Source organism: Dolomitihabitans soli (genome assembly GCF_022213955.1).
GTDB classification, from domain to species: domain Bacteria; phylum Actinomycetota; class Actinomycetes; order Streptosporangiales; family Streptosporangiaceae; genus Streptosporangium_A; species Streptosporangium_A soli.
Genome location: NZ_JAKNTW010000018.1, coordinates 172,325 through 285,725, shown reverse-complemented (window position 1 = coordinate 285,725; position 113,401 = coordinate 172,325). Strand labels below are relative to the sequence as shown.

The following is a 113,401-nucleotide window of genomic DNA, read 5'->3' as shown; positions in this document are numbered from 1 at the left end:
CGCGAGTGCGAGCACCGGCACACCGGCCAGAGCCGTGATTTTCCTTCTCATCAGGGGGAGTCCTCTTGCTCGTCGATGTGTCGCCCCGAAGGTACCGGGGGCACATTCAGGATCTGCATAGTGGTCCCGACCAGGGCGAGCGCCGCCGCGGCCTCCTGCTGCCTGCCGTACTCCTCGAACAGTCCCGCCGCCTCGACGGCCGCCGACGAGGCGACGCCGGACCGCCCCAGCGCCTGCGCGATCTGGGCCGAGACGTACAGGCCGCGAGCCGTCGCCAGCGGGTCGCGGAGCCTCCGGCTGATCCCCGTCGCGTGCTCGGCGTGCGCCGCCGCCCGCTCCGCCTGCCGGGCCGCGAGGCACGCGGCGGCGAGTTCGCGCAGGGCGGCCGCCTCGCCGCGCGGGTCGGCGAGGTCGCGGCAGGTGGCGGCCGAGCGTTCCAGCACGGGTACGGCAGAGCCCGGGTCGCCCATCCGCAGCCGCACCACACCGAGGTCGCGCAGCGTGTCGGCGACGCCGCGCGGGTCGCCGCCCTCGAAGACGGCGAGCGCCGAGGCGAGCAGCCCGGCCGCCTCGGGGAGCCGCCCCTGCGCCAGCCGCACCAGGCCGAGCCGCCTGCGGAGCTGCGCCTCCTGGACGCCGTCCCCGCGCAGCAGCTCCAGGCTGGACGTGAGCGCCCGCTCGGCCTCGCGGGTCCGCCCGGCCAACCGCTGGACGTCGGCCAGGCCGCGCAGCAGCAACCCCTCGCCCCGGGGGCTGCCGGCGGCCCGTGCCGCCTCAAGGGCCACGGAGTGGGTCCGGATCCAGTCGTCGTGGTGCGCTCTGGCCTCGAAGAACTCCGCCAGGTAGAAGGCCAGCCGCCAACTCTGCTCCGGCCTGCCGTACCGGGCCAGGTCGGTGACCGAGCAGACCAGGAAGTCGCGTTCCGCGCCGAGCCAGTCGCCCGACTCCCTGATCTCACGGGTGCCGCCGGGCAGGTCCTCCTCGCCGGTCCGCATGATCGTCTCGCCGGAGCCCGGGTCGGCGGGGGTGAGCAGCGCGCGGGCCGAGCGGCTCAGCGTCAGCAGCCGGTCGCCGAAGGCGGCCGGCAGCGCGGTCATCCGCTCCGCGGCGCACAACTCGCGGGCGTAGAGCCTGGTCAGGTCGTGGAACCGGTGGCGTTCCCGGCCCGCGGCGTCCAGGCCGATCGGCTGCAGCAGCCCCGACTCCACGAGCTGCTCCACCAGCCGCTCGCCCGCGTCGTCGGGCACGCCCAGCAGCGGCCCGGCGACCCACGCGGCGAAGTGCGGCGCGGAGAGGAGCCCGAGCAGCCGGAACAGCCGCGCCTCGGCCGCGGACAGCCCCCGGTAGCCGAACTCCAGGCTGCCGCGCACCGCCAGATCGCCCGCGCTCAGCTCGTCGAGCCTGCGCCGCTCGTCGGCCAGGCGCCCCACCAGGTGCCCGAGCGTCCACCCGGTACGGCGAGCCAGCCGGGCCCCGGCGATCCGCACCGCGAGCGGCAGCCGGTCGCACAACGCCACCATCCGCCCGGCCGCCTCCGGCTCGGCCGTCACCCGCTCCCGGCCGGCGACGCGGGCCAGCAGCGTGAGGGCCTCATCCTCGCTGAGCACCCCCAGCTCGTAGGCGCGCGCGGCCTCCAGACCGGTCAGCGGGGACCTGCTGGTGACCAGGGCGAGGCAGCCGGACGCGGCAGGCAGCAGCGGCCGCACCTGGGCCTCCTCCGCGGCGTCGTCCAGCACCACCAGCAGCCGCCTGCCCGCCGCCAGGGTGCGGTAGAGCCGCACCCGCTCCTGCGGTCCGGCGGGGATCTCGGCGTCGGGGCAGCCGAGCGACCTGAGGAAGTGCTCAAGGACGGTCGCCGGGTCGATCGGGGTGCCGTCGGCGTCGCGCAGCGCCGCGTGCAGCCGCCCGCCGGGGTAGCGGTCCGCGAGCGTGGCGGCCGCGTGCACGGCGAGCGCGGTCTTGCCGACCCCGGCCGCGCCGTACACCACGACGCATCCGGGTCCCTGCCGCGCCAGCCAGCCGAGAGCCTCCTGTCTTCCGGTGAAGTCGGGCAGGTCGGAGGGGGTCTCCGCCGGGGGGACCGAGCGCCGGACGGAGACCGGCTCGGGGTCCCCCTTGGGAGCGGCGAGCACCGCCTCGTGGGCGGCGCGCAGCTCCGGCCCCGGCTCGATGCCCAGCTCCCCGACCAGTACGGCCCGGGCCTCCCGGTACGCCTCCAGCGCCTCCGATCGCCTGCCGGACCCGTCGAGCGCGAGCATGAGCCGGGCGCGCGGCCGCTCCCGCAGCGGATAGGACGCGACGAGCCGGCGCAGCTCGCCGACGACGTCGCGATGGCGGCCGAGGGCCAGGTCGAGGTCGATCCGCTCCTCGGTGGCGGTCAGGCGCAGCTCCTCCAGCGCCGGCACGTGCACCCGGCGCAGCTCGTCGGACTCGACGTCGGCCAGCGCCTCGCCCCGCCACAACGCCAGCGCCTCGCGCAGCACGTCCGACGCGCCCGCGAGATCCCCGGCGTCCCGCGTACGGCCTGCGGCGGCGACCAGCTCCTGGAACCGGAAGACGTCGATCGCGTCCCGCCCCACGTCTGCCCGGTAGCCGCCGGCCATCGTCGAGATGAACCCGGCGCCCAGGCTCTTGCGCAGCGCGCTCACGTAGACCCGCAGCACCGGCTCGGCCGACGGCGGCGGCCCCGCCCCCCAGACGGCCGCCACCAGCCGGTCGACCGGCACGACCTGCCCGGCGTCGAGCAGCAGCGCGGCCAGCAGCACGCGGTGCTTGGCGGGCCCGGGAGTCAGCGTCCGCTCCCCGTCCACCACCTCCAGATGCCCGAGCACCCCGAATCTCATCCCGCGCGGACCTCGAAGTCCTCGAAGCGGGCCTGGGCGGTGCCCCGGGGGGCGGGGACGGCGATCACGCCGACGTCGCCCTCGCCGTCCCTGGAGCCCTCGGCGTCGGCGGCGAGCGCGCCGTTCACCCACAGCTGGAGGCGGGAGCCGCACCTGGCCACGATCCGGTTCCGCGCCCGCACGCCGGTGTTCTCCGCCTGCTCGGCCAGGACCCGGCCGTCGTGCGTGATGGCCGCGCCGCCGTCCGTCGTCACGGTGAAGTCGTAGCGGCCTGTCGTGCCCGCGCACCACACGCCGTAGGCGCCCGCGCCCTTCGGCATGCTCGCGTCGGCGATCAGCAGCACGTCGCCGACCGGGCCGACGGGGGCCGTCTTCCACAGCCGCCAGCCCTGGTTCACGGTGAGCACGTAGCCGTCCGCCTCGTAGGCGGCGACGCCGCCCTCGGTGGTGCCGGAGGCCCAGTCGCCGCTCCGCCCGAAGGTCTCCCGGTACGGCAGCGCGGCCGGTCCTTGGAGGGTCGTCCACACCACCGCCGCCGTGACCGCGGCGGCCAGCACGACGGCGCCCGCGGCCAGCAGGCGACGCCGTCTCGCCCGTTCCGGCCGGGGCGCTCCGGGCGCCGGGGCCGTCCACGTCATGCCGGGGGCCGGAACTCCCTGGGACGGCGGTTCCTGCGGGGGAGGTTCGTGAGCGGGCGGGGCCGCCAGGTCGCCGGTCCAGGTGTGCTCGACCACCTGGGTGGCGGTCTCGGGGGTGGCGCCGGGGGCGCCGACGAGTTCGGCCAGCAGTTCGCCGGCGGTCGGGCGCAGCTCGGCGCGCTTGGCGGTGGCGCGTTCGACGAGGGCGCGCATCCGCTGGTCGAGACCGTCGAGAACCGGCTCCTCGTGCACGATCCGGTAGATCACCTCGGCGGCGGCCCCGCTCCCGAACGGCAGCCGGCCGGTCCCGGCGAAGGCGATCAGGGCGCCCCAGGCGAACACGTCGGAGGCGCCCGAGGTGGCCTCCCCCCGTGCCTGCTCGGGCGCCATGAACGCGGGCGTCCCGATGACCCCCCTGGTCGGCAGCCCCTCGGGCTCGGCGAGCTGGGCGATGCCGAAGTCGATGACGCGCGGCCCGGTCGGGGACAGCAGCACGTTCGACGGCTTGAGGTCGCGGTGCACGACGCCCGCGCCGTGGATCGCGCTGAGGGCCACCGCGATGCCGACCGCGAGCGACTCCAGGTCGGCGCCGCCGAGCGGCCCGTGCCGCCGTACGGCCTGCCCCAGGTCGGGGCCTTGGACGTACTCGGTGACGAGGTAGGGCCGCTCGCCGCCGGCGTCGGCGTCGAGCACGGGGGCGGTGCAGAACCTGGCCACCCGGCGAGCCGCCGCCACCTCGCGGGCGAACCTGCGCCGGAAGGCGGCGTCGCGCGCCCACTCCTCGTGGATCACCTTCAGCGCCAGCCGCCGCCCCCGCGTGTCCGCCGCGAGGTAGACCACACCCATGCCACCCTGACCGAGCCGGCGCAGGATGCGGTACCCGCCGATCTCGGATGGCTCCCGGTTCGTCGACATCGCCCGACAAGGTACCGGAAAGCGCCGGTAGGGGCAGAGATCCGGACCCGGGCGAACCGTCCCCCCAAGCGCTCGCTTACTATCCCGTCATGAGAGTGCCGTCCCGGGAACTCCCGCCCGCAGCCGACTTCCCACCCGCCTCGCGGGCGGAATGGCGGGAGGCGGCGCTGGCCGTGCTCCGCAAGTCGGGTGCTCCGGAGGAGTCGCTGTCCACGCCGACCTACGACGGCGTCACCATCGCCCCGCTGTACGACGCCGCCGACCTGCCCGGTGATCCGGGCGTCCCCGGGCTGCCGCCGTACACGCGCGGGTCGGGCACGCTGCCCGGCTGGGACGTACGGCAGCGCCACGCCGTCGCCGACCCCGGCGCGGTCCTCGCCGACCTGGCGAACGGGGTCACCTCGATCTGGCTGGCGATCGGCCCGGACGCAGTCCCGGTCGAGGAACTGCCGGGAATGCTCGGGCGGGTCGATCTCGCCCGCGTGCCGGTGGTCCTCGACGCGGGGGCGGAGACGGGGCGGGCGGCCGAGGTGTTCCTCGGGCTGGGTTCGGGCCGGGAGCTCTCGGGGAACCTCGGCGCGGACCCGCTCGGCCTGGCCGCGCGCACCGGCGCTGCGGCCGGCCTGGAGATCGCCGCCGAGCTCGCCCTGCGCTGCGCCGAGAGCTTCCCCGGGGTGCGCGCCGTGACCGTGGACGGCACGCCGTACCACGACGCGGGCGGATCGGACGCCGAGGAACTGGGCTGCGCGCTCGCCACCGGCGTCGCCTACCTGCGGGTTCTGACGGAGGCGGGGCTCGGCGCGCGGGAGGCGTTCGGTCAGCTCGACTTCCGTTACGCCGCGACCGCGGACCAGTTCCTCACCATCGCCAAACTGCGCGCCGCCCGCCGCCTGTGGGCGCGGGTCGCCGAGGCGTGCGGGGAACGGGGGAGCGGGGGACAGCGGCAGCACGCCGTCACCTCCTCGGCGATGATGACCGCGCGCGACCCGTGGGTGAACATGCTGCGCACCACCCTCGCCTGCTTCGCCGCCGGCACCGGTGGCGCCGGCGCCGTCACGGTGCAGCCGTTCGACGCCTGCCTGGGGCTGCCCGACGACTTCGCCAGGCGGATCGCGCGCAACACCCAGTCGCTGCTGCTGGAGGAGGCGCACGTGGGCAGGGTCGCCGACCCGGCGGGCGGCTCGTGGTACGTCGAGCGGCTGACCGCCGACCTCGCGGAGGCGGCCTGGGCGTGGTTCCAGGAGATCGAGCGGGCCGGCGGGATGACGGCCGAGCCGGCCTCCCGCCTGGTCGCCGATCGGATCGCCGCCACCTGGGCGAGGCGTTCCGAGCGCATCGCCCGCCGCCGCGACCCGATCACCGGCGTCAGCGAGTTCCCCCACCTCGACGAGCGCCTCCCGGTCCGCGCGCCGGCTCCCGCCGAGCCGGGTGGCGGGGGCGGCCTGCCGCGGACGAGGTACGCGGCGGGGTTCGAGGCGCTGCGGGACCTCGCGGACGCGCAGCCGGAGCGGCCGGTGGTGTTCCTGGCCACGATCGGGCCGCCGGCGGCGCACACGGCGCGCGCCTCGTTCGCCGCGAACCTCTTCCAGGCGGGCGGTTTCGCCACGGTGCGGAGCGGGTCGTCGGCGGATCCGGCCGAGATCGCCGCCGCGTTCACCCGGAGCGGCGCCCGGGTGGCCTGCCTGTGCTCGACCGACAAGCTGTACGGCGAGCACGCCACGGCGGTCGCCGGGGCGCTCAGAGCGGCCGGGGCGACCAGGATCTGGCTGGCGGGGAAGGATGACCACGAGGGGGTGGACGCGACGGTGCACGCCGGGTGCGACGCCCTCGCCGTGCTCCGCACGACGTTCGAGGACCTGTTCGAGGACCCGTTCGAGGACCAGGAGGCGACCCGATGATCCCCGACTTCTCGGCGATCCCGCTGGACGGCCCGGCCACCCACGAGGCCACCCACGAGGCCACCGGCGAGGACGAGGCCGCCTGGGCGCGAGCCGTACGGGAGGAGACGGGGCGGGATCCGGCCGGCCTGTCGTGGGAGACGCCGGAGGGCATCGGGGTCAAGCCGCTCTACACCGCCGCCGACCTCGATGAGCCGGTGGCGTCGGGGCGCTACAGCCTGGAGACCTATCCCGGCGTCCCGCCGTACCTGCGCGGGCCGTACCCCACCATGTACGTCAACCAGCCGTGGACCATCAGGCAGTACGCGGGGTTCTCCACGGCGGAGGAGTCCAACGCCTTCTACCGGCGCAATCTGGCGGCGGGGCAGCGGGGCCTGTCGGTGGCCTTCGACCTGGCCACCCACCGGGGCTACGACTCCGACCACCCACGCGTCCGCGGCGACGTGGGCATGGCGGGCGTGGCGATCGACTCCATCTACGACATGCGGCAGCTCTTCGACGGCATCCCGCTCGACGAGATGAGCGTGTCGATGACCATGAACGGGGCGGTGCTGCCGATCCTGGCGCTCTACATCGTCGCGGCGGAGGAGCAGGGGGTGCCGCACGCCCGGCTCCAGGGGACCATCCAGAACGACATCCTCAAGGAGTTCATGGTCCGCAACACCTACATCTATCCGCCCGGCCCGTCGATGCGGATCATCTCCGACATCTTCTCCTTCACCAGCGCCGAGATGCCGAAGTTCAACTCGATCTCCATCTCGGGCTACCACATCCAGGAGGCGGGGGCGACCTGCGACCTGGAGCTCGCCTACACCCTCGCCGACGGCGTGGAGTATCTCCGGGCGGGCGTCGCGGCGGGGCTCGACATCGACGCGTTCGCGCCCCGGCTGTCGTTCTTCTGGTGCATGGGGATGAACTTCTTCATGGAGGTCGCCAAACTGCGGGCGGCGCGGCTGCTGTGGTCGCACCTGGTCGCCGGGTTCGGCGCGAAGAACCCGAAGTCGCTGTCGATGCGCGCCCACTCGCAGACCTCCGGCTGGTCCCTCACCGCGCAGGACGTGTTCAACAACGTGGTGCGCACCTGCGTGGAGGCGATGGCCGCCACCCAGGGCCACACCCAGTCGCTGCACACGAACGCGCTCGACGAGGCGCTCGCCCTGCCCACCGACTTCTCCGCCCGCATCGCCAGGAACACCCAGCTCCTGCTCCAGCAGGAGTCCGGGACGACCAGGGTGATCGACCCGTGGGGCGGCAGCGCGTACGTGGAGCGGCTCACCCACGACCTCGCCGCGCGGGCCTGGGGGCACATCCAGGAGGTCGAGCAGGCGGGCGGCATGGCCCGCGCGATCGACGACGGGCTGCCCAAGCTGCGCATCGAGGAGGCGGCGGCGCGCACCCAGGCGCGGATCGACTCGGGCAGGCAGCCGGTGATCGGCGTGAACAAGTACCGGGCGGACACCGACGAGGTCATCGACGTGCACCGGGTCGACAACACCTCGGTCAGGCGGCAGCAGCTCGACAAGCTGCGCAGGCTCCGCGCCGAACGCGACCCCGCCGCCGTGGCGCAGACCCTGGAGGCCCTCACCAAGGGCGCGGCCGGCACGGAGAACCTGCTCGCGCTCGCCGTCGAGGCGGCCCGCGCGAAGGCCACCGTCGGCGAGATCTCCGACGCGCTGGAGAAGGTCTTCGGCCGCCACACCGGCCAGGTCCGTACGATCTCCGGGGTGTACCGCGACGAGGCAGGCCAGGGCACCGAAGGCGTCCGTACGGCGTGCGCCGCGTTCGAACAGGCGGAGGGACGCCGCCCCAGGATCCTGGTGGCCAAGATGGGCCAGGACGGCCACGACAGAGGTCAGAAAGTGATCGCCACCGCCTTCGCCGACCTCGGGTTCGACGTCGACGTGGGCCCGCTGTTCCAGACGCCCGCCGAGGTGGCGCGCCAGGCGGTCGAGGCCGACGTGCACGTCGTCGGCGTCTCCTCGCTGGCGGCGGGGCACCTGACGCTGGTGCCCGCGCTGCGTGCGGAGCTGGTGGCGGCGGGCCGCGACGACATCATGATCGTGGTCGGCGGGGTGATCCCCCCGGACGACTTCGAGGAGCTGCGCGCGGCGGGCGCGTCGGCCATCTTCCCGCCCGGCACCGTGATCGCCGATGCGGCGGCCGGCCTGCTCGGTGAGCTCGGAGCCCGGCTGGGCCATGCGGGTTGACGACTACGTCCAAGGGATCAAGGCGGGCTCCAGGGCCTGGCTGGGACGGGCGATCACCCTGGTGGAGTCGTCCAGGCCCGACCACCGGGAGCTGGCCCAGCGGCTGCTGGTCGAGCTGACCCCGCTGGCGGGCCGGGCGCGCAGGGTCGGCGTCACCGGTGTCCCGGGCGTCGGCAAGTCGACGTTCGTGGACACGCTGGGCGTGCGCCTGACCGGTCAGGGCCGGCGGGTCGCGGTGCTCGCCGTCGATCCCTCCTCCACCAGGACCGGCGGCAGCATCCTCGGCGACAAGACCAGGATGACCCGCCTCGCCGCCGACCCCGGCGCGTTCATCCGGCCCTCGCCGACCTCCGGCACCCTCGGCGGCGTCGCCGGGGCCACCAGGGAGGCCATGATCGTCGTCGAGGCCGCCGGCTACGACGTGGTGTTCGTCGAGACCGTCGGCGTCGGCCAGTCGGAGACCGCCGTCGCGGACATGGTCGACACCTTCCTGCTGCTCACCCTCGCCAGGACCGGCGACCAGCTCCAGGGCATCAAGAAGGGCGTGCTCGAACTCGCCGACGTGATCGCGGTGAACAAGGCCGACGGCGAGTACGAGCCGGCCGCGCGCAAGGCCGCCCGCGAGCTGGCGGGGGCGTTGCGCCTGATCAGGTCGGCGGGGCCGGTCGCCCCCGTGCTCACCTGCAGCGGCCTCACCGGCGACGGGCTGGAGGAGCTGTGGGGCCGGGTCGTCGGGCACCAGGACGCGCTGGAGGCGTCGGGCGAGCTGGCCGCCAGGCGGCGCCGCCAGCAGGTCGGCTGGACCTGGACCCTGGTGCGCACCCGCCTGCTCGCCGAGCTGCGCGACCATCCGGAGGTCGCCGCCATCACCGCCGAGGTGGAACGCGAGGTCCTCGAGGGTGTGCTCACCCCCGCCCTCGCCGCCGACCGCATCCTCGCGGCCTTCACTCGCTGACATCAGGGGCCGGACCGGTACCGGAGCCGGACCGGCCCCCGCGCTCACCCGGCGCCGGCGGGCAGACGTTCCAGGACGGTCTGGAACATCTCCGCGTTCGACCGGGTGAGAGTCTCGATCCGCCGCTCGATGAGGGCCATCTGGTCACGGAGCTCGGTGCGGAGGCTCTCCAGCTCCAACCGGTTGGTCGCCAGCCCTTCGTGCAGCTCGCCCGCCAGCATGCTGGTCTGACTGCGCAGCAGGCCGATCTGGATGTTGGCCTCGTTCACCCTTCGCTCCACGTTGTGCAACCGCTCCTTGATCAGGTCGAGGTCGGACAGGACGGGGACGAGGGCCTGGTCGACGCGGAGCGAGGGGTCTCCTCTGAAGGCCGCGAACTCCTTCTCCAGCCGGGTCACCCGTTCTTCGAGCGTGGGCATCGACGAACCTCCAGATGCGGTCAGCGGCGTGCCCGAGGGGGACGGGCACGGCAGTGAGGGCGAGGGGTGTGCCCTCACTCGCAACAACTACCGGTGGTCGCCCGGTAACTCAAACGTCAAACGGCTCCGGTCTGGCTTTTCTGCATCCGGGTGGTACTCCACTCATCCCTGGGGAGTGATAACCGCTCCCAGCCTCAGCCGATCCGTCGGCCGCGAGCGTCTCCGCCTCGCGTTCTGGTAGTCGGAGAGCGCCAGGCGCTGACCATCGCGAGGGTTTCCGCCTCGCGTTCCGGGTGGTCGGAGAAACGCCTCCGGGCGGGGCCGATGACGATCGGGGAGCAGATCCGGCGCGCCCGCGGGCGCCGGGGACGTGGCGGGCGGTGCGAGCCGACGACGCGGGCAACGAGGGCCTGAGGGAGAATCGAGGAGTCGTTCATCGACAGTTGACGCGGGAAGGGTCTCTTCATGCGGATACGGTCCCTGCTGGGCGGTCTCGACCGGAGGGTGTTCACCGCCGTGGCGCGGGCGCACTGGCCGGGCGGCGAGGCGCTGCCGTGGTTGTCACGGGCGGCGGACAACTCACTGCTGTGGGCCGGGATGGCGGCGGGGTTCGCGCTCAGCGGGCGGCGCGGGCTGCGCCGGGCCGCGACCCGGGGGCTGCTGGCGGTCAGCCTGGCCAGCCCGCTGGTCAATCTCGCCGGTAAACAGGCGTTCGGGCGGGCCCGTCCCTCGCCGGTGGACCTGCCGCTCGCCCGGCTGCTGGCGATGCCGTCGTCGGCGTCCTTCCCCTCCGGGCACTCCGCCTCGGCGGCGGCGTTCGCCACGGCGGTGGCGCTGGAGGCGCCGCGACGGATCGCGGTGCCGGTCGCGATGGTCGCCGCCGCCGTCTGCTTCTCACGGGTCTACACCGGCGTGCACTACCCGGGCGACGTGCTCGCCGGGGCCGGGATCGGGGTCGCCACCGGGCTGCTGACCCGGCGGCTGTGGCCCGAGGCCGCCGAGGCGGGACGGGCCCGCGCGGTGACCACCGCGCCGCTGGCGGACGTCGACCACGACGGCCGGGGGCTGGTCGCGACGATGGGCGGGGCGGACGGGGAGACCGCGGACCTGCTGGCGGACGAACTGCCCGAGGCGAGGCTCGTCTCCGGCCCCCTGGGCGAACATGCGGCGCAGGCCGGGGTGATCGCGGTGACGGGCGGCGACGCGGCCGTCCGCGCCGGCGCCGCCCAGGCCGTGCGGTACGGCAGGCCGCTGCTCGTGATCCCCTCGGGAACCGGTGGTGACCACTTCGCGCGGACGCTCGGCATCGAGACCCCGCTGGAGGCGGTCGACGCCTACCGGTCGGGCGACGCGGTGTCGGTCGACGTCGCCGAGGTCGCCGGGGAGGTCTTCGTCAACCACGCCGTCCTCGGCCTCCATCCCGGCCTGGCGGCGAGGCGCGAGGCCAGACAGCACCGGATCGGCAGGCTCCCGGCGTTGCTGTGGGCGCTGGCCGAGGTGCTCGCCGGGGACGCCGCGCCGATGGACCTGACCGTCGACGGCACGCCGTACCGGGCCTGGCTGTTGTTCGTCGGCAACTGCCGTTACGACTCGCGGGACCCGTTCCCGGTGCGGCGGCAGCGCCTGGAGGACGGCGTGCTGGACGTCCGGCTGCTCCTCGCCGCCCGGCGGCTGCCCCGGCTCCGCGCCCTCACCAGCGTGATCGGCGGACGGCTCGGGCTGTCCCGGCACTACCGCAGGTGGACCGCCGACACGCTCGCACTCGGTCCGCTGCCGGGAGGACACCGCCTGGAGCTCGACGGCGAGACGTTCATCACCCACTCACCCGTCGTCTTCACCAAGCGCCCGCGCTCCCTGCAGGTCCTGCGGGAGGGCTGATTCCGGCACGGTCACGCCGGGTCTGGCTCTCCCCGGCGTGGCGGCCCGCACACCGGGGAGAGCCGGGGAGAACGGTATGACCGAAGCGTGATTGACGCGGGGTGATCAACCGGACGATAGTTTGCAGATATGGCTGCCCCCCGTGCGCTTCCCTGCCTCCTGGCCGTCGCCGCGCTCACCCTTACGGCCTGCACCTCGAACCAGAGCGCCGGGCCGCCGCCCGGCGCCGCGACGGTCGCGGGCACCGTCGGTCCCGGCGGCCCGCAGGCCGCGACCCCGGCGCCCGACCCAGCGCCCAGCACGCTGACCTCCGACGCGTACCGGGCGGAGATCGACGGTGTGCGCAAGCCCGTTCGCGACGCCCTGAATAAGCTGGCCGACGCGCGCCGTCTGAGCACCCTCGACGGGCGCGTCGGCGACGCGGAGGACGCGCTCGGCGAGGCTGCCGACAGCCTGGCCGCGCTGGCGGCGCCGCCCGAGGTGCAGGCGCAGCACGCGGCCTACGTCAGCGCGCTGCGCGGCCTGGCCGGTGAGCTCGGCGACGCCCGCGGCGCGGTCGACTCCCGATCCGTCTGCACCGCCTCGGGACTGCTGGCCAGGCTCGGCAAGTCGGGCGAGCTGAAGGCCCTGCAGGAGGCGGGCGAGGCCCTCGGCGACTATCCCGCCGACGTGGTCAGCGTCAAGGCGCCCAAGCAGAGCAGCCGAAGGTTGCCGAGCGGCCGTTACGTCCGCAGTGAACGGCGCAACGGCAGAGGCAGCTTCAAGATCACGAATGGCGGCTCGCGCGACGCGGTGGTGACGCTCGTGCGCGGCAAGAGCAAGGCGATCAGCGTCTACGTGCGCAAGAAGGGGAAGTTCACGGTGCCGGGGGTGCGCGACGGAAAGTATCGCGTCTACTTCACCACCGGTGTCGACTGGGACTCGAAGGAGAAGGCCTTCACCCGGTCGTGCTCCTTCCAGCGCTTCGAGGACTCCTTCAGGTTCAAGACGACCTACACCGCGACCCAGGTCCGCTGGCAGAACTGGCGGATCACCCTGCACCGCATCAAGGGCGGCAACGCCAGGACCAGCGACATCGACCCCGGTGACTTCCCGTCCTGATCCGCGGGGGCGGCCACGGACTCGGCAGGGCCGGGAGTTCGGCCCGGATGACCCCGATGTCGATCTGCGATGGTGTCCGGGCTGATGAAGGTCGGCCCGGGTGACTTGGCAGTGGAGACCGCGGCCTCGGCGGGCGAGGCCGCGGTTCTCAGGGGCGGTCAGCTGGAGAACAGCATCCCGACCCAGCTCCGCTGGTGGTGACCGCCGTGGCGGTGGCCACCGCGCGGCGCGCCCCAGGCCGGAGCCCCGGGCGCGGGCGGGGGAGCCATGTGCTGCTGAGAGTACTGCGACTCCATGCGAGTGATCGTCTCAAGCTCGCCGTAGTCCAGGAAGATCCCTCGGCAGTTCTCACACTGCTCGATGTGCACGCCGTTGCGCTCGTACGTGCGCATGTTCCCCCGACATTTAGGGCACTGCATCGACCGTCTCCTTGCCCTTGGCTCTGGTTGCCTGAGCACAACCTACTGCGTGATCGAGTCCTGCGAGCGGCTAGTTCGGCCCGCGATCCTGCCGCACGCGTCGATGAGGATCTCCTCCACCTCGTCGACGGGCCGTCCCTGCTCCCTCGCCTTCGCCAGCGCCGTCGCGGCGAGCTGGACCGTGAGGGCCCTGGCCGGTCCGTCCAGCCGTTCCCACGGGTCGGAGAGCCCGGCCAGCGCGGGGCCGCCGGCCTCCTGGTAGGCCCCCAGGAACCGCAGCCACACGTCCGGGTCGAGCAGGCCGGTCGCGAACCACGCCGCCGGCCTGGCCAGATCCCAGGCCTGGTCGCCGTAGCCGAGATCGTCCACGTCGATGAGCAGCCAGCCGCCGCCGTGCCGTACGAGCTGGCCCAGGTGCCAGTCGCCGTGCGCGGCGCCGTCGGCGGCGGCCCCGGGAGGCAGGGCACGGGCGGCGGCGCGCACGACCTGTTCCGCCGCGCCGTCCGCCAGCACCGCCACCCGCTGGGCGACCCGCGCGGGCCCGCCCGCGGGCGGCAGCACGGGCAGACGCGACAGAGGTACGGCGTGCAGCGCGGCGAGCAGCCGCGCGGCCTCCTCCCACGGCGCGGCGTCCGGGTCGGCCGGGTCGACGGGCACACCGGCGGGCCACACCGTCGCCAGCCGGCCGCCCGCGCACTGCACCGTGGTCACCAGCGGGGTCAGCATGATGCCGCCGAGCAGGGCGGAGGCGGCCACCCTCGGGGTGAGCGCGGCGGCGTCCATGCCGGGCGCGTGCGCCTTCACCACCACCTCGCCCACCCGGACGATCTCCACGTCGGGCCGGGTCGGGACGACGACGGCGGGCGTGCCGGCCGTCGCCGCGTGCTTGCGTCCGATGGCGGCGAGGTCGAGCTGCAGGGGCGTCATCCGGGCAGGGCGGAGACGTCCCACAGGCCCAGCGCCTTGTCGGCGTAGGCTCCGCCCTCCTCCGAGCACCCCTCGATGATGACCTCCAGCGGTTCCGGCAGGCCGAACGGCGGCAACTCCAGGTTGAGCGGGCGCCAGTCGCCGACGGCGATGTCGTGGTTCGCGGTGAGATCGACGAACGTGGTGGTGAGAAGGCGCCGCGAGCCGCTCAGCCGCAGGTTGGCGAAGGCGGCGAAGATCTGGTCGTAGGTCAGGTGGACCAGGCAGTCACGGCAGAGCACCACGTCGGCCCGGGGGAGCGGGTCGGCCGTCAGGTCGAGCCGGGTGAACGCGCGGCCCGGCCCGGAGTACTTCTCCGAGTTCCGCTCGACCAGGTCGGGCACGATGTCCGCGCCCACATAGGAGTCGAGCGGCAGCGGGGTCGTGCTGAGCCAGCCGAAGTCGCCGCACGGCAGGTCGAGCAGGCTGCGCGCGCCGACCCGGTCGAGCAGGGCGGGCACCTGCTCCCGCAGGGTCGCGGTGGCGTCGAGCTCGGAGCCAACCCCTGAGGTCGACTCCTCGCTGCCCCACAGGTTGGCGTGGTGGATGTACGCGAAGGTCTCGGCCACGCCGAGCCCGTTGAGGGCGTCGGCGTGTTCCCGGTAACGGAGGTTGGCCAGCACGGGCGGCCGGCCGTTGGGGGATTCACTCACCGTCCCAATCTAGATTGGTCCTCATGAAGATTGGTTTCGGAGTGCCCGTGTCCGGGGCGTGGGCGACCCCCGCCAACATGGCCAGGATCGCGACCAGGGCCGAGGAACTCGGTTACCACGAGGTGTGGACCTTCCAGCGGCTGCTCTACCCCGTGGGGCACGAGATGGGCCCGACCTACCGGAGCGTGCAGGATCCGCTGATCACCCTGGCCTACCTGGCGGGCGTCACGGAACGGATCAGGCTGGGCGTGGCCGTGCTCAACATGCCGTTCTCCTCCCCGGCCCTGCTGGCCAAACAGCTCGCCACCCTGCAGGACGTCTCCGGTGGCCGCCTCACCGCGGGGCTCGGGCTGGGGTGGCTGCCCGAGGAGTTCACCGCCTCGGGCCTGCCGTACGGCAGGCGCGGCGCGCGCGGCGAGGAGTTCGTGGAGGTGCTGCGGGCCCTGTGGTCGGAGCAGGAGGTGGAGCACGAGGGGGAGTTCTACCGGTTGCCGCCCGTGCACCAGGATCCCAAGCCGGACCCCGCGCCGCCCATCCTGCTCGGCGGAGCGGCCGAGGTCGCGCTGCGGCGGGCCGGGCGGATCGCCGACGGGTGGGTCAGCTCCAGCCGGGAGGATCTGGCCGGCATCGAGTCGCGAATCTACATAGTAAAGGAGGCGGCTCGGAAGGCCGGCCGCGACCCCGACGCGCTGCGCATCGTCTGCCGGGGGGTGACCTCCGTGCGCCCGGCCGGAGCCGCCGACCGGCAGCCGCTGACCGGTTCCTACGACGAGATCCGCCAGGACGTCGCCGATCTCGCGGTGAGGGGGGTCACCGAGGTCTTCCATGACCTCAACTTCGATCCGGAGATCCCCGGCCTGGAGCCGGCGGAGGCGATGCGCCGTGCCGAGGAGGCCCTGACGGCGCTCGCTCCCTGACCGGCCCTGACTTCCGCGTTCCCTCGACTACGAGGTGGTCACCGCTCTGGTTCGGCTCGCCGCTTCGGGCGGCACGCGGGGGACGGCCCTGACCGGCTCTAACCGGCCCTGGCCGGGCTCTAACCGGCGCTAACCGGCCAGGCGGCGTAGCGCCAGCGTGGCGTAGAGGGCGGCCCCGTCGGGCAGCACCCCGTCGTCGAAGAGGGCCTCGGCGGAGTGGTTGTAGGCGGCGGTCGCCGGGTCGAGTTCCGGCGGGCAGGCGCCCAGGGCGATGAACGCGCCCGGCACTTGCTCGAGCACGTAGGAGAAGTCCTCGGACCCGGCGATCGGCTGCGGCGCGACGAAGTAGCGGCCGGGGCCGAGCAGTTCGGTCACGGTCTCGCCGGCGAAGTCGGTCTCGCCGGTGTCGTTGACGGTCACCGGGTAGCCGACGCCGAACTCGACGTCGACGTCCAGCCCATGCGCGGCGCCGACACCGTGGACCAACCCGGCCACCCGTGTCTTGATCGCCTCCCGGTTGCGCGGGCTGAACGTGCGGATCGTCGCCTGGAAGACGGCCTCGTCGGGGATCACGTTCTCCACGGTGCCCGCGTGGAACGCCCCGACGGTCACCACGACCGGGTCGAAGACGTCGAACCCCCTGGTCACCATGGTCTGCAACGCGGTGACCATCTCGCAGGCGGCGGGGATCGGGTCCAGCGACAGGTGCGGGGTGGAACCGTGGCCGCCCTTGCCGCGTACGGTCACCCGTACCGTGTCGGCCGCCGCGAGCATCGGGCCGCCGCGCGAGACGAACAGGCCGTGCGGGATGATGGTGGAGATGACGTGCAGCGCGTAGGCGGCCACGGCCCGCTCGCCCGCCGCGTCGAGCACACCCTCGTCGATCATGTGCCTGGCTCCGTCGTGCCCCTCCTCACCCGGCTGGAACATGAAGATCACATCCCCGGCGAGTTCGTCCCTGCGCTCGGCGAGCAGGTGAGCCGCGCCCGCGAGCATCGTGGTGTGCAGGTCGTGACCGCAGGCGTGCATCACACCGTCGAAGCGTGAGGCGTACGGCAGGTCGTTGCGCTCCTGGACGGGCAGCGCGTCCATGTCGCCCCGCAGCAGCACGGCGGGTCCCGGCCTGCCCCCGCGCAGCACCGCGGTGACCCCGCTCGACGAGGTGCCCGTGCCGATCTCCAGCGGGAGGCCGTCGAGGGCGCGCAGGACCTTCTCCTGGGTCCGCGGGAGATGCAGCCCGATCTCCGGCTCCGCGTGTAGCTCGTGGCGGAGCCGGATGAGTTCATCTGACAGGTCGTGGGCGGCGGTAAGAAGCGACATAGTGTGCATTCTTCCCGCGAGTGGTCCGGTCGGCCAGGTGCGTAGTATTGCGTTTCGCCGGAACGTAGCGTCACGGGGGGAGCGGTGTGAGCGAGCGAAAGCCCATTCAGAGCTGGTTGACGGACATGGACGGCGTGCTCGTGCGCGAGGGGCATCCCGTGCCCGGGGCCGAGGAGTTCATCGGCCGGCTTCGTGACTCGGGCCGCGGCTTCCTCGTCCTCACCAACAACTCGATCTACACGCCCAGAGACCTCGTGGTCAGGCTGCGGGCCGCCGGGCTGGAGGTGCCGGAGAAGGCGATCTGGACCTCGGCCCTGGCGACCGCGAAGTTCCTGCAGGACCAGCGTCCCGGTGGCTCCGCCTACGTGATCGGCGAGGCGGGGCTCACCACCGCGCTGCATGACGCGGGCTACATCCTCACCGACCTCAGGCCCGACTACGTGGTGCTCGGCGAGACCCGCAACTACAGCTTCGAGCAGATCACCCGGGCGATCAGGCTGATCGAGGACGGCGCCCGGTTCATCGCCACCAACCCGGACCCGGTCGGCCCGTCCGCCGAGGGCTCCCTGCCCGCCTGCGGCTCCGTCGCGGCGATGATCACGAAGGCCACCCGCGTCGAGCCGTACTTCGTGGGGAAACCCAACCCGATGATGATGCGCAGCGCGCTCAACGCCATCGACGCGCACAGCGAGAGCACCGCCATGATCGGCGACCGGATGGACACCGACGTCGTCTCGGGCATGGAGGCCGGCCTCTACACCATCCTGGTCCTCAGCGGGGTGACCGCGAAGGAGCAGGTCGACCGCTTCCCCTTCCGCCCGTCGTTGATGGTCGACTCGGTGGCCGACCTCATGCCGATGCTCGACTGATACCTGCCAGGACCTGTCACTCCGGCGTGCCATCCTGCGGATATGTCACGTGTGTATCTGGAGCTGGGGCCGAAGAAGGTCTTCGCGTGCTCCCTGGACTGGGCGGGATGGTGCCGGATCGGCGGCTCGGAGGAGGCCGCCCTCGACGCGCTGGCCGAGTACGCGCCGCGCTACCGGGTGATCGCCGAGCGGGCGGGCCTGTCCTTCGAGCCGGGCGACCTTGAGGTGGCCGAGCGGGTGAAGGGCGGCACGACCACCGATTTCGGCGCGCCGGAGGCGATCCCCGAGGCGGACGGCGCGCCGGTCGGCGCCGAGGCGGCCCGGCGGATGACGGCGCTGGTCGAAGCGGCGTGGGAGGTCTTCGCCGAGGTGGCCGCGGGCTCGCCGGAGGAGCTGCGCAAAGGCCCGAGGGGCGGCGGGCGCGACCGCGACAAGATGGCGGCGCACGTGATCGAGGCCGAGCGCGCCTATGCCCGCAAGATCGGCGTACGGCACCGGCCGTTCCCGCTCGGCGACGACACGGCCCTCGCGGCGATGCGCGGCGACATCGCGGGACGGCTGGCCACGCCGTCCGGTGGCGGCCCGCTCGTGCCGGGCGGTTGGCCGCACGCCTACGCCGCCCGCCGCATCGCGTGGCACGTCATCGACCACCTCTGGGAGATGGAGGACCGCCGGGAGCCCGCCTAACCGGGGATGAGCTCGGGCAGGCGGGTGACGACGCCGGAGAGGTAGGCGCGCAGTTCGTGGGGGACGAGGTTGATCGCGGTGATCTCCTCAGGGTCCAGCGGCAGCCGTACGACCTCGTAGACGCCCCGGGTGGGGTCGTCGAACTCGGGGCCGCAGCGCAGGGCGGCGTCGATGGTGACCAGGCGGCAGCCGTACACGTGCTGGGTCTTCACGCCCTCCTCCCGGGGGCAGGTGAGCGTGGTCAGCGGGGTGACGGCGCCGACGGTGGCGCCGAGTTCCTCGAACATCTCGCGGTGCAGGGTGTCCTCCAGCGAGGCGTCCTCGGGTTCGACGTGGCCGCCGGGCGCCGACCAGTAGAGCGCGAGGCCGGGCACGGTACGGCGGAAGAGGAGCAGGCGGTCCTCTTCCAGAAGTACGGCACGCACGCTCGGGCGCAGCGACATCCGTCCCTCATCCCCTCAGGGCGGCACTCAGCCGCCAATCGAATGGCATTTTGGGTTGTGCTTTAAAGGTCACGGCGGAGTCGTTTTATGTCGGATCTGTGTTTCTTGGCGGTGATTCTGCGCTCCACGGCCCGTCTGCTGGGTTTGGTGGGGCGGCGTCGTTTGGGCGGGGGCGCGACGGCCTCGCGCATGATCTGGGCCAGCCGCTGTTCGGCGGCGTCGCGGTTGCGGAGCTGGGAGCGGAACTCCGAGGCGGCGATCGTGAGCACCCCGCCGGTGAGCCGGGGAGCGAGCCGCTCCAGCGCGCGGGCCTTCAACGCGGGGTCGAGGGCCTCGGTGGCGGCGAGGTCGAAGCTGAGCTCGACCCTGCTGTCCGTGGTGTTGACACCCTGCCCACCCGGGCCCGAGGAACGCGAGAACCGCCAGCTCAGCTCGCTCTCCGGGATGACGAGCGTGCCATTAATGGCGAGCGAACCGGGCATGACGGGTGATTCCTCCAGATTGTCGGCTTTATAAGCCTAACCTTTGCCCCTACCCAGCGACCAAATGGTTAAATCGGCATGCGGCTGCTCATGATCGTTGGTGGTCGTCATCGGGTTCCACTTCGACATGCTCGCCGCGTAGGTGCGGTGAATGGCTGCCGCCCTCGATCGAGTCAGCCGGATCGCCAGGGCCCGTCCTGCCGATCAGGTGAGCCGGATGACGGTCGAGCGGGCTGAGCGGAGGTCGGTGGTGGCCTCAGTGCTGGATCAGGCCGCCGGCCGGGACGGGAGCGACGTGGCCCGTTGCCGGAAGGGACTGGGCCAGGGCGAGGCCGATGTCGACCAGCGATGACCGGCGCAGGCAGGCGACGTCGGGGATCGAGGTCCAGACCGACTCGGCGGTTTCGCCGTTCGGCTCAGGCCGGAGTTGGCCGCCGGTGATGCGGGCCCGGTAGAAGATGCCGACATTCTGGTGCTCCGGTCCGCCGGGGATGGTGCGTTCGGCCGCGGGGATCACCCTTGAGTCCACGCCCAGCAGGCGTTCGACCACCGCGTCGCAGCCGGTCTCCTCAGCGACCTCCCGGATCACCGCGTCGAACGGGTCCTCCCCGTGCTCGACCCTGCCGCCCGGTAGAGTCCAGTGGGATTCGCCCTTGGGTGATACGTAACGGGCGAGCAGCACCCGCCCATCCTCGATGCACACGGCGTACGCCGCCAGCCGGAAACTCATGCCCGTACCTCCCCACCGGACGCCATCCCAACGTCCAAGATCCGCACATCGTACGCCCACGTGGACCGCGTGGGGTGCGGACGATGGTGACCGCCCACGGCTGCCATTCCAGGCAGGGAATTACGCTTCCCGGCGTATTATCTGGAGGATATTTAATGGATATTTCGACGGAAATGCCTTTCCGTACGGATGTTTATTGGCTTTGCGGTAATTGGCGGTCGTCCGGATCATGAGCCACGGGCTCGTCACCCTCTGGCCGGGGATGTTCGGGTGGGCGGCGGCGACGTCGATGGCGCGCTTCACGCCGTCGCCAGATCGCAGGACGTCTTCCCGTCTGCCGCCGGCCGGTCTCCGCTCGTGGTCTGGCCAGGTGGCGGGGTTTGCGACGGCGGGCGGACCCGGCGCGGGTGCCGGACTCCCGGGCCACGTGCGGCTGCCAGGCGGCGCACCCCAGCCCGTGTGTGAATATGTCTTATTTGGACTGAAATGCCTGACATGTTAGCATTTACTTTTGTCATCATATGGTCCATAATTGCCACCGTTGAGATTTGATCAAGGAAGTGACCGTCCAGAAGTGCGTCGGCGTTGCCTGCGCCTCGCGGTGCCGGTGAATGGACGCCGCTGGACAGAGATGACGTGCTGGAAGAGGGTTGCGAGATGGCAGTGGGACCACCGGCGTGGTTCGGTGGTCTCCCAGGCGGATCATCGTGACCTGGCGGCCGGCGGTTGAGACGACCGTGCGGCGGCGGATCCGAGCGGTCGTCCGGAGCGCCCCGTTCGCGTCGAGTCTCCCGGTCGCCCCGCGCCGCCGTACCCGCCGAGGCCGATCGCGATCCGGTACCTGTTCGCGTCGCCGACCGGCGTCGTCGCCGGTCCCTGCGAGGCCCGTTCACCTATCGACGTTGAGGATTCTATGTCTCGTCCCATACTGGAGGTGCTGGTGTGGTGCCTGGCGGTGGGCCTGCTGCTCGCCGTCGTCGCCGTGGCGCACCAGCGGCGTATCGCCAGTGCCTCGCGCCGGCACGCGACCGCACTGAGGGGTGATCTGCGCGCCCGGGATCTGGAGGCGCGGCACCTGGCCGAGGTCCGCCTCCCCGCGCTGGCGGAGTCGCTGCACGAGGAATCCGTGCAGGTGCCAGGCCCGCTGCACGAGAGCATCGCCGACTCGCCGTACGGCCACAGCCAGCAGCGGGTGGTGGAGCAGTTCACGCACAGCGTCAACGCCGCGCTGGCTCGCGCCGACCAGTCGGCCCGAGCCGCGCTGATGACCACCATGCGTGCCCTGCAGAGCCTTGCCAGCGACCAGCAGCTGGTCATCTCGGCCATGCAGAACCGCTACGACCATCCGGGCATTCTCGCCGACCTGCTGAAGATCGACCATGCGAACGCCCAGTTCGGGCGGCGGGCGCAGGCTGTCGCGGTCCTGTGCGGGGCCTGGCCTGGGCGGCAGCGGGCCGCCGCCACGCTGGAAGACGTGGTGCGCGGCGCCACCTCGCGCATCAGCGACTATCTGCGGGTCAAGACCATCGCGCAGGTCGACATCGCGCTCAGCGACCGGCTGGTCGAGCCCGTCGTGCTGGCCGTGGCCGAACTGCTCGACAACGCCGCCCGCCACTCGCCCCCCAGCACGGAAGTCCAGGTGAACATCCACCCGACGCACAACGGGGCGGTCATCGTGATCGACGACTGCGGCGTCGGCATGCACGAGCAGGAGAAACACCGGGCGGCCTGGCTGCTTTCCGGCTCCCGCTCCGTGGACGTCACCCGGCTCGGCGACCCCCCGCAGTTCGGATTCTCGGTCATCGGTGTGCTCGCCAAGCGGTACGGGTTCACCGTGTCGGTGGACTCCCAGTCGCCTTACGGAGGGGTGCGGGCGGTGCTCTACCTGCCGCACCCGCTGCTGACGCACCTGAATGTGCACGACGGACCCGTCCTGACGGCCCCGGCGGAGAACAACGCCGCCTCGAAGCCGCCGCTGCGGACGGGGGAGTTCCCCCAACGCCGCCGCCGTGACGCGCTCCCGGACCTGCAGGCGCCGCCGACCCCTGCGCCGGTCGCCCGGCAACGCCCGGAGCAGGCCGCCGCCGTCATGGGCGCCTTCCAACGCGGGACGCGAGCCGGCCGCACGTCCACCCCGCCCGAAGGGAATGCCCCCGGTGAATGACTCGAACAACTGGATGCTCGACGAGGTCGTCAACACCCCTCACGTGCGGCACGCGATCCTGCTGACCGCCGACGGGCTGCTGCAGGCGCACTCGGCGGGAATCAACCGCGACCAGGCCGACACCTACGCGGCCGCGTTGTCCGGACTGCAGAACCTCAGCCGGGCCACGGCGGAGTTCTGCGCCGACGAACCGAACACCCCGTGGCGGCAGACCCTGGTGGAGTTCGCCGACGGCTACGTGCTTACCATCGCCGCCGGCCTGGGCAGCTACCTGGCGGTGTCGTTCACCGGTGCCGCGGACCTGGAGGTGGTCACCTACCGGATGCACAAACTCGTCGACCGGCTGGGCAAGGAGATGACCAGCCCGCCGCGCCAGGGTGCCGGCAGACTTTCATGAGGCCGCCCCGGCGCGACAGTGGCCTGGTGCGGCCGTATGTGGTGACCGGTGGCCGCGCCCACTCGCGAATCTCCTTCGACCTGGTGTCGCTTGTGATCACCGTCGATGACAAGCCGTCAGGCGGTCCGGAGGCGGGGCTCTCCCCGGAGAAGCGCAGCCTCCTGGCGCTGTGCCGGGGTGGGGCCCTGTCGGTGGCGGAGATCGCCGCGCATCTGGCGCTTCCCGTCGCCGTCACCAAGGTCCTGATCGGCGATCTGACCGACTCCGGCCACATCGTCACCCGCGCGCCCGCGTCTCCCGCGACGCGTCCCGACATCCAACTGCTGCAGGAGGTACTCGATGGGCTCCGCGCCCTGGTCTGACGGTCGCCCGAGGGCCGTCTATCTCGGCGACGCGGTGGAGCGCGCGGTGAAGATCCTCATCGTGGGGCACTTCGCCGTCGGCAAGACCACTCTGGTGGGCGCCTTGTCGGAGATCCCTCCGCTCCGCACCGAAGAGATCATGACGCAGGCCGGCGCCCTGGTCGACGACCTGGCCGGGGTGACAGGCAAGGACACCACCACTGTCGCGATGGACTTCGGGCGCCTGACGCTCAACCCACGGTTGGTGCTGTACCTGTTCGGCGCCCCCGGGCAGCAACGCTTCCAGCGGCTGTGGCGCGACATGGCCTACGGCGCGCTGGGCGCACTGGTGCTGGCCGACGTCCGCCGCCTGGACGCGTCCTTCCCCGTCATGGACATGGTCGAGGAGTACGGCCTGCCGTACGCCGTCGCCGTCAACCAGTTCGACGGCGTGCCCGCCTTCGACACCGGTGCGGTGCGCGGTGCCCTGGACCTGCTGGAGGAGACGCCTCTGGTCGTCTGCGACGCCCGCGACCGCGCCTCCGCCGGCGCCGCGCTGATCACCCTCGTGCAGTACCTTCACGCCCGTGCCACCAAGGAGCACCCGTGACCACCCACCATCCCGCAGGTTCCGGCCCGCCCCCCGGCTGTCCCGCACACGATGACCATCATTGGGGCACCCCCTTGTACAGCCCCGAGTTCGCCGCCAACCCGGGCGGCGTGTACGCCGAACTGCGTTCCCGCGGGGCGGCCGCGCCGGTTGAACTCGCCCCCGGGGTGGGCGCCACCCTCGTCACCGACTATTACGCCGCCCTGGACGTGCTACGCAACCCGCACATCTACTCCAAGGACCCGCGCAACTGGCGAGCCCGGCAAAGCGGAGAGGTTCCCGACGACAGCCCCGTCATCCCGTTGATGGGGTACCGGCCCAACGCGTTGTTCTCCGACCCACCCGACCATGTCCGCTTCCGTCAGGCGATCACCGACAGCCTGCACCGCATCGACCCGCACGCGCTGCGCCGCTCCGTCTCCCGCCACGCCGACCGGTTGATCGACGCCTTCGCCTCCCGCGGCCACGCGGACCTCCTGACCGAGTACGCCGCGGTCCTGCCGCTGCTGACCCTCAACGAGCTCTTCGGCCGAGCCGACGCGGACAGCGTCCAGCTGGTCACCGCGCTGGCCAAGATGTTCGAGGGCGGCGACGGCGCGGCCGAAGGCGATGCGCAGTTCACCCAGTACATGGTCGACCTGATCACCGTCAAACGGGCCCGGCCGGGACCAGACGTGACCTCCTGGTTGATGGCCCACCCCGTGCGGCTGAACGACGAGGAGATGATCCACCAGTGCGCGCTGCTCATCGCGGCCGGGACCGAACCGGTGCAGAACCTGATCGGTAACGCGATGCGGCTCCTGATGTCCGACGACCGGTTCGCCGGCAGCCTGTCCGGCGGCAGCATGCCCGTCGACGCGGCACTGGAGGAGGTGTTGTGGAAGGACCCGCCCATGGCCAACTACGCCGTTCACTACCCCCGGCACGATGTCTCGTTGCGGGGGGTGCGCCTTCGTGCCGGGGAACCGGTCGTCATCAGCCTGGCCGCCGCGAGTACCGATCCGGCGTTGAATCTGTCGGCGAGCAGGGCGGGTAACCGCGCCCACCTGGCGTTCAGCGCGGGCCCGCACGCCTGCCCCGCCAAGGACCTGGCCCGCCTGATCGCCGCCGTCGCGATCGAGAGGCTCCTCGACCGTGTCCCGGACGTGGCACTCGCCGTCCCCGCGTCCCGGTTGCGGTGGCGGCCCGGACCCTTCCACCGGGCCCTGACGGCGTTGCCCGTGCACTTCGTTCCCGTTCCCTCACCGATCCCTGGAGCCAGCACATGGATGACGCAGTCACCTGCCCCTTCGCCATCGACCCGACCGGCGCCGACATCCACGGTGAAGCCGCCCGCCTTCGTGCCGCCGGTCCGGCGACGCCGGTGGAGCTCCCCGGCGGCGTGGTGGCGTGGGCGGTAACCGATCCGGAGCTGCTCAAGCGGTTGCTCGCCGACCCACGGGTTTCCAAGGACCCGCGCCGGCACTGGCCTCCCTTCATCGAGGGCAAGATCCCGCAGGACTGGCCGCTGTACACCTGGGTCGCCGTCACGAACATGTTCACCGCTTACGGCGCCGACCACAGGCGGCTGCGCAGGCTCATCTCCGCGGCGTTCACACCGCGCCGCATCGAGGCGCTGCGCCCCCGCGTCCAGCAGATCACCGACGACCTTCTCGACGACTTGGCCGCGATCACGCCCGGACAGAGTGCCGACCTCCGGGAGACCTTCGCCTACCAGTTGCCGATGAGGGTGATCGCCGAGCTGTTCGGCCTGCCGGACAGCTCCCGTGACGACATCCGCCGCGTCGTCGACGGCGTCTTCCACACCTCCGCCGACGCGGCGGAGACCCTGGCCACCCAGCAGCGGGCCTACGCCATCCTGACCGGCCTGGTCGCGGCCAAGCGCGAGTCTCCCGGCGACGACCTGACCAGCGACCTGATCGCCGCGCGCGACGAGGACGGCGGTTCGCGGCTCAGCGAGGCCGAACTCATCGACACCCTGTTCCTGATGATCGCGGCAGGCCACGAGACGACCGTCAACCTGATCGACAACGCGCTGTGCGCGATGCTCACCCATCCCGACCAGCGTGAACTCGTCCGCGCCGGGCACGCCTCCTGGGACGACGTGATCGAGGAGACGCTGCGCTGGCAGGCGCCGGTGGCCAGCCTGCCACTCCGGTACGCCGTCGAGGACATCTCCCTCGCGCCCCACGACCTGGTGATCGGTAAGGGAGAGGCGATCCTCGCCGGCTACGCGGCCGCCGGCCGGGATCCCGGCCAGCACGGGCCCGACGCCGAGGAGTTCGTACTCACGCGTGACACCCGCCGAGACCATCTGGCCTTCGGCCACGGCGTCCACTTCTGCCTGGGCGCGCCGCTGGCCCGGCTGGAGGCGTCCCTCTCGCTCTCGTCGCTGTTCGCCCGCTTCCCCGACCTCGCCTTCGCCGTTCCCGCACAGGAGTTGGAGCCGCTGGACTCCTTCATCGCCAATGGTCATCGCACCCTTCCGGTCGTGCTGCGCCCGGCCGTCGCGGGGAGCTGACCCCGGCCGCCTGCGTCGACCGCGCTGATCCGGCTCCGGGCCTGGAGCCGGATCAGCGCCGGCCTGGGCATGCCCGCGGGGAAGGTCGCCGACCAGGGCCGGCGGAAGGCCGGGTCCCCCCGCCGGTGATCCGCCTTGAGACCAGGTCGTGAACGCCGGCGATCGGGAGCGAGACGGATGCCGTTATGCCCAGGTCGAGTAGATTATTCGACCATAGTTCGGCTATTTGGGTCGATCGGTTGCTAAGACTTGAATTATGGTGTTAGTTGCCGTTTTGGGTCGGGCATACATCATTTGATGGATGCGCTTGACCGTGCGCCTGCCCAGGAATGCCACGGGTGAATCCGGCGCATGGCGGCCCTGTGGCGAGGAGAGCTAATGAGTCAGCAGGACACCGATCTCGGTTCGCTGATCGAGAAGGCGCAGAAAATGGAATCTCCTGCTGTGCCTTTCGAGGGTTATGCCACTGACGACATGAACCGTCGAGACCATATGCTTCTGGTGCAGTCGCCGCAGTTCATCTACTCCTTCGCCAAGGCGGATATCAAGAAGCGGGAGAACGTCGGGGAGCGGGTCCGGCTCTGGGTGGCGGAGGGTGCTCAGGCGTTCCGTATCAGTTCCTTCATCGTGGATTCCTCATCCCCCTTCACCGTGGGCATGGAGAATATCGCCGCTCCGGAATCCGTCGAGGTCGACGGAGCGCCGTCCCCCGCGACGGTCGGCGCGGACATGGTGGCGATGGAGAACATCGCCCCTCCCGTGCCCAGGCAGCGGCCCGGCGCGCCCTCCCCTGCCACCAAGTCCGTGATGGAGGCGCCGGCACGCGTGCCCGCGCTCTCTTCGGTGGCGGAATACTGGACGGACAGCTGTTCCGCGGGCGACGCTTTTGCGAACAACTGCGCCCACTTCCTGTCGGACGCCTTCATACGCGCGGGATACACCGAGTTGCGGCCTCCCAACCCGCATATCCATGCTCGTTGCTACACTCCGGCGAAACGACCGATCCGGGCTCGGAACATGTGGAGCTGGTTCAAGTCGAAGGCGGAGCGGACCAGCCGCGATCCACAGCCCGACACCGGCTGGTGGGCGGTGTTCCAGCTCAAGGAGAGCGTCTACTGGGGCGGGCACGTCGCCTTGCTTGATTCGGACACCTGGAATTACTACGGCACCGGTTGGTACCCGGACTGGGATCAGTACGCGTATCAATGGTGAAGTAAGTCGGACCGGCTCTGGGCGAATTTCTTCGAGCAGGATGTGCCCCACCGGTCGGGGCTATGTATTCCCGATCCACATACAGTGCCCGCACGGCCGGGGTCGCTGAATATCAGTCGCACAAATTCCGCTTCTTCTCCGGAATCCGCGCGAAATCGGTGACCAGGGCGGCGGCCATGGGGTACCCACGCGGGAATGTCGGTCCAGGACCACCGCCGGGGCGGTGGTGAAGTCGTCCAGGGATGCGGCCTGCGGATCTGTCCGCGCCGGTCACCCGACCTGGTCCCAGGGGATGGCCTCGATGCGCTCGATGTTCTCCTCGCCCCACTCTCCAAGCGACGCCATCGCGGTGTTGAGCGAGTGACCGAACTCGGTGAGTGAGTATTCCACCTTCGGCGGGACCTGGTGATAGACCTCGCGATGAAGCAGCCCGGTGGTCTCCATCTCCCGGAGCTGCAGGATCAGCACCCGCTCGCTGATGCCGGCGACCGCGCGCCGCAGCTCCCCGAAGCGCAGGGGGCCATCCTGGAGCGCGAACAGGATCAGCCCCTTCCACTTGCCTCCCATGACAGCGATGGCGGCGTCGAGCCCGCAGGTGAACGCCCGCTCCTTCGTCTTCTTCATCCACCCATACTTACATCTTTGTGAGTACCCGACAAAATTGTCGGTACTTGATGAAATGTCTGCTCAGCTCCAGCATGGATCAGGTGCCGCCCCGCGACCACCGACGGCATCGAAGGCGGCACGCTCACCTCTTCCTGTTCTCTCTTTGACTGGAGTACGCACATGACTGGAAATCACCCGACACCGGTGACCGTCATCGGACTGGGCTCGATGGGCACGGCACTGGCCGAGGCCTTCGTCAAGGCCGGGCACCCGACCACTGTCTGGAACAGGACCGCCGCCAAAGCCGCACCCCTGATCGCCATGGGAGCCGAGCATGCGGAGGCCATCGAGGATGCGGTGACGGCAAGTCCGCTGGTCATCACCTGCTTGACCACGTTCGATGACACTCGGCTGGCGTTGGAGCCGGCCGTCGCGTCCCTGCATGGGCGGGCCCTTGTCACCCTGAACAGCGGTTCCCCGGTCGGCGCCCGCGAGACGGCCGTCTGGGCCGTCGGCCACGGCGCCCGGTTCCTCGCCGGGGCCGTCAAGAACGTGCCCTCGGCCGTGGGAGCGCCGGACACCCTGCTGTACTACAGCGGTGATAAGACCGTCTTCGAGGAGTTCGAGACGACCCTGAAGGTGCTGGGCGGCGACACCGTGCACCTGGGCGATGAGACCGACCTCGCCGCCCTGTATGAGATGGCCGTGGGCGCCATCCTGCTGCCCGCACTGGTCGGTTTCTTCCAGGGCGCCGCCGCGGTCCAGGCGCGCGGGCTTGAGGCGCACTCGATGGTGCGGTTCGCCGGCAAGTGGCTGGACATGATCAAGTCCTTGCTGCCGACCTACGCCAAGGAGATCGACAGCGGAGACTACGCCGATGCCGCCTCCTCCGTGAACCTTTTCCTCGCCGGGGCGGCCCATGACGAGGACCTGGCCAAGGAGACGAACGTCGACACGGCCTGGCTCGCCCCCTTGCACGACCTGGTGAGGCGGGCGGCCGAGGCGGGCCACGGCGACCACAGCATCTCGGCTCTCACCGAAGTGCTCAGAAAGCCGGCACGACAGGCATAAGCTGCGGCGCAGACCGTGGGTTCTCTCGTCGCGCGGCGGGGCAAGTCCCGGCGGACGGCATCCTGACGCCGTGTTTTGCATTTTTTGTTTCATCGGGCCTCGCTCAAGAGTCGCCGAGACGCCAGGTGCAGGGTGTCCCTCGCTGTCTGCGGACGGAGGAAAGGCAGCGGGTTGAGGGTTCCGGCGCAGGTAAGAACCACAGTCGGCATGCTTGCGGGAGACAAAGGTTTCTGCGGTCCAGGCTTGAGATGGTTCGTTGCTTTCCGGTGGCTGTTCTGCCTCTTACGCAGTGATGAAATGGTTAAGTTTCATCTCTTGTGGCGGTGTCACCGGTCCGGCATCGTATGCGCGTGGGTTGCTAGCCGTACATTTCCGGAAACATGCGGGAGGACGAGACGGTGGCGACGATCGTAGGCGTACACGGAATCGGTAAATACCGGTACTACCAGGATGCGGGCCGGTCCGTTTCCGGCGCGGCCGAGGCGGTTCGCACCAAGTGGAACCGCTATCTGCACGCGGGCCTGCCCGGCGGCACGGCGCACCGGGGTGAAAGCTACATCACCGAGATCGCCTACTACGCGCACCACCTGTGCGCACCCGGCCGGAGCCTCGCGAGGCCGGCGCGGGCGATGGACGCCGAGTCCCAGCGGGTCTTCCTCGACTGGGCCACCCAGCTCGACGGGGTCAGGGACGCGGCGGGGGAGTCGCTGACCGGCGCCCTGCGCTGGGCGACGGAGTTCCTGCTCGGCAAGCTGGAGCGCCGGGCGGCGGAGTTCGCCACTCTGTTCTGCCCCGAGGTGGCCGTCTACCTGGAGAGCGCCAACGGCCCCGCGAGGTCGGCGGCCAGGCGGACGGTGGCCGAGGTGATCCGCCGCAACCGGCCCCAGGTGGTGATCGCGCACTCGCTGGGCAGCGTGGTCGCCTACGAGACGCTGCACGCCAACCCCGACCTGAAGGTGGAGCTGCTGATCACGCTCGGCAGCCCGCTCGGCATGCGGAACGTCGTCTTCGAACGCCTGCTGCCGGCCCCGCTGGCCGGCAAGGGAGGCCGTCCCGACGGGGTGACCCGCTGGGTGAACATCGCCGACAAGGACGACATCGCGGCCATCCCGCCCGCTCTGCGTAGTTGCTTCACGGGGGTCGACCACGACGGCATGGTCGATCTCGACTGGATCGACTTCCACACCGTGGAGAAGTATCTGGGCTCCGGCGCGCTCGCACCTTTCCTCAAGCCGTATCTCTGAGCACGCTAGGGTGATTCCCCGTTGTCGCTGATCAGGGGGAAACGGGTGGAAAGCGCCTTTCAGGTAGATCTGCGCGGAGTGGTCGACCTGCTGAGCAGGCACCTCTACTCCAGCCCCAGGGTCTACGTCCGCGAGCTGCTGCAGAACGCCGTCGACGCGATCACCGCTCGCACCGGCGACGACCCGGCCGCGCCCGCACGGATCACCCTGGAACTGGGCGACGGCGTGCTGCGCGTCCACGACAGCGGGATCGGGCTGACCGAGCAGGAGGTCCACACCCTGCTGGCCACGATCGGCCGCTCCTCCAAACGCGACGAGCTCGGGTTCTCCCGCCACGAGTTCCTCGGCCAGTTCGGCATCGGCCTGCTGTCGGGTTTCCTGGTCGCCGACGAGATCGAGGTCGAGACCCGGTCGGCGAAGGGCGGCCCGACCGTGCTGTGGACCGGCATGGCCGACGGCCGCTACCGCGTCGCCCCGGCCCCCGCCGAACGTGCGGAACCCGGCACCACCGTGACGCTCAAACCCCGCCAGGACGCGAGCGAATGGGTCACCGAGCAGGCCGTCCGGGAACTGGCCGCCCTCTACGGCTCGCTGCTCCCCTTCGAGGTGACCGTCGCGGGCACACCGGTCAGCGGCGAGGGCCCGCCGTGGCTCGCCGCCCACCCCACGCCGGACGCCCGCCGTACGGCGCTGATGGAGTACGGCAGGCAGTCCTTCGGCTTCACGCCGTTCGACGTGGTCGACCTGTCGGTGCCCGAGGCCGGGCTCACCGGGGTCGCGTTCATCCTGCCCAGCCCCGCCAACCCGACCGTCAGGTCGGCCCACCGGGTCTACCTCAAGCGCATGCTGCTCGCCGAGAACACCGAAGGGCTGCTGCCCGAGTGGGCGTTCTTCGCCCGCTGCGTCGTCGACGCGGGGGAGTTGCGCCCCACCGCGAGCCGTGAGGCCCTCTACGACGACGACCTGCTCGAACACACCCGCACCGTGCTCGGCGCCCGGCTCCGCGAATGGCTGGTCGCCCTCGCCGAGACCGACCCGGCCAGGCTGCGCGGCTTCCTGCGCCTGCACCACCTCGGCGTCAAGGCGCTCGCCCTGCACGACGACGACATGCTGCGCCTGGTCGACCGCTGGCTGGAGTTCGAGACCAGCGACGGGCCGATGACGCTCGCCCAGTTCCGCCTGCGCCACCCCCACGGCCGCTACACGGCCGGCGTGGACGAGTTCCGCCAGCTCTCCTCCGTCGCGGGCGCCCAGGGCGTGGGCCTGATCAACGCCGGATACGTCTACGACAGCGAGATCCTGCAACGCCTGCCGCGGATCGACCCCGAGATCCGGGTCGACCGGCTCGACCCCGCCGAACTCGCCACCCAGCTCGGACCGGTGGACCCCGGCACCGAGCTGTCGGTCCGGGCGTTCCTCGCGGCGGCGGCCAGGGCGCTCGAGCCGCTGGGCTGCGAGGTGGTGCTGCGCGACTTCGACCCCGCCTCGCTGCCCGCCCTCTACCTGACCAGCCGCGCCGCCCAGCACCAGGAGGAACTGCGCGAGGCCAGGGAGGGCAGCGACGAGCTGTGGGCCGACGTGCTCGGCGCGATGGAACAGGTCGTCCCCGCTGCGCGTCCCCGCCTCGTGCTCAACCACCGCAACCCGCTGGTGCGCCGCGTCGCCGCGCTCCCCGACGCCTCGCTCGCCGGCACCGCCGTGGAGGCCCTGTACGGCATGGCCCTGCTCCACGGCCACCACCCGCTGCGTGCCGCGGACACGGCCGCGCTGAACCGCTCGTTCCTCGGCCTGCTCGACTGGGCCGTACTCGGCAAGGAGTGACCATGTCAGGTACCGAAGAGGTGCAGGGCCTGGTCGACCAGGCGTCCGAGATGCCCTACGGCGAGGCCAAGTCGGTGTTGCTGGAGGAGGCGCTGCGGCGGGCCGAGGCGCTCCGCGACCGCGACCTGGCGTTCGTCGTGCGGATGGAGCTGACCGGCGCCTACCAGTACGGCGCGGAACCGGCCAAGTCCTTCGCCACGTTCAGCCGCTGCCTGGCCGAGTACGACGCGGAGCCGGGCAGGTTCGACGAGTGGCAGTCCTACAACCTGCACTGGCAGTTCAAGTGGATCATCAGCGACATGATGCGCTTCCCCGAGGTGCCGCTCCGGCGGGCGCACGACGCGCTGGCGGAGATGGAACGCCGCTACCAGGAAGCCGGTCACGGCCTGCACGCCGTCCACGCCAAGCGTTGCCATCTCGCCCACCACGTCGGGGACAGGGCGCAGGCCGAGGAGTGGTTCCGGCGCTGGCAGACGACGCCCCGCGGGCAGATGTCCGACTGCGAGGGCTGTGACCCGAGCGGCAAGGTGTGGCACCTGGTGCTGATGGGCCGCGACGAGGAGGCCGTCGAGCTGGCCGCGCCCGTCGTGGCGGGCGAGCTGACCTGTCATGTCCAGCCGCAGGGCATCCTGACGAAACTGCTGCTCCCCTACGTCCGCACCGGGCGGCTGGAGGAGGCCGCCGCCGCGCACCGGCGGGCCTACCGGATCGTGCAGGGCGACACCAACTACGTCGACGACTTCGGCGACCACATCGAGTTCTGCGCGCTCACCGGCAACGAGGCGCGCGGCCTGGAGATCCTCGAACGCGAGGCGTCCCTGCTCGAACGGGCCGCCAGCCCGCGCGCCGCCATGTGGTTCGCCGCCGCGGCGGGCCTGCTGCTGCGCCGGCTGGCGGAGACCGGTCACGGCGACACCACGGTCCGCTGGGTCGGCGGCGAGATCCCGGTGGGCGTGCTGCGCGAGCAGCTGGCGAGCAGGGCGCGCGGCCTCGCCGCCAGGTTCGACGCCCGCAACGGCACCCCCGAGCAGGGCACGAGGGTGGAACAGACGCTGTCGGCCGAGCCGCTGGTGGAGTACCTGCCACTCACCCCGCACGCCAGGCGCTTCGCCGTCCCGGTGCGCGCCGTACCGGACGTCGTGCGGTCCGAGGACCCGGAGACGTTGCTCGACCAGGCGTCCGAGAGCTGGGCGCGGGCCGACCACGAGGCCGCGCTCGCCCTCTGGGCCCGCTTCGACGAACTGCACGCCTCGCGCGAGCCGACCAGGTCGCAGGCGGCACGCAGGGCCGACGGCAGCGGGCTGGCGGCGGCGCTGCGCGAAGACGACGCGGCGGCCGCACGGGAGTGGGCGCTGGCCGCGGACCTGCATGCCGAGGCCGGCGACCAGCCGCGCCGTCAGGTGGCACTGGGCCGCCTGGGCCTGTCACGATGCCGGGCGGGAGCCGTCGAGGAGGGGATCGGGCTGCTGGAGGAGTCCGCCGCCTACCTGCTCGCGCACGCCGCCGCCGAGTACGGCGGCGCGGCCACCAGCCGGCTGGCGCAGGCGTACCTGATGGCCGGCCGCACGAGTGAGGCGCTCGGCCTGCTGGAACCGGCCGGTGACGACGACGGCCGGCTGCTCACGCTCCTGGCGGAGGCGCTCCAGGAGATCCCCGGCAGGCAGGCGGACGCCGCCACGGCGGCCGGGCGCGCCCGCGACGCGCTGCGCGAGCAGGGCGGGCTGCTGCTGGCCCGCGCCTGCATGCTGCACGCCCGGCTGCTCTGCGAGACGGGGGACGACCTCGACGGCGCCGTCAGCGCGTACTCCGAGGCGCTGGTGTCCGCGCCGCGTTCCGCGGCGGACCTGCGGGCCGTCGCGCACGCCAGCCGGGGCGAGCTGCTCGTCGCCTTCGGCAGGTCCGCCGAGGCCGCGGACGACCTGATCGAGGCCGTCGCGGCGTTCACCGCGCTCGGCGCCACCGGGTTCGCCGCCCTGGCCAGGGTCGACCTGTGCCGCGCCTACCTGTCGACGCGGCGTCCCATGGACGCGGCCGAGGCGGCGGAGGAGGCGCTCGCCATGCTGGCCGACGACGACCACGACAACCGGCTCACCGTCACCTGGGCGCGCGGCCAGGCCCTCGACGAACTGGGCGAGCTGGACGCGGCGCTGGCCGACTACACCACCGTGGCGGAGCGCCTGCGGGCCGCCGGCCGTGCCCTGGACTCCGCCCACGTCCTGGAGGCGGCCGCGCACGTCCTGGTGCGGCTGGGCAGGCACGCCGAGGCCGTGGAGGGCTTCGCCGCCGCCGCCGCACGGCACCCCGAAGTCCTGGCCCGCGCCCGAGCCCTGCGCCGCCGGGCGAACGCCATGTTCCACCTGGACGATGAGGAGCCCGCCGCGGTGCTCGCCCTCGACGAGGCCAGAACGGCTCTGGCCGGGGCGTCCGCCACGGACCCCGAGGTGATCTGGGAGAAGTCCCGGATCGCCTACGAGCAGGGCAAGATCCTCGACTGGCTCGACCGGCTGGAGGAGGCCGCGGCACGCTGCGCCGAGGCCGCGGCCGGGTTCCGCGAGATCGGTGACGAGGAGGCGGCGGCCCTGGCGGAGCGCCTGGGCGGCTCCGACGACGGCTGAGGCCCGCCGGGCGGCCGGGTGCCGGGTCCTGTCGGGCGGCCGGGTCCTGTGGGGCGGCCGGGTCCTGTGGGGCGGCCGGGTCCTGTGGGGCGGCCGGGTCCTGTGGGGCGGCCGGGTCCTGTGGGGCGGCCAGGTCCTGTCGGGCGGCCAGGTCCCGGGTCCTGTCGGGCGGGCCGGGTTCCGTTGGGCGGTCGGGTTCGCTGGGCGGTCGGGGTTCCGCTGAGGCCCGTTGGACAGTTGGGTTCTGTTGGGCGAATGACTCCGAATGGGGCGGCTGAGGCCCGTTGGACAGCTGGGTTCCGCCGGGCGGTCAGGGCCCCGGCGGGTGTCGCCGGAGGCCGGGTTCTGATGACAGACGTTGTTCATGCCCGATTGACGCGCAGGTCACAGCCGCGCCAGCCGGAGCGCCTGCACTGGGTGCGTGGAGCAGACCCCCTCACGCAGAGTGTTCCTGTCCGTAGTCGCCGCCGGAGCCGGCGGCCTGTTGCTCCCGGGGCCCGCGCGCGCCAGAACGCTCGCCCAGGACCCGTTCACCCTCGGCGTCGCCTCGGGCGACCCGTCCACCGACGGCTTCGTGCTGTGGACCCGGCTGGCCCGTGACCCGCTCGGCGGCGACGGGCACGGCGGTATGCCGGCCCGGGACGTCGAGGTCGAATGGCAGGTCGCGACCGACGAGCGTTTCACGAACGTGGTCCGCTCCGGCAAGGAGACCGCCCGCTGGAAGCAGGCGCACAGTGTGCACGTCGAACCCGTGGGACTCGACGCCGGCCGCGAGTACTTCTACCGGTTCCGCGCCGACGGTCACCTCTCGCCCGCCGGCCGTACCAGGACCGCGCCGACCGGCATGTCGCCGCTGACCTTCGCCGTGGCCGCCTGCGCCCACTACGAGCACGGCTACTACACCGCCTACCGTCGCCTCGCCCAGCAGGAGCCCGACCTGGTCGTGCACCTGGGCGACTACATGTACGAGTACGGTCCCGACGGGTACGTCGCGCTCGGCGGCGGCGTGCGGCGGCACACCGAGGGCAAGTGCGCCACCCTCGCCGACTACCGGATGCGGCACGCCCAGTACAAGAGCGACCACGACCTTCAGCAGGCCCACGCCGCGGCCCCCTGGCTCGTCGCCTTCGACGACCACGAGGTGGAGAACAACTGGGCGGGCACGATCTCCAGCACCGAGGCCGCCGGCTTCGCCCGCCGCAGGGCGGACGCCTTCCGCGCCTACTACGAGAACATGCCGCTGCGCCGCTCCAGCATCCCGGGCGGATCCGCCATCCGCGTCCACCGCCGCGTCGAATGGGGCACCCTGGCCCGCTTCCACCTGCTCGACACCCGCCAGTTCCGCGACGACCAGCCCTGCGCCGACGGCCTGCGTGCCGGCTGCGACGACCGCCTCGCGGAGGACCGCACCCTGCTGGGATCCGACCAGCGGAACTGGCTCCTCGGCGGCCTTCGCCGTTCACCCGCCCGCTGGAACCTCATCGGCCAGCAGATCCTGATGGCCCAGCGCGACTGGAAGGTCGGCCCCGGCCACGAGGTCAGCATGGACTCCTGGGACGGCTACGCCGCGGACCGCGCCCGCCTGCTCACCGGGTTCCGCGACTCCGGAGCCGCCAACCCCGTCGTCCTCACCGGCGACGCCCACATGCACCACGCCGCGGACCTCAAACTCGACTTCGACGACCCCGACTCCCCCCGGGTCGGCGTCGAACTCGTCACCTCGTCCATCGCCAGCGACGGCGACGGCTACCGGGACAGGGCCCGCGTCACCGAGATCCTCGCCGAGAACCCGCACATCTCCTACCTCGACCAGCGCCGCGGCTACATCGTCTGCCGCCTCACCGCCGACGAACTGCACGCCGACTTCCGCACCCTCGACTACATCACCCGCCGCGGCGCGCCCGCCCGCACGTCTGCCCGCTTCACGCTGCCCGCCGGCCAGCACACCCTCGACCTCCTGTAACCCGGCGCTTGCTCGACTTCCTGTACCGCACGTCGGCCCGCTTCACTTCCCGCCGACCGGTGCACGCGCGACTTCCGGTACCCGCGCTCCGCCTCAGGCTGCTCGCCGCAGCCGCCGGGTGGTGGCCGGACCGCGCGGCCTGACCCCCGGAACGTACGGCGGAGCCCCCCCGGAACGTACGGCGGAGCCCCCTGGGCGCCCCGCGCCGCAGCCGGTCGTGGTCCGTGGGCCCACGCCACTCCAGCGGCTGTGGCCGAGCGCCGTGACGACTCGCCCCTGACCCCGTTGCCGTGGTCTCCGGGCCCTTCCCTCGCCGCCTCCGTGGAACGGGTCCGGTCGGAGAACGTCCCGCACGGGGAGGTGGTGTGACCTCTTCAGAGGTAACCGCTCGGACCGTTCCCGCCTGGCTGTACGGTCCCCTCGACACGCGGTGGCCGAATAGTGGAGGCGCTGGTGGGAATTGTCGGGAAGTTTCTCGTCATTGTGGGGATGGGGGTCGGTCTCATGCAGAGCGGCGGAGAGCTCGACGGGTTCTCGATCGGACACGTTCCGGCCGGGGTGGGGAAACTGGTCACCGACTTCGAGTACGAATGGGAGGAGGTCGCCTTCAGGTCCCGGGTGTGGGAACGGCGGCTCGACGACGGGGCCCACCGCGTGGATCTGCAGGTGATCGTGATGCGGGGCGAGCGCCTGACCACGCCGACGGAGCTGCGCGCCTTCCTGACCGAGTACGAGGAGCGCGACCTCGGCGATCTGGACGAGTTCCAGGACACCGGCTTCATCGGCACCCGCGAGGCGTTCTGGCTGGCCGAACCGGGGGTCGCGGCGGTGGTCAAGATCGACCCTGACCGCTTCGGGGCCGATGACCTGCGCGCCGTCGCACTGGGAGTGCGACGACATCGCGTGGGCACACCCCAGAAATGATCACCCCGGTCACCCGGTCACCCGGTCACCCGGTCACCCGGTCCTCGGTCACCCGGTCACCCCGGTTAGCCCGGTCACCCCGGTTAGCCCGGTCATCCCGATTCCCCGGTTAGACCGGTTCCCCGGTCGGCCGGAGGGCCGGTAGCGTCTCCTGCTCGGCCCACCGGCCGGTGAACTCCGCGGGCGAGGATTCGAAGGCCAGCCCACGCCGGACGACCTCGGCGCGCTCGTCCGGATCGCGCGACGCCTTCACCTCGACCGTCAGGCCGAACCGGGTCCAGCAACTGCGGCCGCAGCTCGCCCTCTCAGGGGGCGAGGGCGTAGCCGTAGAGGGAGTCCTGGGAGCCGGCGGCGAGCGGCTGGACGCGGTCTCGCTGCAGGCCGGTGGACGCGCCGGTGGACGAGGAACGGAGGCCGCCGGTGATCAGCGTGAGCCGTCCCGTGCCCGGCGAGGCCACCACCAGGTCATGGCCGGGGTCCTCGTCGGGCCCGCGTGACACCCGGCGGGTCGAGCCGGGGTCCTCGTCGCGCCCGAGCGACGCCTGCCGAAGAGACCCGTCATAGGTGGGGACGGCGGCCAGCGCGGCGCCGAAGTTGCCCTTCGGGCCGTTGACGAGCAGGTTGTTGAGCTTGGTCAGGCCGCCCGAGCGGGTGCCCGCGAGGATCTGGACGGCGTTCTCGCCGGGGACGCCGATGGCCAGTTCGGCGTCTCCGTCGCCGTTGAGGTCGGCGGCGGCGAGGGAGGCGCCGAAGCGGTCGTAGTAGCGGGGGGTGCCCTTGAGGGTCCGCTGGGACCAGGACTCGGTGGTGGAGGTTCTGAGGCCGGCGCGGGAACCGTAGACGGTGTGGACGGTGCCGTCGCCGTAGTCCATCGCCCGCTGGTCGTCGGTGAGGCCCTCGCCGGGCACGCCGACGGCGAGGTCGTCGCGGCCGTCGGCGTTGAAGTCGGCGGCCGCGAGTGAGCCGCCGAAGCCGTCCCAGCTTTCGGTCACGCCGGTGATGCCGGGGGAGTCCTGGGTGAGCATGGTCGCCTTGCGGCGCTTCGCATCGATGATCGTCGCGGAGCCCTCGCCCTGTTTCTGAAGTGAGTCGCCCGGTGCGCCGGCCGCGATCTCCGCGCGGCCGTCGCCGTTGAAGTCGCCCGTGGCGAGCGTCGCGCCGAACTGGTCGGTGACGCTGGCGGTCTGGCGGATCCAGGACGTGGCCTGCGAGACGAGGTACGGCTTGCGTCCCTTGAAGCCGTGGATCCCGACGGCGCCGCCGCTGCCGTGGCCGGGCGCGCCGATGACGAGTTCGTCGTCGCCGTCGCCGTCCAGGTCGCCGGCGGCCAGCGCGGCGCCGAACCGGTCGCTGCCTCGCTTGCCGCCGAGGTCGGTGACGTCGATGGTGTCGCCCGGCCGCAGGCCCTTCGGCGAGCCGTGGAACAGGTGCACGATCCCGTTGCCGTCGGCGCCCGGCCTGGACGCGCCCGCGAACTCCTCGGACGCGCCGACCGCGAGGTCCGCGCAGCCGTCCCCGTCGAAGTCGCCCGCCGCGAGCGCGGAGCCGAACGCGTCCCCCTTCTCGGCCTCCTCCGGCGCGCCGTCGGCCCCCTGGCTCAACTCCCGCGCCTCCCGCATGCCGTACAGCACCCGGACCGAGCCCGCGCGCGCCTTCCCCCCGGCGGAGGCGTACGGCGAGGCGACGGCCAGATCGGCGCGCCCGTCACCGTCGAAGTCGGACGCACCACCCCGGCACTTCTGACGAACCGACCCGGAGCCCACGGCGGAAGCCGGGACGGAAACCGACGCGGAGACCGTCTCGAATACCGGTGCGAACCCTGACTCGGAACGCAACGCGGAACCCGGCGCCGAACGCACCAGGGAACCCGGCGCGGAGATCGGCGCGAAAACCGGCCCGGCCACTCGCGCGGTGTTCGGCGCGGAGACCGAGGTGGAGCCGGACGTCCGCGCCGGGGCGGCCGGGGCGAGGGAAGCCGTCACGGGGAGGGCCAGGCAGGCGGTGAGGAGGGCGACCCGGGGGAGGCTCATACCCGGATAGTCCCCGTTGATTCGGACATCCGCCCCACAGCAACATGAACTCCCTATGTCTGCCGGAGGTCCGTCTTTGACGTGCGCCCGCACTCGAAGTAAGGCCAGAAGACCGTAGTCCGCCCGGTTCGCCGACGGCGAGCGGTCTCAGGGGTTCGGGTGCTGCCCGCCGGCGGGTTGCAACGGCGGCGCGTCGAGGGTGCAGTAGGTCTTGCGCTCGGGCTCGGGGCACTCGGGCACGGCCAGCACGTTGCGGCGGATGGTGACGAAGGTGACGATCGCGGCCAGGACCATCATCACCGCGCTGATCAGCATCGCCGAGCGGAAGCCTGCCGTGAAGACGGCGGGCGACCCGTAGGCGTCACCGGTCAGTCCGACGAGCGGCGGCACCGCGGCGACGGCGAGCAGGCTCCCCGTCCGGGCCACGGCGTTGTTGACGCCGCTCGCCACGCCCGCGTACCGCTCCTCGGCGGTGGCCAGCACGGTAGCGGTCAGCGGCGCGACCGTCACGGACAGCCCCAGGCCGAAGAGCGTCACGGCGGGCAGCACGTCGAGCAGGTAGGACGATCCGGGGCCCACCCTGCTCATCAGCAGCATCGCGGCCGCGCAGGCCAGGATGCCGGCGGTCATCGGCAGCCGTGGCCCGATCCGTTTGGCCAGGCCACCGGCCCAGGCCGAGAGCAGCAGCATCAGCAGTGTGACCGGGAGCATCGAGGAGCCCGCCGCGATCGGTGAGAAACCCGCCGACACCTGGAGTTGCACGACCAGGAGGAAGAAGACGACTCCCATCGCCGCGTACATGACGAGAGTGACGGCGTTCACGGCGCTGAACACCCGGGAGGCGAAGATCCCCACCGGCACCAGCGCGTTCGGCGACCGGTGGATCTCCAGCCAGACGAACGCGGCGCCCAGCAGCAGGCCGACGGGCAGCGCGATCGATCCTATGCCGGTCTCGATCAGCCCGTAGGTGACGCCGGCCAGCGCGAGCGCCGCCAGCACCGCGCCGGCCACGTCGAAACGCCCGACGGCGGTGGTGTCCCGCGACTCGGGCACATGCCGTACGGCTATCGCCAGCACGACGACGGCCAGCGGCAGATTGATCAGGAACACCCACCGCCAGCCCACCGACTCCACCAGCCAGCCGCCGAGCAACGGCCCGATCGCGCTCGCCACGCCGCCGAGCCCCGACCACGCCCCGACGGCCCTGGGCCGGTCGTCCCTGACGAACGACGCCTGGATGATCGCCAGGGAGCCGGGGGTGAGCAGCGCGCCGCCGATCCCCTGCAGCCCGCGCGCGATCACCAGGGTCTCGACGGTGGGCGCCACCCCGCACAGAGCCGAGGCCACGGCGAACCAGGCGACGCCGATGAGAAAGATCTTGCGCCTGCCGTACCTGTCGCCGAGCGAGCCGCCGAGCAGGATCAGCCCGGCCAGGGTGAGGGTGTAGGCGTTCACCGTCCACTGCAGGCCGGCCATGTCGGCCCCGAGGTCCTCGCCCAGTGCGGGAAGCGCCACGTTGACGACGGTGCCGTCGAGCAGCGCCATCCCGGAGGCCAGCACGGTGGTCAGCAGCACCCAGCGCCCTGGGGGCGAGGCGAGACGGATGTGGCCGTTGTCCATCGGACCATCATCGCGTTTCGCGTACGGAAAGAGGGAAGGCGGGGCCGTTGAATCGCGGGAACCAAAACCACTCGATCATGCGATAGACGGGATGTGTACCGATTCCTCGTCAGACGCCGGGAGCCGCCCCCGGCAGGGCCGGACAGCGACGACGCCGAACTGCTGGCGGCCGTCGCCGCCGGGCGGCTGGAGGCGCTCCGCGTCCTGCACGCCAGGCACGCGCCCTGGATCCGGGTACGGCTGGCCCGCCGGTGTGCCGACCCCGACGTGGTCGAGGACGCGTTGCAGGACACCTTCGTCGCCGTCTGGCAGAGCGCGAAACGCTACCGGGCGTCGGAGGGCGACGCGGCGGCCTGGATCTGGACGATCGCGATCCGCCGGCTGGTGTCGGTGCTCCGCGGCCGGGCCGGACGCTGGATCGGCCAGGGGCACGAGATCGACGACGCGCACCCGGCCGAGAGGTCCGCGGAGGACGTCGTGCTGCTCGGCGTGGAGCACGGCGACCTCGGTGAGGCGATCGCCCGGCTGTCACCCGAACTGCGCGCGGCCATCCAGGCCACCGTGCTGGACGGCCTGACCACGCGGGAGGCGGCACACCTCCTCGGCATCCCGGAAGGCACCGTGAAGACCCGTGTGATGCGGGCCAAGGCCCGGCTCAGGAGGGACCTGACATGAGCGGCGACTGGCACGTGCCCGGCGAGCTGATGGAACGCTACGCCGCGAGCCGTCTCGAACCGGCCCTGGTCATGTCGGTGGAGGCCCATCTCACCCGCTGCGGCCGATGCCGTGCCGCGGTGCCGTACGAGGAGGAGTGGCTGGCGGGGAGCTGGGAGCGGCTGGCGGCGGAGCTGGACCGGCCCAGGCCGCGGTTCGCCGAGCGGCTCCTGCGCCGGGCGGGGGTCGCCGAGCACCAGGCGAGGCTGCTGGCCGCGACGCCGACGCTCAGCCGGGCCTGGCTGGCCGCCGTCGCGGTCGTCGGAGCGCTGGCCGTCGTCGCCGGGCGGCTCTCCGGCGCCGGGCCGGAGATCATGTACGCGTTCCTGGTGATGGCGCCGGTGCTGCCGCTGGCCGGGATCGCCGCCGCGTACGGCCCGCACGTCGATCCCGTCCACGAACTCCAGGCGGCCACGCCCATGGCCGGGCCCAGGCTGCTCCTGCTGCGGGCCGGCGTGGTGCTCGTCACGGCCGTCGTGATCCTCGGTGCGCTCTCTCCTTTCCTGCCGGGGCCCGGCGCGCTGAGCGTGGCCTGGCTGCTGCCCTCGCTCGCGCTGACCGCGGCACTGCTGGCGCTGTCCACCCGGATGCCGATGGCGGCGGCGGCGCCGGTGCTCTGCGCCGGCTGGTTCGCCGCGGTCCTGTCCGGCGGCGCGCTGTCCCAGGACGACCTCCTCTTCTTCTCCCCGGGGGCGCAGGCCATGTACGGCTGCGCGGCCCTCGCACTGACCGCTCTCACCTACACGCGGCGCCGCCGCCTCGACCCTGGAGAACCCCGTTGAACCCGACCATCAGCCTCTCGGCACTGAGCAAGCGGTACGGCCGCGCTCAGGTGCTCGACCGGATCGATCTGGAGATCGGGCCGGGCGTCACCGGACTCCTCGGCCCCAATGGCGCGGGCAAGTCCACGCTGTTGCGCTGCCTGGCGACCACCCTGGCCCCCGACGCGGGCCGGGCGTCGATCCTCGGCCGTGACCCGGCGGACGCGGCGAGCCGTACCGAGATCCGCCGCCGCCTGGGCTATCTGCCGCAGGACCCCGGTCACTATCCCCACTTCACCGCCTTCGAGCTGGTCGAGTACGTGGCGATCCTGAAGGAGCACACCGACAGGCGGGAACGCCACCGCGAGGTCAGACGGGTGCTCGCGGAGGTGGACCTCGCCGACCGGGCGAAGACCCGGGTCCGCAAGCTGTCCGGTGGCATGCGGCAGCGGCTGGCCCTCGCCCAGGCACTGCTCGGCGAGCCGGAACTGATCATTCTGGACGAGCCCACGGTGGGTCTGGACCCCGAGCAGCGGATGCGGTTCAGGGCGCTGATCTCCCGGCTCGGCGAGAGCCGTACCGTGCTGCTGTCCACGCACCAGACCGAGGACGTCGCCGCGCTGTGCGAACGGGTGGTCGTGATGAACCACGGAAGGACGGTCTTCGAGGGGACGCCCAGGGGGATCGCCGAAGTGGCGGCCGGCCAGGTGTGGCTGTCGGACGAGCCGCCGGCCGCCTCGCGGCTGTTCTGGCGTACGGCGGACGGGCGGTATCGGACGCTCGGGCACGAACAGCCGGGGGCCGTGCTCGCCGATCCCACCGTCGAGGACGGCTACCTGCTGCTGCTCGGCGAGCCCGCCGAGGCCGCCGCGTGACCGCCGTGGCCACACCCGTCACCCGGGCCGCCACCCGGGTGGGCGGGATGCGGACCGCACTGGTGATGTTCGAGACCCGGCGGCTGCTGCGCAGCCCCGCCCTGTGGGTGGCGGCGGTCGCGGTGTTCGCGCTGCGCACCTTCTACACCTGGGGCTGGCTGCCGGACCTGACGACGGAGACGATCAACACGGCGGGTACGGCGCTGCTCCTCACCGCGGTGGTGATGGTCCAGGCCAACCTCGCGGCCACCCGGGACCAGCGGCACGGGCTGCCGGAGACGCTGGGTGCGGTGCCGGTGGCCGCCGAGGTGCGGACCTTGGCGGCGGCCGTCGCCACCGCGGCCGTTGGAGCGGCGCTCTCCGGGCTGGTGATGGGGTTGCACCTGTTGATCCACTCCTTGGCCGGCCCGGTGGTCGGCCGGTTCGATCCCTACGAACCGCTCGGCGCCGTGACGGCCACGGCACTGGCCGCCGTGCTGGGGGTGGCGATCGGGCGGTGGCTGCCGTGGCTGGTCGCCGGGCCGCTGGCGGTGTTCGCCTTCGCCCTGGTCGTCCTGTTCACCGGCACGGGAGAAGCCGGCGGATGGTGGTTCCTCGTGATCGCCCAGCACATGCCCGAGTGGGGCGACCGGCCGTCGGGGTCACACCTGGTCTACCTGCTGGCCATGACGGTCCTCGTCGTCGCGGTCGCGCTGCTCCGGCACGGACCTCGTCCGCTCCGCGTGGGAGCGGCGGTGGCCGCGCTGGCCGTCGCGCTGCCCGCGGGGATCGTGACGGCGTCGCGGGCGCCGGTCCTGCCATGGACGCTGCCCCGGCATGAGCAGGCCGCGGTGCCGAACCACCTGGGGGAACACGTCTGCGAGAAGCGGGACGCGGTGACCTACTGCGCCTATCCCGGCTACACGGCGTGGGTGCCGATCTGGGAGGAGATCATGCGGCCCGTCGTCGCCGCGGTGCCACCCGCGGCGGCGGGCCGGATCCCCGTCGTCCGTCAGGAGACGCTACGCGATAACCGGACCCCCGCCGTCGGACGGACCGTCTCCACCTGGATGGTGTGGCCCAGCGGGTACGCCGGCCCGCATCGGGCCCTGCTCGCGGGCACGGCCGCGGCGACCGTCGTCGGTATGCGGAGCAGCGGGCTGCGGTGGGGGCAGAACCGCGTGTGCGACGCCAGGAATCAGGCCCGCACGGTGGTCGCGCTCTGGCTCGCCGGCCAGAAGGAACCTCTGCTGTCGCCGGGCAGCCACGTGCATTGGCTGGCCCAGGGCGCTACCAGGGATATCTCCTCACAGCTCGGCGAGGCCCAATACGGCTCGTCAGAGCTGGGCTACGCCCGGCGGCTGCTGGAACAGCCGGGCGCCCGGGAGCGGATCTGGGCCGGCTGGGACACACTCGTCCGCCCGGGGACGACCCTGGCCGAGGCGCTGCCGTTGCTGGGCCTGCGCGAGGAGTTCCCGATCGAAGCGCCCAGGGGGACGACATGCCGGTGACCGAGTCCCCCGCCGCGCACCTCCCGGCGTGGGGCAGATCCGCGATCCTGCTGCTCCGCCCGCTGCTCCGGGCGATCGACTGGCCGCCCGCCGCGACGGTCGCCGTCTGCACGGCGGCGGTCGCCCTGCTCGCGTTTCCCGGCCGCGACCTCGACCCGTTCACCGCGTTGACGCTCACCCGGATGGCGGGGCTGCTGTTCGGCGCCGCGTCGGCCTTCGCCCTGGTGGACGCGATGTCCGTCAGCTCGGGAGCGCTACCGGTGCCGCGCTGGCTGCGGCAGTGGCTGCGCACCCTGATGGTGCTGGTCCCGGTGACCGCCGGCTGGGGTCTCACCTACGCCATCGTGCTGGCACGGCTGGCGCCCGGCGCCTCGCTGCCGCTCGCCGGCACGGCACTGGAGGCCGCGGTCTGCGTGCTGGCCGCACTCGGGGGCGCGGCGGTCGCCGTACGGCGGAGCCAGGGACGCCAGGCGGCGCTGACCGGTGCCGCGGTGCTGGGCGCGCTGGTCGTGGCCTCGCTGTTCCTGAGCGGGGACCTGTGGCCGTGGCCGCTTCCCGGGGACGTGAGCTGGGAACCGGTCCACCGCGGCTGGCTGGCCGCGTTGCCGGTCGTGCTGACCGTGCTGGTGGTCGCCCACCGTGACCTTCGAGGCCGCCGGTCGCGGTGAAACGGGTGGCCCGGATCAGGAGGCCGCGAGGGCGCGCAGCACGAAGCCGGACACGATGGTCTCCGCCTTCTCCACGGTCGTCGTGCCCCGCAGCAGCGGAATCCGCTCGGCGCCGATGACCGCGAGGATGATCCGGGCGGTCTCCGCCACGTCGGTGGCCTGGAAGTCGCCGCAGGCGACCCCGCTGTCGATGATGCCGGTGAGAATCTCGTGCATCGGCGCGACGTGGTCGGCCAGCCGCTGGTAGGCGTCGGGGCCGAGGGTCGCGGACAGATCGGCCGCCCCCGGGTGCGGATGCGCGAGCAGCCCGGCGAGCTGGAGGCGGATGAAGACCCGCAGCCGTTCGCCGGGCGAGGCGTCGCCCGGCAGTTCGCGCTGGTAGCCCTCGATGAAATAGGTCGTGACGCGCTCGGTGAAGGCGAGCAGCAGCGCGGCCTTGTCGGGGAAGTAGTTGTAGAGCACCGTGCGGGTGATGCCCGCCTCAGCGGCCACCTCGGTCATCGAGATCGCGTCGATGCCCAGGTCGCGGGAGAGTTTCGCGACGGCCTGCAGGATGCGGTCGCGTGTCTGCGCGCGATGCTCTCCGATGGTCGCGGCGGAGATACGGGGCATGTTGCCATGGTCGCACACGATCACCGGGTGGGGCGGGCGGCGATCATGGCCTCGCGGAGCTGCCCGGCGGTGGGCGCGGGGGGCAGCGGCGGGCCGGAGGCGTCCGCGTGGCAGGCGGTGAGCAGGAACCCGACGAGCCGCCGCCACGCGCCGGGGGCGGCGTCCCTGGTCGAGCGGAGGACTCCCGCGTTGGCCATCAGGAACACCATCAGATCCTGCCCGGTGAAGTCGGCGCGCAGCGCCCCCGCGTCCTTCGCGCGCGCGATCAGCGTCTCCAGCGCGGCCAGAGCCCTGGCGCGGGGGACCTCCAGCCCGGCGGAGGACGGAAAGCACGTGGTGAGCGCCTCGGTGACGCCCTGGTCCGCGGCCTGCATCGCGCAGATCCGCTCGACGCAGTCGCGGAAGGCCGCCCACGGATCCTCGGTCAGCAGAGCCCTCTCCACGGCCTCGGCGAACTCGGCCATCTTCCCGGCCAAAATCGCCTCGATCAGCGCCTCGCGGTCGGGGAAGCGCCGGTAGAGGGTGGCGATGTTCACCTCGGCGCGACGGGCGATCTCCTCCAGCGGCGCCTCCAGGCCCCGCTCGGCGAAGACGCACCTCGCCGACTCCACGATGCGCCGCCTGTTGCGCTCGGCATCCCTGCGCAGTGCCGCCATGCGCTCATTCTATGAACCGAAGGGTGCCCTGCGGTCAGGACGGCGCTCCGGTGGTCGCCTGGGGTGGGGTTCGGTCCCTCGACGCTGTGAGACTAGTCTTCTGCGATTGTGGAGAAGGAATACCGCCAGCCCCGGTTCCAGCCGCCTCCGGGGGCGACCGAGCTGCTGCTGATCAGGCACGGCGAGTCGGAGCCCGCCCGCCCCGGCGCACCGTTTCCGCTGGTCGGCGGGCAGGGCGACCCGGGGCTCGCGCCCGGCGGCCTCGACCAGGCCGAGCGGGTCGCGGAGCGGCTGGGCGGGGAGCACATCGACGCCCTCTACGTGAGCACCCTGCGCCGCACCGCGCAGACCGCCGCGCCGCTGGCCAGGCGGCTCGGGCTCGACCCGCGCGTGGAGGCCGGGCTGCGCGAGGTCCACCTCGGCGAATGGGAGGGCGGGCTGTTCCGCAGGATGGTCGCCGAAGGCCACCCGGTCGCACGCCGAATGACAGACGAGGAACGCTGGGACGTCATCCCCGGCGCGGAGGAGGCGACCGTCTTCTCCGGCCGGGTGCGGGAGACGTTCACGAAGCTGGTCGCCGCGCACCCCGGCCACCGGCTGGCCGTCTTCTCGCACGGCGGCGTCATCGCCGAGGCGCTCGCCCTGGCCGCCCGCTCCCGCCCGTTCGCCTTCCTCGGCGCCGACAACGGGTCCATCTCGCACCTCGTCGTCACCGGCGAGCGCTGGATCATCCGCCGCTTCAACGACACGGCCCACCTCGACCCGGCGCTCACCGTGACCGCCGCGCCCCCGACCTGAATCCGGCCTGTCGGCGCTGCCCCCACGGCTGAGCGGGTGGTGATCGCCCTCGTCGACCGGCCCGGAATCGAGGCGGAAGCCGTACGGCTAGGCGGCGCGGGCGAGGTGGTCGAGGTCGGCCAGCACCTCGCTGTTGAGCTGGTAGGCGAGTTTGGTCTCGCGGATGACGCGTTGCAGGCCGGGCTCGTCGAGGGGGAGGGCGTCGAGCCGGCGGCGATACTCCTCCTTGAAGCGCGGCAGGCTGCCGATCTCGTCGAAGAAGTAGAAGTCGACGCCGCCGCCGCGCTCGAAGCCGTAGATCTTCTGCAGCTCCATCCGGATGAACTGCCCCCCGGACAGGTCACCCAGGTAACGGGTGTAGTGGTGGGCGATGTAGCCGCCCGGCCAGTCGGCGACCTGTTCGATCCGGGCGACGAGGGTGCGGGTCGCGGGAGAGGGCTCGATGCGGTCGCGCCAGGCCGCGCCGTACACGGTGGACAGGTCGCGGACCAGTGCCTCCTCGCGGTACAGCCCGGGGAAAACGAAGCGCCCGGCGATCGGGTGGTCGGCCAGGGATCTGGAGACGCCGTCGAGTGCGACGTAGGCGAAGTAGTGCTGGGCGATCAGCTCGCCGTACGCCTCGCGGCTGAGGCGGCCCGCCATGAGGGCCTTGAGGTAGCCCTCGCTCTCGGCCGACTCGTGATCGCCCCATGTGGCGTTTCTGAGGACTTCGGAGAACGGCATGCACACTCCCGATCGTGCGGTGCTTTCACGACAAAGTGTCACAAACATCGGGAGAGCACGTCAACTCGTTGACGACACTCTGTCATAATCGCCGTCCCAGGTCACCTGGTGGGCCGCCGGTGCGTCCGGTCGTGTGGGCGGCGGTCGCCGCAGTGCACCGGGCGCCCCGTGGTGGCTCAGCGGTCGCCGGGGCGCACCAGGCCGGTCTCGTAGGCGAAGACGATGGCCTGGGCGCGGTCGCGCAGGGTGAGCTTGGCCAGGATGCGGCCGACGTGGGTCTTCACGGTCTGCTCCGACAGCACCGGCCGCCTTGAGCGGCACGGACTCCGCCTGGATCGCGATCACCGACATGTGGTGCGCGACGACGTCGTGCAACTCGCGGGCGATCCGGGCGCGCTCCTCCTCCACGGCCAGCCGCGCGGTGGCGTTTCGCCGGATGCGCACGTTGTGGCCGAGCAGGCTCGGCGAGCGGGGCGGCGGCGGGTCCGCCCTGCCGGTGACGAACGCGCGCGCGAACGGCCGCGCGAGCCGGGCCGGCAACGAGGACATCCGGCCACCCTACGAGGGGCCGCCTACTGATCGCGTCACCCCGTGGCGTGATCCGGAGCGTCACTCCACGGTAGTGCTTACACAATTACGATCGCTGTCAGCGAACACGCTCAAGGGCGGGAACAATCCCGGGCTCTCATTAATTGAGTCGGTGTAACTCAACCCTTTGGAGTTGGCATGAGTGAGAGCTTGATCCTTCCGGTCCTCCCGCTGGACGACGCGGTCGTGCTGCCCGGCATGGTGGTTCCGCTCGACGTGTCGGACACAGAGGTGCGCGCCGCGATCGACGCGGCCCAGTCCGCCCCGGGTGAGCCGCATGTGCTGCTGGTGCCGCGCATCGACGGCAGATACGGCCCGGTGGGCGTGATCGCCCTCGTCGAACAGGTCGGCAGGCTGCCGGGCGGCGAGCCAGCGGCCGTGGTCCGCGGGCTCGACAGGGTCAGGGTCGGCGCGGGCACCACCGGGCCGGGCGCGGCCCTGTGGGTGGAGGCCACCCGGATGGAGCCGGTTCCCGCCGGTGAACGGGCCGGGGAACTGGCGACCGAGTACAAGGCGCTGGCCACCACGATCATGCAGAAGCGGGGCGGCTGGCAGGTCGTCGACGCCATCAACCAGATCGAGGACCCGGCGGTGCTCGCCGACAGCTCGGGCTACGCCCCGTGGCTGTCCGCCGCGCAGAAGGTCGAGCTGCTCCAGCAGCCCGATCCGGCCGAGCGCCTGGCCCGGCTGGTCGAGCTGGCCCGTGATCACCTGGCCGAGCTGGACGTCGCGGAGACCATCCGCAAGGACGTCCAGGAGGGCATGGAGAAGCAGCAGCGGGAGTTCCTGCTGCGCCAGCAGCTCGCTGCGGTCCGCAAGGAGCTCGCCGACCTGAACGGCGACCCCGCCGACGAGGAGGACGACTACCGGGCCAAGATCGAGGCCGCCGACCTGCCGGAGAAGGTGCGCGAAGCCGCCCTGAAGGAGGTCGACAAGCTGGAGCGGACCTCCGACCAGTCGCCCGAGACCGGCTGGATCCGCACCTGGCTCGACACCGTTCTCGACATCCCCTGGAACACCCGTACCGAGGACTCCTACGACATCACCACGGCCCGCGCCGTACTCGACGCCGACCACACCGGCCTGTCCGACGTGAAGGACCGCATCATCGAGTACCTCGCGGTCCGCAAGCGCCGCCACGAGCAGGGGCTCGGCGTGGTCGGCGGCCGGCGCAGCGGCGCGGTGCTGGCCCTCGCGGGTCCGCCCGGAGTCGGCAAGACCTCCCTCGGGGAGTCCGTCGCCCGCGCGATGGGTCGTGAGTTCGTCCGCGTGGCGCTCGGCGGCGTCCGTGACGAGGCCGAGATCCGCGGCCACCGCCGTACCTACGTCGGGGCCCTGCCCGGCCGGATCGTCCGCGCGATCCGTGAGGCCGGGAGCATGAACCCGGTCGTCCTGCTCGACGAGGTCGACAAGGTCGGCGCCGACTACCGGGGCGACCCGACGGCCGCGCTGCTGGAGGTCCTGGACCCCGCGCAGAACCACACCTTCCGCGACCACTACCTGGAGGTCGAGCTCGACCTGTCCGATGTGCTGTTCCTGGCGACGGCCAACGCCCTGGAGGCGATCCCCGGGCCGCTGCTCGACCGGATGGAGATCGTCACGCTCGACGGCTACACCGAGGACGAGAAGGTCGCCATCGCCCGTGACCACCTGCTGCCCCGTCAGCTCGACAAGGCCGGGCTGACCGCCGAGCAGGTGACGCTCGACGAGGAGGCGCTGCGCCGCCTGGCGGGCGAGTACACCCACGAGGCCGGCGTCCGCTCGCTGGAACGGTCGGTCGCGCGGATCCTGCGCAAGGTCACCGCCGGCCAGGCGCTCGGCGACACCGAGCTGCCCGTGCACGTCGGAGCCGGCGACCTGGTCGGCTACCTCGGCCGGCCCAGGCATGTGCCCGAGTCCTCACTCCCGGAGTCGAGCCAGCGTACGGCGGTGCCGGGCGTGGCCACCGGCCTGGCGGTCACCGGGGCGGGCGGCGACGTGCTCTACGTCGAGGCGTCCCTCGCCGACCCGGAGACGGGACCGACCGGGGTCACGCTCACCGGTCAGCTCGGCGATGTGATGAAGGAGTCGGCCCAGATCGCGCTGTCCTACCTGCGTTCGCGGGGCGCGGAGCTGGAGCTGCCGGTCGGGTCCCTCAAGGAGCGCTCGGTGCACGTCCACGTGCCCGCCGGGGCGATCCCCAAGGACGGCCCGTCCGCCGGCGTCACGATGACGACCGCTCTCGCCTCGCTCCTGTCGGGCCGCCCGGTCCGCGGTGACGTGGCGATGACCGGTGAGGTGTCGCTCACCGGCCGGGTGCTGCCCATCGGCGGCGTGAAGCAGAAGCTGCTCGCCGCCCACCGGGCGGGCATCACCACGGTCCTGATCCCGGCCCGCAACGAGCCCGACCTGGACGACGTGCCCGAGGAGGTCCGCGCCGAGCTCACCGTGCACGCCGTGAGCGACGTGCGCGAGGTGCTCGACATCGCGCTTACCCCCGCCAGGGTGGCCGAGCACGCCGCCGCCTGACCCACGGCACACGTACGGCTCCCGCCTGCACGGCGGGAGCCGTACACGTGTTCCCCCGCCTTCAGCTCGGGCCGTTCGGAGTTCTTGCCGGATTTCTTGTCGGCGAAGATACGCCGGCAGCCGGTGCGGAGGTCGGCGGTGGTGAAGGCGTCGGGGATGGATCCAGACTTGCGGAAGCACCCTCTAATCCGTCAGTCAGATGCGGGGAGGAGCATCCGTGCTCCGAGACGGCGAGACCGTGGTGTGCTGGGGGATTGCCGTGGCGGTCGCAGTAGTGGGTTTGCTGCGGTGGATCCACAGGAGGGCTCCTATTAGCAATACGGTGCCTCCCAGCAGCCAGGGAATCGGGCCGGGCGGCAGGACACCTATGAGTAAGCCAGTGAGGGCGCCGGCCAGTTGCAGAGCCAGAGACTGGACGGATAAGGCGGTAGCGCGGCCCGCACTGGTGACCCGGCGGTGCAGGAGGTCGTTTTCGCTCGGGCCCGCCGAGCCGAGCCCGAGGTACACCAGGCCGTAGCCGGTGGCCGCGAGAGCCGTCGCGGGTGCTCCGGTGGATGCTGCGGTGGCGCCGAGGAGTAGCAGGCCGCTGGCGCTGGTCCCAAGACTTGCCAGGACCGCGCGCTCGCCGCTGCCTGTGAGGCGTGCGATGAGCGGTGCGAGGTGGCTCCCGAGGCCCGAGCAGAGGAAACCGGCACAAGCGAGCGAGGCGAATACCACCGCGCCAGACTCGGATGCGCCGGTCAGGGTCGCAACGCGGCCCGGTGTGAGCAGTTCGATGGCGGCCAGGGCACTGCCGGCGGCCCCCGCGCTGAGGAGGATGCGGCGGACCAGCGCGTCGCGTGCGCCCAGGCGCAGTCCGCCTGCGATGGTGACAGGGATACCTCGCAGTACGCCGCGCAAAGTGGCCGCCGGCCGAGGTGGCTCGCGCAGGGCTGACAGGACGTACAGCACGAAGACGATCTCGACAGCAGCGGCCAACAGCAGCGGGATCGACAGAGGAAGAACCAGGCCGGAGGTTGCTTCACTCAGCCGCGCACCCACGTCCGGGCCGGTTGCCAGCAGCCAGGGCACGGCGCCGCCGAGCAGGGTGCCGACGGCGAGCGCGGCTGATGTTGCGGACTTCCCCCGGGCTAGACCGGTGCGCAGGTCGGCGCCAGGGCCGGAGTACGCATGAACGATGTCCACGTACCAGGCCTCGGCCGGCCCGCTGGACAGAGCTCGGCCCGCGCCCATGAGGGCCATGCCGCAGGTGAGCACCCAGGGTGCGACGCCCAGACCCAGAAGTATGAAAGCGGTCAGGTTCAGCAGGCCCGCGGCGGCCAGGACGGTTCGGCGTCCAAGGACGTCGGACAGCCCCCCTGTGGGCAGCTCCAGCGCGGCAGCGGTGAGGGAGTGCGCGGCGAAGAAGCCCGCGATGGCCGCCAGCGACATGCCACGTTCGGTGAAGAGCAGGATCAAGGGCGCGATGTTCAGACCGACCGGAAACCAGAAGAGCACGCAGGCTGTCACGTAGCGGCGACGTGCGGCGCGCATGTTCAGCGGCTCGGTCACGATGTGTCCTCGTCCGCAGACGCCGAAAGGGCGGTGTCCGGATCCAGGGCGGGATCGTGCGGTGCGAGGGGCAGCCCAGCGATGAGGAAGACAACCTGCGCGGCGCGTGGGTCGCCCGCGTCACGGGTGGTCAGTTCCTCCACTTTTCGATCGATCACCTGCCGCAGCTCGGCGAGAGACTCGGGGGTAAGCCGGAGTAGCAGGTCGGATATATCCGATGGTTCCAGCCACTCTTGGCCGAGCCGCCCGGCGGCGACGTCGGTCTCATGCCGGGCAAGGGACGCCTCCAGGTGCTCGATCTGGCGCCTGCGGGCGAAGCTGACGAAAGCCCGGCTTTCCGGCGCAGCGTCCATCTCCTTGTTGCTCCAGGACGTCACCAAGTGCACCGCCCGCCAGCGGCGCTCTCTTCTGTCGTAGTGCGCAGCCTCGGCGACGAACGCATATTTCGCCAGAACCCGCAGGTGATAGCTGGTGGAAGCGGATGTCTGTCCGGTCTTGACCGCGAGTTCGCTCGCGGTGGCAGGTCCGTCCTGTCGCAACAACCCGAGCAGCCGAATGCGCAAGGGGTGCGTGAGCGCCTTCAGCGCAGCGGCATCGTGCTCAGGATCAAGAACGCGCTTGTGCTCTTCGCCGACCATGGCAGAAGAGTAGATCTACCGACCGTCTTTCCCAAAGTATTTTTGCAAAAATTATTTGGGAAAGTACAGCGGTGGAGCTCAGCGCAAAGGCGGGGCGGCAACGTCCGGTCGAGTCGGAAGGTGGGTTTTGGACTGAGGTTTCTGGACGGTGTTGTCGATAGTGGCTACGGCCGCCCCTGCGTGATCGGCCCGGCCGAGCTTCCGCGCCCAGAGGGCCCGCTGGCGCAACGGATGACGGCACACGGCCGGGCGGACGAAGTGGAAAGCCTGGCTTGACAAGATCGCCTAGCGGACGGTAATAGCGTCTCTGGTGTTATCGAAAATCCCCGTTCCGGCCTTATGCGCGCTGGCGATCCTGCTGCCGCTGGTCCCCTTCGTCGTCGCGCCTAAGACCGCGAACGTCGCCCTTGGCGCGACCGTCGCCGCGCTCCTGATCGCGCCCGTCGTGGTGCTGCGCCGCGAGCGGTGGGTGCCACGGCTGGGCGCCGCGTTGCTGGCCCTGCTGGCCGTGGCCGCCGTGGCCGTCACGATGCCGCCGATCGCCTCGCTCATTGGGCCGCGCGAGGAAGATCTCAATCTGTACGCCCAGATTCAGTACTTCAGTAGCGGACCGGCCGAACCTGGAGCCCTGGCGCCATGGTTCCTGCCATGGAACAGCGACGACCTGCTGCTGTTCGCGGTCGCCTGTCTCGCGGAGGCGGCGCTGCTGCTGGCGCTCGGCCGGGGCCGTCCATCCGGTGGAGCGACGTGAGCCGCTTGCGCTGTGCTGGCCGATGCTGCTGTGGGCCGTCGCCCTGGTGCTGGTGAGCATTCCGCAAGCGATGCCTCTCGCGATTCTCACCGACGGGCTGAGCGAGCTCGCGTTCACGGTCATGTCGCTGTTGCGCATCGGGCAGACGGTCGTGCCGCGCGATTCGCTTTATCCATCCAGGCCGAACACACTCGTGAACACCCCGGGAAGGGGCTACGCCTGGGTTCCTCAGGCTCACGGGTGCCCTGACTGTCATCGATCTGGATCAAGAAGCGGTCAGGTGATCCAGATCGCGGCGTCGTCGACGCCCATGATCTGACCATCACATGGGCATTGATGTTGCAGACCTGTCTCGGCGAGGTAGGCGGCAGCCCGGGCCGCGCCTGGTGCGTCGCGGTGTTCTGATCTCCAATGCGGAATGATCCGATGGCCGCTGCGCCTTGCCGACGTCGACCAGCACGACGTCGGAACGGCCTGAAGGTGGTGGTGCACGAGATTCCTTTTGCTCGTGATCACTTGGTCACCGCGTCGGCCAGGCGGGTTGCGAGGTCGTGGGCGAAGCTGTCCCGCTCACTTCTGCGGAGTAGGTACAGCCAGACGAACACCGGCCCGGCCAGCAGGGCGTGGAGCACGTCGAGGTCGGGCTTGTCCTGGAGCTCTCCCCGGTGGACGGCGCGGTCCAGGACGGCGGTGATGCACTCCTGCTGGCGGGCCACGAACGTCTGCTGGAAGCGGGCGGCCAACGCGGGGTCGGCGCTGACGTCGGCCATCAGGCCGGGCACCGAGCCCAGCGCGGTAGGGCTGCCCATGGTGGCGAGGATGTCGTCGATCAGCGCCTTCAGGTCCGTGGTCAGCGAACCGGTATCGGGCGGAATCCGCAGGTCCAGGTCGTGCACGGTGGCGGCGTAGACCAGTTCCTGCTTGGTGGCGTAGCGGCGGTAGATGGCGGCCTTTCCGGCACCGGCGCGGGCGGCCACGGCGTCCATGGTGAGGCGGGCGTACCCGGTCTCGGTCAGGACGTCCCTGGTCGCGGCCAGGATGGCCGCATCGACGCGTTCGTCACGGGGACGTCCAGTGCGTGGTGTGTCCATGATCAGACGCTCCTCAGCCGAACCCCGCGGCGCCAGATCGCGGCGATGGAGCGAGTGTCGGTGATGTCGGTGACCGGGTCGCCGGCGACGAGGAGCAGGTCCGCCCGCAGCGCTTGTGCCAGGCTGCCGGGAAAGGTGTGCGTGTGGGCGTCGATCAGCCCGGGCAGCAGCGTGTGCCCGGTCCCGTCGATCACCTCCCCGCCGGTCAGAGGGTTGGTCGTGACGGTCTCGATGAGTCCGTCGCGCACCAGGACGCCGGCTCTGGGGAGGACCTGCTCGCCGTCGAAGACGCGGACGTCGGTGATCAGGGTCGTGCTCATGCGGACTTCCTGGCGGCGCGCAGGAGCATGACGGCGGGTACCAGGGTGAGGATGAACGGTGTCGGCTCGAGCAGCGCCGAGCCGAGCGTGCCCCAGCCGCCGAGCATCCAGGCGGCGAACGTGGGCGGAATCGTTCCCCGGCGGCCCAGCCAGTCGACCAGCAACCCCAGGGTGAGCAGCGGTAGTCCGAAGGAGCCGATGGTCAGCCAGAAGGCGCCCTGCCCCGGTGTGAGGTTGGTCAGGGCGTTCGTGGGGAACCACAACTGCCCGGTGAACCAGGCCGGGACGTGCTCCATGCTCAGGACGGTCGTGCTGACCAGATGCAACGCGCCGAGGAAGGCGGTGATTCGGCCGGCCCACACGACCGGGCGCAGTGCGGGAACAGTGGCGCTGGTCGCGTTTGCGGGATAGGCGACAGCCACATCGATCTCCTTTATGGAACGACCAGTTTCGGAACTACTGGTTCCGATAGTGGCACACGCTAACGGGGTGCGCCAATCTGGCCCTGACATATGTGGACGAATCATTGAGTCACTTGAGTAAATGATTCGAAGATGCTGTCATGAAGGCATGTTGTACGGAACGCCTGCCCTGGAGCCGACCGACCAGAGCGTGCTCGGCGAGATCGAGGAGATGCGCCGCGATCTGAAGTACCGGCTCGCCGAGCCGCATCGCTGGGACGGCCTGCTCAGGCGGCAGCTCACCGCCCGCGCCATCCAGGGGTCGAACTCGATCGAGGGCTACCGGGCCAGCGTCGAGGACATCGAGTCGATCATGTCGGGCGAGGAGCCGCTGGAGGTCTCCTCCGGAGTCGCGAAGGAGATCGCGGGCTACCAGCAGGCCCTCACCTACATCCGGCTGCTCTCCAAGGCGAAGATCTTCTCCTTCGACGCGGGCCTGCTGCACGCGCTGAACTTCATGGTCATCGGGCACCACGTCGACAAGTCCCCGGGAATCGTCCGGCCGGGCGGCATCTACGTGCGCAACGCGGTGACCGGAGAAGTGGTCTACGAGGGGCCCGACGCGGACGACGTGGCCGGGCTGATGGACGAGCTGGTCGCGTGGCTCGACGACGGCGACCTCGGTGCGCCGAGCTATGTGCGCGCGGCCATGGCCCACTTCAACCTTGTCGCGATCCATCCATGGCGCGACGGCAACGGGCGGATGTCCCGCGCGCTGCAAACGCTGGTGCTCGGCCGGGACCAGATCACCACGCCCGAGTTCTGCTCTATCGAGGAGTGGCTCGGTGTCGATGAGAACACCGTCGACTACTACCGTGCGCTGAGGCAGGTGCAGGACGGATCGTGGAGCCCTCACGACGACACCTTGTCATGGGTGCGGTTCTGCCTGCGGTGCCACCACATGCAGGCGCAGCGGGTGCGGCGGCGGCTGGCGGAGGCGGCCGAGGTGTGGATGCTGCTTGAGCAGCTCGTCGACGCCGAGGGGATGCACACCCGGTGCGTCTCCGCCCTCTACCAGATCTTCACCACCCGCCGGCTGCGACGCGGGATGTACCAGGCCGACGAGGGTCTGAGCGCCGGGCAGGCCGCACGCGACCTGCGCGAGCTGACGGCCGCCGGATGGCTCACGCCGTACGGCGAGACGAAGGGGCGCTTCTACGGGCGGGGGCCGAAGATCCAGGAGATCAAGGCGGACTTCAGTGCCAGAATCGTCCCGCTCCGCGACCCGTACGCCCGCTGATCCCGGAGGGCGACTCGGGATCGGTTCAGCGCCCCGAAGTTCGCCGGCCTTCAGGGTGATCGCCTGCGGCCCCTCCGGTGGGTTGTGGTTCGCCGACGAGGCACCAGACGACCTTGCCGCCGCTGATCGGCCACCGGAATCCCCACCTCTGGCACATCAGCTCGACGAGCAGCAGGCCGCGCCCGCCCTCGTCGTCGGGTGCCGGGTCGCGCCGCACGGGCGGGGTCCGGTCGGCGTCCCACACCTCCAGCACGACGCCGGAGCCCTGCCGGTAGAGGTTGATCGAGACGTGGACCGCCGAGAGACGGGCCTCCTCCTCGGTGCGGAGCAGGCCGCCCGACGCCTTGACCGCGTTGGCGACCAACTCGCCGGCCAGCAGCTCGGCCGTGTCGATCAGCTCGGCACGTCGCCAGCGTGTCAATGTGGCGCGCACATGCGCGCGGGCGTGGGACGCCGCCGACGGATGCGCGTTGAGATCGAGGTGACTCGTCCGCGCCACGACACCGGCCATCGAACACCAACTCCTGACTGGGAGCACGGCTGACGGGATTCCCAGCCGCGCCTTTTGGGGGTTCGATGATGAAATATCCCTATTGTCGCCATGCCGCGATCCGCCGGAAGGCCGCATGGACACTCGCCGATAGGTTCGAGCGAGTCAAGAGGGTGCCGTTCGGTGTCACCGTCCCCACCTGATAATGAATTCGCTGTTCCAGCGTGCCGGTGGCGGAGTAGTTTGGGGCGAGAAATAGTCTCACGCTGTCATCACACTTATATCGACACCGTGATTCTGTGAGGTGGGATTCCGTGAGACGACGGGAGTGCGCGACGTGCCCAACCCTATCGAGATAAATCCGGACGAATCTCCATATGCACGCTTCGCGTATGAGCTGCGCGAACACCGACTCCAGGCGGGCTGGACTCAGTCGCAGCTGGCCCGCAGGCTCACGGTGTCGGTGAGCTCGGTGGGCATGGTGGAGACCCTCAAACGAAAGCCAGACCAGCGGTTCGCCGCCGCCTGCGACAAAGCCTTCAAGCTAGAAGACGTGTTCAGCGTCCTGTGGAAAAGGACGAGATGGGAGACGGCTCCCGCGCATTTCCGCGACTTCATGGCACTGGAGGAACAGGCGTCGGCATTGCAGATCTGGGATCCCCTTCTCGTCCCCGGACTATTCCAGACGAAGTCCTATGCGACCCGAATATTCGAGGATGAGCCGGGAATCACCCCCGAACTGGTGGAACAGCGCGTCGCTCACCGTATGCATCGTCAGGGGATCCTGTCTCGTGACAAAGGGCCCATGATCTGGAGCCTCGTGGACGAGGGCGTTCTCCATCGCCCATTGGGTGACGCAGACGTGATGCGGGAGCAGCTACAGCACCTGCTGGAGATCGCCAAGCACCCACGGGTGACCATTCAGGTTCTTCCGTACGCGGCCTGGTCCGCAGTAGGTCTCCAGGCATCCTTCACAATCGCCGAACTCCGAGGCGCGCCTTGCAGTGTGTACGTCGAAAGCGTTCCTCGTGGACTCACCGTGGCAGATCGTGAGATCATGACGGCACTTGTCGGACGCTATGACGCTCTGCGAGCTGCGGCGTTTCCGCGGAGTCTTTCGCTGGGCATGATCAGGGAAGTGATGGCTAAATGGACCTGAGTGGCGCAGAATGGCGTAAGTCCTCCCTGTCCAGTGGTGATGGAGGAACGTGCGTGGAAGTGGCCTCCAATCTGCCGGGAATCATCGCCGTCCGGGACAGTAAAGACCCTGATGGGCCTGCTCTCATCTTCACCCCCGCCGAGTGGCGCGCATTCCTGGGCGGCGTGCGGGCGGGCGAGTTCAACGACGTGTAATGACGGGGTCGGTCTCCGAGCGCGGGGTTGAGTTTGTGACCGAGGTGGCCTGAGTTACAGGTGGGCTTCCTTGTGCAGGAAAGCACTCGTCTCACCGCAGGTCAGTGGAATTCAAGTGAACCGAAAGCGAATGTCAATCCGCCGGGCGTATTAAGGGGGCAGCACACACCCTCAGAATTCAGTCCCGAGGAGAAGCACGATGCGATTCGCCACTCGAATCCTGCTCGGCGTCGCGGCGGCCACCGCGCTCGCTGTGGCAGCCCCGGTCGCCGCGAGCGCCGACACGACGGTCTCGGCCTCAGCCCAGGCTCTCACCGACCCCACCACCACCTCGTGGGGCTCCTACTACTCCGCCGACCACCGGGCCAAGGCCAACGGCGAGGTCTCGGTCGAGGAGAAGCGGCACAAGAAGTGGTACACGAAGAAGTACGTGAAGTGGGAGAAGAAGTGCTGGTGGAAGAACGGTAAGAAGATCTGCAAGCCGGTCAGGAAGACCCACACGGTGCGGAAGTTCAAGTGGGTCGAGACCGACCACTTCACCGTCGACAGCACCCTCTACAACAAGAAGGCATGGGGCAGCTCGCGCTCCCGTTGCTCCTGGGAGACCTTCAAGGTCGTGAAGTTCGACGGCTCCGTCGACTTCGAGTCGTTCAAGAACTGCCAGCGCCGGCCCGTCGACCACTCGTTCAGCGGCACCGACGCCGAGCGCATCCAGGTCCAGGTCAGCCGTGGCAACAGCCACCGCCCGACCAGCAGGTTCGGTGGCTGGAACACCATCTACAGCGCCGCCTGACAGCGCACGGCACTCTCGCCCGGGCCGCCGATCCTCCAGGGGATCGGCGGCCTCGCCGTGTGATCACCTTCTTCGATCCGGCGGGACGCGGCTCCCGGACCGGCTTCCCGGTCGACCGGCCGGCTTCATCGATCGGCTTGGTCATCCACATGTCCCGGCCCGAAATCAGCCGGGTGGTGCGCCGTCGAACCTGCCGAAGATGCCGGCGAGTTCGGCCGCGCTGTTCACGCCGAGCTTCTGGTAGACCTGGTTGCGATGGTTCTGCGCGGTCCGCATGGAGATGTGCAGCCGCTCGGCGATCTCGCGGTGGCTGCGGCCGGCCGCGCCGAGCTGGGCCACCTCCAGTTCGCGTTCGGTGAGGTCGGGCGCGGCGAGCAGGCGGAGCGCGGGGGTGCGGGCGCGCGGGCACCGGCCGGCCAGCGACCACGCCTCGGCTGCGGCCCGCCGTGCCGTACGGCCGGAGTCGGCCTTGTGCAGCGTGGCCGCGGCCTGGGCGGCGGCCTCGGCCGCGTGCAGCAGCAGGCCGAGGCGCTCGAAGTCGCCTGCCACCGTGAGGAGTGCGGGGCCGTCGCCGTCGGCGAGCGCCCGCGCGTGGGCCGCGGCCAGCCGTACCCTCGGCCCCTCGTGCTCGGCGGCCAGTTCGGCGAGGCGGTCGGCGGCGGGCTGGGCGTGGCCGAGGCGGACGGCGTCGTGCAGCGCGACGAACTCGAATCCCGGCAGGCCCGCCGTGCGGCAGTCTCCGGCGACCTGAACCGCGAGGCCGGCGGCCGTGCTCGTCTCGCCGGCGGCGGCGATCCACACGCGGGTGAGCGCGACCCAGCGGGTGAAGGCGGTCCAGCTCGCCCGGTTGCGGGCCAGCGCGGCGTCGAGGGTCTCCAGCGCGGCCCGGCCGTCGCCGCACAACGCCTGGGCGTTCGCGTAGGCGCCCAGGCAGCCGCCGACGGTCAGCGCGGTCTCGTGGTGGGCGGGGGAGTGCAGCACGCCGAGCGCCGCGTCGAGGTCGCCGCGGAGGGTGGCCGCGTGCCCCCTGGCTAGGGCGAGGCTGCCCTCACCCCGTGACCAGCCGCGCTGCCCGGACACGGCCTCGGCCATGGAGGCGATCGCCTCGTCCATGACGGCCAGCTCGCCGGTGAAGAAGCCGCACAGCGCCCAGGTGGAGTGCAGCGGCGAGACGATCGCGGGGATCGTGTCGCGCCAGGAGCCGAGGTCGGCCAGCGCCTCGCCGACACAGGCCAGTGACTCCGTCGTACGGCCCGCGTAGCACAGGGCGAGCGCGTGCGCGTTGAGCGTCTGGGCGCGCAGCGCGGGGCTGAGCGGCCCGGCGAGCAGCGGCGCGCTGAGGGTGAGCGCGCCGCGCGGATCGGCCGCCGAGGCGGCGAGCCCGAGTCTGCGCACCGCGATCTCGCCGCGCTGCTCGTGGCCGAGCAGCGTGGCCTCGGTGCTGTCGAGCAGCCGCATCGCGTCGGCCAGCCGGTTCTTCCCCCATGCCAGGTTGCTGGCCCTGGCCAGGGCCAGCTGGGCGCGGGCCGCCTCGTCCGGCGGCTCGGGGGTCGCGTCGAGCACGGCACGGGCCCGGTCGGGGAGCTGCGCGTAGTCGAGCAGGTTGGCCAGCATGATCGCCGCGTCGGTGCCGCCGCCCGCGCTGACCCCGGCCTCCGCGAGCCGTACGGCCAGCGGGTAGTCGTGGGCCGACCAGGCGAGGCGGCTGGCGGCGAGCAGCGGCTCCGGGTCGGCGCCGAGCCCGCTCTCCAGCCGCCAGACGGTGGTGCGGAGCGGATCCTCCCGGCGGCGGAGCCCGGTCGCCTCGGCGACGCGGACCAGGTCGGAGTGCCGCCGGCGCCGGCGCAGCTCCGGGCAGCGCTCGCGGGCCACCTCGCCGTAGAGCGGATGGCCGAGCCTGGCGACCTCGCGCCGGTGCTCGACCACCACCTTGATCAGCCCGCGATCCTCGGCGCGCAGCACGGCGTCCTCGGAGGTCAGGACGCTGAGCGTGCGGGCGCCGACGGGTTCGGCGAAGGCGGTGTACTCCAGCACGTCCTTCATCGGGGTGGACAGGGTGCCGATCCGGTCGTGGATCAGGTCCACCAGGCGGGGCGCGAGCCGGGTGTCGCCGGTGAGCTGCCACAGGCCGCGCACGAGCTGGAGCGTTCCCGAGTCGAGCGCGGAGACGACGATCTCGTGCAGGAAGAGGGCGTTGCCCTCGGTCACGCGGCGCAGCCGCAACACGGTCGCCTCGTCGGGGCCGCCGCGCAGCGCCGCCGTCAGCAGAGCCCGGGTGTCCTCGTCGCTGAGCGGGCCGATGTCGGCCCGCCTGGCCAGGTCGTCGCGCCAGAGCGCGGTCACGCCGTCGGGGGCCGGTTCGCCGGTGCGCACGGTGGCCACGATCCGGGCCCGCCCGGAGCCGACCAGGGAGTGCACGACGCCGGCCGAGTGGCCGTCGAGCAGGTGCGCGTCGTCGACCCCGAGAACCAGCCGCAGGCCCCGGGCGCGGGCGACGATCTCCTCCGCGGCCCATCGCAGCGAGTTGCCGGGGGGCGTCTCTCTGGGGAGCAGGTCGGCCAGCGCCCCGTTGGGGATGCCGCTCGCGGCCTGGGTCGCCCTGATCCTGAGGACGGTGAACCGGTCGGGGGCGAACTGCCGCAGAACCTCCCCGGCGAGCCTGGTCTTGCCGACCCCGGCCGCCCCGACGATCACGACTCCGCGGGTCGTGTGGTCACGCGCCAGCCTGACCAGATGATCGAGCTCTTTCCTTCGCCCGGCGAACGGCCAGCTCCTCATTCACGCCCTCCCGCCCCGGCTTGGATGTTACGCCCTTGCAGGCCGTTTGGTGATTCATTTATCGTCCGGTTGTGGGACGCTGGGCGGCCAAATTCGATGTCGATTGCCCGGGGTGCGCAGGCCGCTCTCTCGCCCGCGAGCCCGACGGGCCGCATCGGGCTTTCCTGCCGCCGGACCTCGCGTCCTTCGCGGTGACCGTGTGCCAGCTGTGCGGCCAGGTGCTCTTTCTCGCTCCCGAGGGCCCGGAGCCGGATCCCGACGTCGATCCCGACACGCAGCCGCCCCGTCGGGCCCGCGTGCTGTGGCCGGTCACCGGCCGCCCGCCGGCCGAGACGATCCCGGCTCCGCTGACGCGGGAACTGGCGGAGGCGGCGGCCTGCCTGCGCGCGGGGGCGTACACCATGGCGCTGGTCAACGTGCGGCGGCTGCTCGAAGGCGTGTGCGCCGACCATGGGGTCGCCGGCGGCCCGCTCTTCCACGGGCTGCGGGAGCTGCGCAAGCGCGGGGTCATCGAGGGGAGGCTGGCCGACTGGGCGGAGGAGCTGCGGGAGGTCGGCAACGAGGCCGCGCACATGAGCGGGCGACGGGTGGTCCGCGAGGACGCCGAGGACGCGATCGCGCTCGCCGAGGCCCTGCTCGACCACCTCTACGTCTTCACGGGCAGGTACGAGGAGTTCCGCAGACGCCGCGGCGGCACGGGGCGGCCGGTCAGGTCCGGGGTCGTCGTCCGTGAGACGCCCGCCATGAAGACGCTGCGCAAATCCGGGATCCGGTTCACCCCGCACCGCTACGCGCACGATCCGGCGAGCGTGCGATCGCGCAGGGACATCGCGGACGAGCTCGGGGTGGCCCCGCTGCGGGTGCTCAAGGCGGTGATCGTCCGCGTGGACGACCGCGCCGTCGTCGCGGTGCTGCCCGTACGGCACGACGTGGACGTGACCGCCCTGGCCAAGGCCGTCGGCGGGCACGACGCCAGGCTGGCCGCGCTGAGCGAGGTGAGCCGTCTGGGCTGGGCGACGGCGAGCGAGGTGATGAGCCCGCTCGCCCTGCCGTACCTCCCGGTGGTCGTGGACGCCTCGATCGCCGCGCCGGTGAGCGTGTACGTCTCCAGCGGCAGGCACGGCCTGGAGTTGGAGCTGGCGTCCGCGGACCTGATCCTGGTCACCGGGGCGACGACGGCGGCGATCACCGCCCGGTGACTTCTCAGCGGACCCCTAACCGAGTAGCGTTCGGTTGTATGCATCCGGGAGCGATCGCTGCACAGACGCCGGACAAACCAGCCGTGATCATGGCGGAGACCGGGCGGATCGTCACCTACCGCGAGCTGGACGAGGAGTCCAACCGCCTCGCGCACCTGTTCCGGGCCGCGGGCCTGCAGCCGGGCGACCACATCGCCCTCATGCTGGAGAACCACCCGATGTTCCTGGTCGTGGCCTGGGCGGCGCACCGGTCCGGCCTCTACTACACCGCGATCAGCACCCGGCTGCAGACCGCCGAGCTGGCCTACATCGTCGACAACTGCGAGGCGCGGGTCTTCATCTCCTCCGTACGGCTGGCGGAGGTCGCCGCCTCGGTCACCGGCGACACCCCCAAGGTCGGGCTGCGGCTGATGCTGGACGGCACCGCCCCCGGTTTCGACTCCTACGAGAAGGCCGTGGCCGTCCATCCCACGACGCCCATCGACGACGAGTGCCAGGGCATGGACATGCTCTACTCCTCGGGCACGACGGGCAGGCCCAAAGGGGTCAAGCCCATGTTGTCCCTGGCGCCGATGGACCAGCCGGGCACGTTGCTGCGGCTCATCGAGTTCCTCTTCGCCCCGTCGGCCGATTCCGTCTACCTCTCGCCCGCCCCGCTCTACCACGCGGCCCCGCTGCGCTACTGCATGAGCTTCCAGCGGCTCGGCGGCACGATCGTGGTGATGGAGAGGTTCGATCCCGAGCAGGCGCTCGCACTGATCGAGCGGTACCGGGTGACCCACTCCCAGTGGGTGCCGACCATGTTCATCAAGATGCTCAAGCTGCCGGCCGCGACCCGGGCGGCCTACGACCTGTCGTCCCTCGAGTGCGCGGTGCACGCCGCCGCGCCGTGCCCGGTGCCGGCCAAGGAGCAGATGATCGAGTGGTGGGGCCCGATCATCCATGAGTACTACGCGGGCACCGAGGGCAACGGCTTCCTCTATGTCGGCCCGCAGGACTGGCTCACCCACAAGGGAACCGTCGGCAGGCCGTTGCTCGGCACCGTGCACATCTGCGACGAGGAGGGCGCCGACCTGCCGCCCGGTGAGCACGGCACGGTCTACTTCTCCGAGGCGCCCACCTTCGAATACCACGGCGACCCGGAGAAGACCAGGGCGTCCCGCGACCCGCTGGGCCGTGGCTGGAGCACGCTCGGCGACATCGGCCACCTGGACGAGGAGGGTTTCCTCTACCTCACCGACCGGCGCTCATACATGATCATCTCAGGCGGGGTGAACATCTATCCCCAGGAGGCGGAGAACCTGCTCGCCGTCCATCCGAAGGTCGCCGACGTGGCCGTCTTCGGCGTGCCGGACGAGGAGATGGGCGAGCAGGTCAAGGCCGTCGTGCAGGCGGCCGACCCGGAAGAGGCGGGGCCCGCCCTCGCCGCCGAGCTGATCGAGCACTGCCGTGCCCGGCTCGCGCACTACAAGTGCCCCAAGTCGGTCGACTTCCGCGACGAACTGCCCCGCCACCCGACCGGCAAGCTCTACAAACGACTGCTGCGCGACGAGTACTGGCCCGCCGGCGGCTGACCTCCGGTCGGCTCGGCGGCTACCGGAGCCTCCATCGGGCACTCGCCTCACCGATTCGCCCGATCCCCACCCACCTCCCGCCAGACGATTCATGACCGTCGTCACGGCTGCTCGACGGGGATGTCCTGGCCGGTCAGCGTCTCTTTCTTCGACCGTGTGGCAGCCGCTGACCACGGAGGATAAGGCCCGTGTCAGCCTGGCGAAGCGATCGTGATCAGGTGCTTAGACGGGTCTTATCGGTCGTTTGCCAGGCTGTAGACAGCGACGACGGATGGGGATGGGCATGAGCGAGAACGACCGAGGCAACGACAGGGCCGGTGACCAGGCAGGCGACCAGGCTGGGGAGCAGGCCGAGCAGGGCGGGTGGACGCAGTTCGGGGGGAGGCCGCCGGAGCAGGGCTCCTTCCCGCGCCCGCCGGAGACGGCCGCCTTCCCTCCTCCGCCGGAGGCGGCCGAGGTCACCGCCGTGCACGCCGTGCCCGGCGTCGCGGTCAAGCACGGCTTCACGGGCCGGCAGAAGGCGGTGGTGGGGCTGGCCCTGGCCGCGATGGCGTTCGGCGGCGGGGCCGCGGGGGCCTTCGTCGCGACGTCCTTCGGAGAGGACCGGCCCGTGGCGGCCACCAGTCCGGTGTTCAGCCCGGTCGCGAACACCGGCACGGTGTCCGACGTGGCGCGGGCCGTACAGCCTTCGGTGGTCTCGGTGAGCGCGACGCAGGGCGGGGGGTCGGGTGTCGTGCTCACCGCGGACGGTTACATCCTGACCAACAACCACGTCGCCGAGCTGGCCGGGCAGGGCGGCAAGCTCACCGTGAAGTTCAGCGACGGCAAGACCGCGCAGGCCACGGTCAAGGGCACCGACCCGGCCACCGACATCGCGGTCATCAAGGCGGAGGGCGTGTCCGACCTGACCAAGGCGACGCTGGGTGACAGCGACGCGCTCAAGGTCGGCGACTCCGTGCTGGCCATCGGCAGCCCGCTCGGCCTGGCGGGATCCGTCACGTCCGGCATCGTCAGCGCCCTGGACCGTACGGTGACCGTCGGCGGGGAGCAGCCGCAGCAACTCCCGCCGGGCCTGGGACAGGGCCAGCAGCAGCCGCAGCAGCAGCTCCCGCCGGGCCTGGGGCAGGAGCAGCAGCCGCAACAACAGCAGCAGCGACAGCAGGGACAGGACGAGGTGACCACCATCGGCGGCGCGATCCAGACGGACGCGGCGATCAACCACGGCAACTCGGGTGGCGCGCTGGTGAACGCGGCCGGGCAGGTCATCGGTATCAACACGGTGATCCTCACGGCCGGCGGCGACGGCAACATCGGCGTCGGCTTCGCGATCCCGATCAAAACCGCCCGGCAGATCGCCGAACAGCTCATCACCGTGGGCAAGGCGACCCACGCCCAGCTCGGGGTGAGCCTCCAGGACGCCACCGGCGAGACGACGGGCGCACTGGTCGGGCAGATCACCCAGGGCAGCCCGGCGGAGAAGGCGGGGTTGCGCGTCGGCGATCTCATCACCAAGATGAACGAGCGGACCGTCGAGGAGGCCGCCACGGTCGTCGGCGCGGTGCGAGGTTTCAAACCGGGCGACGAGGTCACGATCACCTATGTGCGCGACGGCCGTACGGCGACCGTGCAGGTCACGCTCACCGAGAAGACCGGTGAGTGACCACCGGACCGGATGTGTCGCCGGCATCGCTGCGGAGCCGGCGGCACATCCTTCGTCGGAGGACCCCTGTCGCGGTTTCGGGGTAAAGCTCCTGTCGTGAAACGCAGTTGTGGAGCCCCTGCCGTGAGGCTGTGTGAGGGCTCAGGCGAAGCGGGTGCCCTCGTCGCGGCGGTAGCCCCAGACCGCCGCGGCGCCCGCCGCGAGGGTCCACACCGCGAGCATGACCATGGTGATCGGCCTGGGCGAGAAGTCGCCCACCGCCGCCCAGACCAGCTCGACCGCGCCACGGCTCGGCAGGTAGGGCGCGATCGCCGCGATGAACGCGGGCGGGTCGACCGGCGAGGTCAGCAGGCCGCCGCCCACCGCCATCGGGAAGAAGATCACCTGTACCACCGCGACGGCGGCCTTCGTCGGCATCACGTAGCCGACGAACAGCCCGAGCAGGGTGAACGGGACCGAGCCGAGGGCCAGCGCGGCCAGGCCGAGCAGCAGCCCGCCGACGGTCACCGACGCCTTGGTCAGGAACGCGGCGATCAGCAGCACCGGCACCAGCGAGACGGCCATCACGGCGAGCCCGCTCAGGATGCGCCCGGCGAACCGGGGGAAGGCTCCGGCGGGAAGCGTGCGGAGGTAGGGGTCCCACGGCTGGGCCCGGTCCTCGGCGACGCCCACCCCGAAGGTGAACAGCGACGTGGACATCACCGCGAACATCATCATCGAGGCCGTGGCCATGGTCGCGCCGACGGGATGGTCTCCGGCGAAGGGGACCACGAAGAACAGCATCGCCGCGGCGGGGAAGAACGCGCTGCCGACGATCGCGATCGGGATCCGGGCGGTTTCCAGCAACTGGTACTTGGCATGGGTGAAGGCGAGTGCCATCGGGGGAGCTCCTAACGGTCAGGCGAGGACGGCGGGACGGGCGGTGATCGCCAGGAACGCCTCCTCCAGCGAGGTCTGGCGGACCTCCAGCCCGGAGAAGGGCACGTCGGCGCGGACCAGCTCGCGGACGAGCTCGTCGGCGTCCAGGGTGACGAGGTGCACGCGCTCACCCTGGCGTTCGACACCGACCACGCCCGGCAGCTCGGGAAGCTCGGCGGCGGTGAGGCTCACGCGGCGCACCCCGACGATGTCGCGGACCTTCTCCATGGTGTCGTCGGCGAGCACCCGCCCGTCCCCGACGACCACCACCCGGTGCGCCAGCGCCTCGATCTCCTCCAGATAGTGGCTGGTCAGCACCACCGTGCCGCCCTCCGCGTGGAAGTCGCGCACGCCGTCCCAGAGCGTACGGCGGGCATCGACGTCGAGGCCGGTGGTGGGCTCGTCGAGGAAGACCAGCCGGGGATCGCCCGCGAAGGCCAGCGCCACGGCCAGGCGGCGCTTCTGGCCGCCGGACAGGGAGCCGATCTGGCGGCGTTCGAGGTCGGAGAGCCCGAACCGCTCAAGCAGCGGGCCACGTGCCACGCCGGCGGGGAAGTGGGCGCTGACGAAGTCGACGCACTCGCCCACCTTGAGCGCCTGCGGCAGGCCGGTGTCCTGCGGGGTCACGCCGATGAGCCGCCGCTGGGCGGGGTCACGCGGCGAGCCGCCGAACAGCTCCACCGTGCCGGAGGTGGGGCTGCGCAACCCGGCGAACAGGTTGATCAGGGTGGACTTGCCAGCGCCGTTCGGGCCGAGCAGGCCCACCAGCTCGCCGGCGGTGATGTCGAGGGTGACACGGTCGAGCGCCACGACGTCGCCGTAGCGGCGGGTCACGTCGACCGTGCGGGCAAGAATTTCAGTTGTCATCGTTGGTCCCCGTTCCGGCCGACTCAAGCAACTGCCTGATGGCGGCCGTGTAATCGTGGAAGGCGGATCGTCCCCTGTGCGTCAGTGCGACGTAGGTGATGGGTGTGCGCCCCTTGTGCGTTTTGATGATCTCGACGTAGCCGGCGTCCTCCAGCTTGGTGAGGTGCACCGAGAGGTTCCCCGCCGTCATGCCGAGCAGGTCCCTGAGCCCGGGGAAGGCGATCCGGTCGCCCTCGCGGAGCGTGTTGAGCGTGGCCACCACCTTCAACCGGGCCTGGGCATGGATCACCGGGTCGAGTTGGGGGAGGCCGGTCACCGCTGGCGCCGCCGGAGCAGCAGCCCGGCCAGGATGAAGCCGCCGCCACCGAAGACCGACACGAGCAGCGCGTGCCAGCCGGCCCCGGCCAGGGTGCCGGCCGTGTTGAGGACCGCGAGCGCCGCACCGATCCAGAACATCGGACGGGCCTGCCAGATCGCCGCGCCCGCCATGTAGAGGGCCGAGACGATCATCAGGGACGTCGACGCCCACAACAGTCCCCTCTCCTGCGCGGGCAACTGCTGGCCGAAGCGCACCGAGATGACGCCCATGGTGACGAAGGCGAGGAACCAGGCGTAGCCGTACATCATGCCGCTCTCGGCGGACCCGCCCTTGATCTTGACCGACCGCCGGATGTTCAGCGCGGAGCTGATCACGAGCGCGGCGGTGATCAGTGTGAACAGCACCCCGAGCGCGAGATCTATGGAGATCGGCACGATCGGCTCGCCCGCCAGGCCGTAGTGCAGGAACAGCGCCCCGAAACCGCCCAGCCACGCCACCCCCCACGGCACGTACAGCACCAGCGGGTCGCCGCCGAGCCGCCTGACCGTCGCCACCCGCTGGTCCTCTATCAGCCGCAGGCTCTCGCTGGGGCTGAGCGGCTCCTCGTTCTCCACCATCGCGCTCCTTCAAAGTGGTTTGAATCATAAACCTGATGGTGGCGCAAACTCAACTGAGGGCGAAGCGGGGATGCCCGCCGGCGGGCGGGCTCAGGCCGTCGGCGGAACGCGGGGGGTCACCGGCGGGCGGTCAGCGACTCCGACCGCCACAGGTCCTGGTAGTAGCCCGTCGCAGCGAGGAGTTCCTCGTGGCTGCCGCGCTGGATCACGCGGCCCTCCTCCAGCACGACGATCTCGTCCACCTGGTCCAGGCCGCGCAGGCGATGGGTGACCAGCAGCGTGGTGCGGCCGTGGGTGGCGTCGAGCAGATCGGACATCAGCGCGTCCGCGGTGGTCTCGTCCAGCGCCTCCGCGGGCTCGTCCAGCAGCAGCACGCGGGGGTCGTAGAGCAGCGCCCTGGCCAGCGCCAGCCGCTGGAGCTGGCCGCCCGACACCGTACGCCCGTCCTCGCCGAGCGTGGTGTCCCACCCGGTGCGCTCCACCCACCGCGCGAGGCTCGCCTGCCGTACGGCACGCTCCAGGGTCTCGTCGTCCGCCTCCGGACCGGCGAGCCTGAGGTTGTCGCGCACGGACGCCTGGAAGACGTAGGGATCCTGGGTGAGGCCGGTGATCCGCATCCGTACGTCGTCCGGGTCCAGGTCGCTGAGGTCGGCGTGGCCGTCCGTGCCCGTGATCCGGATATTTCCTGATTCGGGGTCGATGAGGCGCATCAGGGCGGCGAGCAGCGTGCTCTTGCCGGCGCCGCTCGGGCCCACCAGGGCGATCCGCTTGCCGGGGACGAGAGTGAGACTGACGCCGTCGAGCGCGGGGACCGGGCGGTCGCCGTGCCGTACGACCAGGTCCGTCACCTCGACCGTGAGCGGGCCGTCCGGCGGGGACGCGGGCACGGCGGGCGTGACGACCGCCGGCGGCGTGGCGCGCACCTCGCGCAGGCGGCGCAGGGCCGCGGTGATCCCCGCCATCCGCTCGCCCGCCGCCGCCAGCGGCAGCACGGGCTCGAAGGAGACGAGCGAGGTCAGGGCCAGTACGGCGACGCCCACCCGATCGACGCCCGCCGAACGGGCGACGAGCACCACGCCCAGCACGGTGAGTCCCTGCACGAACACGCCCGCCGCGAGCGCCGCCGCGTGCACCCGCGACTGCCTGCGTTCCAGCACGGCCAGCCGCTCACCGGCGTCGTCGGCGGCGGCCAGCGCCCGGCCGTTCGCGCCGTAGGCGGCCAGGTCGGCGGCCCCGTGGACCAGGTCGGCCACCCGCGCGGCCAGCTCCGCCCTGGCCGGCGCGATCCTGGCCGACCAGCGTCGCGCCGCCGTGGCGGTGCCGGCGGGGAGCAGCACCCCGGCGACCACCAGCCCGGCCAGCATGACCAGCGCGGCCGCCGGCAGCACCAGCGCCCCGATCGTCACCGCCGCGATCCCGGTGACCAGCGCGGCCACCGCCGGTAGCAGGCACCTGACCAGCAGATCCTGGACGGCGTCCGTGTCGTCCACCATCCGGCTCAGCAGATCGGCGCCGCCGTGCGTGAGCGGGCGCGCCGGGATCAGCGCCTCGTACAGCCGCTTCCGCGTGCTCGCCTGTGCCCGCAACGCCACATCGTGACCCGACAGGCGCTCGCCGTACCTGAACACCCCGCGGGTCGTCGCGAACGCCCGTACCGCCACGATCGCCACGCTCAGCGCCGACAGAGACGGATGCTCGGCCGCGCGCGTGATCAGCCACGCCGCCGCCGCGATCAGTCCCACCCCGGCCAGCTCCGCCGCCGCCCCCGCCGCACCGGCGAGAACCAGTCGTTTCATCCCGCCCAGCCGCTGCGCGGACCCCTCAGGAGCTCTCGTCTGCGTTGTTTGCACTGGTTTCTGCACCCCGTGCTCCGGTTCGCCGGACCGCTCCTCCCCACCGTGGAGGACAGGCGGTTGCTCGGGGCCCGGAGGGGTGGGGGAGCCGGTCACGACGAGTCTCCGATGGTGGCGGCGGGGTGGTCGGATGTGACGCGGCCCTCGGTGATGCGGATGACGCGGTCGGCGAGGTCGATCATGGCGGGCCGATGGGCGACGACGATGGCGGTGCGGCCGTCGGCGAGCGCCCGGGTGGCCTCGATGACGGCCGCCTCGCTGCGCCCGTCGAGCCGGGCGGTGGGCTCGTCGAGCAGCAGGACCGCGGCCTGCGGACGGTGGAAGGCCCGGGCCAGGGCGATCCGCTGCCGCTGCCCGGCGGACAGGTCGGCGCCACGCTCGCCGAGCACGGTGTCGTACCCCTGGGGAAGCGCCTCGACGAACTCGGCGGCCTGCGCGGAGGCGGCCGCGGCCCGAACACTCGCCAAGCCCGCATCCGCCCCCGACCCGTTGCCCGAGGTTCGGGCTGAGCCGTTGCCCGAGGTGTCGCCCGAGCTGCGGGCCGAGCCATCACCCGAGCCGGGGCCGTCGCCCGCGCCGTCGTGGTCTCCGCCCAGGGCGATGTTCTCGGCGACCGTGGTGGCGAAGAGATGGGCTCGCTGGGGGACGAAGGCCAGCCGGGAGCGCCAGGCGTCGAGGTCGAGCGTGGTGAGGTCGGCGCCGCCGACGGTGACCCGGCCGGCGGACGGGGTGACGAAGCCCAGCAGCAGATGCAGCAGCGTGCTCTTGCCCGCGCCGCTCTCGCCGACCAGCGCGACCCGCTCGCCCGGCGCGATCACCAGCGAGACGTCGTCCAGCGCGGCGTCCTCGCGTCCGGGATAGCGCACGGTGACGTTCTCCAGCCGGATCTCGGGGATCCCCGTCCCGGTGACCGCCCGTCCTGCGGGCCTGCCGGTCTCCTCCTCCAGTACGGCGAACGCCTGGTCGGCCACCGCCACCCCCTCCATCGAGGCGTGGAACCGGGTGCCCATCATCCGGAGCGGGATGTAGGCCTCGGGCGCGAGCAGCAGCACCAGCAGCCCGGTGCTCAGGTCGAGCGAGCCCGACAGCAGCCGCAGCCCGATCGGCACCGCCACCAGGGCCAGCGACAGCGAGGCCGCCAGTTCGAGCACCAGCGACGACAGGAACGCCACCCGCAGCGTGCGCATCGTGGCCGCGCGGTGCGCGTCGGCGACCTGCTCGATGACGCCCGCCTGGTGCCGTGCCCTGCCGAAGGCGCGGAGCGTGGGCAGCCCGCGCACCACGTCGAGGAAGTGCCCGCCGAGCCGGGCCAGCGCGTGCCACTGCCGTTCGGTGACCGCCTTGGTGTGCATGCCGACCAGCGCGCCGAAGATCGGGATCAGCGGCAGCGTCACCAGCACGATGACGGCGCTCGCGAGGTCGGCCACGAAGAGCCGGACGAGCACCGCGACGGGGACGATCGCCGCGATGGCCACGGCGGGGAGATAGCCGGTCAGGTAGGGATCGAGCGCGTCGAGCCCTCTGCCGGTCAGGGTGACCAGCTCGCCGGATCGGTGGGCGGACAGGCGGCCGGGCCCGAGGTCCTGCAACCGGCCGAGCAGCCGGTGCCGCAGCGTCGACTTCACCGCCGTCGCCGTACGGCCGCCCGCGACGCCCTGCACCCAGCCGAGCAGCGCGCGGACGCCGACCACCAGCGCGAGGAACACCAGCGCGGAGAGCGCGAAGCGGCCGGACAGCACTCCGGCCAGCAGTTCGGCCTGGACCAGCACGAGCAGGCCCGCGAGCACCGCCGCCGCCAGGCATACCGCGAGGTGCCGTTTGACGGCGCGCTCGGCGCGGGCGAGGCGGAGGAGGTCCTTGTGCATTGCTCCCTCAGAAGAGACGGTGCCTAAGAGACGGTGCCTAGAAGAACGACGTGCCGAGCGGGCTTCTCCTGCCGAAGGTACGCCATACCCATACCTGCGCGGCGACCATGAGCGGGACGAACGGGACCACCATAAGGCTGAGGGCGTTCAGTGTCGCCGACGGGGCGGCGTGCGTCAGCACTTCGGGCGCCGTCACCGCGAGGAGCGCCGCGACGGGCAGCCCGGCCAGCAGCGCCGTACCCCACAGGGCCCGTCCGGTACGGCGGGCGTCCCCGGCGTTCCGGGGGAGCCGCCAGGCGGCGAACGTACGGCCGTGCAGCGCGAAGAGTCCCGCCACCACCAGCGCGAACACCGCCCCGCGTGGGCTGAGCGCCGGGTTGCCGAGCCCGCCCGCCAGGGCCGCCAGGGTGAATCCCCAGGTCAGCGCGAGCCCCCAGGACCCGAGGCAGAGTGCGGCGTCCCAGAGGCGACGCCAGGTCAGCCCGTCGGCGCGGCGCCGGAACCACAGTCCCGCGTCCCGCACGATCCAGCACACCAGCAACGCCACCACCAGCGGATACAGGCCGAACAGGACGTCGCCCTCCAGCGTCGGGAAGGCGCCGAACAGCACACCGGCGGCGGCGACCAGCCAGACCTCGTTGGCGAGCACGAAGGGGGCCATGGCGGCCACCAGGCGGTCATGTCCCGCCTGGTCGCGGCCGAGGAAGGGCAGCAGCATGCCGAGCCCGATGTCGAATCCCTCAAGGGCGAAGTAGCCCACGAGCAGGAAGGCGAGCGTCGCGAACCAGATGATCTCCATGGCCGTCTCCTACAGGCTCAGCGCCGGGGCGCGGTCGGGGGTGCCGGGCTCCTCGCGGGCGCCCAGGAAGGTCGCGGACGGGCCCCGCCGTACGGCGCGGGCGATCAGCGCGTAGTCGATGACGGCGAGCAGGCCCAGCACGCCGGTGAAGGCGATCAGCGAGCCGGTGACCATGCCGGAGGTGAGCCCGGGGGACATGGCGTCGGCCACGAGGAGCCGGTCCTGGATCAGCCACGGCTGCCGCCCGACCTCGCGGGCCAGCCAGCCGAGGATCGCGGCGAGGAAGGGCAGCGGGGTCATCATGATGAGGAGGGGATGGGTCCACCGCCAGCGGGCGAGGGCGTTTCGGATCAGCAGCGGCAGCAGCGCGAACAACACCACGAACTGCAGGAGCTCACCGATGAGCATCATGAATCCGAGGCCGGCGGCGGCCAGCGGGGCGCCGTCGAACTTGTCCGGCTGGACCTCGCCGACGGCGCCGAACTGGGCGTAGCCGAAGCCGACGGTGGACAGCGAGCCGATGAGCGCGGTGACCACGCCCAGGCGGAGTGAGCGGGTGAAGAACTCCTGCTCGGCGGTGCGCTTCAGCAGGTGGTAGGCGCTGGCCCCGATGATGACGAAGCCGCCGGTCCACAGCCCGGCGCTGATGACGTGCGGAAACGCGAACACCAGGCTGGGGTTGGTCAGCAGGGCGCCGAAGTCGGTCAGTGCCAGGTGGTCGCCGCGCAGTTCCGAGCCCACCGGGTTCTGCAGGAACGAGTTCGCCACCATGATCCAGAAAGCGGACGCGTAGGCGGTGAGCGTGACCAGCCAGATGCAGGCGAGGTGCAGCCACTTGGGCAGCCGGTGCCAGCCGAAGATCCACAACCCGAGGAAGGTGGACTCCAGGAAGAACGCGACCAGGGTCTCGATCGCGAGCGGTGCGCCGAACACGTCGCCGGCGAAGTGGGACAGGCCGCTCCAGCTCAGGCCGAACTGGAACTCCATCACCAGCCCGGTGAAGATCCCGAGGGCGTAGTTGATCACATAGATCTGGCCCCAGAACCGGGTCATCCGCCCGAAGATCGGCTTGCCGGTGATCGCGTGCCTGGTCTGCATGATCGCCACCAGGGGGGCGAGGCCCAGGGTGAGCACGACGAACAGGAAGTGCAGGCTTCCTGTCACCGCGAATTGCGTCCTGGCCAGATCGAGCGCGTCCATCGCTGTCAACTCCGTCGTTGTGCCTGTCTACATATAGAGAGTCTACATATAGACTGCCTACATGTTGGACAGAGATAGAGTTGGATCGTGAACACCGACGCGCTCCGGGGCCATATGGACGCCCTGCTGCTCTCCGTGCTTGAGCACCAGCCGCTGCACGGATACGCGATCATCGAGGCGTTGCAGGAACGCAGCGGGGGTGCGCTCGCCGTCCCGACCGGCACCGTCTACCCCGCGCTGCGCCGTCTGGAGCGGATCGGCCACCTCACCAGCGAGTGGGCGACCGTCGGCGGGCGCAAGCGCAGGACCTACCGGCTGACCGCGTCCGGGCACCGGGCGCTGGAAGGCGAGCGTTCCGACTGGCGGGAGTTCTCCAGCGTGATCGGCAGTGTGATCGCGCCGCGCGCGACTCCGTGAGCGAAGGGCGGGTCAGGCGAGGTGCAGCCGGCTCACCCGCATGCAGCGGATCGCGCCGTAGCCCTGGGCCATCCAGAAGAGCCAGCTCAGCAGCGACGCCACGAGGCCCGGTGGATAACCGTCGAAGCCGTCGAGGCCGTGCGCGCCGAACGTGAGCGCCGCGCACAGGACGAGTGAGAGCGCCAGCATCGCCCAGACGAACACCGCCAGCGCCCGGGTGACCCGCTCCGGCCTGCGCAGCCGGCGCGACCCCCGCCCCAGCATGACCAGCACGACCGCGCCGAGCACGCCGGTGATGAGCTGGAGGATGTCCAGCGACCGTGCGACGGGAACGAACCAGCCGGGCTGGATCACCGCGCCGGCCGGGGCGGTGGGGAAGATCTGCCAGATGACCGACCACATCAGCGCGGTCGCCGGCACGGTCGCGAACAGCAACGCCGCCAGCCGCCGCCCGACGCAGACGGTCAGCTCCCGCTGGTAGCCGGGCGCGATCGCGCGCACGTCGCCGAACTCCAGCACGGCCGTCCGCTCCGCCACCACCCGGTCGAGCCCGTCCTCCTCCAGCGCGTCCGCCGTGTCGAGCAGGCTGTCGCGCGCCTCGGCGACCAGATCGCGCTTCGGTCGGCCGGGGCCCTTGAGGGTGCGGCCGAGGGAGTCCACGTAGTCATCGATGAGGCTCGTTCCCGCAGACATCTCCCCAGCTCCTCGATCCCCCTGCCACGCGCGGCTCCCGCGGGTTTCATCCTTCCAGGGCCGACCCGGACACCGTAATCAGGGACTCCCCTGACCTTTCCCTGGCCACGGGTCGGGGACGGCTCCGCTCCCCCGAAAATCGATGACGGGACGCTGTCAAGGCATGGGGCGGACATACCTGGCCGGGGGGCATCGACAGATACTGTCAGAGTTCTCGATTTCACCGTCTATCCACCTATGACGCGCCCTTTCAGCGGTGCGGCGGTTCTACGCTCCGGGCATGCGTGCTTTGACCCGGGCGTTAGCCGCCCTCGTCGCCCTCGGCGTGTCCGCCGTCGGGATGGCGACCCTGTCCTCCGCCCCGGCCGCCGCGGCGCCGGGCTCCCTCGTCGTCAGCCAGGTGTACGGCGGCGGCGGGAACAGCGGCGCGCCGCTGGCGAACGACTACGTCGAGCTGTTCAACCGCGGCTCCGCGCCCGCGTCCCTGGACGGCTGGTCAGTCCAGTACGCCAGCGCCACCGGCACCGGCACCTTCGGCGCCAACCCCGTCGCCCCGCTCTCCGGCACCCTGGCCCCCGGCCAGTATCACCTGGTACGGCTCGCCGGCGGCGCCAACGGCTCCCCGCTCCCCACCCCCGACTCCACCGGCTCGGCCAACATGAGCGGCACGGCGGGCAAGGTCGTGCTGGTCCGCGCCGCCGCCGGGCTCGCGTGCAACGGCGGCTCGACCCCGTGCACCCCGGAGCAGACCGCGCTGATCGCCGACCTCGTCGGGTACGGCGGGGCCGACTACTTCGAGGGCGCCCCGGCCCCCGCGCTGAGCGCCACGACCTCCGGCCGGCGCGCGGACCACGGCTGCGCCGACACCGACGACAACAGCGCGGACCTGACGACCGGCGTTCCCGAGCCGCGCAACACCGCCACCCCGCCCGCCCCCTGCGGCGGCGTGGACCCCACTCCGACGCCCACGCCCACGCCCACGCCCACGCCCACGCCCACTCCCACTCCCACGCCCACGGGCGACCCGTGTGAGCGGCCGGCCACCCATCAGATCGCCGAGGTGCAGGGCTCCGGCGACGCCACGCCGCTGGCCGGGCAGACCGTCCGCGTCGAAGGCGTGGTGACCGCCGACTTCCAGCAGAGCACCCAGCTCGGCGGTTTCTTCCTGCAGGACCCCACCCCCGACGCCGACCCGGCCACCTCCGACGCCCTCTTCGCCTTCGCGGGACCGTCCGTCACGGACGTGAAGCCGGGTGACAAGGTGCTGGTCACCGGCAGGGTCGTGGAGTTCAACGGCTGGACCGAGCTGTCCCCGGTCACCGCCGCCGACGTCTGCGGCACCGGCACCGTCCAGCCCGTACGGCAGAGCCTGCCCCGCCCCCAGGGCGTCACCTTCGAACCCCTGGAGAACATGCTCGTCACCTTCCCCGAACTGCTGACCGTCAGCGAGCACTACCAGCTCGGCCGGTTCGGCGAGGTCACCGTCTCCTCGGAGGGGCGCCTCTACCAGCCCACCGACCGGCCGGGCGTCGACGCCGCCCTGAACGACCGCCGCCGGCTGCTCATCGACGACGGCTCGACCGTGCAGAACCCGCCCTCCGTGCCCTTCACCACGCCGCGTGCCGTACGGGCGGGTGACGGCGCGCTCGGCATCACCGGGGTCCTCGGCTACGGATTCGGCTCGTACCGGCTCCAGCCGACCAAGCCGATCGACTTCCTGCGCACCAACCCGCGCCTGCCGAAGCCGTTCCCGGTGCTCGGGAACGTCAAGGTGGCCAGCCTCAACACGCTCAACTGGTTCACCACCCTCGACGCGCGCGGCGCCGACACCCAGCAGGAGCAGCAACGGCAGCTCGCCAAGCTGGTGGCCACGCTCAAGGCGCTCAACGCGGACGCCGTGGGCCTGATGGAGGTCGAGAACAACGGCCAGACCGCGCTGAACGCCCTGGTGGACGCGCTCAACGCCGAGGTCGGGGCGGGCACCTACGCGGCGCTCGGCCACCCGGTCCCGGGCACCGACGAGATCAAGGTGGCGGCCATCTACAAGCCCGCGAAGCTCTCGCCGGTCGGCGCCGCCCAGTCGTCCGCCGACCCGGTGTTCCGCCGGCCACCGCTGATCCAGACCTTCAGGCGGACCGCCGGGGGCCAGCCGTTCACCATGATCGTCAACCACTTCAAGTCCAAGGGCTGCGACGGTGCGACCGGTGCGGACCAGGACCAGGGTGACGGCCAGAGCTGCTTCAACGCCGAGCGGGTCCGTCAGGCCCGCGCCGTACTCGACCTGATCGGCTCCCTGGACCTGCCGAACCCGCTCGTCCTCGGCGACCTCAACGCCTACGGCGAGGAGGACCCGATCGACACCCTCGAAGCGGGCGGCCTGACCAGCGTGACCAAGAGGTTCGTCCCCTCGCCGCTGCGCTACAGCTACGTCTTCGACGGCCTGTCGGGCGAACTGGACCACGTCCTGGTCGGCAGGCAACTGCTCAAGCGCGTGACCAGCGCCACCATCTGGCACAACAACGCCGACGAGCCGCTCATCCTCGACTACAACACCGAGTACAACCCGCCCGGCCTCTACAAGCCGGACGCCTACCGCTCCTCCGACCACGACCCGCTCATCATCGGCCTGACCCTCCCCGGCGGCCGCTGACCACCCGCGCCGCTCACGCCCGCGCCGCACCCGAGGTACGGCGCGGGCCTCCGGTCCACGACCCGGCGATCGTCCGACACCGGGGGCTCGTCATCGTCCTGGCTCTGCCCGGCGGGCGCGATCGACCGTCCGGGGCAGCAGCGCCATCAGCGCCACCAGGACGACGGCGGCGGGCATGCCCCAGAAGAGGACGTCGGGGATGGCCGCGGCCGTCGCCTCCGGGCCCGGAGCGCGGCCCTGGAGTTCCCGGGTGAGCAGGTTCCCGAAGATCGCCACCCCGAGCGAGAGGCCGAGGCCGCGGACGGACACCGCGGCGGAGGTGGTGGCCGCCAGATCCGCGGGGGAGGCCGCGTTCTGCGCGACGACCACCAGGTTCTGCATCAGCAGCCCGAAGCCGGCGCCCAGCACCCCGAGCTCCACGGCGAGCAGGGCGTAGGCCGTGCCGGAATCCACCCGGCCCAGTAGCGCGAACCCCACGACCACGATCACGGAGCCGGCGAGCAGGTAGGGCTTGAACCGGCCGTTCGCGCCGACGCGGGCGCCGGCCAGTGCGGACACCGCCATGAACGTGATGACGTACGGATTGAGCGCGAGGCCCGCCTGGGTGGCGCCCATGCCGTAGGCGGCCTGCAGATAGGTGGGCAGGTAGACGATCGACCCTCCGAGCAGCGCGCCGAGCAACGCGGTGGCGGGCAGGGCGACGCGCAGCGCGGGGTCGGCGAACAGCCGCAGCGGGATCAGCGGGTTGGCCGCACGTCTTTCCCACCACACGAACAGTGCCAGCAGCACCGCGAAGGTCCCGGCCGTCAAGAGGATCACGCCGGAGGTCCAGGCATGGGCACGGCCGCCCCATTCGGCCACCAGCAGCAGGCTCACCGTCGCCCCCGCGATCAGCACGGCCCCCGTGACATCGATTTTGCCGCCGGCGGCCGTCCTGGGCAGCCGTAGCGCGAACGCGACGAGGGCCATGCCGAGCAGGCCGAGGGGCAGGTTGATGTAGAAGATCCAGCGCCAGCCCACGGCGTCGGTGATCGCTCCGCCCGCGAGCGGCCCGCCTACGCTAGCCAGGGCGAAGACGCCTCCGGTGAGGCCCTGGACCCTGCTGCGCAGGCGCTGCGGGTACAGCTCCGACAGGGCGATCGTGGGCAGCACGAACAACGCGCCGGCGCCGACGCCCTGCAGAGTCCTGGCGGCGATCAGCTGGGGCGTCGTCTGGGCCAGCCCGCACAGCGCGGAGCCGGCGACGAAGACGGCGACCGCGGCGGTGAAGACCGCGCGCCGGCCGAACCGGTCGCTGACGCGGCCGTAGAGGGCGCCGGTCGCGGTCGAGGCCAGCACGTAGGAGGTGATGATCCAGCCGATCGCGTCCATGCCGCCCAGGTCGGCGGCGATGGCGGGCAGGGCGATGGCCACCACCGTCTGGTCCAGGACCGACAGCAGCATGCCGATCAGGAGGCCGGCCGTGGCGAGCGGCACGTTGCTCGCCCTGGGCGGGGCGCCGGACGTGGTCTGAGTGATGTCCGCGGACACTTCGCTCAGCCCTTCGCCTGCGCGAACGGGTCGGGCAGGTCGAAGTCGGCGGCGAGCAGGTCCTGGTCGATGACCGCGCCGGCGACGGTGCCACTCGCCGCCGCCGTGACGACCGCGGCCAGCGGCATCGGCACGGTGGCCCGCCGCGCCATGTCACCCGCCGCGTACACTCCCGGCACGCTGGTCCGGCCGAACTCGTTCACCTCCACGCACCCGTCGGCGAAGGACGCGCAGCCGAGATGGGCGGCCAGGTCGGAGCGCTGGCGCGGCACGTTGACGACGAACACGGCGTCCCTGTCGAGCGGCGGGCCGCTCTCGAACACGATCCGGTCGAGCCGGTCACCGGTCGCCTCCAGACGGGCCACGGCCTCGCACCGCACGGTGACACCGTTCGACTCCAGCTTCGCGCGCGACGCGGGGTCGAGCGGCTCGCCGCCGGTGCAGAGCGCGACGTCGGCGGCGAAGCGGCTCAGCTGCAGCGCCAGCCGTACCCTGGCCGGGGCCGCGCCGATCACCGCGACCGGTTTGCCGGTGCACTCGTAGCCGTGGCAGTAGGGACAGTGAAAGGCGGAACGGCCCCACAACTCTCCGGTTCCGCGCGGGCCGGGAAGCTCGTCGGCCAGCCCGGTGGCCAGCAGGAGCCGTCGCGCGCTCGCCGTACCGCCGTCGGAGGAGTCCAGGTGGAAGCCGCCCTCGTCGAGAACGCGGACGCCGGTGATCGTCTCGTCGCGGATCCGTACCGCCGGATAGGCCGTCAGCTCCTCGCGGCCGAGCTCGCGCAACCGGGCAGTCGGCGTGCCGTCCCGGGTCAGGAAGTTGTGCACCGCCCGCGCCGGGGCGTTACGGCCGTCCCCGGCATCGAGCAGGAGCACCGTACGGTGGGCCCGCCCCAGGGTCAGGGCGGCGGCCAGGCCGGCCGGGCCCGCGCCGACTATGACAGCGTCGAACATGTCTGCCTCCACAAAGGTGATCGCTTGACGTGGAGCCAAGTCTGCAAGTTAATGTCAACATGAAGTCAAGCGATTCCATGCGTATCGGAGAACTGGCCGAGCGGTTCGATCTCGCGCCGCACGTGCTGCGCCACTGGGAGGCGATGGGTCTGCTGACGCCGGCGGCCCGGGTGAACGGCCGTCGCCGCTACACCCGCGACCACGTCATCCGGGTCCTGACGATCGTCCGTGCCAAGGCGGGAGGGATGAGCCTGGAGCAGATCCGGGCGATGCTCAACGTCTCCGGCCGGGCCGAGCGCCGGGCACTCCTCCAGCGGCAGCACGCGGAGCTGGAGCGACGGCTTCGCGAGATAACGTCGTCCAAGACGCTGATCGAGCACCTCATGGAGTGCGGAGCCGACGACTTCACCCAGTGCCCGGACTACCGGCGAATAGTGGAAAGCGCGGCCGAACTCCAGGACCTCCACGAGGACGACTGCGTGATGTGAACACGCCCCGCACAGCCCGGCGTGACGCAGCACAGCGGAAGAACGGCGTCAGACCCGCCCATTGTTAGCATTACCGCGGCTGGCGAGTTTCTGGAGGACCGACGTGGCTCCTGATATCCCGCACGATCAGTGGCAGGTGACGCGCGCCTCCCTCAAAGAGACCGGTGATCGGTTCGCCGAGCTGGTGACCGCCGTGCGCGACCCCCAGACCAAGGTGACGGCGGAGTGGTCGGTCGCCGAGACCGTCGCCCACGTGGTCACCATCTCCTCGCTCTACACCTCGCTCATCGAGCCCGAGGCGATCGCGCACCCGTTCCCCGCGGACGAGGACCGGATCCTGGCCACCACGGTCGACACCGTCGCCGAGATGAACGAGTTGATCCTGCGGCAGTACACCGAACGCCGCCCGCGGCAGCTCGCCGAACGACTGAAGGCCGACATCGACCACCTCCTGCGCGCGAGCGAGAAGCTCCACCCGGGCAAACCGGTGACCTGGCTGGGCGGCGCCCAGGTGCCCGTGGCGGGCGTCCTCGCCCACCTGGTCAACGAACTGCTGATCCACGGCTGGGACATCGCCCGTGCCACCGGGGCGCGCTGGGCGATGCCGCCGAGGGACGCCGCGTTGTTCTTCGAGGTGTTCATCATCGGCATGACGCGGCTCGACATCGGCACCCTGCTGGACAACGGCGGGCCGCCGCGAGACCGCCGCATCGCGGTGGAGTTCCGGTCCAGGTACACCCGGCCGGTGATGCTCGTGCTGCGCAACGGCCGGGTGACGGTCGAGGAGCCGGGCCGCGCCGACGTACGCGTGACCTTCGAACCGGTGGGGCTCAACCTGATGCTGTTCGGCCGGATCAGCAAGGCGCGCGCGGCCCTCACGGGCAAGGTCGTGGTCGGCGGGCCCCGCCCGTGGCTGCTGCCCGCGTTCCTGCGCACCGTCCGCCTGCCGTCGAACGCGCACCCCCGCGATGAGGCCGCCCGCACCTGAACCGCCCGCGGGTCCCGGGTGCGGTTCAGGCACGGACGGCGCCCCCACCACGTCCTGGTGACGGTCGTGCCGCCGATCAGGGCTTCGGCCCGGGGACCGGAGTCCACTGGCGGCAGGCGGCGCCCACGCATGCGCGCAGGGCCGACAGTTGGCCGGCGATCGCCTGCCGGGTGGAGGCGTAGCGTGGATCGGCGTGGACGCTCGTCAGCTCGTGGGGATCCTGTTGCAGGTCGTACAGTTCCCGCTCGCCCGTCGAGTGTTCGACGTACTTCCATCTCGGGGCACGCAGGCCGATGTACCAGTTGCCGCTCTGCTTGGGTCCGGTCTCGATCACGATGCCGCGGGCGAACGAGGCGGTGTCGCCGGCGATCGGCAGCAGTGAGCGGCCGTCGAGGGGCACCCCGGCGGTGGCGTCCGCGGCGTCCAGGATCGTCGGCGCGAGGTCGATGTTGGCGGCGATCGTGCCGACGTGCCTGCCCGCCGGAAGGCCGGGGCCCCTGATGATCAGCGGCACCCGGATCGACTCCTCGTACGGGACCACCTTGCCGCTCTGGATCCGGTGTTCGCCCTGCATCCAGCCGTTGTCCGAGGTGAACACGATGAGCGTGCCGTCCAGCTCGCCGGACGTCCGCAGCGCGGCCACGATGTCGGCGACCGCGTCGTCCACGGAGAGGAGGGACTCCAGCCGGCCCTTGAGCCGTACGTCCTCGATGCGCTGCTCGTTCGCGGGGGTGATGCGGGGCCGGTTGCGGACTGCCGCCGGCTTGTCGGAGACGTCCGCCTCGTCGTAGCTGGGTGGCTTGGGCAACGTCACACCTTCGAGGTCGCCACGGTGCCGGGGAGCGGGACGGGGGTTGCGCTGGGACAGGTCGGCGCCGGCGGCGGCGCCTTCGCCGTGCGGGGCCAGCGGCGCGAAGGACAGGAAGAACGGTTTGTCGGCCGGCGCCTTGCGCTTGATGTAGTCGACGGCCTTACGGGCGTAGACGTCGGTCTGGTAGAGCGCGGGATCCTCGACGTCCGCCGTGCCGTAGGTGCGCAGGACGCCGTTCTCGTTGAGGGTGTAGCCCCACATGCGGTAGGTGCTCGGGTCCACCGAGCCTTGCCAGTCGGTCCAGCCGGGCGGGATCTCGGTGGGGCGTGCCCGCCCGTAGCCGTTGAGGAACTTGCCGATGTGCGCGGTGTCGTAGCCCGCTCGGCTCAGCCACACCGGCAGGGTCTCCTCGGCGGGTAACCCCTCGTACCCGCCGTCGGGCGGCTGGTTGCCCAGGACCCCGTGGTTGTGGGCGTACTGCCCGGTCAGGAAGGTCGCGCGGGACGGGCAACACAACGAGTAGGACACGACGCTGCCGAACGGCGTGGGCCGGCGGGACGTCAGCGCGCCGGGGCGGTGGGACTCTGGACCGCGCCGGCGCGCAGCCAAACGGCGGTCGAGTGGTTCGCCGGAAATGTCCTGATCGGCATACGAAAAGCTAAGCATCCCGCGGATTAGCGCGCAATACCCACTAGATAGATAGGTTTTGTTGGTTTGGTCGCCGGTCTCCGCCCACGTGATCTCGACGTCTAGGACGCCATGTCGAAGAAGAGGCGTTCCAGCTTCGTCGCCCGCTGGAAGAGGTCGAGGACCCGCCTGCGCTCCTCCTCGGAGAGGGCGGGGCCGAGGCGGTCCAGCTCGCCGCGCAGGAAGCCGACCCAGGCGCGGAACTCCGGGCCCTCGTGGAGTTCGATCCACTCGCGGTGCAGCGGGCTCTCCGGCAGCGGCGCCGGGGCCCGTTCGGCCCAGCCGAGGTAACTCCACTCCGCCACGCACAGGACGGCCAGGATCGACGGGTACTCCTGGCTGGTCCTCGCCTCGTCCATCAGGGCGCGGAAGTCCCTGGTCACCGGTTCGAGCGGCGGGGCGGCGGCGGGGTCCTCGCCGAGGGCGGCCAGGGCCCGGTGGAAGTAGCCGCGCTCCTCGTCGGTCGCGATCTGGCCGAGGAAGCGCCCGAAGGGGACCCGGGCCTCGAAACCGTCGGCGCACGCGACCGCCGCGCCGAGCAGGGCGGTGAAGGCGTCCACGAACTGGAAGTCCTGGACCAGATAGCGGCGCATGTCGGCTTCCCCGCGGGTGATGGCGGCGGCGAACGGATGGGTGACCACCGCCGTCCAGTCGGGTTCGCTCCGCTCGCGCAGCCATTCGCTGAAGACGGTCAAGACGCCTCTCCTCACTGTCGGGCCCACGGTCGTGATCTCAAAGTGGAATGCTGGGGGCGGGTACAAGGTTATGAGGGCTGGAAGCAGACGCGAGAGACGAGGAGCGACTGGTGGCGACCATCGCGGTAACCGAGAAGAACTTCAACGAGATCGCCGACCAGGGGATCGTACTGCTCGACTTCTGGGCGGCGTGGTGTGGCCCGTGCCGTACGTTCGGGCCCATCTTCGAGAAGGCCTCGGAGAAGCACGACGACATCACCTTCGGCAAGATCGACACCGAGGAGCAGCGCTCCCTCGCCGAGGGGTTCGAGATCAGCTCGATTCCCACGATCATGGCGATCCGCGACGGCATCGTGGTCTTCGCCCAGCCCGGCGCACTCCCCGCGCCCGCACTGGAAGACCTGATCGGCCAGGTCAGGGCCCTCGACATGGAGTCGATCCGCAGCGAGCTGGCCTCGGAGCTGGACGGCAAGCAGCAGCAGGCCTGAAACAGGTGAGAAGGGGAGCCGTCGTTACCCGGGGCTCCCCTTCCCGCGCGCGAATCAGGCCGAGCGGTACAGCTCAGCCACGCGGAACGCCAGGTCGAGCGCCTGGCCGCGGTTGAGCCGCGGGTCGCAGGCCGTCTCGTAGCGCCGCGCCAGGTCACCCTCGACGATCGCGTGCCCGCCGCCGACGCACTCGGTGACGTCGTCGCCGGTGAACTCGATGTGGATGCCGCCCGGGTGGGTGCCGAGCGCCCTGTGCACCTCGAAGAAGCCGGCGACCTCGTCGAGGATGTCGTCGAGCCGGCGCGTCTTGTGCCCGCTCGGCGCCTCGAAGGTGTTCCCGTGCATCGGGTCGCACACCCAGCCCACCACGGCGCCGCTGGCGGTGATCTTCTCCACCAGCGAGGGCAGCGCCTCACGGATCTTGGAGGCGCCCATCCGGGTGATGAACGTCAGCCTGCCGGGCTCGTTCCCCGGGTTGAGCTTCTCGATGAGCGCCAGCGCGTCCTCGGGTGCGGTCGTCGGCCCCAGCTTGACGCCGATCGGGTTGCGGATCCGGCTGAAGAACTCGACGTGCGCGCCGTCGAGCTGCCTGGTCCGCTCGCCGATCCACACCATGTGGGCCGACACGTCGTACGGCAGGCCGGTCCGCGAGTCGACGCGGGTGAGCGCCCGGTCGTAGTCGAGGATGAGCGCCTCGTGCGAGGAGTAGAACTCCACCGAGTGGAACTCCTCCGGGTCGGCCCCGCACGCGCGCATGAACGCCAGTGCCTGGTCGATCTCCCTGGCGAGCTGCTCGTAGCGCCGGCCGGCGGGCGAGCCGGCCACGAAGTCCTGGTTCCAGGCGTGGACCTGGCGCAGGTCGGCGTAGCCGCCCTTGGTGAAGGCCCGGCACAGGTTGAGGGTCACCGCGGCCGAATGGTAGGCCCGCAGCAGCCGCCACGGGTCCGGCTCGCGCGACTCCGGGGTGAAGTCGAAGCCGTTGACCATGTCGCCCCGGTAGGCGGGCAGCTCGACGCCGTCGCGGATCTCGGTGCCCTTGGACCGGGGCTTGGCGAACTGACCCGCCATCCGCCCGATCTTGACGATCGGCACCTTGCCCGCATAGGTGAGCACGATCGCCATCTGCAGCAGGGTCTTGAGCTTGTTGCGCACGGCGTCGGCGGTGGCTCCCGCGAACGTCTCAGCGCAGTCTCCGCCCTGCAGGACGAAAGCCTCACCCCGGGCTACGGCGGCCAGTTCGGTTTTGAGCTGGTCACACTCGCCGGCGAACACCAGAGGTGGCAGCCCGCCCAGCTCGGTGACGACCTCGTCGAGCCGACCGCGGTCGGGCCAGTCGGGCTGCTGGGCGGCGGTCAGTTCTCGCCAGGAATCCAGATTGATCGGTTCTGCGCTCACGGCATATCAGGTTATTGCACTGAGAGGGGTGCAGCGGGCCGCTGTCCACCTACTGAGAATGTCTTTGTGCCAAAAATTCACGATTTACGTGCTCGGGGAGCACCCCGAGGCCGACGAACCTGCCCACGATCCTTCGCACGATCGCCGGCGGGGCGGGAAATCTGGCCGAGTCGCGCCGGCCGGCGAGCGTGGGCCGGATGACCCGCTCCTGGATCTGGATCTGCGCGAACTGGGTCACGGCGGCGGGCGGCAGACGGCGGCGCTGGACGCGGGCCAGCAGCGACGCGGGCATCGGCTCGACCACCGGGGTGCGCACCCGCTGCGCGCGGACCATCGGCCCGGCGACCAGGTTGGCGGTGGCGACCGCGTCCTGGATCGCCAGGTTGATGCCGACGCCGCCGATCGGCGACATCGCGTGCGCCGCGTCGCCGATGCACACCAGGCCCGGCAGGTGCCAGCGCGGCAGCCGGTCCACCGCCACGGACAGCACGCTGGTGTCCGCGAAGGAGCCGACCTCGCCCATCCGGCCGGTGAGGAACGGCACCAGGGCCGTGACCGACGCGCGGAACCGCTCGATCCCGCGGGCCCGCAGCGCGTCGAACCCGCCCTTGGGGATGAGGTAGGCGAGCTGCCAGTAGGTCTCCCGGTTGATCGCCACCATCCCCGCACCCCCGGCGAAGCGCAGGAACGGATCGGGCGGGTCGTCCGCCGACCGGGAGACGCGGAACCAGACCACGTCCATCGGGGCGCCCAGCTTCCTGACCCGCAGCCCGGCGGCCCGCCGTACGTCGGAGGCGCGGCCGTCGGCGGCGACCGTCAGGGCCGCGCGGACCTCGTGCTCGCCGTCCGCGTCGCGGTAGCGGAGCCCGCGCACCGCGCCACCCTCGGTGATCACGTCGTACGCCTCGGCTCGCATGATCAGGCGGAAGTTGGGCAGCCGCCGGGCCGCCCCGGTGATCAGGTCGAGGAACTCCCACTGCGGGACGAAGGCGATGTAGCGGTACGCGCCGGGCAGGTGCCGGAAGTCGGCCAGCGGCGTCAGCGTGACGCCGTTGGAGATCGCCAGGTAAGGGGCCTTGTGGAGGGGCAGCCGGTGGAACTCCTCACTCAGGCCGAGTTCGTCGAGGACCTGCAGGGTGGAGGGATGGATCGTGTCCCCTCTGAAGTCGCGCAGGAAGTCGGCGTGCTTCTCCAGCAGCGTCACCTCGACGCCCGCGCGGGCGAGCAGCAGGCCCAGCATGGCTCCGGCCGGGCCGCCTCCGGCGATCACGCATGTCGTCAGCATTCCCGATACATCCCACAGATCGCGCCCGCCCAAAAGGGCCCCACCCGGCAGGCGCCCGGCCGCCGCGCCGTGTCCCGAGCCGCGCGGCTGACGCACCCGGCACGCACCCGGGTTCGGGGGCGCGCGGCAGCTGCGGAACACCCTCGCGTACGGCCCGGCCCCCGGTCAGCGCACCGCGTCGAGGGCACGCAGCAGGGTGGTCGAGGCCCGTTCGCGGATCGGCGCGTAGTCCTCCTCGGGATACTGCCGCGGGCCGTTCTCGACCAGCAGGATCAGGTAGAGGTAGACGCGGTAGAGGGCCAGCCGGGCCATGGCGGAGGGGGTCAGGTCGAGCTGCCCGCCGGCCTCCCGGTAGCCCGTCACCAGTTCGTCGGACTCGTCCAGTTCGCCGAAGATGGTCGGGGTGACGAAGTCGGCCAGCGGGTCGCCCCAGAAGGCGCGCTCATGGTCGATGATCGCCTCGATCCTCGGCGGGCCGTCGCCGACGGTCAGGAAGACGTTGCCCGGCCAGATGTCGAAGTGCACCAGGGAGGGCGTCCGCACCTCGTCGAGCACCCCGGAGGCGGCCCTGACGACCGCCGCGATCTCGCTCGCCGGCAGTGGGAGCGGCATCGCGTAACGGGCCGCGTCGCGCAGCACGGCGTCGATCATCGTCAGGAACGCCTCGCGCCACGTCGCGCCGGTCAGCCCGCCGTGCGGATAGCCGTACGTCTCGCCGGTGACGGCGTTGAACCGGGCCAGATGACGGCCCAGCTCGCGGCGCAGTGCCCGGCTGTCGGCCTCCTTCAGCGAGGACGCCGCCTGGTTCCAGGGCACCCCGTCCAGGGCGGCGAAGACCAGGTAGTCGCCGCCGAGCACCGGATCGTCGAACCCGGCGTGGATCAGCGCGGGGACCGGCACGCCCGCGGGCCCGCACAGCCGGTAGACGAGCGCCTCGGTGCGCAGCAGGTCACGTTCGTAGGTGAGCTGCTCGAGCTCGGGCGGCGGCGACAGCTTGAGCACCAGCTCGCGCCCGTCGTCGAGCGTGAGATGCCACACCGCGTTAGCGTAGCCGTCCGCCAGCTCCCGCGACCGCGTCACCCCGGCCCCCACCGCGCGGCGCGCGAGCGCGTCGAGTGCGCCGGGGGACAACACCCGTTTCGTCCTACTGTCCACTGGCAGACCACCTCATCCGGGGGACACGGTCCAGCTCGCCTCGTGCTTGTCGCCGGGCTCCAGCACGACCAGGTCGGTACCGGAGTTGAAGGCATCGGGCGGGCAGGTCATCGGCTCCACCGCGATGCCCGCGTGACCGAGCCCGGTGCCGGTGCAGACCTGGACCCACGGCATGGCGACGGGATCCCAGCGCATCTCGACGCCTCCCGCGGGCCCGCTCAGCCGTACCCGTGCGAGACCGTCGTCGTCCGCCTCGATCGCGGTGAACGCGTGGTCCACCGCGGTCTCGCCGGTCGCGCGCGGCAGCCGGAAGTCGTACGGCGTGCCGGCGACGTCCGCCAGCGACCGGGGGAGCAGCCGGTCGTCCACGAGCAGCACCTTGCTCGCCGGGACCCGCAGCTCCCACTCCTCGACGGGCCCGTCGCCGGCCAGCAGCCACGGGTGCGGGCCGCAGCCGTAGGGCGCGGCCTGGTCGCCGGTGTTCTGCGCGGTCAGGGTGGTGGTCAGGCCGTCGGCGGTGAGCGTGTAGAGCACCTCCAGCGACAGCGTGAACGGGTAGCCCGCCGAGGGGAGGAGGGTGTGCGCGAACCGCACGGAGGCGGGGGCCTGCTCCACCGCCTCCCAGTGCGTCTCCGCGACCAGGCCGTGCAGCGCGTTGCCCCGGTCCTGCTCGTTCACCGGCAGGCGCAGCGACCGCCCGCCGAAGGTGTAGCCCGCGCCGCCGACCCGGTTGGGCCAGGGCGCGAGCAGGGTGCCGCTGTAGTAAGGGATCGGGCCGCCGGCCGGCCAGCTCGCCACCAGCTCCCGCTCGCCGTGCCTGAGCGTGCGCAGCGCGGCGGCCCGCTCGGTGAACTCGGCGAGCATCGCGCCGTTGCGCAGGGTGAACTCGCGGGACACGGGCGGTCCTCTCTCAAAACGACAAGGTCAAGAAATGGTATCGTGCCGGTGATCTTCGCAGGTCAGTCGAGGCGTCCTGACCTGATCACGTCGCGGTACCACAGGGCGCTGTCCTTGGGAGTGCGCCGCTGCGTGGCGTAGTCGACGTGGACCAGCCCGAAGCGCTGGCTGTAGCCCTCGGCCCACTCGAAGTTGTCGAGCAGCGACCACGCGTGGTAGCCCTCGACGCGCACGCCCTCCGCGATGGCGCGGTGCAGCGCCGCCAGGTGGTCCCGGTAGAAGCCGAGCCGGCCGTCGTCGCGGACCCGCCCGTCCTCGTCCGGCTCGTCGAGGGTGGGCAGCCCGTTCTCGGTGATCACCAGCGGTACCTCGCGGTAGTCGCGCTTCAGCCGGACCAGTACGTCGTACAGCCCGTCCGGGTGGATCTCCAGCCACTGCGCCTGCGCCACCGGGTGCTTGAAGACGCGCTCGCCCTCGCCGTTGACGTACTTCGGGTTGTAGTACTGCACGCCGAGCAGGTCGATGGGCTCGCTGATGGTGACCAGGTCGCCCTCCTCGATCACCTCGGGCATCCGGCTCCGTCCGCCGATCCACTCCAGCATGTCGGCGGGGTAGCGGCCGTTGAAGATCGGGTCCAGGTAGATCCGGTTCTCCAGGCCGTCGTGCAGCCGGGCCTGCTCGCGTGCGCGGTCGGTGTCGTCGGCGGGGTAGACCGGCGCCAGGTTGAGCGCCGGGCCGATCCGCCGCCCCGGATGCGTCGCGTGCAACGCCGCCGCGGCGAGCCCGTGCGCGAGGTGCAGGTGGTGGAGCACCACGAAGGACCTGGCCGGGTCGGTGACCCCCGGCGCGTGGATGCCCATCTGGTAGCCCGCCTCGACCACCGTCTTGGGTTCGTTGATGGTCAGCCAGTCGCGGATGTTGAGCTCGTCGAAGACGACCTTCGCGTAGTCGGCGAACCAGTGGGCGCAGTCGCGGTTCTCCCAGCCGCCCTTGTCCTGGAGCGCCTGGGGGAGATCCCAGTGGAAGAGCGTGGCCATCGGCCGGATGCCGCGCTCCCGGAGCCCTTCGACGAGCCTGCGGTAGAAGTCCAGGCCCGCCTGGTTGATCTGGCCCGTCCCTTCCGGCAGCACGCGTGACCAGGACAGGGAGAACCGGTAGCTTCGCAGGGCCAGGGACGCCATCAGGTCGAGGTCCTCCTCCAGCCGGTGATAGTGGCCGGAGGCGACGTCGCCCGTGTCGCCGCCGTGCACCTTGCCCGGGGTGCGGCTGAAGGTGTCCCAGACGGACGGGCCTCTGCCGTCCTCATGGGCGGCGCCCTCGATCTGGTAGGCCGAGGTGGCCGCCCCCCACACGAAGTCCTGAGGAAATCGCACGTGTGTCTCCTTGTCGAGGAGGATCTGCGGTCAGTATAATGGGAGCGCTCCCATTTGTGCAGTGGTACAGCACGCGGCCCTCTCGCCGCGGCGTTCAGGCCGAGGCGCGGATCACCAGGTGCGTGTCGAGGATGACGACCGGCTGCTCGAGCAGCTCGCCGTTGATCCGCGCGACCAGGAGCTGGGCCATCTGCCGGCCCATCGACTCCGACGGCTGGTGCACCGTGGTGAGCGCCGGGGCGGAGTGCGCGCCCGCGGGGGAGTCGTCGAAGCCGATCACCGCCACGTCGTGGGGGATTTCGTGGCCCTCCTCCTTCAGCACCCGGATCGCGCCGAGCGCCATCGGGTCGGAGGCGGTGAAGACGGCGTCGATGCCCTCGTAGCCGGCCAGCAGCTTGCGCATCGCGGTGACCCCGCTCTCCTCGCTGAAGTCGCCGTAGACCACGATCTCCGGCAACCCGGTGGCGAGCAGCGCGTCGCGGTAGCCGGCCAGGCGGTCGACTCCCACGTACATGTCCTGCGCGCCGGCGATGGTGGCGATCCGCCGCCTGCCCTGGGTCAGCAGGTACTTGACCGCCTGGCGGGCGCCGGCCCGGTTGTCGGCGTCGACGTAGCTGTAGGGGTCGAGCCCCACGGGGCGGCCGCCGAGCACGGTGGGCACGCCCATCGCCTCCAGCCGCCCCGGCAGCGGGTCGGCGCCGTGCAGCGAGATCAGCAGCACGCCGTCGACGTGCTGGCTGGTGAGGTAGTGCTCCAGGCGGCCGTGCTCCTCGGGCGACTGGGCCATCGCCAGGATCAGCTGCAACCCGGTCTCGGACAGCGCGGACCCGATGCCCCGGATTATCCCGGCGAAGAACGGCTCGTCGAACAGCCGTTGCTGGGTCTCGGAGACGACCAGGGCGATGGTGTCGGTGCGCCGTGTCACCAGTGTGCGCGCCGCGCGGTTGGGCACGTAGCCCAGCTCGTCGATGGCGTGCAGGACGGCGTCACGGGCCTTCTCGCTGACCTTCGGCGAGCCGTTGATCACCCGTGACACCGTGCCGCGACCGACGCCGGCACGCGCCGCGACCGCCTCTAGCGTCGGACGCGTCACTGTCGTCGTGCGCCGGTCCCCGTTCATTGACGATGCTCCCCTAATCCGTGTCGGGCACCCGGCAGGGCGCCTGAGGTCTCATTCTGCCGGAGCCCGCAGGCCACCACGAGTAATGGTTTCGGCATACCAGAGGGCACTGTCCTTGGGAATTCTCCGCTGGGTCTCATAATCGACGTAGATCAGCCCGAAGCGCTTGCCGTATCCCCAGGCCCATTCGAAATTGTCCATCAGGGACCAGGCGAAGTAGCCGCGCAGCGGGATGCCCTGTGCCACGGCCTCGTGGCAGATCCGGAGATGGGCCTCGATGTACGCCTGCCGTTCCTGGTCGTGGATCGAGTCCTCGACGGTGAGCACGTCGTCGAAGGCCGCGCCGTTCTCCGAGATCACCATCGGGATGCTCGGGTAGTCACGGGCGACCCGGGAAAGGATCTCCAGCAGGCCGGCGTCGTCGATCTCCCAGCCCATCGCGGTGACCGGGCGGCCGCCGTTGACGAACGAGACGTGTTCGCTGCCCACCCAGGGGGAACCCGAGTCGGTCGGCGCCGCCGCCGCGGACGCCGCGCCGCCGGGACGGCCGGACACGGTGAAGCGGCTGTAGTAGTTGACCATCAGCATGTCCAGCGGCTGCGCGATCGTCGCCATGTCGCCGTCCTGGACGAACGACGTGTCCGTGACGGGCGCGAGGTCCTCGATGACGTCGGCCGGATACTCGCCCTTGAGCAGCGCGTCGAGGAAGAACCTGTTCTGCATGCCGTCGATGCGGCGGGCCGCGTCGAGGTCCGCCTCGCTGTCGGTCTCCGGCGAGATCGCGTAGAGGTTGACGCAGCCGCCGATGACCGTGTCCGGCGACTGGGCGCGCATCGCCTGCACCGACAGCCCGTGGGCCAGGTTCAGGTGGTGGGCCGCCCGGATCGACGCCGCGGGCTCGCGCCGCCCGGGGGCGTGCTCGCCGGAGGCGTAGCCGAGGAACGCCGAGCACCACGGCTCGTTCACCGTGCTGAAGTTCGTGACCCGGTCGCTCAGCTCCGCGTGCACCGCCGCCGCGTAGTCGGCGAAGCGCTTCGACGTGTCACGTGCGGGCCAGCCGCCCGCGTCCTCGATCGCCTGGGGGAGATCCCAGTGATACAGGGTCACCCACGGGTCGACGCCGTTCGCGAGCAGCTCGTCGGTCAGCCGCTTGTAGAAGTCGAGCCCCGCCGCGTTGATCTCGCCGACCCCGTCGGGCTGAACCCGCGGCCAGGAGACGGAGAAGCGGTAGGCGGTCAGGCCCAGTTCGGCCATGACCTTGACGTCGTCGCGGTAGCGGTTGTAGTGGTCGATGGCGACGTCGGCGTGCTCGCCGTTGAGCACCCGCCCGGGCTGGCGGACGAATCCGTCCCAGATGGATCGCCCGCGTCCGTCCTGGTCGACGGCGCCTTCGATCTGGTAGGCCGAGGTGGCCGCACCCCAGACGAACCCGGTGGGAAACGTCAGGACCGGCGTCTGCGCCTGTTGCGTATGGGCCTGTTGCGTGGTCACGCCTTGACAGCACCTTCCATGAGGCCGCCGACGATCTGCCGGCCGAACGCGATGAAGACGATGAGGAGCGGGAGCACCGACAGGGCGGTGCCCGTGAAGATCAGCGCGTAGTCCGCCGTGTGCTGACCGGTGAGGAACGCGATCGACACCTGGACCGTCGGGTTCTCCGGCGTCAGGACGATCAGCGGCCACATGAACTCGTTCCAGTTGAGCATGAACACCTGCAGGGCCAGCACCGCCATGCCCGGCCGTACGGCGGGCAGGATGACGTTCCAGTAGATGCGCATGGTCGTGGCCCCGTCCACGCGCGCCGCCTCCACCAGCTCGTGCGGCACGGCCTGCTCGGTGTACTGCGTCATCATGAAGACGCCGAAGCCGTTGAGCAGGAACGGCAGGATCACCGCCTGGAGGGTCCCGGTCCAGCCGAGGTTCACCATGAGCTGGTACAGCGGCACGATGCCCATCTGCTGGATCGGCACCATCATGGTGAGCAGGATCGAGCCGAGCAGCAGCTTGCGGCCGCGGAAGCGGAGCCGGGCGAAGGCGAAGCCGGCCAGCGTCGAGATGAGGACGACGGACAGCGTCACGGTGGAGGTGACGATCAGCGAGTTGGTCAGCCCGGTGATGAAGTGCGCGTCCTCGGTGGCGAACACCCGCGCGATGTTCTCGCCCAGGTTGCCGCCCGGGAGCAGCGGCGGCGGCGTGTCCACGGCCTGCGAGGTGGTCCGCGACGCGATGACGATCATCCAGTAGATCGGGAAGACCGACAGGAGGATGGCGAACAGCAGCGCCGCCTTGGTCAGCGGGGTCGCTCTGAAGGGGTCCCGGCGACGGTTGGCCCGATCGTTGGCCCGCTGCCGGGTCTGCGCGATCGTGGTCATCGGGATCCTCCCCCAATGCGGCGGACGAGGGCGTAGTTGATGAGGACACCGATCAGGATCAGGACGAACAGCATCCAGGCGACCGTGGCGGCGTAGCCGTACTCGAACCTCCTGAATCCCTGCTCGACGATGTACATGGCGACGGTCTGGAACTGGCCGTTGCTGCCGCCGGTCATGGTGCCGTTGTTGAACAGGACGGGTTCGGCGAACAGGGTGAGTCCGCCGATGGTGGAGACGAAGACCGTGAAGATGATGGTCGGCCGCAGCATGGGCAGGGTGATCTGCCAGAACTGGCGCCTGGGTGTGGCGCCGTCGATCGAGGCCGCCTCGTAGAGGTCGCGCCCGATCGTCTGCATCGCGGCGAGATAGATGATCGCGTTGTAGCCGGTCCACCGCCAGTCCACCATTGTGGCGATGGCGAGCCAGGAGGACCATTTCTCGTTCTGCCAGGCGATGTTGTCTATCCCGACGAGATTCAGCACCCAGTTGATCATTCCGTAGTCACGGCCGTAGAGCTGGGTGAAGACCACCGCGACGGCCACCACGGAGGTGATCAGCGGGATCAGCACCCCCAGCCGGAAGAACAACCGGCCGCGGATGCGCTTGTTGAGCGCGTTGGCCAGCAGCAGGGCCAGGATCAGCTGGGGGACGGTCGACAGGATGAAGATGCCGACCGTGTTGACGACGGCGTTCCAGAAGTCGCCGTCGCTCATCAACTTGATGTAGTTGTCGAGCCCGGCGAACTCGGCGTCGCCCGCGAGTTCGTATTTCTGCAGGGAGACCCAGAGGGTGAAGCCCAGGGGGAAGATCCCGAATACCGCGAAGAGCAGGAAGTAGGGCGAGATCAGGAGATAGGGCGTCACCCGGAGGTCGAACCGCCCGGTTCTCTCCCTGCGGCCTTTGGACCCTCTCCTGCCGTGTCTGGAGCCACGGGGCGGCGCGGGGGCCCGGCCCGTGCGGTCCGTGTCGACGTGGAGGCTCATGACGAGTACCTTTCGGCGATCGGAGCGGCCGGTATGAGCTCAGCGGCTCGCTCAGGAAGTTGGTCACCGGCCCGCAGGCGCGCACGCCCGGCGGACCGGTGACGATCGGCGGAGGGGATCAGCCCTCCGCCACCTTCTTGGCCTCGTCGATGAACTTCTGCCAGGCCTGGTCGGCCGGGATCGACCCGTCGTCCATACCGAGGACGACGTTCTCCACCTCCGTTTTGGTCTGGGAGTGCTTCTCGCCGAGGAAGATGGGGGGAAGCGTCTTGATGGACGGGCCGAAGATCTCGCCGAGCGGCGCGCCGCTGAACCAGTCGTTGACCGCGCCCTGCAGTTCGGGGCTGTCCTGCGCCGGGATGGTGCTGGGCAGGTTGCCGCCCTCCTTGAAGGCGAGCAGTTGGGCCTCGGGGCTGGTCAGGTAGCTGGCCAGCTCGGCGGCCTCCTTGGGGTGCTGCGACTGCTTGGGTACGGCGAGCCAGGAGCCGCCCCAGTTGCCGCTGCCGCCGGGCACCGCCGCGACGTCCCACTGGCCCTTGCCCTGGTCGGGCTTCTCACCGTTCTCGGTGATGTTGCCCTGGATGACGCCGAGCATCCAGCCGGGGGCGCCCATCGTCGCGAAGGCGCCCTTCTTCATGCCGGCGGTCCACGGGTCCTGGAAGTTGCGCAGCTTGGCCGAGATCCCCGCCTCGTTGACCTTGCTGGCGAAATCGAACGCCGACTTCACCGCGGGGTTGGTGTCGACGATGAGCTTGTTCTCCTTGTCGTAGTAGGAGACGTTGCCGTTCTTGGCGGCCTCCTGCGACAGGACGACGTTGAACCAGGTGTTCAGGCCGTCGACGAACTTGACGTCCTTCACCTTCTCCTGGAACTTCTTGCCGGTCGCGATGAAGTCGTCCCACGTCGACCAGAGCTTCGCGACCTCCTCGCGGTCGGTCGGCAGGCCCGCCTTCTTGAACAGGTCCTTGCGATAGGCGACCGCCATGCCGCCGACGTCGGTGCCGAGCGCGAACAGCTTGCCCTCGGTGTTGACGCCGTTCTCCCACTTCCACGCCGGGAAGTCCGCCTTGCGGCTGTCGAGGCCGTACTGGCTGAGGTCGGTGAAGAACTGCGGCCTCGCCTTGGCCAGGCCCATGCCGCCCTCGTCGATGCCGATGACGTCACCGGCGCCCTTGCCCGCCTGCAGCCAGTTGAGCATCTGCGGCCAGTACTGGTTCTCGAAGTCCGGCGTCAGGTTGTTGTACTTCACCTGGACGTTCGGGTGCTCCTGGTTCCACTTCTCAACGGCTGCCTTGTAACCGAAGTTCGTGCCGCCGCCGAAGGTCTGCAGTGTGAGTGTGATCTTCTCGTCGGCCGCCTTGGTGCCGTCGGTCGTCGCAGGCGCGTCACTGCCCCCGCACGCCGCCGTGGCGGCGAGCGTGGCGGCCATCGCCACGGCGACCGCGGCAAGCCTGCCGTGCCGCTTGTTGATCATCATTCCGGACCCCTCTCAGGTGGTCGCCTGAATCTGTGGGAGGTGGCGTCGCGGCCGGTCCCCGACAACGCGGTACGCGACGCGATCATCTTCGTGTCAATCCCCGAAGCTTGGGAGCGCTCCCACGAAGAGTGGCCGATGGGCAACCGCGCCGTCAATACGCCGAAACCTAACTGTTACTCCGTGGACTCCTACGAGGTGGTAAGGGGATTTAAAGCGCTTTACCCGCCATCTAGGGCCTTGGGAGCGCTCCCATCACATCGCGACATAAAGTGATATTTCGCCCAAATGGCAGGCTGTTAGCCGAAGGTGCCGGGATCCGGGCCGTAACGCGTCCCGTCGTCCAGCCTCCCGATCGCCGCCATGTCATCGGCGCTCAGCTCGAAGCCGAAGACGTCGATGTTCTCCGCGATGCGCGACGGCGTCACCGACTTGGGGATCACCACGTTGCCGAGCTGAAGGTGCCAGCGGAGCACCACCTGAGCCGGGGTCCTGCCGTGCGCGGCGCCGATCTCGGCCAGGACCGGCTCGTCGAGCAGACCGCGTCCCTGGCCCAGCGGACTCCACGCCTCGGTCTGGATGCCGAGCTTCCCGTGCAGGTCGCGCAGCTCTCCTTGGGGGAACCTGGGATGCAGTTCGATCTGGTTGAGCACCGGCATCACCTCCGCCTGCCGGGCCAGCCGGGTGAGCGTGCCGGTGGTGAAGTTGGAGACGCCGATGGCGCGCACCCGGCCCTCGGCGTACAGCTTCTCCAGCGCCCGCCAGGTCTCTGCGTACCGATCCTGCGCGGGACACGGCCAGTGGATGAGATAGAGGTCGAGCACGTCGAGCCCGAGCCGTTCCATGCTCGCGTCGAACGCCCGAAGGGCGGGGTCGAAGCCGTGGTCGTCGTTCCACAGCTTGCTGGTCAGGAACAGCTCCTCGCGAGGCACGCCCGACGCCCGTACGGCCCGGCCCACGCCGGCCTCGTTGCGGTACAGCTTCGCCGTGTCGATGCTCCGGTAACCCGCCTCGATCGCGGTGGAGACGGCCTTCTCGGCGGCCGCGTCGTCGACCTGCCACACCCCGAAACCGAGCCGCGGCATGTCGATCCCGTTGTTGAGCGTCACGTTCTCCATGCGATCGATGGTCTCAAAGGGCTTCGGCGAAGCGATGGCCGGGCCGGGACCTGTTCACAGCCTGATCCGGCGGGTCCAGGGGGTGTCCCCGGGCCCGCCGGAAGGGAGTTCGCGCGGCCGGGGTGGTCGCCCCGGGAGACGCGTGCCGGGTTCAGGCGGTGGCGTACTCGGGGTAGCCGTAGCCGACGACCTGGCTCTTGGGCCTGGTCCGCACCTGGACCTGGCCGCTGCCGGTGTTGCCCTCGACCGTCTTGATCGTGCCGTCGCCGTTGTCCTTCATGACGAATCCGACGTGGTTGATGGAATCGATCGACTTGCCGCCGCTCCAGGAGAAGAACACGACGGCGCCGCGCTTGGGCTTTCCTCCCCAGCGGTTGTTGTCACGGAACCATTCGGCGTGCGTGACGGTGTAGGCGTCCCAGCCGACGGTCGGCCGCGCGCCCAGCTTGTCGCCCACCCAGGAGACGAACATCGCGCACCACGGCGCGTTCCTGTAGCCGGCGACGCTTCCGCCGTCACGCCTGAGGGTCTCCTTTGCGCGCTCGGAGGACATGTACCACTCGTGGAACTTCGTGCCACCACCCCTGCTGTTCTCGCTGATCCCCACCTGCTTCAAGGCCAGGTCGATGACGTCCTGGGCCTTGACGGAGGTCTGCGCGTCGGGGGCGTCGACCTTCTGGGCACGGTGGTGGTGATCCGCGTAGGCGGGCGAGAGTCCGGTCAGGGCTGAGGCGATGAGGGTCGCCCCCAGCACTGCGCCGGCCAGGGGGGCTCTGGTGACGCTCAGAATCCGGGGAACGGACATAAAAGGGGGATCTCCTTACTTCCATGCCGCCTACCGGGTTAGCTGACGGGTTCGGGCCTGGAAGGCGGCCCTACGGCTCGCCGCCCGAAGGCGGCAGGGCCGATTCACCCCATGGGAGAGATGGGTCCCCGGCTCCGCTTGCGCGGACTCGGCGGCCGCGCTCCTGGCGGGAGGGGGTTCCCGCCATACCGGAACGCGGTGCTTGTACGGCGCGGCATCCGCAAACCTCGCAAACAGTGATATGGATGCCGTAAGTCCGTGAAAGGTAATACAGAGGGATGTAAGAGGGCAAGACGGACATAAAGAACTTTGCCTTGGCGTGGCCAAGTCGGGTGCGCGGGAGGTCGGACGGCGAATCCGTCTGTTCATTCGTGGTTCCCGATCACGTAAGGCGGCGAAGCTAGCGTGGTGCCGTCGTGAACGGGTCAACGCCCGGCGTGGAGGACGGTCGGCGGCGCCACGCGCGGGAGCAGGGGTCGGCCGTGGCCTGGGTGGAGTCCCCGCTGCAGATGCTCTGCGCCGTGGAGGCCCACCACTTCGGGCTGCTCGGAGCCGACACGCGAATCGTGCCCAGGGCCAAGCTGCCCGCGCTCGCCGCCACCCGCCGTGAGCTCAAGCGGCTCGGCCTCCCCGGGGGCGCCGCCTTCGCCGCCCCCGAAGCCGAGATGACCCGGCCCGGACGCGGCCTCACCTGGGCGGTCGGCGACGCGTTCTCCGGTAAGGTGCAGCTCAGCTGGCTGACGGCGTTCCCGCGCCGCGTGGTGATCGTCGATGACGGGCTGGCCACGATCCGGCTGCTCGAACTGCTCGCCGGGCGGCCGTGGACACCACTGCTGCGCGCCCGCGCACGAGCCGGGCCGCTGCGCGGCACGCTCGGCGTCGCCGCCGGGCTCCGTCTGCGTGCCGCCGCCAAGGCGGGCAGGCTCTCCCTCTTCACCGCCCTGCCCGTCCCCGGCGAGCTGGCTCTCGCCGTACGGCGGACCGGAGCCGAACTCGTCACCCACGACTTCGGCTGGCTCCGCGCGCAGCCCCTGGGCGGGGCGCCACCCGCCGAGCCGGTCATCGTGCTCGGCACCTCCCTGGTCCGCAACGGCCTGATCCACCGCGATCCCTACTTCGGCTGGCTCGCCGGACTGGGCGCGGCCGGGCCCGTCGCCTACTTCCCGCACCGCCGCGAGGACCCCGGCGACCTCGAACGCGTCAGGGAACTGCCCGGCATCACCGTCTACGACGGCGGCGCCCCGGCGGAGATCACCCTGCGCGGCCTGTCCACCGGGCAGCGCGTGCTCAGCCTGCCCTCCACCGCCGTCACGTCACTGAGGGTGCTGCTGTCGCCGCGTGGCGTCCCCGTCGAGGCCGTCGAGGTCCCCGACGACTGGTGGACCGCGCAGGCCGCCCCCGCGCTCCGTTCTCACCTGCAGATGTTCACCCACAACGATTCGGGAGTCGCACGTTGAAGGTCCTGGCCGTGGCCGATTCGGACTCGTATCTGAAATGGGCCGCAAGCCTGCTCGACGGACTGCCGGGAACGGCCGACCTGGTGGTGGTGCGAACCCCGATCACTCCTTCCCCCGACCAGATAGCCGCCGCCACCCACGGGACCCGCTTCACCCGGCCGGCGCCGGTGGTCTCGGCACGGCAGATACGGCGGGAGGCGGAACGTTCCCGGCCCGACGTGGTGCTCATGGCGTGCACCGGGCCGGTGGTCGACGTGCTGGTCTCCGGCGTTCTCGGCGGCCTCCGTCCCCGGCCGGTGTTCGTGTCGGGGCTGCCCGGGATCTCCGTTCCCGCGACGGAGAAGGCGTGGCTGTTCCGCAGCGGCTGCGACCTGTTCGTGGTGCACAGCGGCCGGGAGGTCGAGGAGTTCTCCGCCGTCGCCGGGCGGCTCGGCGGCGGCGGCGAGATCGGCCTGGCCCGCCTGCCCTTCCTCGGTGGCGGCGGCGAGCAGGCGGACGTCAGGGACAGAGTGATCTTCGCGACCCAGGCGAAGGTGCCCAGGCGGCGGGAGGATCGGGAGAGCGTTCTGCTCGCCCTCGCCGAGCTCGCCGGGCGTCGGCCCGATCTCGACGTGGTGGTCAAACTCCGGGCGCTGGACGGCGAGCGGCAGACCCACAACGAGCGTCACCACTACGAGCGTCTCTGGCGGGCGATGGCGGCCGACGGCCGGGTGCCCGCCGACGCCGTCCGATTCGCCGCCGGGTCGATGCGCGAGCACCTCACGCGCGCGGCCGGGTTCGTGACCGTCAGCTCGACGGCGGCCCTGGAGGCGATGGACGCGTCGGTGCCGCTGCTCGTCCTCTCGGACTTCGGCGTCAGCGAAGAGATGATCAACCTGGTCTTCGAGGACAGCGACTGCCTCGGCACCCTCGGCGAACTGGCCGAAGGCACGTTCCACACCCCGAACGCCCGCTGGCGCGCGGCCAACTACTTCCACGACCCCGCGGCCTCCACCTGGGGCGCCCGCCTCGCCGGCCTGGTCGAGGACACCCGCGCCGGACGGCTCGCCCCGGCCCGCTCCCTCCTCGACGGTCCCGAGCACACCGCCGCCCGCCGCCGCGCCCGCCTCCGCGTCGAGGTCCCCCCGAACATGCTCCGCGCCGGCTACCGCGCCAAGCGCCGCCTCCGCGGCTACCTGAAATCCCTCACCTGACCGCGCGCCCCTTTGTACGGCGTTTTTGTACGGCAAGCCAGGCCGGCGCTCCTGACCGTGGGTGGCCGGGGTTCGTGGGCACATGGTGCTGTGCCGCGATGGCCGGCCGCCGTATCAACCGCGTCCGGCCATGCCCTCCGGTTCAAGACCCGGGCGCCGGCCGTCTCCTGCGGTTCGAACCGGCTTCGGCGGTCACACGGGGACGGGTGTGAGACCAGCGGAGATGGCCGGCGGGCCTGCCGAAACGGTGGTCAGCGCGCACACCACAGAAGCGTTGACCCCGCAGGCCCCGGCCGCCGACGGCGGGTGGCCGAGTCGGGGCTTGCCGTACGTGCTGCCTCGGCGAGCGGGCGAGCGGAGTTTGGGGTGGTCAGGGGAGGGCGCGGGAGAGGCGGTGGCGGAGGCGGGTCAGGGCGCCGGGGGGTTCGGAGGGCGGGGCGGCCAGGAGGTCGAGGGCGGCGAGGCGCTGGCGTTTGAAGTGCCGGCCGGAGCCGGCCTCGGCGAGGTAGGCGGCGGCCGTGTCCCGGAGGCCGGGGTGGGCCGCGCTCTGCATGCAGTAGCCGACGGCGCCGACCAGGGACGGGAGCCGGTCGGCCGGAACCGGCGGATCCTGCAGCGAGCCGTCGGGCAGCAGCACGGGCGTCGTGGCGTCCACGATCGTGGCGGGCACCCGGTTGCTGTTCTCGTACGGCGTCAGGCGTTCCAGCACCAGTTCCCCGCCCACGGTCGCCACCGGCAGGTCGTAGTATCTTCTCGCGGTGGCCAGGGCGGTCGAGAAACAGCCGACGACCAGCGCCGGACGCAGCCGGGCGAAGCACACCTCCGCCGGTGTCGACTCGCCCGCGACCGTGAGCCGCACCCCCAGGTCCTCGGCCGTCTGGCGGAGCTGCTGGGCGTGCCGGCGGCCGGCGGCCGGGTGGGGCTTGAACACCACGCGGTCGTGGCCGCGCGCCACCAGTCCGCGCAGCATGGTCGCGTGCAGTTCGGCCTCCTCGTCGGGGGTGAGGATGTCGAGCGCGGAGAGATACTGCCCGAGGATCAGGGCGTCGCCCTCCAGATCGTCGGCGCAGGCCCGCGCCACCTCGCCGATGACCGAGGTGAACGCCTCGCCGGGCAGCGCCTCCGCCGGCACGCCGTACTCTTCGAGCAGGAGCGGGGTGAGGCCGGGGACGAGGTCGAGGTGGAGGAGGCGGGTGAGGCGGCCGGAGATCTCCAGCGGCAGCGGGTCGCGGGTCGGGCCGTAGCTCATCAGGCCGTCGGAGTAGACGGTGATCGGGCATTCCCTGATCAGCCCGGCGAGCGCCCGGGCCGGCGGGACCGCGATCGACTCCACGATCAGCTCGTCGGGGCCGTCGTCCAGGGACAGCTGCGAGGCGACCAGGCGGCCGATCATCGGCACCTCGATGACCCGGGCCTTCCAGTCGGAGGGGTGCAGCGGCGCGACGATGTCGTTCCACGACCGCACCTCGTCGAACCGGTCGCGGAGCACGGCGAAGCCGGGCGTCCGGTCCAGCGGCGAGGTGATCTCCGGGATGGCCGCGTTGTTGGACACCAGCAGGATCCGCCGCCCCGCGCGCGGCCCGAAGCTGCCGGCGTCCATCGCGGCGGCCAGCGTCATGGCTCCGAACAGCGTAGAGGCGTAGAAGAGCTGCGTCATCGAATCCCCCTGAGCATGGCTGCGCCGGGGGCTGATCCCGGGCGCGGGAGGAGGCGGATCATCGGGTTTCCCGTGCGCGTGGCTGCGCCGGGGTGTGATCCCGGGAGCGGAATCATCGGGTTCCCGTGCGCGTGGCCGCGGCGGGGTGCGGCCGCGGGGGCGCGAGGAGGCGGGTCATCGGGTTCCCCTGAGCCTGGCGGCCGGGGACGGCTCCTCCAGGGTGGGGCGGTGGCGGGCGGTGCCGGGGAGTTCCGGCATCAGGGCGCGCAGTGCCGACACCCGCTCGGGTTCGAGGCGGGACACGGTCGCGGCGAGCAGATCGTCCGGGAGCCGGCGAAGCGTGTCCGCACCCCGCTCCTCGAACCTGACGCGCAGCTCCGGTGTGAAGCGTTCCGCGAGTTCGAGGTGGTGGGCCAGCAGCGCGCACAGGGTCCGCACCGCCTTGGGCAGGAACCGAGGGTCCTGGTCGAGATCCTTGAGCACCAGTTCGAAGGCGTCGAAGAAGTGAAGCTGGCGCTCGTCCCCGATCTGGGTGAGGGAGCCGGGCACCTGCCGCCGGTAGAAGACGCCGTGCAGCGAGACCACCGCGTAGGAGCGGGCCTGCCGGTGCAGCCGCCAGATCCACGGCCGGTCCTCGGCGGTGTGCAGATGGCCGGGAAAGGCCAGCAGTTCGCCGAGTTCGCGCCGGTAGACGCCGGCCCAGGCGTAGGGGTAGTCGACCATCGACTTGCCGTCGACCGGCAGGATGCCGTCACGCGGATCGAGCACCACACCACGCCTGGCCTGGGGCGCGCGATGGATGACCCGCTTGCGGCCCTCCGCCTGCACATGGTCCACCCGGACGAAGTCGCAGCCCAGCCCGTCGATCGCGGCGACCAGCGCGGCCAGGTGACCCGGCGCGTACCAGTCGTCGCCGTCCAGGAACGTGACGTAGCGGCCGGCAGCCAGCGACAGGCCGAGGTTGCGCGCGTCGGCCAGCCCGACGGGGCTCTGGTTGCGCAGCACCGAGAGCCCCGGCAGGTCGTGGCGGAAGTCATCGACGATCGCTCCGGTCGCGTCCACCGAGCCGTCGTCCACCACGATGAACTCGAAGTCCGGCCGTGCGTTGCGCACCATCGAGGTCAGGGCGTCTGCGATGTACGGCTCGCCGTCGCGAACCGGTACAACGACGGACAGGTTGATCAAAACACTTCCTTCGGGTGTGGCCGGACGGTGACGCGGTGGTGTGGTGGCCGGGGCGGTGACGCGGCCGGGTGGTGGTCAGACGGTGACGCGGCGCAGCCGGGCCTTGGGGGCCTCCTCGCCGGGGAAGACGCGCTTGACGCCGTCGCCGAGGGCGGTCTCGATGATCCGGATGTCGCGCACCAGGTGTTCGAGGCCGGCCGGTTCGAGGGAGGCGGCGTGGTCGGAACCCCACATCGTGCGGTCCAGGGTGATGTGCCGCTCCACGGTCACCGCGCCGAGGGTGACCGCCGCCAGCGAGATCTGCAGGCCGCGCTCGTGACCCGAGTAGCCGACCGGCACGCCGTACCGCTCCTGGAGGGTGACGATGGTGCGGAGGTTGGCCTCCTCGGGCGGGAGCGGGTAGGTGGAGGTGGCGTGCATGAGGACCAGCCGGGAGGTGCCGAGGATCTCCACGGCCCGGTCGATCTCCTCCAGCGTGGACATGCCGGTGGACAGGATGAGCGGCTTGCCGGTGGCGGCGAGCGCCCGCAGGAGCTCCAGGTCGGTCACGCCGGCCGAGGCGATCTTGTGGGTGACGACGTCCATGCTTTCGAGGAACTCCACCGAGGGCACGTCCCACGGCGAGGCGAACCAGTGCAGGCCCCGCTCCTTGCAGTACTCGGCGATCTGGGAGTACTCGTCGTGCCCGAACTCCGTCCGGATCTTGTACTCCATGTAGGTCATCTCGCCCCACGGCGTCTGCCTGATCTGGTCGCGCTGCTCCAGCGGAACGCAGATCTCCGGGGTGCGCTTCTGGAACTTGACCGCCTGGCAGCCGGCCTCGGCGGCGACGTCGATCAGCCGGCGCGCGATGTCGAGGTCGCCGTTGTGGTTGATGCCGATCTCGCCGATCACGTAGACCGGCCGGCCCGTGCCGACCAGCGTGTCGCCGATCTGCACCGGCTTGGCCACCGGGCTGATCCGCAGCTCGGTGCGCGGCGCGACGTCGGCCACCGCGTCCGGCGCCGGCCGCGCGGCCAGCACCCGGTCGCACAGCTCCCGTACGGCTCCCGCACCGCCGGGGCGGGTGAGCACGACGCGGGCGGCGGTGCGCACCCGGGGGTGGGCGTCGGGCACCGTGATCGGCCAGCCGACCTCGCTCATCGGGCCCAGGTCGTTGACGTCGTTGCCCACGTAGGCGACGCGGGCCGGGTCGAGGCCCTCGATGGTCAGCCAGTCGTGCAGCACGGTCCGCTTGTCGGTCAGGCCCTGGAGCACCGGCACGCCCAGCTTGCGCGCGCGGGTGGCGACCACCGGGTTGTGCTCGGTGGACATGATCAGCAGCTTGACCCCCGAGCGGCGCAGCAGGGCGATGCCCATCCCGTCGGAGCGGCTGACGGCGACCATCTCCCGCCCGTCCTGGTCGACGAAGGCGCGGTCGTCGGTGTGCACGCCGTCGAAGTCGGTGATCACCGCGTCGACGTCGATCGGCTCCGGCTCGTCGACGAACGACGCGAGCGCCCGGACGAGGTCGAGGTCCTCCGGGCCGTCCACCTCGATCGCGCGCTTGGCCGCGACCTGCTGCAGGGCGATGGTGCCGAAGAACCGGTGCCCGTGCTCGCGCAGCCCCTCGGCGCGCATCACGTAGAACGCGCCGGTCTCCCGGAAGTGCGGCTCGCGGTCCTGCCGCATGGGCCGGTAGGCGGGGTCGTGGTTGACGCCCGCGCCGTTCGTCCGCCACAGGAACTCGTGCGTCTCCAGCCCGGAGAGGACCACGTCGGCGGTCCCGCCGAGGACCTTGGCGATCGCGCCGTCGAGGTCGGCCGGGTCGATGAACGCGCTGGTGCACTGCACGAGGACGACGACCTCCGGCGCCTCCTCGATGCTCTCCAGCGCGTGCAGCACGGCCGACTCGCTGGAGGCGGATCCGCCGCTCAACTCGGCGGGGCGCTGGACCACGCGGGCGCCGGCGAGCCGGGCCGCCTCGGCGATCCCGTCGTGGTCGGTACTGACGATCACCTCGTCGACGAGTTCGGCCCGCACGCAGGCTCGCACCGCGCGGGCGACGAGGGGCGTGCCGCCGACCTCGGCCAGGTTCTTCAGCGGGACGCCCGCGGAACCGCCTCGGGCGGGGACTACGGCCAGGACTCGCAAGATGACTCCTCATGGACGGACGAAAACGGCCCTGAGCTGGGGGTGTTTTCGAAACCTAGCCACGGGGGTGACCATGCGGGGGTGACTGAGCTGAACGCTCCGCGTCGCTCCTGTTAACTTTGCGTGCGCCTAGATCATGCTGAATGACATGAGCTGCCCGCTTCGTCCCCGGCGACGAAACGGGCAGCTCTCCAGGGTCGGATCAGAGGCGTTGCCAGAGGGCCGGGACGCCCGGCGGCTCCCAGCCGGGCAGGGAGGTGTGGCCCTGCAGGCACCGGTAGGAGACGCCCTCGTAGGTCACCGTGGCGCCGGTCGCGTACGGCGTCCACGGCGCCCAGGTGGTGCCCTGGTCACCCCCGACGGTCAGGGTGAAGGTGGTCGAGCGGTCGGCCGACGGGCCGTCCCCCCGGATGGCGATCGTGTGGGTCCCGGCCGGGGTGGCCGCGGACGTGGCGATCGTCACGGTCGCGGACTGGCCGGCGGTGATCGTGGCCGGGCTGAAGGTCACGGTCGCTCCCGAGGGAACGCCGTCCGCCGACAGCGTCACGCTCTGCGCCTCGCCGGAGGTGACCTGGGTGCCGACGGTCGCGGTCGCCGACTGGCCGGCCTGGACCGACGCGGCGGACGGGTTCACCGAGATCGAGTAGTCGTCGCCGGGGGTGTCCGCCCCGACAGCGAGGCTCCACAGGACCTCGGCGATCGCGTCGCTGTTGCGGTCCAGCGCCGTGGTGTTGAGGTTGGCCGGGTAGGAGTCGCAGGCGGAGTGGTAGCAGCGGTCGAACGCCAGCCCCGCCGTACCGCCCCACTTGGTGGCCTGGGCCGTGGTCTTCGTGGTCTCCGCGCCGGTGAACACGCCGCCGACCCGCACGCCCGCGTTCTTGAACGGGGTGTGGTCGCTGCGCCCGTCGCCGGCGGTCTCCCGCTCGGTCTGCACGCCCAGGGTGGCGTAGTAGTCGTTGAACAGCTTCTGCAGGGCGGCGTCGTCGTCGTAGACGAAGTAGCCGGGGTTCGGCGAGGCGATCATGTCGAAGTTGAGGTAGGCCTCCACGCCGCCGACGCCGGTGTTGGCGACGTAGTAGGTCGAACCGCGCAGACCGAGCTCTTCGGCTCCCCACCAGGCGAAGCGCACGTGCTTGTCCAGCGTCGGATTACGGCCGGCGAGGGTCAGCGCGACCTCCAGCAGGGCCGAGGAGCCGCTGCCGTTGTCGTTGATCCCCGGTCCGCCGGCCACGCTGTCCAGGTGGCTGCCGAGCATCACGGTCGGGGCGGCCGGGCCCCCGGGCCAGTCCGCGATGAGGTTGGCGTGCGTGCCGCCGTTGTAGGTGAAGTTCTGGATCCGGGTGGTGTATCCCGCGGCGTCCAGCCTGCCCTTGAGGTAGTTGAGCGAGGCGGTGTAGCCCGCGCCGCCCGAGGCCCGGTTGCCGCCGTTGCCGGTGGCGATCGACTGCAACTGGCTCAGGTGGGCGTTCACGTTCGCCACCGGGATGTCCGGGGCTCCCGAGTCGGGCGTGCCGACGACCAGCGAGAACGCCGTCTCCCTGTCCACATCGGCGCCGTCCGCGAGAACACGCACGGTGTGCGTCCCGGACGGTGTGCCGGCCGAGGTGGTCAGGGTGAGGGTGGCCGACTGGCCGGAGGTGATGGTCGCCGGGGAGAAACCGGCGGTGACTCCGGCGGGCAGGGCGCCCGCCGTGCGCAGGGTGATCGCCTGCGGGCCGCCGGAGGTGACGGCGGTGGTCACGGACGTGGTGGCCTGCCGGCCCGCCTGCACGGTGCGGGACGCCGGGTTGAGGGAGACGGAGAAGTCGTTGACGCCCGCCGTACAGGTCGGGTCGCTGACGGCGGGGACGCTGACGGCGGCCCACGCGGCGCGCACCGCGTTGAACTCGGCGCAGCTTCCCGGGTAGAGGGACTTGGCGGCGTTCAGGCTGGCCACCCGGGCCTTGGCGTGCGTCCAGGGGGTGGTCTTGAGGTTCAGCGCGCCCATGAAGATCTCGCCGGCCTTGCGGATGCCGATGCCCGCGAGGTTGGACGACCCGTTGCAGGTGGAGCTGGCGGGCTTGCCCACCGGGTTGGTGCCCTCGGCGAGCAGGTAGAACCAGTGGTTCTGGGGACCGGCCGCGGCGTGCACCTCGGTCGAGGGGATCGAGCTGCTGTAGCAGTTGGGATGGCCCTCGGCCTGCGGGTTGTACATGTTGCGGATCTCGCCCGAACCGACCAGGTTGACCTCCTCGCCCACCAGGTAGTCCGGCGGGTCGAGGTTCGCGGGCTCGCCTGCGAAGTGCTCGGTCAGCGCGCCGAAGATGTCACCGGTCGACTCGTTCAGGCCGCCGGCCTCGTTGCCGCTGCCCGCGCCGCCGCTGCCGGAGAACTGGAAGACGGCGTGGCCGTACTCGTGGGCGACCACGTCCATCGGGGTGGCCTGCTTGTTGTTGGCCTGGTTGTGCCCGAAGTTGGTGTACTGGCCGTTCCAGAAGGCGTTGACCTGGTTGAGGCCGACCCTGGCGGGGAAGGCGCCGCCGGAGCCGTTGAAGCCGTTACGGCCCAGCCAGTCGCGCAGCATGTCCCATTCCTTCTGGGCCCCGAACAGCGCGTCGACGCAGGCGGTCTCCAGGGACGTGCCGGAGCCGTCGCCCCAGTTGTCGTCGGTTCCGGTGTAGGCGGCGCCGTTCTGCCCGCCGCAGCGCAGGTTGGGCCGGGTGGTGTCGGTCATGGAGTAGGACCCGGAGGTGGTGATGGTCACCGGGTTGCCGTTGTAGTGGCTGTTGCCGGTGCCCGCGCGCACCTCGTCCCAGCTGTCCACGACGGACCCGTCGAGCGCGTCCACGTAGACGTGCAGGGTGCTCGGGGTGTCGCCGGCGGTACCGGTGACGACGACCTCCCAGGCGAGTCTCGGCCGCGTCCCTGCGGCGTGCACCAGCAGGGCGGGCGTGCTCACGCTGTCGACCTTCGGCAGCCGTTCGCGGGCCTTCGCGGCGGCGGCGCCGGCCGTCACCTTGGTGGTGGTGGTCACGGCCAGCTCGGCGCGCTGCCCGGTGGACACCGAGTGGACGGTCTGTCCCGAGGCGTCGGTGGACACGATGACGTCGCCGCCGTACACGGGCAGGCCCTGGTGGGTGCGCCGGTAGGTGAGGTACTGCAGGCCGCGGGTGCCGGAGGTGGTGCCGGCCAGCTGGAACTCGTCGGCGGCGGCCGTGCGCAGGTCCTCGGCGTGCGCGTGCAGAGCGCCCTGCGCGCTGTTGATGGCGCGGCTGCGCTCCTGCGGTCCTGGCGGGGCGAAGGCCGGCGGATCGGCGCTCACGCGCTGTTCGGCGCTGGCTCCGCTCGCGAGAGAGGATGCGGTCAGGGCGACTGCCGCCAGCATGGCGACAGCGCCCAGCCTGAGCTGGGGGTTCACTCATGGCTCCTTGGGGGGTGAGAAGGAGCCCGGCCGGGGCTGGATCAAAGCTGACAGCCGGCGGCCGATCGGAGTAACCCCAGCTTTCTATAACGTCGCGCTATGCCGCTTGAGCCAGGAGGCGTAGACGGGCGCGTGCAGGGCGTCGGCCCAGTACGCGCGGGTGACGCTCTGCAGCAGGTGGGCCGCGTGCCGGGCGATCGGGCCGTGCTCGGTCCAGCCGATCACGTGGCGGGAGCGCAGCGGCGTGCCGGTGAGCGGGCGGATGGCGATGCCGGGCGACTCGCGGCTGGTCGCCTGGAACATGCCGACGCACCGGCCGGTGGCGATCAGCCCGAGCGCCACGTTGGAGTGCAGGGAGTAGGAGATCCGGGGAGCGAACCCGTGCCGCCCGCACGCCGCCCAGAAGTGCTCGCGGTGCCCCGTCTCGACGAGCGTGGGCATCGACCACTCCTCGGCCGCGAGGTCCCGCAGCTCGATCTCCTGCTGTACGGCCAGCGGATGAGCGGCCGAGAGCCCGACGAAGAGCGGCTCGGCGGCGACGATCGAATAGGAGACGCCCGGCCGGGGGCCCAGCTCGTGCCCCGGATAGTCGGTGAGCACGGCCAGCTCCAGCCGTTCCGACTCCAGCAGCTCGGGCAGGACGTCCACGGCCTCCTCGGTGCGCATCGCCACGCCGGTGCCGTCGAGCAGCTCGTGCAGGCACTCGGTGACGTGGATCGCGAGGCGGGTCGGCGCGCAGCCCACCCTGATCACGTCGTGCGCGCCGTACCTCCGGCCGTCCCGTTGCAGCTCGTCGAAGGCGGGCAGCAGCGAGCGGGAGCGCAGCAGCACCCACGCGCCGAGCGGCGTCGGACGGGCGCCCTCCCGGCCCCGGTCGAACAGCGGGCCGCCGAACATCCGCTCGATCCGGCGGAGCTGGGCGGTGAGGGCGGGCTGTGACGTCTGCAGCGACACCGCCGCCTTCGAGATGCTTCCGCAGTCGGCGATCGCGCATACTGCCCGTAGATGTCGAACCTCTAAGTCCACAGTTCGAGAATAATAGTTAAGAACCTTTTCAGTAAGACCCAATTGTGGCGGGGGACGGTTCCCGTCCCCCGCCTGGGGGTCCTCGCTACTTCAGATAAGGCCCGTCGGCGCCGACCTTGCCGGGCGCGGGACCGCCCGGCAGATCGAGCACGTAGACGCGCAGGTTGCCCTTGCCGGACACGGAGGCGGTCAGGGAGCCGCCGGTGACGGTCTTGCGGTCACCGGTGACGGCGTCCACGTAGGTGCCGTTCGGCACGCCGGTGAAGGTCGCCGTGCCGGAGACCGTGACCAGGGCGAAACTGTCCACCCCGCCGGCCGTGTAGCGGCGCTTGTACGCCATCCGGCCGCTGACGCCCTCGGTGGAGTACTGCCCCTTCTGCAGCGCCGGCACCGCCCTGCGGATCTGGTTCAGCCGTTGCAGGTGCCTGGCCAGCGGCTGGTTCAGCGTCTGCGCCACCGGGCCGGAGGTGCTGCCCACGACGCCGAAGCCCGAGGCGGTCACGCTCCCTTCGAGATGGTCGCCGTAGTAGGCGCGACCGGTGGTGGCCAGCGGGCAGACCGGGCCGCAGTCGATCGGCCGGCCCTTCTGGAACTCGATCTCCGAGCCGTAGAAGAGGGTCGGGATGCCGCGGAAGGTCCACATCAGGCTCATGTTCTCCGCCCACGCGTCGGTGCCGCCCGCGTAACGGACCGTCGACTTGTTGGGGCCGTAGTCGTGCGAGTCGACGTAGACGGTGTTGTAGGTAGCGTCGTTGTAGCTGTCGTCG

General features: G+C 71.3%; 100 protein-coding genes, 2 pseudogenes and 1 riboswitch (2 of these 103 cut by a window edge). Of the genes and pseudogenes, 44 read left to right on the top strand and 58 right to left on the bottom strand.

What is annotated here, in order from left to right; all coding sequences use genetic code 11:
- The 3 genes in view from MBA17_RS30105 to MBA17_RS30095 are tightly spaced (each overlapping or abutting the next) and all read right to left on the bottom strand, a layout consistent with a single transcriptional unit that may run on beyond the window.
- Positions 1-51 carry the start of a hypothetical protein gene (locus MBA17_RS30105; protein WP_238500114.1) on the bottom strand. The gene continues 573 nt to the left of window position 1, outside the view, so only the first 51 of its 624 coding nucleotides appear in the window; the start codon lies at positions 49-51; its stop codon lies beyond the left edge, outside the window.
- A complete protein-coding gene (locus MBA17_RS30100; RefSeq protein WP_238500113.1) occupies positions 51-2,843 on the bottom strand; it encodes an AfsR/SARP family transcriptional regulator in 2,793 nt (930 codons plus the stop codon). The genes MBA17_RS30105 and MBA17_RS30100 overlap by 1 nt, the downstream gene beginning before the upstream one ends.
- The gene (locus tag MBA17_RS30095; protein ID WP_238500112.1) at positions 2,840-4,396 is read right to left on the bottom strand and encodes a serine/threonine-protein kinase; all 1,557 of its coding nucleotides are present in this window, start codon (positions 4,394-4,396) and stop codon (positions 2,840-2,842) included. Before MBA17_RS30095 ends, MBA17_RS30100 begins: the two co-directional genes overlap by 4 nt.
- A gap of 89 nt (positions 4,397-4,485) precedes the next feature.
- Here MBA17_RS30095 and MBA17_RS30090 point away from each other — a divergent pair, with 89 nt between their 5' ends.
- Genes MBA17_RS30090 through meaB form a run of 3 tightly spaced genes read left to right on the top strand, consistent with a single transcriptional unit; the run spans position 4,486 to position 9,456 of the window.
- Entirely contained in the window at positions 4,486-6,294 is a 1,809-nt protein-coding gene (locus MBA17_RS30090) for a methylmalonyl-CoA mutase family protein (protein ID WP_238500111.1), read from the top strand.
- Positions 6,291-8,501 carry a methylmalonyl-CoA mutase gene (scpA, locus tag MBA17_RS30085; RefSeq protein ID WP_238500110.1) on the top strand — a complete coding sequence of 737 codons (2,211 nt, stop codon included), beginning with the start codon at positions 6,291-6,293 and terminating at the stop codon, positions 8,499-8,501. Before MBA17_RS30090 ends, scpA begins: the two co-directional genes overlap by 4 nt.
- Positions 8,491-9,456, top strand: coding sequence for a methylmalonyl Co-A mutase-associated GTPase MeaB (gene meaB / locus MBA17_RS30080; RefSeq protein ID WP_238500109.1), 966 nt, complete (start codon positions 8,491-8,493; stop codon positions 9,454-9,456). Before scpA ends, meaB begins: the two co-directional genes overlap by 11 nt.
- 44 nt (positions 9,457-9,500) lie before the next feature.
- On the opposite strand, the gene MBA17_RS30075 is transcribed toward meaB, so the two are convergent.
- Positions 9,501-9,875, bottom strand: a complete 375-nt coding sequence (locus MBA17_RS30075; RefSeq protein WP_238500108.1) for a hypothetical protein — start codon at positions 9,873-9,875, stop codon at positions 9,501-9,503.
- Between the two features lie 465 nt (positions 9,876-10,340).
- On the opposite strand from MBA17_RS30075, the gene MBA17_RS30070 reads away from it, so the two are divergent.
- A complete protein-coding gene (locus MBA17_RS30070; protein ID WP_238500107.1) occupies positions 10,341-11,753 on the top strand; it encodes a bifunctional phosphatase PAP2/diacylglycerol kinase family protein in 1,413 nt (470 codons plus the stop codon).
- Between the two features lie 129 nt (positions 11,754-11,882).
- Positions 11,883-12,854: a hypothetical protein gene (locus MBA17_RS30065; RefSeq protein ID WP_238500106.1), complete on the top strand. Its 972-nt coding sequence runs from the start codon at positions 11,883-11,885 to the stop codon at positions 12,852-12,854.
- A 158-nt stretch (positions 12,855-13,012) separates the two neighbouring features.
- On the opposite strand, the gene MBA17_RS30060 is transcribed toward MBA17_RS30065, so the two are convergent.
- Genes MBA17_RS30060 through MBA17_RS30050 form a run of 3 tightly spaced genes read right to left on the bottom strand, consistent with a single transcriptional unit; the run spans position 13,013 to position 14,892 of the window.
- Positions 13,013-13,273: a TFIIB-type zinc ribbon-containing protein gene (locus MBA17_RS30060; protein ID WP_238500105.1), complete on the bottom strand. Its 261-nt coding sequence runs from the start codon at positions 13,271-13,273 to the stop codon at positions 13,013-13,015.
- A gap of 42 nt (positions 13,274-13,315) precedes the next feature.
- Entirely contained in the window at positions 13,316-14,200 is an 885-nt protein-coding gene (locus tag MBA17_RS30055; protein ID WP_238500104.1) for a phosphotransferase, read from the bottom strand.
- A complete protein-coding gene (locus MBA17_RS30050; RefSeq protein WP_238500103.1) occupies positions 14,197-14,892 on the bottom strand; it encodes a class I SAM-dependent methyltransferase in 696 nt (231 codons plus the stop codon). The genes MBA17_RS30055 and MBA17_RS30050 overlap by 4 nt, the downstream gene beginning before the upstream one ends.
- Positions 14,893-14,915: 23 nt before the next feature.
- On the opposite strand from MBA17_RS30050, the gene MBA17_RS30045 reads away from it, so the two are divergent.
- Positions 14,916-15,809 (top strand): TIGR03619 family F420-dependent LLM class oxidoreductase, encoded by an 894-nt coding sequence (locus MBA17_RS30045; protein WP_238500102.1) that lies wholly within the window; start codon positions 14,916-14,918, stop codon positions 15,807-15,809.
- 129 nt (positions 15,810-15,938) lie between these two features.
- Here the strand turns inward: MBA17_RS30045 and MBA17_RS30040 are convergent, their stop codons facing one another.
- Positions 15,939-17,129 carry a M20 metallopeptidase family protein gene (locus MBA17_RS30040; protein ID WP_238500101.1) on the bottom strand — a complete coding sequence of 397 codons (1,191 nt, stop codon included), beginning with the start codon at positions 17,127-17,129 and terminating at the stop codon, positions 15,939-15,941.
- 86 nt (positions 17,130-17,215) lie between these two features.
- Between MBA17_RS30040 and MBA17_RS30035 the strand changes: the two genes are divergently transcribed.
- Together MBA17_RS30035 and MBA17_RS30030 are read left to right on the top strand one after the other, a co-directional pair.
- The gene (locus MBA17_RS30035; RefSeq protein ID WP_238500100.1) at positions 17,216-17,998 is read left to right on the top strand and encodes an HAD-IIA family hydrolase; all 783 of its coding nucleotides are present in this window, start codon (positions 17,216-17,218) and stop codon (positions 17,996-17,998) included.
- A 42-nt stretch (positions 17,999-18,040) separates the two neighbouring features.
- Positions 18,041-18,685: a hypothetical protein gene (locus MBA17_RS30030; protein WP_238500099.1), complete on the top strand. Its 645-nt coding sequence runs from the start codon at positions 18,041-18,043 to the stop codon at positions 18,683-18,685.
- Here MBA17_RS30030 and MBA17_RS30025 read toward each other — a convergent pair.
- The 3 genes from MBA17_RS30025 to MBA17_RS30015 form a co-directional block, all read right to left on the bottom strand.
- Positions 18,682-19,128, bottom strand: a complete 447-nt coding sequence (locus tag MBA17_RS30025; protein WP_238500098.1) for an NUDIX hydrolase — start codon at positions 19,126-19,128, stop codon at positions 18,682-18,684. The two genes, MBA17_RS30030 and MBA17_RS30025, sit on opposite strands and share 4 nt — an antisense overlap.
- Before the next feature lie 62 nt (positions 19,129-19,190).
- Positions 19,191-19,610, bottom strand: coding sequence for an alternative ribosome rescue aminoacyl-tRNA hydrolase ArfB (gene arfB, locus MBA17_RS30020; protein WP_238500097.1), 420 nt, complete (start codon positions 19,608-19,610; stop codon positions 19,191-19,193).
- Between the two features lie 256 nt (positions 19,611-19,866).
- Positions 19,867-20,340, bottom strand: coding sequence for an NUDIX hydrolase (locus MBA17_RS30015; RefSeq protein ID WP_238500096.1), 474 nt, complete (start codon positions 20,338-20,340; stop codon positions 19,867-19,869).
- 913 nt (positions 20,341-21,253) lie between these two features.
- Here MBA17_RS30015 and MBA17_RS30010 point away from each other — a divergent pair.
- From MBA17_RS30010 to MBA17_RS29980, 7 genes are all read left to right on the top strand, one after another.
- Entirely contained in the window at positions 21,254-22,504 is a 1,251-nt protein-coding gene (locus MBA17_RS30010) for an ATP-binding protein (RefSeq protein WP_238500095.1), read from the top strand.
- Entirely contained in the window at positions 22,497-22,901 is a 405-nt protein-coding gene (locus tag MBA17_RS30005) for a roadblock/LC7 domain-containing protein (protein ID WP_238500094.1), read from the top strand. The genes MBA17_RS30010 and MBA17_RS30005 overlap by 8 nt, the downstream gene beginning before the upstream one ends.
- A 26-nt stretch (positions 22,902-22,927) precedes the next feature.
- The gene (locus tag MBA17_RS30000) at positions 22,928-23,263 is read left to right on the top strand and encodes a DUF742 domain-containing protein (RefSeq protein WP_238500093.1); all 336 of its coding nucleotides are present in this window, start codon (positions 22,928-22,930) and stop codon (positions 23,261-23,263) included.
- Positions 23,241-23,852: a GTP-binding protein gene (locus tag MBA17_RS29995; protein ID WP_238500092.1), complete on the top strand. Its 612-nt coding sequence runs from the start codon at positions 23,241-23,243 to the stop codon at positions 23,850-23,852. Before MBA17_RS30000 ends, MBA17_RS29995 begins: the two co-directional genes overlap by 23 nt.
- Positions 23,849-25,252 carry a cytochrome P450 gene (locus tag MBA17_RS29990; protein WP_238500091.1) on the top strand — a complete coding sequence of 468 codons (1,404 nt, stop codon included), beginning with the start codon at positions 23,849-23,851 and terminating at the stop codon, positions 25,250-25,252. Before MBA17_RS29995 ends, MBA17_RS29990 begins: the two co-directional genes overlap by 4 nt.
- A complete protein-coding gene (locus tag MBA17_RS29985; RefSeq protein WP_455432886.1) occupies positions 25,216-26,373 on the top strand; it encodes a cytochrome P450 family protein in 1,158 nt (385 codons plus the stop codon). Before MBA17_RS29990 ends, MBA17_RS29985 begins: the two co-directional genes overlap by 37 nt.
- 378 nt (positions 26,374-26,751) lie before the next feature.
- Positions 26,752-27,585, top strand: a complete 834-nt coding sequence (locus MBA17_RS29980) for a hypothetical protein (RefSeq protein WP_238500090.1) — start codon at positions 26,752-26,754, stop codon at positions 27,583-27,585.
- A gap of 270 nt (positions 27,586-27,855) precedes the next feature.
- Here MBA17_RS29980 and MBA17_RS29975 read toward each other — a convergent pair whose 3' ends face one another.
- A complete protein-coding gene (locus tag MBA17_RS29975) occupies positions 27,856-28,209 on the bottom strand; it encodes a winged helix-turn-helix transcriptional regulator (RefSeq protein ID WP_238500089.1) in 354 nt (117 codons plus the stop codon).
- A gap of 162 nt (positions 28,210-28,371) precedes the next feature.
- On the opposite strand from MBA17_RS29975, the gene MBA17_RS29970 reads away from it, so the two are divergent.
- The 6 genes from MBA17_RS29970 to MBA17_RS29945 all read left to right on the top strand — a co-directional run bounded on the left by MBA17_RS29970 (position 28,372) and on the right by MBA17_RS29945 (position 37,829).
- Positions 28,372-29,262: an NAD(P)-dependent oxidoreductase gene (locus MBA17_RS29970; RefSeq protein WP_238500088.1), complete on the top strand. Its 891-nt coding sequence runs from the start codon at positions 28,372-28,374 to the stop codon at positions 29,260-29,262.
- Between the two features lie 398 nt (positions 29,263-29,660).
- Positions 29,661-30,506 (top strand): hypothetical protein, encoded by an 846-nt coding sequence (locus MBA17_RS29965; RefSeq protein WP_238500087.1) that lies wholly within the window; start codon positions 29,661-29,663, stop codon positions 30,504-30,506.
- 45 nt (positions 30,507-30,551) lie between these two features.
- On the top strand, positions 30,552-32,327 hold the full coding sequence (locus tag MBA17_RS29960; RefSeq protein WP_238500086.1) for an HSP90 family protein: 1,776 nt from the start codon (positions 30,552-30,554) through the stop codon (positions 32,325-32,327).
- Positions 32,328-32,329: 2 nt separating this feature from the next.
- Entirely contained in the window at positions 32,330-34,942 is a 2,613-nt protein-coding gene (locus MBA17_RS29955; RefSeq protein WP_238500085.1) for a hypothetical protein, read from the top strand.
- Positions 34,943-35,363: 421 nt separating this feature from the next.
- A complete protein-coding gene (locus tag MBA17_RS29950; protein ID WP_238500084.1) occupies positions 35,364-36,905 on the top strand; it encodes an alkaline phosphatase D family protein in 1,542 nt (513 codons plus the stop codon).
- Between the two features lie 489 nt (positions 36,906-37,394).
- The gene (locus MBA17_RS29945) at positions 37,395-37,829 is read left to right on the top strand and encodes a hypothetical protein (protein ID WP_238500083.1); all 435 of its coding nucleotides are present in this window, start codon (positions 37,395-37,397) and stop codon (positions 37,827-37,829) included.
- A 109-nt stretch (positions 37,830-37,938) separates the two neighbouring features.
- Here MBA17_RS29945 and MBA17_RS29940 read toward each other — a convergent pair whose 3' ends face one another.
- From MBA17_RS29940 to MBA17_RS29930, 3 genes are all read right to left on the bottom strand, one after another.
- Positions 37,939-38,082: a hypothetical protein gene (locus MBA17_RS29940; RefSeq protein WP_238500082.1), complete on the bottom strand. Its 144-nt coding sequence runs from the start codon at positions 38,080-38,082 to the stop codon at positions 37,939-37,941.
- 52 nt (positions 38,083-38,134) lie between these two features.
- Positions 38,135-39,859, bottom strand: coding sequence for an FG-GAP and VCBS repeat-containing protein (locus tag MBA17_RS29935; RefSeq protein ID WP_238500081.1), 1,725 nt, complete (start codon positions 39,857-39,859; stop codon positions 38,135-38,137).
- 147 nt (positions 39,860-40,006) lie between these two features.
- Entirely contained in the window at positions 40,007-41,479 is a 1,473-nt protein-coding gene (locus tag MBA17_RS29930) for an MFS transporter (RefSeq protein ID WP_238500080.1), read from the bottom strand.
- Between the two features lie 93 nt (positions 41,480-41,572).
- Here MBA17_RS29930 and MBA17_RS29925 point away from each other — a divergent pair, with 93 nt between their 5' ends.
- The 5 genes from MBA17_RS29925 to MBA17_RS29905 are packed head-to-tail and all read left to right on the top strand — an operon-like array spanning position 41,573 to position 45,987.
- Positions 41,573-42,154 (top strand): RNA polymerase sigma factor, encoded by a 582-nt coding sequence (locus MBA17_RS29925; protein ID WP_238500079.1) that lies wholly within the window; start codon positions 41,573-41,575, stop codon positions 42,152-42,154.
- Positions 42,151-42,975: a cupin domain-containing protein gene (locus MBA17_RS29920; RefSeq protein ID WP_238500078.1), complete on the top strand. Its 825-nt coding sequence runs from the start codon at positions 42,151-42,153 to the stop codon at positions 42,973-42,975. Before MBA17_RS29925 ends, MBA17_RS29920 begins: the two co-directional genes overlap by 4 nt.
- Complete coding sequence (locus MBA17_RS29915; protein WP_238500077.1) at positions 42,972-43,829, top strand: ABC transporter ATP-binding protein; 858 nt, start codon at positions 42,972-42,974, stop codon at positions 43,827-43,829. The genes MBA17_RS29920 and MBA17_RS29915 overlap by 4 nt, the downstream gene beginning before the upstream one ends.
- Positions 43,826-45,319 carry a hypothetical protein gene (locus MBA17_RS29910; RefSeq protein ID WP_238500076.1) on the top strand — a complete coding sequence of 498 codons (1,494 nt, stop codon included), beginning with the start codon at positions 43,826-43,828 and terminating at the stop codon, positions 45,317-45,319. The genes MBA17_RS29915 and MBA17_RS29910 overlap by 4 nt, the downstream gene beginning before the upstream one ends.
- Entirely contained in the window at positions 45,310-45,987 is a 678-nt protein-coding gene (locus tag MBA17_RS29905; RefSeq protein ID WP_238500075.1) for a hypothetical protein, read from the top strand. Before MBA17_RS29910 ends, MBA17_RS29905 begins: the two co-directional genes overlap by 10 nt.
- 15 nt (positions 45,988-46,002) lie before the next feature.
- Here MBA17_RS29905 and MBA17_RS29900 read toward each other — a convergent pair whose 3' ends face one another.
- Both MBA17_RS29900 and MBA17_RS29895 read right to left on the bottom strand, forming a co-directional pair.
- Positions 46,003-46,599, bottom strand: coding sequence for a TetR/AcrR family transcriptional regulator (locus tag MBA17_RS29900; RefSeq protein ID WP_238500074.1), 597 nt, complete (start codon positions 46,597-46,599; stop codon positions 46,003-46,005).
- Positions 46,600-46,619: 20 nt separating this feature from the next.
- Positions 46,620-47,255 (bottom strand): TetR/AcrR family transcriptional regulator, encoded by a 636-nt coding sequence (locus MBA17_RS29895; protein WP_238500073.1) that lies wholly within the window; start codon positions 47,253-47,255, stop codon positions 46,620-46,622.
- A gap of 108 nt (positions 47,256-47,363) precedes the next feature.
- On the opposite strand from MBA17_RS29895, the gene MBA17_RS29890 reads away from it, so the two are divergent.
- Complete coding sequence (locus MBA17_RS29890) at positions 47,364-48,053, top strand: histidine phosphatase family protein (RefSeq protein ID WP_238500072.1); 690 nt, start codon at positions 47,364-47,366, stop codon at positions 48,051-48,053.
- Positions 48,054-48,140: 87 nt separating this feature from the next.
- On the opposite strand, the gene MBA17_RS29885 is transcribed toward MBA17_RS29890, so the two are convergent.
- The 3 genes and pseudogenes from MBA17_RS29885 to MBA17_RS50610 all read right to left on the bottom strand — a co-directional run.
- Positions 48,141-48,776, bottom strand: a complete 636-nt coding sequence (locus tag MBA17_RS29885) for a biliverdin-producing heme oxygenase (protein WP_238500071.1) — start codon at positions 48,774-48,776, stop codon at positions 48,141-48,143.
- 176 nt (positions 48,777-48,952) lie between these two features.
- Positions 48,953-49,078, bottom strand: a pseudogene (locus MBA17_RS29880) (LuxR C-terminal-related transcriptional regulator); the annotation flags it as partial.
- 52 nt (positions 49,079-49,130) lie between these two features.
- Positions 49,131-49,325 (bottom strand): annotated as a pseudogene (locus MBA17_RS50610) (histidine kinase); the annotation flags it as partial.
- Positions 49,326-49,502: 177 nt separating this feature from the next.
- On the opposite strand from MBA17_RS50610, the gene lon reads away from it, so the two are divergent.
- On the top strand, positions 49,503-51,872 hold the full coding sequence (gene lon, locus MBA17_RS29870; protein ID WP_238500070.1) for an endopeptidase La: 2,370 nt from the start codon (positions 49,503-49,505) through the stop codon (positions 51,870-51,872).
- Between the two features lie 195 nt (positions 51,873-52,067).
- Here lon and MBA17_RS29865 read toward each other — a convergent pair whose 3' ends face one another.
- Both MBA17_RS29865 and MBA17_RS29860 read right to left on the bottom strand, forming a co-directional pair.
- On the bottom strand, positions 52,068-53,423 hold the full coding sequence (locus MBA17_RS29865; RefSeq protein WP_238500069.1) for an MFS transporter: 1,356 nt from the start codon (positions 53,421-53,423) through the stop codon (positions 52,068-52,070).
- A complete protein-coding gene (locus MBA17_RS29860; RefSeq protein ID WP_238500068.1) occupies positions 53,420-54,061 on the bottom strand; it encodes a helix-turn-helix domain-containing protein in 642 nt (213 codons plus the stop codon). The genes MBA17_RS29865 and MBA17_RS29860 overlap by 4 nt, the downstream gene beginning before the upstream one ends.
- Before the next feature lie 310 nt (positions 54,062-54,371).
- Here MBA17_RS29860 and MBA17_RS29855 point away from each other — a divergent pair, with 310 nt between their 5' ends.
- A complete protein-coding gene (locus MBA17_RS29855) occupies positions 54,372-54,812 on the top strand; it encodes a hypothetical protein (RefSeq protein ID WP_238500067.1) in 441 nt (146 codons plus the stop codon).
- Complete coding sequence (locus MBA17_RS29850; RefSeq protein WP_238500066.1) at positions 54,799-55,131, top strand: hypothetical protein; 333 nt, start codon at positions 54,799-54,801, stop codon at positions 55,129-55,131. Before MBA17_RS29855 ends, MBA17_RS29850 begins: the two co-directional genes overlap by 14 nt.
- Before the next feature lie 193 nt (positions 55,132-55,324).
- Here the strand turns inward: MBA17_RS29850 and MBA17_RS29845 are convergent, their stop codons facing one another.
- The 3 genes from MBA17_RS29845 to MBA17_RS29835 are packed head-to-tail and all read right to left on the bottom strand — an operon-like array spanning position 55,325 to position 56,645.
- Positions 55,325-55,903, bottom strand: a complete 579-nt coding sequence (locus MBA17_RS29845; protein WP_238500065.1) for a TetR-like C-terminal domain-containing protein — start codon at positions 55,901-55,903, stop codon at positions 55,325-55,327.
- Positions 55,904-55,905: 2 nt separating this feature from the next.
- Complete coding sequence (locus MBA17_RS29840; RefSeq protein WP_238500064.1) at positions 55,906-56,223, bottom strand: amidohydrolase family protein; 318 nt, start codon at positions 56,221-56,223, stop codon at positions 55,906-55,908.
- Complete coding sequence (locus MBA17_RS29835) at positions 56,220-56,645, bottom strand: DUF6463 family protein (RefSeq protein WP_238500063.1); 426 nt, start codon at positions 56,643-56,645, stop codon at positions 56,220-56,222. The genes MBA17_RS29840 and MBA17_RS29835 overlap by 4 nt, the downstream gene beginning before the upstream one ends.
- 148 nt (positions 56,646-56,793) lie before the next feature.
- On the opposite strand from MBA17_RS29835, the gene MBA17_RS29830 reads away from it, so the two are divergent.
- The gene (locus MBA17_RS29830) at positions 56,794-57,924 is read left to right on the top strand and encodes a Fic family protein (protein ID WP_238500062.1); all 1,131 of its coding nucleotides are present in this window, start codon (positions 56,794-56,796) and stop codon (positions 57,922-57,924) included.
- Positions 57,925-57,949: 25 nt separating this feature from the next.
- Here the strand turns inward: MBA17_RS29830 and MBA17_RS29825 are convergent, their stop codons facing one another.
- Positions 57,950-58,435, bottom strand: a complete 486-nt coding sequence (locus tag MBA17_RS29825; protein WP_238500055.1) for an ATP-binding protein — start codon at positions 58,433-58,435, stop codon at positions 57,950-57,952.
- Positions 58,436-58,751: 316 nt separating this feature from the next.
- Between MBA17_RS29825 and MBA17_RS29820 the strand changes: the two genes are divergently transcribed.
- From MBA17_RS29820 to MBA17_RS29810, 3 genes are all read left to right on the top strand, one after another.
- Positions 58,752-59,573: a helix-turn-helix domain-containing protein gene (locus MBA17_RS29820; RefSeq protein ID WP_238500053.1), complete on the top strand. Its 822-nt coding sequence runs from the start codon at positions 58,752-58,754 to the stop codon at positions 59,571-59,573.
- On the top strand, positions 59,564-59,767 hold the full coding sequence (locus tag MBA17_RS29815; protein ID WP_238500052.1) for a DUF397 domain-containing protein: 204 nt from the start codon (positions 59,564-59,566) through the stop codon (positions 59,765-59,767). The genes MBA17_RS29820 and MBA17_RS29815 overlap by 10 nt, the downstream gene beginning before the upstream one ends.
- A gap of 199 nt (positions 59,768-59,966) precedes the next feature.
- Positions 59,967-60,560, top strand: coding sequence for a hypothetical protein (locus MBA17_RS29810; RefSeq protein WP_238500050.1), 594 nt, complete (start codon positions 59,967-59,969; stop codon positions 60,558-60,560).
- A 165-nt stretch (positions 60,561-60,725) separates the two neighbouring features.
- Here the strand turns inward: MBA17_RS29810 and MBA17_RS29805 are convergent, their stop codons facing one another.
- Positions 60,726-63,338 carry a LuxR C-terminal-related transcriptional regulator gene (locus tag MBA17_RS29805; protein WP_238500049.1) on the bottom strand — a complete coding sequence of 871 codons (2,613 nt, stop codon included), beginning with the start codon at positions 63,336-63,338 and terminating at the stop codon, positions 60,726-60,728.
- Positions 63,339-63,409: 71 nt separating this feature from the next.
- Here MBA17_RS29805 and MBA17_RS29800 point away from each other — a divergent pair, with 71 nt between their 5' ends.
- From MBA17_RS29800 to MBA17_RS29790, 3 genes are all read left to right on the top strand, one after another.
- The gene (locus MBA17_RS29800) at positions 63,410-64,537 is read left to right on the top strand and encodes a DUF4145 domain-containing protein (RefSeq protein ID WP_238500048.1); all 1,128 of its coding nucleotides are present in this window, start codon (positions 63,410-63,412) and stop codon (positions 64,535-64,537) included.
- A 38-nt stretch (positions 64,538-64,575) separates the two neighbouring features.
- Complete coding sequence (locus tag MBA17_RS29795; protein ID WP_238500046.1) at positions 64,576-66,111, top strand: acyl-CoA synthetase; 1,536 nt, start codon at positions 64,576-64,578, stop codon at positions 66,109-66,111.
- Between the two features lie 283 nt (positions 66,112-66,394).
- Positions 66,395-67,771 carry a S1C family serine protease gene (locus MBA17_RS29790; protein WP_238500044.1) on the top strand — a complete coding sequence of 459 codons (1,377 nt, stop codon included), beginning with the start codon at positions 66,395-66,397 and terminating at the stop codon, positions 67,769-67,771.
- Between the two features lie 141 nt (positions 67,772-67,912).
- On the opposite strand, the gene MBA17_RS29785 is transcribed toward MBA17_RS29790, so the two are convergent.
- The 8 genes from MBA17_RS29785 to MBA17_RS29750 all read right to left on the bottom strand — a co-directional run bounded on the left by MBA17_RS29785 (position 67,913) and on the right by MBA17_RS29750 (position 76,209).
- Entirely contained in the window at positions 67,913-68,650 is a 738-nt protein-coding gene (locus MBA17_RS29785) for an ABC transporter permease (protein WP_238500043.1), read from the bottom strand.
- Positions 68,651-68,668: 18 nt separating this feature from the next.
- Entirely contained in the window at positions 68,669-69,556 is an 888-nt protein-coding gene (locus MBA17_RS29780) for an ABC transporter ATP-binding protein (protein WP_238500042.1), read from the bottom strand.
- Positions 69,546-69,872, bottom strand: a complete 327-nt coding sequence (locus tag MBA17_RS29775; protein ID WP_238500040.1) for a winged helix-turn-helix domain-containing protein — start codon at positions 69,870-69,872, stop codon at positions 69,546-69,548. Before MBA17_RS29775 ends, MBA17_RS29780 begins: the two co-directional genes overlap by 11 nt.
- Positions 69,869-70,492, bottom strand: coding sequence for a hypothetical protein (locus MBA17_RS29770; protein WP_238500038.1), 624 nt, complete (start codon positions 70,490-70,492; stop codon positions 69,869-69,871). The genes MBA17_RS29775 and MBA17_RS29770 overlap by 4 nt, the downstream gene beginning before the upstream one ends.
- A gap of 116 nt (positions 70,493-70,608) precedes the next feature.
- A complete protein-coding gene (cydC, locus tag MBA17_RS29765; protein ID WP_238500036.1) occupies positions 70,609-72,288 on the bottom strand; it encodes a thiol reductant ABC exporter subunit CydC in 1,680 nt (559 codons plus the stop codon).
- A gap of 149 nt (positions 72,289-72,437) precedes the next feature.
- Positions 72,438-74,210, bottom strand: a complete 1,773-nt coding sequence (gene cydD / locus MBA17_RS29760) for a thiol reductant ABC exporter subunit CydD (protein WP_238500030.1) — start codon at positions 74,208-74,210, stop codon at positions 72,438-72,440.
- A 37-nt stretch (positions 74,211-74,247) separates the two neighbouring features.
- The gene (locus MBA17_RS29755; protein ID WP_238500021.1) at positions 74,248-75,009 is read right to left on the bottom strand and encodes a cytochrome d ubiquinol oxidase subunit II; all 762 of its coding nucleotides are present in this window, start codon (positions 75,007-75,009) and stop codon (positions 74,248-74,250) included.
- 9 nt (positions 75,010-75,018) lie between these two features.
- Positions 75,019-76,209: a cytochrome ubiquinol oxidase subunit I gene (locus tag MBA17_RS29750; RefSeq protein ID WP_238500015.1), complete on the bottom strand. Its 1,191-nt coding sequence runs from the start codon at positions 76,207-76,209 to the stop codon at positions 75,019-75,021.
- Between the two features lie 87 nt (positions 76,210-76,296).
- Here MBA17_RS29750 and MBA17_RS29745 point away from each other — a divergent pair, with 87 nt between their 5' ends.
- Positions 76,297-76,626, top strand: coding sequence for a PadR family transcriptional regulator (locus tag MBA17_RS29745; RefSeq protein WP_238500009.1), 330 nt, complete (start codon positions 76,297-76,299; stop codon positions 76,624-76,626).
- 12 nt (positions 76,627-76,638) lie between these two features.
- On the opposite strand, the gene MBA17_RS29740 is transcribed toward MBA17_RS29745, so the two are convergent.
- Positions 76,639-77,319: a permease prefix domain 1-containing protein gene (locus MBA17_RS29740; protein WP_238500007.1), complete on the bottom strand. Its 681-nt coding sequence runs from the start codon at positions 77,317-77,319 to the stop codon at positions 76,639-76,641.
- A gap of 280 nt (positions 77,320-77,599) precedes the next feature.
- Here MBA17_RS29740 and MBA17_RS29735 point away from each other — a divergent pair, with 280 nt between their 5' ends.
- Positions 77,600-79,969 carry an ExeM/NucH family extracellular endonuclease gene (locus MBA17_RS29735; RefSeq protein WP_238500005.1) on the top strand — a complete coding sequence of 790 codons (2,370 nt, stop codon included), beginning with the start codon at positions 77,600-77,602 and terminating at the stop codon, positions 79,967-79,969.
- Positions 79,970-80,059: 90 nt separating this feature from the next.
- Here the strand turns inward: MBA17_RS29735 and MBA17_RS29730 are convergent, their stop codons facing one another.
- Both MBA17_RS29730 and MBA17_RS29725 read right to left on the bottom strand, forming a co-directional pair.
- Positions 80,060-81,499, bottom strand: coding sequence for an MDR family MFS transporter (locus MBA17_RS29730; RefSeq protein WP_238499993.1), 1,440 nt, complete (start codon positions 81,497-81,499; stop codon positions 80,060-80,062).
- A 5-nt stretch (positions 81,500-81,504) separates the two neighbouring features.
- Positions 81,505-82,449, bottom strand: a complete 945-nt coding sequence (locus tag MBA17_RS29725; RefSeq protein WP_238499992.1) for an NAD(P)/FAD-dependent oxidoreductase — start codon at positions 82,447-82,449, stop codon at positions 81,505-81,507.
- 77 nt (positions 82,450-82,526) lie between these two features.
- Between MBA17_RS29725 and MBA17_RS29720 the strand changes: the two genes are divergently transcribed.
- Both MBA17_RS29720 and MBA17_RS29715 read left to right on the top strand, forming a co-directional pair.
- Entirely contained in the window at positions 82,527-82,937 is a 411-nt protein-coding gene (locus tag MBA17_RS29720) for a MerR family transcriptional regulator (protein WP_238499991.1), read from the top strand.
- A 103-nt stretch (positions 82,938-83,040) separates the two neighbouring features.
- A complete protein-coding gene (locus MBA17_RS29715; RefSeq protein WP_238499989.1) occupies positions 83,041-83,925 on the top strand; it encodes a maleylpyruvate isomerase N-terminal domain-containing protein in 885 nt (294 codons plus the stop codon).
- A 76-nt stretch (positions 83,926-84,001) separates the two neighbouring features.
- Here MBA17_RS29715 and MBA17_RS29710 read toward each other — a convergent pair whose 3' ends face one another.
- Both MBA17_RS29710 and MBA17_RS29705 read right to left on the bottom strand, forming a co-directional pair.
- Complete coding sequence (locus MBA17_RS29710) at positions 84,002-85,264, bottom strand: sulfatase family protein (RefSeq protein WP_238499988.1); 1,263 nt, start codon at positions 85,262-85,264, stop codon at positions 84,002-84,004.
- A gap of 221 nt (positions 85,265-85,485) precedes the next feature.
- Complete coding sequence (locus MBA17_RS29705; RefSeq protein WP_238499986.1) at positions 85,486-86,118, bottom strand: TenA family protein; 633 nt, start codon at positions 86,116-86,118, stop codon at positions 85,486-85,488.
- Positions 86,119-86,228: 110 nt separating this feature from the next.
- On the opposite strand from MBA17_RS29705, the gene trxA reads away from it, so the two are divergent.
- Positions 86,229-86,606, top strand: a complete 378-nt coding sequence (trxA, locus tag MBA17_RS29700; RefSeq protein WP_238499984.1) for a thioredoxin — start codon at positions 86,229-86,231, stop codon at positions 86,604-86,606.
- 54 nt (positions 86,607-86,660) lie between these two features.
- Here the strand turns inward: trxA and MBA17_RS29695 are convergent, their stop codons facing one another.
- From MBA17_RS29695 to MBA17_RS29640, 12 genes are all read right to left on the bottom strand, one after another.
- Positions 86,661-88,001, bottom strand: a complete 1,341-nt coding sequence (locus MBA17_RS29695; RefSeq protein ID WP_238499978.1) for a class II 3-deoxy-7-phosphoheptulonate synthase — start codon at positions 87,999-88,001, stop codon at positions 86,661-86,663.
- Positions 88,002-88,050: 49 nt separating this feature from the next.
- Positions 88,051-89,286, bottom strand: a complete 1,236-nt coding sequence (locus MBA17_RS29690; protein WP_238499977.1) for an FAD-dependent oxidoreductase — start codon at positions 89,284-89,286, stop codon at positions 88,051-88,053.
- Positions 89,287-89,451: 165 nt separating this feature from the next.
- Entirely contained in the window at positions 89,452-90,441 is a 990-nt protein-coding gene (locus MBA17_RS29685; protein ID WP_238499975.1) for a phosphotransferase family protein, read from the bottom strand.
- A gap of 12 nt (positions 90,442-90,453) precedes the next feature.
- On the bottom strand, positions 90,454-91,338 hold the full coding sequence (locus MBA17_RS29680; protein ID WP_238499973.1) for an aldose 1-epimerase family protein: 885 nt from the start codon (positions 91,336-91,338) through the stop codon (positions 90,454-90,456).
- Between the two features lie 62 nt (positions 91,339-91,400).
- Complete coding sequence (locus tag MBA17_RS29675; RefSeq protein ID WP_238499971.1) at positions 91,401-92,711, bottom strand: GH1 family beta-glucosidase; 1,311 nt, start codon at positions 92,709-92,711, stop codon at positions 91,401-91,403.
- Between the two features lie 94 nt (positions 92,712-92,805).
- Complete coding sequence (locus MBA17_RS29670) at positions 92,806-93,831, bottom strand: LacI family DNA-binding transcriptional regulator (RefSeq protein WP_238499963.1); 1,026 nt, start codon at positions 93,829-93,831, stop codon at positions 92,806-92,808.
- Positions 93,832-93,882: 51 nt separating this feature from the next.
- A complete protein-coding gene (locus tag MBA17_RS29665) occupies positions 93,883-95,322 on the bottom strand; it encodes a GH1 family beta-glucosidase (RefSeq protein ID WP_238499962.1) in 1,440 nt (479 codons plus the stop codon).
- Positions 95,319-96,203: a carbohydrate ABC transporter permease gene (locus MBA17_RS29660; protein WP_238499959.1), complete on the bottom strand. Its 885-nt coding sequence runs from the start codon at positions 96,201-96,203 to the stop codon at positions 95,319-95,321. The genes MBA17_RS29665 and MBA17_RS29660 overlap by 4 nt, the downstream gene beginning before the upstream one ends.
- Positions 96,200-97,186: a carbohydrate ABC transporter permease gene (locus MBA17_RS29655; protein WP_238499958.1), complete on the bottom strand. Its 987-nt coding sequence runs from the start codon at positions 97,184-97,186 to the stop codon at positions 96,200-96,202. Before MBA17_RS29655 ends, MBA17_RS29660 begins: the two co-directional genes overlap by 4 nt.
- A 118-nt stretch (positions 97,187-97,304) precedes the next feature.
- On the bottom strand, positions 97,305-98,663 hold the full coding sequence (locus MBA17_RS29650; RefSeq protein ID WP_238499957.1) for an ABC transporter substrate-binding protein: 1,359 nt from the start codon (positions 98,661-98,663) through the stop codon (positions 97,305-97,307).
- Between the two features lie 296 nt (positions 98,664-98,959).
- Positions 98,960-99,778, bottom strand: coding sequence for an aldo/keto reductase (locus tag MBA17_RS29645; protein WP_238499955.1), 819 nt, complete (start codon positions 99,776-99,778; stop codon positions 98,960-98,962).
- A gap of 151 nt (positions 99,779-99,929) precedes the next feature.
- Positions 99,930-100,583, bottom strand: a complete 654-nt coding sequence (locus tag MBA17_RS29640; RefSeq protein ID WP_238499954.1) for a CHAP domain-containing protein — start codon at positions 100,581-100,583, stop codon at positions 99,930-99,932.
- A gap of 12 nt (positions 100,584-100,595) precedes the next feature.
- Positions 100,596-100,747: riboswitch (cyclic di-AMP (ydaO/yuaA leader) on the bottom strand.
- Between the two features lie 252 nt (positions 100,748-100,999).
- Between MBA17_RS29640 and MBA17_RS29635 the strand changes: the two genes are divergently transcribed.
- Both MBA17_RS29635 and MBA17_RS29630 read left to right on the top strand, forming a co-directional pair.
- Positions 101,000-102,040, top strand: a complete 1,041-nt coding sequence (locus MBA17_RS29635) for a hypothetical protein (RefSeq protein ID WP_238499952.1) — start codon at positions 101,000-101,002, stop codon at positions 102,038-102,040.
- Between the two features lie 11 nt (positions 102,041-102,051).
- Positions 102,052-103,233, top strand: coding sequence for a DUF6716 putative glycosyltransferase (locus MBA17_RS29630; protein ID WP_238499951.1), 1,182 nt, complete (start codon positions 102,052-102,054; stop codon positions 103,231-103,233).
- Positions 103,234-103,603: 370 nt separating this feature from the next.
- Here MBA17_RS29630 and MBA17_RS29625 read toward each other — a convergent pair whose 3' ends face one another.
- The 6 genes from MBA17_RS29625 to MBA17_RS29600 form a co-directional block, all read right to left on the bottom strand.
- Complete coding sequence (locus MBA17_RS29625; protein WP_238499950.1) at positions 103,604-104,890, bottom strand: alpha-2,8-polysialyltransferase family protein; 1,287 nt, start codon at positions 104,888-104,890, stop codon at positions 103,604-103,606.
- Between the two features lie 174 nt (positions 104,891-105,064).
- The gene (locus MBA17_RS29620) at positions 105,065-106,075 is read right to left on the bottom strand and encodes a glycosyltransferase family 2 protein (protein ID WP_238499947.1); all 1,011 of its coding nucleotides are present in this window, start codon (positions 106,073-106,075) and stop codon (positions 105,065-105,067) included.
- Between the two features lie 75 nt (positions 106,076-106,150).
- A complete protein-coding gene (locus tag MBA17_RS29615) occupies positions 106,151-108,208 on the bottom strand; it encodes an N-acetylneuraminate synthase family protein (RefSeq protein ID WP_238499945.1) in 2,058 nt (685 codons plus the stop codon).
- 202 nt (positions 108,209-108,410) lie between these two features.
- The gene (locus MBA17_RS29610) at positions 108,411-111,605 is read right to left on the bottom strand and encodes a M28 family peptidase (RefSeq protein ID WP_238499943.1); all 3,195 of its coding nucleotides are present in this window, start codon (positions 111,603-111,605) and stop codon (positions 108,411-108,413) included.
- Positions 111,606-111,692: 87 nt separating this feature from the next.
- Positions 111,693-112,562: a LysR substrate-binding domain-containing protein gene (locus MBA17_RS29605; protein ID WP_238499941.1), complete on the bottom strand. Its 870-nt coding sequence runs from the start codon at positions 112,560-112,562 to the stop codon at positions 111,693-111,695.
- 157 nt (positions 112,563-112,719) lie between these two features.
- On the bottom strand, positions 112,720-113,401 hold the end of the coding sequence (locus tag MBA17_RS29600) for a carbohydrate binding domain-containing protein (protein WP_238499940.1). The gene runs 2,291 nt beyond the window's last position; the window shows 682 of its 2,973 coding nt (coding positions 2,292-2,973); the start codon falls outside the window, past its right edge — the gene reads right to left on this strand; its stop codon occupies positions 112,720-112,722.

Excerpts from the sequence above, each read along its gene's own strand:
- MBA17_RS30100 (WP_238500113.1), bottom strand. The coding sequence starts at position 2,843 with ATGAGATTCGGGGTGCTCGGGCATCTGGAGGTGGTGGACGGGGAGCGG.
- MBA17_RS30095 (WP_238500112.1), bottom strand. The coding sequence starts at position 4,396 with ATGTCGACGAACCGGGAGCCATCCGAGATCGGCGGGTACCGCATCCTG.
- MBA17_RS30090 (WP_238500111.1), top strand. The coding sequence starts at position 4,486 with ATGAGAGTGCCGTCCCGGGAACTCCCGCCCGCAGCCGACTTCCCACCC.
- scpA (WP_238500110.1), top strand. The coding sequence starts at position 6,291 with ATGATCCCCGACTTCTCGGCGATCCCGCTGGACGGCCCGGCCACCCAC.
- meaB (WP_238500109.1), top strand. The coding sequence starts at position 8,491 with ATGCGGGTTGACGACTACGTCCAAGGGATCAAGGCGGGCTCCAGGGCC.
- MBA17_RS30075 (WP_238500108.1), bottom strand. The coding sequence starts at position 9,875 with ATGCCCACGCTCGAAGAACGGGTGACCCGGCTGGAGAAGGAGTTCGCG.
- MBA17_RS30070 (WP_238500107.1), top strand. The coding sequence starts at position 10,341 with ATGCGGATACGGTCCCTGCTGGGCGGTCTCGACCGGAGGGTGTTCACC.
- MBA17_RS30065 (WP_238500106.1), top strand. The coding sequence starts at position 11,883 with ATGGCTGCCCCCCGTGCGCTTCCCTGCCTCCTGGCCGTCGCCGCGCTC.
- MBA17_RS30060 (WP_238500105.1), bottom strand. The coding sequence starts at position 13,273 with ATGCAGTGCCCTAAATGTCGGGGGAACATGCGCACGTACGAGCGCAAC.
- MBA17_RS30055 (WP_238500104.1), bottom strand. The coding sequence starts at position 14,200 with ATGACGCCCCTGCAGCTCGACCTCGCCGCCATCGGACGCAAGCACGCG.
- MBA17_RS30045 (WP_238500102.1), top strand. The coding sequence starts at position 14,916 with ATGAAGATTGGTTTCGGAGTGCCCGTGTCCGGGGCGTGGGCGACCCCC.
- MBA17_RS30040 (WP_238500101.1), bottom strand. The coding sequence starts at position 17,129 with ATGTCGCTTCTTACCGCCGCCCACGACCTGTCAGATGAACTCATCCGG.
- MBA17_RS30030 (WP_238500099.1), top strand. The coding sequence starts at position 18,041 with ATGTCACGTGTGTATCTGGAGCTGGGGCCGAAGAAGGTCTTCGCGTGC.
- MBA17_RS30025 (WP_238500098.1), bottom strand. The coding sequence starts at position 19,128 with ATGTCGCTGCGCCCGAGCGTGCGTGCCGTACTTCTGGAAGAGGACCGC.
- arfB (WP_238500097.1), bottom strand. The coding sequence starts at position 19,610 with ATGCCCGGTTCGCTCGCCATTAATGGCACGCTCGTCATCCCGGAGAGC.
- MBA17_RS30015 (WP_238500096.1), bottom strand. The coding sequence starts at position 20,340 with ATGAGTTTCCGGCTGGCGGCGTACGCCGTGTGCATCGAGGATGGGCGG.
- MBA17_RS30010 (WP_238500095.1), top strand. The coding sequence starts at position 21,254 with ATGTCTCGTCCCATACTGGAGGTGCTGGTGTGGTGCCTGGCGGTGGGC.
- MBA17_RS29995 (WP_238500092.1), top strand. The coding sequence starts at position 23,241 with ATGGGCTCCGCGCCCTGGTCTGACGGTCGCCCGAGGGCCGTCTATCTC.
- MBA17_RS29980 (WP_238500090.1), top strand. The coding sequence starts at position 26,752 with ATGAGTCAGCAGGACACCGATCTCGGTTCGCTGATCGAGAAGGCGCAG.
- MBA17_RS29975 (WP_238500089.1), bottom strand. The coding sequence starts at position 28,209 with ATGAAGAAGACGAAGGAGCGGGCGTTCACCTGCGGGCTCGACGCCGCC.
- MBA17_RS29970 (WP_238500088.1), top strand. The coding sequence starts at position 28,372 with ATGACTGGAAATCACCCGACACCGGTGACCGTCATCGGACTGGGCTCG.
- MBA17_RS29955 (WP_238500085.1), top strand. The coding sequence starts at position 32,330 with ATGTCAGGTACCGAAGAGGTGCAGGGCCTGGTCGACCAGGCGTCCGAG.
- MBA17_RS29945 (WP_238500083.1), top strand. The coding sequence starts at position 37,395 with ATGGGGGTCGGTCTCATGCAGAGCGGCGGAGAGCTCGACGGGTTCTCG.
- MBA17_RS29935 (WP_238500081.1), bottom strand. The coding sequence starts at position 39,859 with ATGAGCCTCCCCCGGGTCGCCCTCCTCACCGCCTGCCTGGCCCTCCCC.
- MBA17_RS29930 (WP_238500080.1), bottom strand. The coding sequence starts at position 41,479 with ATGGACAACGGCCACATCCGTCTCGCCTCGCCCCCAGGGCGCTGGGTG.
- MBA17_RS29920 (WP_238500078.1), top strand. The coding sequence starts at position 42,151 with ATGAGCGGCGACTGGCACGTGCCCGGCGAGCTGATGGAACGCTACGCC.
- MBA17_RS29905 (WP_238500075.1), top strand. The coding sequence starts at position 45,310 with ATGCCGGTGACCGAGTCCCCCGCCGCGCACCTCCCGGCGTGGGGCAGA.
- MBA17_RS29900 (WP_238500074.1), bottom strand. The coding sequence starts at position 46,599 with ATGCCCCGTATCTCCGCCGCGACCATCGGAGAGCATCGCGCGCAGACA.
- MBA17_RS29895 (WP_238500073.1), bottom strand. The coding sequence starts at position 47,255 with ATGGCGGCACTGCGCAGGGATGCCGAGCGCAACAGGCGGCGCATCGTG.
- MBA17_RS29885 (WP_238500071.1), bottom strand. The coding sequence starts at position 48,776 with ATGCCGTTCTCCGAAGTCCTCAGAAACGCCACATGGGGCGATCACGAG.
- lon (WP_238500070.1), top strand. The coding sequence starts at position 49,503 with ATGAGTGAGAGCTTGATCCTTCCGGTCCTCCCGCTGGACGACGCGGTC.
- MBA17_RS29860 (WP_238500068.1), bottom strand. The coding sequence starts at position 54,061 with ATGGTCGGCGAAGAGCACAAGCGCGTTCTTGATCCTGAGCACGATGCC.
- MBA17_RS29845 (WP_238500065.1), bottom strand. The coding sequence starts at position 55,903 with ATGGACACACCACGCACTGGACGTCCCCGTGACGAACGCGTCGATGCG.
- MBA17_RS29840 (WP_238500064.1), bottom strand. The coding sequence starts at position 56,223 with ATGAGCACGACCCTGATCACCGACGTCCGCGTCTTCGACGGCGAGCAG.
- MBA17_RS29830 (WP_238500062.1), top strand. The coding sequence starts at position 56,794 with ATGTTGTACGGAACGCCTGCCCTGGAGCCGACCGACCAGAGCGTGCTC.
- MBA17_RS29825 (WP_238500055.1), bottom strand. The coding sequence starts at position 58,435 with ATGGCCGGTGTCGTGGCGCGGACGAGTCACCTCGATCTCAACGCGCAT.
- MBA17_RS29815 (WP_238500052.1), top strand. The coding sequence starts at position 59,564 with ATGGACCTGAGTGGCGCAGAATGGCGTAAGTCCTCCCTGTCCAGTGGT.
- MBA17_RS29810 (WP_238500050.1), top strand. The coding sequence starts at position 59,967 with ATGCGATTCGCCACTCGAATCCTGCTCGGCGTCGCGGCGGCCACCGCG.
- MBA17_RS29805 (WP_238500049.1), bottom strand. The coding sequence starts at position 63,338 with ATGAGGAGCTGGCCGTTCGCCGGGCGAAGGAAAGAGCTCGATCATCTG.
- MBA17_RS29795 (WP_238500046.1), top strand. The coding sequence starts at position 64,576 with ATGCATCCGGGAGCGATCGCTGCACAGACGCCGGACAAACCAGCCGTG.
- MBA17_RS29790 (WP_238500044.1), top strand. The coding sequence starts at position 66,395 with ATGAGCGAGAACGACCGAGGCAACGACAGGGCCGGTGACCAGGCAGGC.
- MBA17_RS29785 (WP_238500043.1), bottom strand. The coding sequence starts at position 68,650 with ATGGCACTCGCCTTCACCCATGCCAAGTACCAGTTGCTGGAAACCGCC.
- MBA17_RS29780 (WP_238500042.1), bottom strand. The coding sequence starts at position 69,556 with ATGACAACTGAAATTCTTGCCCGCACGGTCGACGTGACCCGCCGCTAC.
- MBA17_RS29770 (WP_238500038.1), bottom strand. The coding sequence starts at position 70,492 with ATGGTGGAGAACGAGGAGCCGCTCAGCCCCAGCGAGAGCCTGCGGCTG.
- cydC (WP_238500036.1), bottom strand. The coding sequence starts at position 72,288 with ATGAAACGACTGGTTCTCGCCGGTGCGGCGGGGGCGGCGGCGGAGCTG.
- cydD (WP_238500030.1), bottom strand. The coding sequence starts at position 74,210 with ATGCACAAGGACCTCCTCCGCCTCGCCCGCGCCGAGCGCGCCGTCAAA.
- MBA17_RS29755 (WP_238500021.1), bottom strand. The coding sequence starts at position 75,009 with ATGGAGATCATCTGGTTCGCGACGCTCGCCTTCCTGCTCGTGGGCTAC.
- MBA17_RS29750 (WP_238500015.1), bottom strand. The coding sequence starts at position 76,209 with ATGGACGCGCTCGATCTGGCCAGGACGCAATTCGCGGTGACAGGAAGC.
- MBA17_RS29740 (WP_238500007.1), bottom strand. The coding sequence starts at position 77,319 with ATGTCTGCGGGAACGAGCCTCATCGATGACTACGTGGACTCCCTCGGC.
- MBA17_RS29735 (WP_238500005.1), top strand. The coding sequence starts at position 77,600 with ATGCGTGCTTTGACCCGGGCGTTAGCCGCCCTCGTCGCCCTCGGCGTG.
- MBA17_RS29725 (WP_238499992.1), bottom strand. The coding sequence starts at position 82,449 with ATGTTCGACGCTGTCATAGTCGGCGCGGGCCCGGCCGGCCTGGCCGCC.
- MBA17_RS29720 (WP_238499991.1), top strand. The coding sequence starts at position 82,527 with ATGCGTATCGGAGAACTGGCCGAGCGGTTCGATCTCGCGCCGCACGTG.
- MBA17_RS29690 (WP_238499977.1), bottom strand. The coding sequence starts at position 89,286 with ATGCTGACGACATGCGTGATCGCCGGAGGCGGCCCGGCCGGAGCCATG.
- MBA17_RS29670 (WP_238499963.1), bottom strand. The coding sequence starts at position 93,831 with ATGAACGGGGACCGGCGCACGACGACAGTGACGCGTCCGACGCTAGAG.
- MBA17_RS29660 (WP_238499959.1), bottom strand. The coding sequence starts at position 96,203 with ATGACCACGATCGCGCAGACCCGGCAGCGGGCCAACGATCGGGCCAAC.
- MBA17_RS29655 (WP_238499958.1), bottom strand. The coding sequence starts at position 97,186 with ATGAGCCTCCACGTCGACACGGACCGCACGGGCCGGGCCCCCGCGCCG.
- MBA17_RS29650 (WP_238499957.1), bottom strand. The coding sequence starts at position 98,663 with ATGATGATCAACAAGCGGCACGGCAGGCTTGCCGCGGTCGCCGTGGCG.
- MBA17_RS29645 (WP_238499955.1), bottom strand. The coding sequence starts at position 99,778 with ATGGAGAACGTGACGCTCAACAACGGGATCGACATGCCGCGGCTCGGT.
- MBA17_RS29640 (WP_238499954.1), bottom strand. The coding sequence starts at position 100,583 with ATGTCCGTTCCCCGGATTCTGAGCGTCACCAGAGCCCCCCTGGCCGGC.
- MBA17_RS29625 (WP_238499950.1), bottom strand. The coding sequence starts at position 104,890 with ATGACGCAGCTCTTCTACGCCTCTACGCTGTTCGGAGCCATGACGCTG.